The 97,512-nt window shown below is 41.8% G+C and carries 108 protein-coding genes and 1 other annotated feature (1 of these 109 cut by a window edge); of the genes, 21 read left to right on the top strand and 87 right to left on the bottom strand.

What is annotated here, in order from left to right; all coding sequences use genetic code 11:
* From AC1DVK_RS04695 to AC1DVK_RS04675, 5 genes are all read left to right on the top strand, one after another.
* On the top strand, positions 1 to 668 hold a 668-nt coding region (locus tag AC1DVK_RS04695; protein ID WP_477625949.1), incomplete at its 5' end, for a DUF1189 domain-containing protein.
* Between the two features lie 184 nt (positions 669 to 852).
* Positions 853 to 1,008, top strand: coding sequence for a hypothetical protein (locus AC1DVK_RS04690; protein WP_176431774.1), 156 nt, complete (start codon positions 853 to 855; stop codon positions 1,006 to 1,008).
* Positions 1,009 to 1,087: 79 nt separating this feature from the next.
* A complete protein-coding gene (locus AC1DVK_RS04685; protein ID WP_061464076.1) occupies positions 1,088 to 1,420 on the top strand; it encodes a LysM domain-containing protein in 333 nt (110 codons plus the stop codon).
* 213 nt (positions 1,421 to 1,633) lie between these two features.
* Positions 1,634 to 2,746 carry a flavodoxin-dependent (E)-4-hydroxy-3-methylbut-2-enyl-diphosphate synthase gene (gene ispG / locus AC1DVK_RS04680; protein ID WP_289321200.1) on the top strand — a complete coding sequence of 371 codons (1,113 nt, stop codon included), beginning with the start codon at positions 1,634 to 1,636 and terminating at the stop codon, positions 2,744 to 2,746.
* 60 nt (positions 2,747 to 2,806) lie between these two features.
* Positions 2,807 to 2,950: a hypothetical protein gene (locus AC1DVK_RS04675; protein ID WP_477625948.1), complete on the top strand. Its 144-nt coding sequence runs from the start codon at positions 2,807 to 2,809 to the stop codon at positions 2,948 to 2,950.
* Positions 2,951 to 3,032: 82 nt separating this feature from the next.
* On the opposite strand, the gene AC1DVK_RS04670 is transcribed toward AC1DVK_RS04675, so the two are convergent.
* Positions 3,033 to 3,506 carry a DUF4190 domain-containing protein gene (locus tag AC1DVK_RS04670; RefSeq protein WP_477625947.1) on the bottom strand — a complete coding sequence of 158 codons (474 nt, stop codon included), beginning with the start codon at positions 3,504 to 3,506 and terminating at the stop codon, positions 3,033 to 3,035.
* A 167-nt stretch (positions 3,507 to 3,673) separates the two neighbouring features.
* On the opposite strand from AC1DVK_RS04670, the gene AC1DVK_RS04665 reads away from it, so the two are divergent.
* Complete coding sequence (locus AC1DVK_RS04665; protein ID WP_410864203.1) at positions 3,674 to 4,258, top strand: 5' nucleotidase, NT5C type; 585 nt, start codon at positions 3,674 to 3,676, stop codon at positions 4,256 to 4,258.
* Between the two features lie 47 nt (positions 4,259 to 4,305).
* Here the strand turns inward: AC1DVK_RS04665 and AC1DVK_RS04660 are convergent, their stop codons facing one another.
* From AC1DVK_RS04660 to AC1DVK_RS04650, 3 genes are read right to left on the bottom strand one after another with little or no spacing between them, the layout of a single operon-like run.
* A complete protein-coding gene (locus AC1DVK_RS04660) occupies positions 4,306 to 4,722 on the bottom strand; it encodes a Fur family transcriptional regulator (protein WP_061464080.1) in 417 nt (138 codons plus the stop codon).
* Positions 4,723 to 4,737: 15 nt separating this feature from the next.
* Positions 4,738 to 5,571: a metal ABC transporter permease gene (locus tag AC1DVK_RS04655; protein WP_061464081.1), complete on the bottom strand. Its 834-nt coding sequence runs from the start codon at positions 5,569 to 5,571 to the stop codon at positions 4,738 to 4,740.
* A 21-nt stretch (positions 5,572 to 5,592) separates the two neighbouring features.
* Positions 5,593 to 6,357 carry a metal ABC transporter ATP-binding protein gene (locus tag AC1DVK_RS04650; RefSeq protein ID WP_250211687.1) on the bottom strand — a complete coding sequence of 255 codons (765 nt, stop codon included), beginning with the start codon at positions 6,355 to 6,357 and terminating at the stop codon, positions 5,593 to 5,595.
* 214 nt (positions 6,358 to 6,571) lie between these two features.
* Here AC1DVK_RS04650 and AC1DVK_RS04645 point away from each other — a divergent pair, with 214 nt between their 5' ends.
* The gene (locus tag AC1DVK_RS04645) at positions 6,572 to 6,832 is read left to right on the top strand and encodes a DUF2624 family protein (RefSeq protein WP_061464083.1); all 261 of its coding nucleotides are present in this window, start codon (positions 6,572 to 6,574) and stop codon (positions 6,830 to 6,832) included.
* Positions 6,833 to 6,932: 100 nt separating this feature from the next.
* Here the strand turns inward: AC1DVK_RS04645 and AC1DVK_RS04640 are convergent, their stop codons facing one another.
* Together AC1DVK_RS04640 and AC1DVK_RS04635 are read right to left on the bottom strand one after the other, a co-directional pair.
* Positions 6,933 to 7,829, bottom strand: a complete 897-nt coding sequence (locus AC1DVK_RS04640) for a deoxyribonuclease IV (RefSeq protein WP_477625946.1) — start codon at positions 7,827 to 7,829, stop codon at positions 6,933 to 6,935.
* A gap of 12 nt (positions 7,830 to 7,841) precedes the next feature.
* A complete protein-coding gene (locus tag AC1DVK_RS04635; protein WP_410864206.1) occupies positions 7,842 to 9,155 on the bottom strand; it encodes a DEAD/DEAH box helicase in 1,314 nt (437 codons plus the stop codon).
* 422 nt (positions 9,156 to 9,577) lie between these two features.
* Between AC1DVK_RS04635 and vrrA the strand changes: the two genes are divergently transcribed.
* Entirely contained in the window at positions 9,578 to 10,276 is a 699-nt protein-coding gene (gene vrrA / locus AC1DVK_RS04630; protein WP_477625945.1) for a VrrA/YqfQ family protein, read from the top strand.
* A 124-nt stretch (positions 10,277 to 10,400) separates the two neighbouring features.
* On the top strand, positions 10,401 to 11,345 hold the full coding sequence (locus AC1DVK_RS04625) for a 4-hydroxy-3-methylbut-2-enyl diphosphate reductase (RefSeq protein WP_089361530.1): 945 nt from the start codon (positions 10,401 to 10,403) through the stop codon (positions 11,343 to 11,345).
* Positions 11,346 to 11,390: 45 nt separating this feature from the next.
* Here AC1DVK_RS04625 and AC1DVK_RS04620 read toward each other — a convergent pair whose 3' ends face one another.
* The 26 genes from AC1DVK_RS04620 to rpsU form a co-directional block, all read right to left on the bottom strand.
* The gene (locus AC1DVK_RS04620) at positions 11,391 to 12,509 is read right to left on the bottom strand and encodes a Nif3-like dinuclear metal center hexameric protein (protein WP_089361531.1); all 1,119 of its coding nucleotides are present in this window, start codon (positions 12,507 to 12,509) and stop codon (positions 11,391 to 11,393) included.
* On the bottom strand, positions 12,506 to 13,213 hold the full coding sequence (locus tag AC1DVK_RS04615) for a tRNA (adenine(22)-N(1))-methyltransferase (RefSeq protein ID WP_089361532.1): 708 nt from the start codon (positions 13,211 to 13,213) through the stop codon (positions 12,506 to 12,508). Before AC1DVK_RS04615 ends, AC1DVK_RS04620 begins: the two co-directional genes overlap by 4 nt.
* Positions 13,214 to 13,431: 218 nt before the next feature.
* Entirely contained in the window at positions 13,432 to 13,797 is a 366-nt protein-coding gene (gene cccA, locus AC1DVK_RS04610; protein WP_061464090.1) for a cytochrome c550, read from the bottom strand.
* A 219-nt stretch (positions 13,798 to 14,016) separates the two neighbouring features.
* Positions 14,017 to 14,562, bottom strand: coding sequence for a hypothetical protein (locus tag AC1DVK_RS04605; protein WP_477625944.1), 546 nt, complete (start codon positions 14,560 to 14,562; stop codon positions 14,017 to 14,019).
* Positions 14,563 to 14,788: 226 nt separating this feature from the next.
* Positions 14,789 to 15,922 (bottom strand): RNA polymerase sigma factor RpoD, encoded by a 1,134-nt coding sequence (gene rpoD / locus AC1DVK_RS04600; RefSeq protein WP_477625943.1) that lies wholly within the window; start codon positions 15,920 to 15,922, stop codon positions 14,789 to 14,791.
* Positions 15,923 to 15,957: 35 nt separating this feature from the next.
* Positions 15,958 to 17,763, bottom strand: coding sequence for a DNA primase (dnaG, locus tag AC1DVK_RS04595; RefSeq protein WP_155727533.1), 1,806 nt, complete (start codon positions 17,761 to 17,763; stop codon positions 15,958 to 15,960).
* 51 nt (positions 17,764 to 17,814) lie between these two features.
* Complete coding sequence (locus AC1DVK_RS04590) at positions 17,815 to 18,270, bottom strand: YaiI/YqxD family protein (RefSeq protein WP_061466148.1); 456 nt, start codon at positions 18,268 to 18,270, stop codon at positions 17,815 to 17,817.
* Between the two features lie 514 nt (positions 18,271 to 18,784).
* Positions 18,785 to 19,636: a pyruvate, water dikinase regulatory protein gene (locus AC1DVK_RS04585; RefSeq protein ID WP_289320047.1), complete on the bottom strand. Its 852-nt coding sequence runs from the start codon at positions 19,634 to 19,636 to the stop codon at positions 18,785 to 18,787.
* Entirely contained in the window at positions 19,623 to 20,297 is a 675-nt protein-coding gene (gene ccpN, locus AC1DVK_RS04580) for a transcriptional regulator CcpN (RefSeq protein ID WP_155727348.1), read from the bottom strand. Before ccpN ends, AC1DVK_RS04585 begins: the two co-directional genes overlap by 14 nt.
* A gap of 127 nt (positions 20,298 to 20,424) precedes the next feature.
* Entirely contained in the window at positions 20,425 to 22,494 is a 2,070-nt protein-coding gene (glyS, locus tag AC1DVK_RS04575) for a glycine--tRNA ligase subunit beta (protein ID WP_477625942.1), read from the bottom strand.
* Complete coding sequence (gene glyQ, locus AC1DVK_RS04570; protein WP_061464095.1) at positions 22,481 to 23,377, bottom strand: glycine--tRNA ligase subunit alpha; 897 nt, start codon at positions 23,375 to 23,377, stop codon at positions 22,481 to 22,483. Before glyQ ends, glyS begins: the two co-directional genes overlap by 14 nt.
* Positions 23,378 to 23,471: 94 nt before the next feature.
* Positions 23,472 to 23,648, bottom strand: a binding site (T-box leader).
* Between the two features lie 58 nt (positions 23,649 to 23,706).
* Positions 23,707 to 24,459, bottom strand: a complete 753-nt coding sequence (recO, locus tag AC1DVK_RS04565) for a DNA repair protein RecO (protein ID WP_477625941.1) — start codon at positions 24,457 to 24,459, stop codon at positions 23,707 to 23,709.
* 33 nt (positions 24,460 to 24,492) lie between these two features.
* Complete coding sequence (locus AC1DVK_RS04560) at positions 24,493 to 24,636, bottom strand: YqzL family protein (protein WP_081108859.1); 144 nt, start codon at positions 24,634 to 24,636, stop codon at positions 24,493 to 24,495.
* Positions 24,637 to 24,735: 99 nt separating this feature from the next.
* Positions 24,736 to 25,665, bottom strand: coding sequence for a GTPase Era (gene era, locus AC1DVK_RS04555; protein WP_061464097.1), 930 nt, complete (start codon positions 25,663 to 25,665; stop codon positions 24,736 to 24,738).
* A complete protein-coding gene (locus tag AC1DVK_RS04550; protein WP_089361537.1) occupies positions 25,658 to 26,056 on the bottom strand; it encodes a cytidine deaminase in 399 nt (132 codons plus the stop codon). The genes era and AC1DVK_RS04550 overlap by 8 nt, the downstream gene beginning before the upstream one ends.
* A gap of 39 nt (positions 26,057 to 26,095) precedes the next feature.
* On the bottom strand, positions 26,096 to 26,473 hold the full coding sequence (locus AC1DVK_RS04545) for a diacylglycerol kinase family protein (protein WP_089361538.1): 378 nt from the start codon (positions 26,471 to 26,473) through the stop codon (positions 26,096 to 26,098).
* Positions 26,451 to 26,927 (bottom strand): rRNA maturation RNase YbeY, encoded by a 477-nt coding sequence (ybeY, locus tag AC1DVK_RS04540; RefSeq protein WP_089361539.1) that lies wholly within the window; start codon positions 26,925 to 26,927, stop codon positions 26,451 to 26,453. The genes AC1DVK_RS04545 and ybeY overlap by 23 nt, the downstream gene beginning before the upstream one ends.
* Complete coding sequence (locus tag AC1DVK_RS04535) at positions 26,924 to 29,095, bottom strand: HD family phosphohydrolase (protein WP_125160692.1); 2,172 nt, start codon at positions 29,093 to 29,095, stop codon at positions 26,924 to 26,926. The genes ybeY and AC1DVK_RS04535 overlap by 4 nt, the downstream gene beginning before the upstream one ends.
* Before the next feature lie 193 nt (positions 29,096 to 29,288).
* Entirely contained in the window at positions 29,289 to 30,248 is a 960-nt protein-coding gene (locus tag AC1DVK_RS04530; protein ID WP_061464102.1) for a PhoH family protein, read from the bottom strand.
* 3 nt (positions 30,249 to 30,251) lie between these two features.
* The gene (gene yqfD, locus AC1DVK_RS04525) at positions 30,252 to 31,439 is read right to left on the bottom strand and encodes a sporulation protein YqfD (RefSeq protein WP_061464103.1); all 1,188 of its coding nucleotides are present in this window, start codon (positions 31,437 to 31,439) and stop codon (positions 30,252 to 30,254) included.
* A 15-nt stretch (positions 31,440 to 31,454) separates the two neighbouring features.
* Entirely contained in the window at positions 31,455 to 31,739 is a 285-nt protein-coding gene (yqfC, locus tag AC1DVK_RS04520) for a sporulation protein YqfC (RefSeq protein ID WP_034308511.1), read from the bottom strand.
* 129 nt (positions 31,740 to 31,868) lie between these two features.
* Positions 31,869 to 32,372 (bottom strand): hypothetical protein, encoded by a 504-nt coding sequence (locus AC1DVK_RS04515; protein ID WP_477625940.1) that lies wholly within the window; start codon positions 32,370 to 32,372, stop codon positions 31,869 to 31,871.
* Between the two features lie 22 nt (positions 32,373 to 32,394).
* Entirely contained in the window at positions 32,395 to 33,384 is a 990-nt protein-coding gene (gene floA / locus AC1DVK_RS04510) for a flotillin-like protein FloA (RefSeq protein ID WP_410861888.1), read from the bottom strand.
* A 52-nt stretch (positions 33,385 to 33,436) separates the two neighbouring features.
* Positions 33,437 to 34,711 (bottom strand): NfeD family protein, encoded by a 1,275-nt coding sequence (locus AC1DVK_RS04505; RefSeq protein WP_410861846.1) that lies wholly within the window; start codon positions 34,709 to 34,711, stop codon positions 33,437 to 33,439.
* A 341-nt stretch (positions 34,712 to 35,052) separates the two neighbouring features.
* Entirely contained in the window at positions 35,053 to 35,496 is a 444-nt protein-coding gene (locus AC1DVK_RS04500) for a GatB/YqeY domain-containing protein (protein ID WP_089361544.1), read from the bottom strand.
* 14 nt (positions 35,497 to 35,510) lie between these two features.
* Positions 35,511 to 35,684: a 30S ribosomal protein S21 gene (gene rpsU / locus AC1DVK_RS04495; RefSeq protein ID WP_028391853.1), complete on the bottom strand. Its 174-nt coding sequence runs from the start codon at positions 35,682 to 35,684 to the stop codon at positions 35,511 to 35,513.
* Between the two features lie 235 nt (positions 35,685 to 35,919).
* On the opposite strand from rpsU, the gene AC1DVK_RS04490 reads away from it, so the two are divergent.
* Entirely contained in the window at positions 35,920 to 36,849 is a 930-nt protein-coding gene (locus tag AC1DVK_RS04490; RefSeq protein WP_477625939.1) for a Na/Pi symporter, read from the top strand.
* A 169-nt stretch (positions 36,850 to 37,018) separates the two neighbouring features.
* On the opposite strand, the gene AC1DVK_RS04485 is transcribed toward AC1DVK_RS04490, so the two are convergent.
* The 14 genes from AC1DVK_RS04485 to gpr all read right to left on the bottom strand — a co-directional run bounded on the left by AC1DVK_RS04485 (position 37,019) and on the right by gpr (position 52,881).
* Positions 37,019 to 37,180 (bottom strand): hypothetical protein, encoded by a 162-nt coding sequence (locus AC1DVK_RS04485; protein WP_477625938.1) that lies wholly within the window; start codon positions 37,178 to 37,180, stop codon positions 37,019 to 37,021.
* Positions 37,181 to 37,676: 496 nt separating this feature from the next.
* Entirely contained in the window at positions 37,677 to 38,348 is a 672-nt protein-coding gene (gene deoC, locus AC1DVK_RS04480; protein ID WP_061464109.1) for a deoxyribose-phosphate aldolase, read from the bottom strand.
* Positions 38,349 to 38,504: 156 nt separating this feature from the next.
* Positions 38,505 to 39,842, bottom strand: coding sequence for a tRNA (N(6)-L-threonylcarbamoyladenosine(37)-C(2))-methylthiotransferase MtaB (gene mtaB / locus AC1DVK_RS04475; protein WP_477625937.1), 1,338 nt, complete (start codon positions 39,840 to 39,842; stop codon positions 38,505 to 38,507).
* 6 nt (positions 39,843 to 39,848) lie between these two features.
* Positions 39,849 to 40,601 (bottom strand): 16S rRNA (uracil(1498)-N(3))-methyltransferase, encoded by a 753-nt coding sequence (locus AC1DVK_RS04470; RefSeq protein WP_477625936.1) that lies wholly within the window; start codon positions 40,599 to 40,601, stop codon positions 39,849 to 39,851.
* Between the two features lie 140 nt (positions 40,602 to 40,741).
* Positions 40,742 to 41,683: a 50S ribosomal protein L11 methyltransferase gene (gene prmA / locus AC1DVK_RS04465; RefSeq protein WP_061464112.1), complete on the bottom strand. Its 942-nt coding sequence runs from the start codon at positions 41,681 to 41,683 to the stop codon at positions 40,742 to 40,744.
* Between the two features lie 36 nt (positions 41,684 to 41,719).
* The gene (gene dnaJ / locus AC1DVK_RS04460) at positions 41,720 to 42,835 is read right to left on the bottom strand and encodes a molecular chaperone DnaJ (protein ID WP_089361550.1); all 1,116 of its coding nucleotides are present in this window, start codon (positions 42,833 to 42,835) and stop codon (positions 41,720 to 41,722) included.
* Between the two features lie 328 nt (positions 42,836 to 43,163).
* On the bottom strand, positions 43,164 to 44,996 hold the full coding sequence (gene dnaK, locus AC1DVK_RS04455; RefSeq protein WP_061464114.1) for a molecular chaperone DnaK: 1,833 nt from the start codon (positions 44,994 to 44,996) through the stop codon (positions 43,164 to 43,166).
* A gap of 36 nt (positions 44,997 to 45,032) precedes the next feature.
* Positions 45,033 to 45,629: a nucleotide exchange factor GrpE gene (grpE, locus tag AC1DVK_RS04450; protein ID WP_410861852.1), complete on the bottom strand. Its 597-nt coding sequence runs from the start codon at positions 45,627 to 45,629 to the stop codon at positions 45,033 to 45,035.
* Between the two features lie 98 nt (positions 45,630 to 45,727).
* Positions 45,728 to 46,756 carry a heat-inducible transcriptional repressor HrcA gene (gene hrcA, locus AC1DVK_RS04445; protein ID WP_061464116.1) on the bottom strand — a complete coding sequence of 343 codons (1,029 nt, stop codon included), beginning with the start codon at positions 46,754 to 46,756 and terminating at the stop codon, positions 45,728 to 45,730.
* Between the two features lie 124 nt (positions 46,757 to 46,880).
* Positions 46,881 to 48,032, bottom strand: a complete 1,152-nt coding sequence (gene hemW, locus AC1DVK_RS04440; protein WP_410861853.1) for a radical SAM family heme chaperone HemW — start codon at positions 48,030 to 48,032, stop codon at positions 46,881 to 46,883.
* A gap of 89 nt (positions 48,033 to 48,121) precedes the next feature.
* Positions 48,122 to 49,957, bottom strand: coding sequence for a translation elongation factor 4 (gene lepA / locus AC1DVK_RS04435; RefSeq protein ID WP_410861854.1), 1,836 nt, complete (start codon positions 49,955 to 49,957; stop codon positions 48,122 to 48,124).
* Positions 49,958 to 50,133: 176 nt separating this feature from the next.
* Positions 50,134 to 50,457, bottom strand: coding sequence for a YqxA family protein (locus AC1DVK_RS04430; RefSeq protein WP_061464120.1), 324 nt, complete (start codon positions 50,455 to 50,457; stop codon positions 50,134 to 50,136).
* Positions 50,458 to 50,476: 19 nt separating this feature from the next.
* Positions 50,477 to 51,676: a stage II sporulation protein P gene (gene spoIIP / locus AC1DVK_RS04425; protein WP_089361554.1), complete on the bottom strand. Its 1,200-nt coding sequence runs from the start codon at positions 51,674 to 51,676 to the stop codon at positions 50,477 to 50,479.
* Between the two features lie 86 nt (positions 51,677 to 51,762).
* Positions 51,763 to 52,881: a GPR endopeptidase gene (gpr, locus tag AC1DVK_RS04420; protein WP_410861855.1), complete on the bottom strand. Its 1,119-nt coding sequence runs from the start codon at positions 52,879 to 52,881 to the stop codon at positions 51,763 to 51,765.
* 275 nt (positions 52,882 to 53,156) lie between these two features.
* Here gpr and rpsT point away from each other — a divergent pair, with 275 nt between their 5' ends.
* Positions 53,157 to 53,423 (top strand): 30S ribosomal protein S20, encoded by a 267-nt coding sequence (rpsT, locus tag AC1DVK_RS04415; protein ID WP_034308554.1) that lies wholly within the window; start codon positions 53,157 to 53,159, stop codon positions 53,421 to 53,423.
* A 91-nt stretch (positions 53,424 to 53,514) separates the two neighbouring features.
* Here the strand turns inward: rpsT and holA are convergent, their stop codons facing one another.
* Complete coding sequence (gene holA / locus AC1DVK_RS04410; protein ID WP_477625935.1) at positions 53,515 to 54,528, bottom strand: DNA polymerase III subunit delta; 1,014 nt, start codon at positions 54,526 to 54,528, stop codon at positions 53,515 to 53,517.
* 344 nt (positions 54,529 to 54,872) lie between these two features.
* On the opposite strand from holA, the gene AC1DVK_RS04405 reads away from it, so the two are divergent.
* On the top strand, positions 54,873 to 55,007 hold the full coding sequence (locus tag AC1DVK_RS04405) for a YqzM family protein (protein ID WP_081108861.1): 135 nt from the start codon (positions 54,873 to 54,875) through the stop codon (positions 55,005 to 55,007).
* 76 nt (positions 55,008 to 55,083) lie between these two features.
* On the opposite strand, the gene AC1DVK_RS04400 is transcribed toward AC1DVK_RS04405, so the two are convergent.
* The 3 genes from AC1DVK_RS04400 to AC1DVK_RS04390 all read right to left on the bottom strand — a co-directional run bounded on the left by AC1DVK_RS04400 (position 55,084) and on the right by AC1DVK_RS04390 (position 58,685).
* Positions 55,084 to 57,390 carry a DNA internalization-related competence protein ComEC/Rec2 gene (locus tag AC1DVK_RS04400; protein ID WP_477625934.1) on the bottom strand — a complete coding sequence of 769 codons (2,307 nt, stop codon included), beginning with the start codon at positions 57,388 to 57,390 and terminating at the stop codon, positions 55,084 to 55,086.
* A 19-nt stretch (positions 57,391 to 57,409) separates the two neighbouring features.
* Positions 57,410 to 57,970 (bottom strand): ComE operon protein 2, encoded by a 561-nt coding sequence (locus AC1DVK_RS04395; RefSeq protein ID WP_410861858.1) that lies wholly within the window; start codon positions 57,968 to 57,970, stop codon positions 57,410 to 57,412.
* Between the two features lie 79 nt (positions 57,971 to 58,049).
* Complete coding sequence (locus AC1DVK_RS04390) at positions 58,050 to 58,685, bottom strand: helix-hairpin-helix domain-containing protein (protein ID WP_089361558.1); 636 nt, start codon at positions 58,683 to 58,685, stop codon at positions 58,050 to 58,052.
* A gap of 109 nt (positions 58,686 to 58,794) precedes the next feature.
* Here AC1DVK_RS04390 and comER point away from each other — a divergent pair, with 109 nt between their 5' ends.
* Positions 58,795 to 59,625, top strand: a complete 831-nt coding sequence (gene comER, locus AC1DVK_RS04385; RefSeq protein WP_286140732.1) for a late competence protein ComER — start codon at positions 58,795 to 58,797, stop codon at positions 59,623 to 59,625.
* A gap of 102 nt (positions 59,626 to 59,727) precedes the next feature.
* Here comER and AC1DVK_RS04380 read toward each other — a convergent pair whose 3' ends face one another.
* Genes AC1DVK_RS04380 through AC1DVK_RS04345 form a run of 8 tightly spaced genes read right to left on the bottom strand, consistent with a single transcriptional unit; the run spans position 59,728 to position 64,741 of the window.
* Complete coding sequence (locus tag AC1DVK_RS04380; protein WP_125160706.1) at positions 59,728 to 60,471, bottom strand: class I SAM-dependent DNA methyltransferase; 744 nt, start codon at positions 60,469 to 60,471, stop codon at positions 59,728 to 59,730.
* Entirely contained in the window at positions 60,468 to 60,824 is a 357-nt protein-coding gene (rsfS, locus tag AC1DVK_RS04375) for a ribosome silencing factor (RefSeq protein ID WP_057218744.1), read from the bottom strand. Before rsfS ends, AC1DVK_RS04380 begins: the two co-directional genes overlap by 4 nt.
* Positions 60,824 to 61,396 (bottom strand): bis(5'-nucleosyl)-tetraphosphatase (symmetrical) YqeK, encoded by a 573-nt coding sequence (gene yqeK, locus AC1DVK_RS04370; protein ID WP_089361560.1) that lies wholly within the window; start codon positions 61,394 to 61,396, stop codon positions 60,824 to 60,826. Before yqeK ends, rsfS begins: the two co-directional genes overlap by 1 nt.
* Positions 61,386 to 61,955 (bottom strand): nicotinate-nucleotide adenylyltransferase, encoded by a 570-nt coding sequence (locus tag AC1DVK_RS04365; protein WP_061464129.1) that lies wholly within the window; start codon positions 61,953 to 61,955, stop codon positions 61,386 to 61,388. The genes yqeK and AC1DVK_RS04365 overlap by 11 nt, the downstream gene beginning before the upstream one ends.
* A gap of 11 nt (positions 61,956 to 61,966) precedes the next feature.
* Positions 61,967 to 62,257 (bottom strand): ribosome assembly RNA-binding protein YhbY, encoded by a 291-nt coding sequence (gene yhbY / locus AC1DVK_RS04360; RefSeq protein WP_061464130.1) that lies wholly within the window; start codon positions 62,255 to 62,257, stop codon positions 61,967 to 61,969.
* Positions 62,251 to 63,093 carry a shikimate dehydrogenase gene (gene aroE, locus AC1DVK_RS04355; protein WP_089361562.1) on the bottom strand — a complete coding sequence of 281 codons (843 nt, stop codon included), beginning with the start codon at positions 63,091 to 63,093 and terminating at the stop codon, positions 62,251 to 62,253. The genes yhbY and aroE overlap by 7 nt, the downstream gene beginning before the upstream one ends.
* Positions 63,094 to 63,113: 20 nt before the next feature.
* On the bottom strand, positions 63,114 to 64,223 hold the full coding sequence (yqeH, locus tag AC1DVK_RS04350) for a ribosome biogenesis GTPase YqeH (protein WP_410861861.1): 1,110 nt from the start codon (positions 64,221 to 64,223) through the stop codon (positions 63,114 to 63,116).
* On the bottom strand, positions 64,220 to 64,741 hold the full coding sequence (locus tag AC1DVK_RS04345) for a YqeG family HAD IIIA-type phosphatase (RefSeq protein ID WP_061464133.1): 522 nt from the start codon (positions 64,739 to 64,741) through the stop codon (positions 64,220 to 64,222). The genes yqeH and AC1DVK_RS04345 overlap by 4 nt, the downstream gene beginning before the upstream one ends.
* Before the next feature lie 464 nt (positions 64,742 to 65,205).
* On the opposite strand from AC1DVK_RS04345, the gene AC1DVK_RS04340 reads away from it, so the two are divergent.
* Positions 65,206 to 65,346, top strand: a complete 141-nt coding sequence (locus AC1DVK_RS04340; RefSeq protein ID WP_034311351.1) for a sporulation histidine kinase inhibitor Sda — start codon at positions 65,206 to 65,208, stop codon at positions 65,344 to 65,346.
* Between the two features lie 54 nt (positions 65,347 to 65,400).
* Here the strand turns inward: AC1DVK_RS04340 and AC1DVK_RS04335 are convergent, their stop codons facing one another.
* On the bottom strand, positions 65,401 to 66,186 hold the full coding sequence (locus AC1DVK_RS04335) for a phosphatidylserine decarboxylase (protein WP_089361563.1): 786 nt from the start codon (positions 66,184 to 66,186) through the stop codon (positions 65,401 to 65,403).
* 145 nt (positions 66,187 to 66,331) lie between these two features.
* On the opposite strand from AC1DVK_RS04335, the gene pssA reads away from it, so the two are divergent.
* Positions 66,332 to 66,871, top strand: coding sequence for a CDP-diacylglycerol--serine O-phosphatidyltransferase (gene pssA / locus AC1DVK_RS04330; RefSeq protein ID WP_061464135.1), 540 nt, complete (start codon positions 66,332 to 66,334; stop codon positions 66,869 to 66,871).
* Positions 66,872 to 66,937: 66 nt separating this feature from the next.
* Here pssA and AC1DVK_RS04325 read toward each other — a convergent pair whose 3' ends face one another.
* Positions 66,938 to 68,728, bottom strand: coding sequence for a M3 family oligoendopeptidase (locus AC1DVK_RS04325; RefSeq protein WP_477625933.1), 1,791 nt, complete (start codon positions 68,726 to 68,728; stop codon positions 66,938 to 66,940).
* Between the two features lie 160 nt (positions 68,729 to 68,888).
* Between AC1DVK_RS04325 and AC1DVK_RS04320 the strand changes: the two genes are divergently transcribed.
* Positions 68,889 to 69,191, top strand: a complete 303-nt coding sequence (locus AC1DVK_RS04320) for a hypothetical protein (protein ID WP_289320032.1) — start codon at positions 68,889 to 68,891, stop codon at positions 69,189 to 69,191.
* 194 nt (positions 69,192 to 69,385) lie between these two features.
* Here the strand turns inward: AC1DVK_RS04320 and sigK are convergent, their stop codons facing one another.
* Positions 69,386 to 70,108, bottom strand: coding sequence for an RNA polymerase sporulation sigma factor SigK (gene sigK / locus AC1DVK_RS04315; protein WP_061464138.1), 723 nt, complete (start codon positions 70,106 to 70,108; stop codon positions 69,386 to 69,388).
* 189 nt (positions 70,109 to 70,297) lie between these two features.
* Between sigK and AC1DVK_RS04310 the strand changes: the two genes are divergently transcribed.
* Positions 70,298 to 70,486: a hypothetical protein gene (locus AC1DVK_RS04310; protein ID WP_125160713.1), complete on the top strand. Its 189-nt coding sequence runs from the start codon at positions 70,298 to 70,300 to the stop codon at positions 70,484 to 70,486.
* Positions 70,487 to 70,867: 381 nt separating this feature from the next.
* Here AC1DVK_RS04310 and AC1DVK_RS04305 read toward each other — a convergent pair whose 3' ends face one another.
* From AC1DVK_RS04305 to AC1DVK_RS04270, 8 genes are all read right to left on the bottom strand, one after another.
* A complete protein-coding gene (locus AC1DVK_RS04305; protein ID WP_289320031.1) occupies positions 70,868 to 71,008 on the bottom strand; it encodes a YrzI family small protein in 141 nt (46 codons plus the stop codon).
* A gap of 490 nt (positions 71,009 to 71,498) precedes the next feature.
* Positions 71,499 to 71,765 (bottom strand): YrhC family protein, encoded by a 267-nt coding sequence (locus AC1DVK_RS04300; protein ID WP_260398960.1) that lies wholly within the window; start codon positions 71,763 to 71,765, stop codon positions 71,499 to 71,501.
* A gap of 115 nt (positions 71,766 to 71,880) precedes the next feature.
* Positions 71,881 to 73,017 carry a bifunctional cystathionine gamma-lyase/homocysteine desulfhydrase gene (locus AC1DVK_RS04295; protein WP_477625932.1) on the bottom strand — a complete coding sequence of 379 codons (1,137 nt, stop codon included), beginning with the start codon at positions 73,015 to 73,017 and terminating at the stop codon, positions 71,881 to 71,883.
* A 1-nt stretch (position 73,018) separates the two neighbouring features.
* Positions 73,019 to 73,945: a PLP-dependent cysteine synthase family protein gene (locus AC1DVK_RS04290; protein WP_477625931.1), complete on the bottom strand. Its 927-nt coding sequence runs from the start codon at positions 73,943 to 73,945 to the stop codon at positions 73,019 to 73,021.
* Between the two features lie 94 nt (positions 73,946 to 74,039).
* Positions 74,040 to 74,735, bottom strand: coding sequence for a 5'-methylthioadenosine/S-adenosylhomocysteine nucleosidase (gene mtnN, locus AC1DVK_RS04285; RefSeq protein ID WP_061464142.1), 696 nt, complete (start codon positions 74,733 to 74,735; stop codon positions 74,040 to 74,042).
* A gap of 16 nt (positions 74,736 to 74,751) precedes the next feature.
* Entirely contained in the window at positions 74,752 to 75,390 is a 639-nt protein-coding gene (locus AC1DVK_RS04280; protein ID WP_477625930.1) for a class I SAM-dependent DNA methyltransferase, read from the bottom strand.
* A gap of 40 nt (positions 75,391 to 75,430) precedes the next feature.
* The gene (locus tag AC1DVK_RS04275; RefSeq protein ID WP_318681100.1) at positions 75,431 to 75,556 is read right to left on the bottom strand and encodes a hypothetical protein; all 126 of its coding nucleotides are present in this window, start codon (positions 75,554 to 75,556) and stop codon (positions 75,431 to 75,433) included.
* Positions 75,546 to 75,710, bottom strand: coding sequence for a hypothetical protein (locus AC1DVK_RS04270; RefSeq protein ID WP_477625929.1), 165 nt, complete (start codon positions 75,708 to 75,710; stop codon positions 75,546 to 75,548). The genes AC1DVK_RS04275 and AC1DVK_RS04270 overlap by 11 nt, the downstream gene beginning before the upstream one ends.
* A gap of 474 nt (positions 75,711 to 76,184) precedes the next feature.
* On the opposite strand from AC1DVK_RS04270, the gene AC1DVK_RS04265 reads away from it, so the two are divergent.
* Complete coding sequence (locus AC1DVK_RS04265) at positions 76,185 to 76,397, top strand: DUF2536 family protein (RefSeq protein WP_061464144.1); 213 nt, start codon at positions 76,185 to 76,187, stop codon at positions 76,395 to 76,397.
* Positions 76,398 to 76,464: 67 nt separating this feature from the next.
* Here the strand turns inward: AC1DVK_RS04265 and AC1DVK_RS04260 are convergent, their stop codons facing one another.
* The 3 genes from AC1DVK_RS04260 to greA all read right to left on the bottom strand — a co-directional run bounded on the left by AC1DVK_RS04260 (position 76,465) and on the right by greA (position 79,592).
* Entirely contained in the window at positions 76,465 to 77,154 is a 690-nt protein-coding gene (locus AC1DVK_RS04260; RefSeq protein WP_477625928.1) for a YrrS family protein, read from the bottom strand.
* A gap of 87 nt (positions 77,155 to 77,241) precedes the next feature.
* Positions 77,242 to 78,993, bottom strand: coding sequence for a peptidoglycan D,D-transpeptidase FtsI family protein (locus AC1DVK_RS04255; RefSeq protein WP_477625927.1), 1,752 nt, complete (start codon positions 78,991 to 78,993; stop codon positions 77,242 to 77,244).
* Between the two features lie 122 nt (positions 78,994 to 79,115).
* Positions 79,116 to 79,592, bottom strand: a complete 477-nt coding sequence (gene greA / locus AC1DVK_RS04250; protein ID WP_289337319.1) for a transcription elongation factor GreA — start codon at positions 79,590 to 79,592, stop codon at positions 79,116 to 79,118.
* A 1,239-nt stretch (positions 79,593 to 80,831) separates the two neighbouring features.
* On the opposite strand from greA, the gene AC1DVK_RS04245 reads away from it, so the two are divergent.
* Positions 80,832 to 81,245 carry a hypothetical protein gene (locus AC1DVK_RS04245; protein ID WP_289320027.1) on the top strand — a complete coding sequence of 138 codons (414 nt, stop codon included), beginning with the start codon at positions 80,832 to 80,834 and terminating at the stop codon, positions 81,243 to 81,245.
* 6 nt (positions 81,246 to 81,251) lie between these two features.
* Positions 81,252 to 81,764 (top strand): hypothetical protein, encoded by a 513-nt coding sequence (locus tag AC1DVK_RS04240; protein ID WP_289320026.1) that lies wholly within the window; start codon positions 81,252 to 81,254, stop codon positions 81,762 to 81,764.
* Between the two features lie 1,006 nt (positions 81,765 to 82,770).
* Here AC1DVK_RS04240 and udk read toward each other — a convergent pair.
* The 5 genes from udk to mltG all read right to left on the bottom strand — a co-directional run bounded on the left by udk (position 82,771) and on the right by mltG (position 87,714).
* Positions 82,771 to 83,406: a uridine kinase gene (udk, locus tag AC1DVK_RS04235; RefSeq protein WP_477625926.1), complete on the bottom strand. Its 636-nt coding sequence runs from the start codon at positions 83,404 to 83,406 to the stop codon at positions 82,771 to 82,773.
* A gap of 1 nt (position 83,407) precedes the next feature.
* A complete protein-coding gene (locus AC1DVK_RS04230) occupies positions 83,408 to 84,679 on the bottom strand; it encodes a peptidase U32 family protein (RefSeq protein WP_477625925.1) in 1,272 nt (423 codons plus the stop codon).
* A 32-nt stretch (positions 84,680 to 84,711) separates the two neighbouring features.
* On the bottom strand, positions 84,712 to 85,641 hold the full coding sequence (locus tag AC1DVK_RS04225) for a peptidase U32 family protein (protein ID WP_477625924.1): 930 nt from the start codon (positions 85,639 to 85,641) through the stop codon (positions 84,712 to 84,714).
* Positions 85,628 to 86,293: an O-methyltransferase gene (locus AC1DVK_RS04220; RefSeq protein ID WP_176431778.1), complete on the bottom strand. Its 666-nt coding sequence runs from the start codon at positions 86,291 to 86,293 to the stop codon at positions 85,628 to 85,630. Before AC1DVK_RS04220 ends, AC1DVK_RS04225 begins: the two co-directional genes overlap by 14 nt.
* A 284-nt stretch (positions 86,294 to 86,577) precedes the next feature.
* Entirely contained in the window at positions 86,578 to 87,714 is a 1,137-nt protein-coding gene (mltG, locus tag AC1DVK_RS04215; RefSeq protein ID WP_477625923.1) for an endolytic transglycosylase MltG, read from the bottom strand.
* Positions 87,715 to 88,051: 337 nt separating this feature from the next.
* Between mltG and AC1DVK_RS04210 the strand changes: the two genes are divergently transcribed.
* Positions 88,052 to 88,207: a hypothetical protein gene (locus tag AC1DVK_RS04210; protein WP_176431779.1), complete on the top strand. Its 156-nt coding sequence runs from the start codon at positions 88,052 to 88,054 to the stop codon at positions 88,205 to 88,207.
* Positions 88,208 to 88,262: 55 nt separating this feature from the next.
* On the opposite strand, the gene AC1DVK_RS04205 is transcribed toward AC1DVK_RS04210, so the two are convergent.
* The 10 genes from AC1DVK_RS04205 to recD2 all read right to left on the bottom strand — a co-directional run.
* Positions 88,263 to 88,553, bottom strand: a complete 291-nt coding sequence (locus AC1DVK_RS04205; protein WP_034308630.1) for a DUF1292 domain-containing protein — start codon at positions 88,551 to 88,553, stop codon at positions 88,263 to 88,265.
* Positions 88,554 to 88,565: 12 nt separating this feature from the next.
* The gene (gene ruvX / locus AC1DVK_RS04200) at positions 88,566 to 88,991 is read right to left on the bottom strand and encodes a Holliday junction resolvase RuvX (RefSeq protein ID WP_061464156.1); all 426 of its coding nucleotides are present in this window, start codon (positions 88,989 to 88,991) and stop codon (positions 88,566 to 88,568) included.
* Positions 88,991 to 89,260: an IreB family regulatory phosphoprotein gene (locus AC1DVK_RS04195; protein ID WP_034311358.1), complete on the bottom strand. Its 270-nt coding sequence runs from the start codon at positions 89,258 to 89,260 to the stop codon at positions 88,991 to 88,993. The genes ruvX and AC1DVK_RS04195 overlap by 1 nt, the downstream gene beginning before the upstream one ends.
* Before the next feature lie 66 nt (positions 89,261 to 89,326).
* Positions 89,327 to 91,963 (bottom strand): alanine--tRNA ligase, encoded by a 2,637-nt coding sequence (gene alaS, locus AC1DVK_RS04190; protein ID WP_477625922.1) that lies wholly within the window; start codon positions 91,961 to 91,963, stop codon positions 89,327 to 89,329.
* A gap of 308 nt (positions 91,964 to 92,271) precedes the next feature.
* Positions 92,272 to 93,348, bottom strand: a complete 1,077-nt coding sequence (locus tag AC1DVK_RS04185) for an AI-2E family transporter (protein ID WP_477625921.1) — start codon at positions 93,346 to 93,348, stop codon at positions 92,272 to 92,274.
* A 227-nt stretch (positions 93,349 to 93,575) separates the two neighbouring features.
* Entirely contained in the window at positions 93,576 to 93,764 is a 189-nt protein-coding gene (locus tag AC1DVK_RS04180; protein WP_089361771.1) for a hypothetical protein, read from the bottom strand.
* 16 nt (positions 93,765 to 93,780) lie between these two features.
* Complete coding sequence (locus tag AC1DVK_RS04175) at positions 93,781 to 94,455, bottom strand: PRC-barrel domain-containing protein (RefSeq protein ID WP_477625920.1); 675 nt, start codon at positions 94,453 to 94,455, stop codon at positions 93,781 to 93,783.
* On the bottom strand, positions 94,382 to 95,152 hold the full coding sequence (locus tag AC1DVK_RS04170) for a TPM domain-containing protein (RefSeq protein WP_410861882.1): 771 nt from the start codon (positions 95,150 to 95,152) through the stop codon (positions 94,382 to 94,384). The genes AC1DVK_RS04175 and AC1DVK_RS04170 overlap by 74 nt, the downstream gene beginning before the upstream one ends.
* Positions 95,152 to 95,718, bottom strand: coding sequence for a LemA family protein (locus AC1DVK_RS04165; RefSeq protein ID WP_410861883.1), 567 nt, complete (start codon positions 95,716 to 95,718; stop codon positions 95,152 to 95,154). The genes AC1DVK_RS04170 and AC1DVK_RS04165 overlap by 1 nt, the downstream gene beginning before the upstream one ends.
* 115 nt (positions 95,719 to 95,833) lie before the next feature.
* Positions 95,834 to 97,512, bottom strand: the 3' portion of a protein-coding gene (gene recD2, locus AC1DVK_RS04160; RefSeq protein ID WP_477625919.1) for an SF1B family DNA helicase RecD2. 730 nt of this gene lie beyond the right edge of the window; only the last 1,679 of its 2,409 coding nucleotides appear in the window; its start codon lies off the right edge, out of view; it ends in the stop codon at positions 95,834 to 95,836.

Here is a 97,512-nt window from a genome sequence, read left to right as displayed (position 1 = left end):
TTATAAGTCTCATTGCCTTTCTCCCTTCAGCTTTTTATTTCGGTACAATGGTAGTTGACGGGATAGATGCCATGAATGAAACAGTATCTGAAGACTTACCTGCATTTGAAATCAAAAATGGCACGTTGACGACTGAAGAAGGTGAACCATTTAGCCTGAATAAAAACGGATATCAAATTTTTGTAGATGGTACGGGGACATTGACCCCGGAAGAAGTAGCTGCAAAAGCTGATGAGGCTGTCGCCCTTTTAAAGTCTGATCTGGTGTTCGTATCTGGCGGCAACGTGCAATCCACTCCATATTCACTTCTGGAAGGAGATAATCAGGAAATATCCACTTGGCTTGAGTCAGTTGAATCTGTGCTACCGATCATCCTTCCACTGCTACTACTTATATTATACCTGTTTACTGCTAGCGGAATCTTCATTAAAGTGACAATCCTTGCCGCTTTTGGACTTCTTTTCAAAAATGCCCTTGGCCGTTCGCTTTCCTATAGGCATCTATGGAGAATTGGTGCATATAGCATTACACTTGCCACCATATTCTTCACCATCATGGATGCTTTTAAAGCAACGGTTCCATTCGCTTCAATCATTAGCTGGTTTGTGACATTGATAATGTTATACTTATCCATTAAAGAAACAGCTGCTAATAAAATCCCAGATTGACCTTAAACAGCAAAAAGACCCGGAACCCATCTGTTCTGTTCCGGGTCTTTTTGCTTTTGCAGGTTCTCCATGCCTTCCCGCATATGAATACAGTCATATTTTTTCATATCTTCTTAATTCGACAAAATACTCACCAAGTCATTCTTATACTTAATGTTGAAATAGTATTTAAGAGGTGATAGACGTGAAGGAGAGTAATATTGATGTACAAGGGCTGGTACTCATAGTGCAGGCAAGAGAAATTGGTCTGACCCCAAAGGAAACTAACATTCATTCAAATAATAAGGATTTAAATCAACTGAAAAAGAAAAATGGAATGACCCTCCCACATCCCATTTGAAAAACTGCCCATTTTTAGGCATATTTTTAGATTCTTACAAGTATAAATGAAATAAAGACAAGCTTGGGAGGATGGAAAATTGAAACGGCTACTGCTTTTTATCTCATTCTGTTTCACTTTATTTATTATTTATTTCGATTTGACTACGGGTACCCTGCCGCCTTCCCATCCACCGGCCACTACAGGCCAGCCGACCGTCCCGGCCAGTAAGCCTGCATCCGCACCATCTGCCGCTTATAAAGAAATCACCATGAAACCCGGGGATACCTTACTCTCCATCATTGAAACGGAAAAAGTCGGATCTAATCAGCCAATCGAAACGATCATTTCTGACTTTCAAAGTTTGAATGAAGGATTGAAGCCCGAAAATATGCAGATTGGCAAAACATATAAGATTCCCGTTTATAAATAACCTCTAAATGGGGATCTGCGGACTCCCAAGCACCATTAAAAGGGATTTCTAAGCATCGAATATATCCAGTAATGGGGAATTTTCCTTGTTGAAAAAAGATAATGCGACCTATTTCCTTGTCAAGCGGTATGTACATTGATACAATATTTCAGAGAAACAAATTAAAAATCAAAACTGATTTTTTCCTAAAGGAGAGAATTCCACTTGAGTGAAATCATACATCGCACCAAGACGCGGCCAATTAAAGTCGGAAACTTAACGATTGGCGGCAATAATGAAGTTATAGTACAAAGCATGACAACTACAAAAACACATGATGTTGAAGCGACAGTTGCAGAGATCCTTCGTCTTGAAGAGGCGGGATGTCAAATCGTACGTGTCGCCTGTCCGGATGAAAGGGCAGCTGATGCAATCCCCGAGATAAAAAAACGGATAAACATCCCACTTGTAGTCGATATTCATTTCGATTATAAACTCGCTCTTAAGGCAATTGAAGGCGGAGCGGATAAAATCAGGATAAACCCTGGTAACATCGGACGCCGTGAAAAGGTAGAAGCTGTCGTGAAAGCTGCGAAGGCTAAAGGAATTCCAATCCGCATCGGGGTAAATGCTGGTTCTCTCGAGAAGAAGATCCTCGATAAATACGGATACCCCACTGCCGATGGCATGGTTGAAAGTGCTTTACACCATATCAAGATCCTGGAAGATCACGATTTCCATGACATCATCGTTTCCATGAAAGCTTCTGATGTGAATTTAGCCATCGAAGCATATGAAAAAGCTTCTAAAGCATTCGATTACCCTTTACATCTGGGAATCACGGAATCAGGTACACTGTTCTCAGGAACCGTAAAAAGTGCTGCCGGACTAGGTGCCATCCTAAGTCAAGGTATTGGAAGCACGATGCGTGTTTCCTTAAGTGCCGATCCTGTCGAAGAGGTGAAGGTGGCAAGGGAGCTCCTAAAAGTATTTGGCCTTGCTTCTAACATGGCCACATTAATTTCCTGCCCTACTTGCGGTCGGATCGAGATTGATTTGATCTCTATCGCCAATGAGGTTGAAGAGTACATCCAGACGGTTAAAGCACCAATCAAGGTATCAGTGCTTGGTTGTGCGGTAAACGGTCCTGGGGAAGCCCGTGAGGCTGATATCGGCATAGCTGGGGCTCGCGGTGAAGGTTTGCTGTTTAGAAAAGGTCAGATTGTACGTAAAGTGCCTGAAGAGACGATGGTCGAGGAACTGAAAAAGGAAATTGACAAAATCGCTGAAGAGTACTATGAAAAACAAAGAGCCGAAGCTGCTGCTGCCGCTTTACAAAATAAATAAAAAAAAATCCCGATTTTTCATTATCGGGATTTTTTTTATTGGCTCTTTTCGTAAAAATTGTTGTTTTTAAAACGAAACTATTTAAGGTTGATTGGAGCGGAAGTGCGAGACTCCTGCGGGAGCAGCRGGACAGGTGAGACCCCACAGGCGCGTTTACGCCGAGAGGCTCACCGCCCGCCCCTGGACTCACTACCTGGTAAATAGCAACAAAGTATGTGAAAACAGCCTTTTTATTTAAAAACCCTTTGATGCATTTTAAGAAATGACATCAAAGGGTTTCAAATTGTTAAAAGAATGGCAGGATGAATATGCCAACGATGATGGAGATTGCACCTATTACTATGGCCCAAGTACCCAAGTTTGATCCCCTGCTTCTGGCCACTATCCCTACAATTATACCCACAACCCCTAAAATGAACGGCATCATGAATAACGATAAAATGGAGATGATCAAAGCTATGACACCAATAGCCTGTCCTCTTGAAGCAACATTCCCAGAATCATCAGCCTTAGTTGACTCATTATTCTTATAGTCCCTGATTCGCGGTGGTGTTGAAATTTCTGCAGACGTTTCTTCATTATACTGGTTATCCATATTATTGGTAATGGTCMCACGACTTTCATACCGCCTGTCATCTGCAGGTGTATCTTCATTATAATATCGCTCATGATGCTGATCATCCACAACAACGGATGGCTCACTGCCCTTTTTAGTCAATTGCATCTCATCGTCAATACTGGAGTATTGATCTTTTTCCATTGGTGAATCCCTCACTTTCGTTTATGGAGCATTTATAGTGTATGTAAAAAGTGATGGAATCCATCGTGAAATGGTTTCATGTCTTGGAAATAAATAAGGGTTTTTACCAAAGCTATCTTGGTATATGTTACACTATTACAAGTATTGAATATGAGGAGAGATTCATCATGAAAAAACGATTTGGCATCGATATAGATGGAACTGTTACGAGACCTGATTCCATGGTCCCTTTTTTAAATAATGCTTTTCAGCTGAATTTAGCATATGAAGACATAACGGAGTATGACTTATTCCCATTCGTTAATGTTCCAAAAGAAGATTTCACTAAATGGTTCATTGAAACCGAGCCAATCATCTATTCCGAATCTTTATTGGCTGAGGGAGCAAAGGATGTATTGGAAAAATGGACAGAACAGGCTAACTTATATTTCATCAGTGCCCGGAGCAACCGTTTATTGGATATAACGAAGAATTGGTTCACGAGCAACGAAGTCCTATATGATCATATCGAGCTTGTAGGATCACACGATAAAGTTGCTGCAGCCAAGAAATTTGAAGTCGATCTCTTTTTAGAGGACAAGCACGATAATGCAGTGGCCATTTCGGAAGAGTGTAAAATACCCGTGATTTTATTTAATACCCCTTACAACCAAGATCCTGTGCCTGAAAGGGTGATCCGGGTCAACAATTGGCAAGAAGCATCTGTCTGGGTGAATAATTGGATGTCAGGGCAACCGGCAACTATAAAGTGAGTGAAACAAGAAAAACCATTGACAGAGTGTCAATGGTTTTTATGTTTCTAAGATGCACTGCATGCAGGACATCTTCCGTATATTTCAAATTTATGTCCTGAAACATCGTAGTCCTTCAAGCTTTCCTGAAGTTCCTGCATCGGACACAATTCGATTTCTTTCGTTTTTCCACAATTCAAACAGATAAAGTGGTGATGATGGGAAGAATGGCCGCATGTAAATCGAAAATGCTTTTCCCCTTCCAACTCCGTCGCTTCAAAGATGCCTAATTCGACAAATAAGGAAAGATTCCGGTAAATCGTATCAAAACTTAACCCTGGATAGTCTTTTTTCATATTCTCCAATACATCTTTTGCCGTTAAATATTTATCGCTGGAAGAGAAAAGCTGAAGCATTTCTTCCCTCTTTCCTGTATGTTTAAAACCTTTATCTTTTAATAATTGCATGGCAGTAGTTACGTTCAAAAAACATCACCCCATCTATCGATTTTTCCACTTATCAAACAAAATTGACAAGATGAGAATTAGCACAGCTATTATTACAATGGTCCCGCCAGGAGCGAGATCAAGGTTGTATGATAAAAATAATCCGCCTATGACGGATACTTCACCGAATATTACCGAAAAAACAATCATCTGCTTAAAGCCCTTAGCGAAACGGAGACTGGCTGCTACCGGGAGCGTCATGAGCGAAGAAACCAGTAATATGCCAATGATTTTCATGGAAGCGGCAATGACCAATGCGACCATGACAATAAAAATAAAATGAATCGCTTTATAAGGTATTCCCGACGCTTTTGCATGCTCTTCATCAAATGATAACAGAAATAATTCTTTATACAATAGGGTGAGCATTAATGCAACGACTATCCCCACTGCCAATATGACATATAAGTCAGCCCGGCTGACGGCGCTGACACTGCCGAATAAATAACCATATAAATCCGTATTGAAACCATTTGCAATGGATATGAAAATGACACTAAGACCCATGCCGCCGGACATTATGATCGGGATTGCAAGCTCTTGGTAATGCTTGTACACCCCTCTTAATTTTTCAATGAATAATGAACCACCTACAGAAAACGCCATTCCTATATAAAGTGGATTCAATCCTGCTAGAGATAGAAAGCTCTTCTGAAGCAATAAACTAAACGCTATACCAGCAAGCGCTACATGACTGAGAGCATCGGAAATCATCGACATCCGCCTTACCACGACAAAAACGCCCACTAATGGCGCAATCGCTCCGATGATGATTCCGGTCAAGAATGCGTTCTGCAAAAATTCAAATTGCAATATCCCCGATATCATTGGGCTATCCTCCAAAACATATTAATGATTATGATTTAATAATTGGACCCCATGTCCATAAATGGATGAAAGCTCGCTTTCATTCAACTCATTATATTCACAGGCATCCCCGTGAAAATGAAGTTTTTTATTTAAGCAGGCGACATGTGTGACTTTATCCGTCACAGTACCAACATCATGGGTTACTAAAATCAGTGTTATTCCTAATTTTTTATTCAGCATCTCAAGCATTTCATAAAATTGGTGGACGTTCTTTGAATCAACGCCAACCGTGGGCTCATCCAATATCATCAATTCCGGCTCGCTGACCAGTGAACGGGCAATGAATACCCTCTGCTGCTGCCCTCCGGACAATTCTCCGATATTGCGGTTCTGATATTCAAGCATGTCCACGGATTCCAAAGCTTTCTTCACCTTTTGCTTATCCTCTTTGACTGCAAACTTGAATAAACCGATTTTTTTGGTCAAACCGCTTTGAACCACTTCAAATACAGTGGCAGGGAATCCTGAGTTGAAGGAGTTTGCCTTTTGGGAAACGAACCCTACCTTTTGCCAATCTTTAAAGCGTCTTATGTCTTCCCCGAATATTTCAATTTTTCCCTTTTGGAGCTTGAACAGACCAAGCAGCAATTTCAAAAGGGTTGACTTACCGGATCCATTCGGCCCAACGATAGCTAAGAAGGCCCCTCTAGGAATTTCAAGCGAAACATGTTCCAGCACTAGATCTTTTGTATATTTGTAAGATATATCTTCTAATTTAATTATGGGGTTTACTACATTATCCAAAGAGATCACCTTTTTTTTAAGAATCATTACGATTAACAATCGTTAGTATAAATCAAAGAAGTCCAGATGTAAAGAATCCGGTCCCCTGAACAAGTGTCCATCCGCCCTGAACCATCAAAAAACGTTAGCTGAACCAAATTCCCGTAAATCAAACAAACTTTCATGTTCACATACGTCTGCTTCCTTCATATGTTTTAACAAAGGAGGAGATCGTTTGAAATTATTTGAAATGATGGTCAATCATAAAATCAACAGTATTCGCCCTGATGAACTGCTTTCCCTTGCTAAGCAGCATGGGGTTGCACTCACCCAAAAACAAGCACAGGATATCACTGCACTTCTAGCAGGTAAAAAAATCAACATTTTTGATATACGTCAAAGACAGAACGTACTGGGTCAAATTACAAAAGTTGCCGGAGCAGGAACAGCCAGGGAAATAGAATCCCTCTTTAACAACCTTACTTCCACCTTTTAAGCCTACTTCCTGACAGACTTTGAATGAGTATACTTAAACTAAATGTAAAATGAAAGGACGATTCATCGAAATATAGATGAATCGTCCCTTTCTATTATGATTATTGCTGAGATCCGATTTTTTCCAGTAAATCTTCTTCAAATTGATTATTCTTGAACATATCAATTTCAAATTTATAAGGGGCCTTTTTGTCTTTCTTGTCTTCCCCTACATAAGGTGTTTCCAGGATTTTTGGAACAGTGCTTAATTGCGGATGGTGGACAATATCATTCAACGCCTTAAAACCGATATGACCGAAGCCAATGTTTTCATGGCGGTCCTTACGCATGCCGCGTTCGTTTTTACTATCGTTTATATGAAGGACCTTGATGCGGTCAATACCGACCAATTTATCAAATTCATTCAGCACACCATCAAAATCCTCAATGATATTATATCCTGCATCGTGAGTATGGCAAGTATCGAAGCATACCGATAATTTTTCATTATGGGTCACACCATTAATGATCATCGCTAACTCCTCGAAAGACCGGCCACATTCAGTACCTTTACCCGCCATCGTTTCAAGGGCAATCCGAACTTTATCGTCGGCTGTCAGCACTTCATTCAAACCTTCGATGATTCTCTTTATTCCCAATTCACTGCCTGCACCAACATGCGCACCTGGATGAAGTACGATCTGCCTTGCACCTATCGCTTCGGTCCGATCGATTTCACTGCGTAAGAAGTTGACCCCCAACTCGTATGTGGCTGGATTCGTGGTATTTCCTATATTGATGATATATGGGGCATGGACTACGATGTCGCTTATTCCATTCTCCTCCATATGCAGTCTTCCGGCTTCAATATTTAAATCCTCGATTTTTTTACGTCTTGTATTTTGAGGGGCCCCCGTATAAATCATGAATGTGTTGGAGCCATATGAAGCCGCTTCTTGACTCGCAGCAAGAAGCATATTTTTCCCGCTCATTGAAACATGCGATCCAATCTTCAGCATCTGATTACTCCCCTATTTCTTTCTCTGTATACGACGTTCGCGTTTTTTAAAGTTTTCCACATCGCGTTGAATTTTCTTTTTGTATCCCGGCTTGACTTTAGTTGGCTTCTTGACGTGCCTGCTCGCTTTAACATCGATATCAGATTTTTGTTTTTTACGGTTTTTCCGTTTATTACGTTCGTCGATATCAACCCAATCACCGTTTTGGATATCGGCATCACGGAATTCGATGCCCATTTTTTCAAGGCGGTTCAATGAATCTTCATCGGATGTATCATAAATGGTAGTGGCAATGCCGGAATATCCTGCACGAGCAGTCCTTCCCGTCCTATGGATGTAAAAATCCAAATCTGATGGCAATTCATAGTTAATGATATGGCTTACACCTTCAATATCGATTCCACGGGAAGCCAGATCAGTCGCAACGATGAATTGATACTCTAAATCTTTGATTTGCTTCATCATTTTTTTACGCTCACGAGGTGTTAAATCCCCATGAATACGACCGACATTCAACCCTTTTTCAATCAAGGAATTAGCCACATGATCCGCCATTTTTTTTGTGTTCGTGAAAACTATCGCCAAATAAGGATTATAACGAACAATGATGTCATGAAGTAACTGCTCCCTGTTACGGTGGCGAAGCGGTACCAGAACATGTTCAATTTTCGCAGCTGTCGCCTGCTTCGGATTCACTTGAACATACTTAGGATTCTCCATATATTTATTCAAAAACGGCTTCAATTTTTCAGGAATGGTTGCCGAGAAGACAAGCATTTGAATTTTTTCAGCCATACGTGATGCAAACAAATCGACATCTTCAAGGAATCCCATGTCTAGCATAAGGTCCGCTTCATCGACTACAAGCATTTTTGCTGTATACACTTGTAAGGCCTGAGCCTCAACCAAATCCTTGATCCGGCCTGGCGTTCCGATTACCAACTGTGGCTGTGTCTTCAATTTATCTATCATTCGTTGTTTATCAGTACCACCGATGTAACAGCGGACTTGAATCTGCTCATCCTCAGGGAAATGGTCAGCAATTTTCAAAGCTTCTTTGTAGATTTGGTTCGCTAACTCACGGGTTGGTGCGGAAATAATCGCTTGAACCTCATTTTTACCAGCATCAAGCCTGTTCATAATCGGCAGCAAATAGGAATGTGTCTTTCCTGTACCTGTCTGCGACTGGCCAATTAAGCTACTTCCCTTTAAAAGCGACGGAAGCACACGCTCTTGAATTTCCGTCGGCTTATCGAACCCTAAAGTACGAACTGCATCTAGAATGTAGCTTTTCAAATTAAATCGTTCAAATTGGTTTTGTTTCATCAAAAAACTCCTTTATCCTGTCAGTCATTAGACATGTCCTGTTATTATAATAAATTTTACATAAAAAGCGCAAGCGCCTGGGTAGCTCGTGAAGAAAATAGGGATTGTCCCWTAAGGCGCTTTTTGCCTTGTGAGGGCAATCCTCTTTTTCACAGCGAGCTAGGCGCTGAAGCTGGATTTCATAAAAAGCGCAAGCGCTGAGGCTAGTTCTCTTAAAATGGACTCTTGCAAATGAAAAGCCCCTGTCCTGGTCATAGCGTATCCCCCGCAGACATGGAGCTAAAAGACTACCGTTACCATCTTACCTTCTTTCCGGTCACTTCACAACAGCCCAGTCACTCTTTCCTCAAACCTTTTTTGTCGAGCTGCATAATTTATATAGAAGAATACACCAGCATATAAAATCAGAGGAGGTGAAACCTATGTTCCCAGACAGAAATCGTCAACCCGGACCCGGTTTTCAGCCACCAAATGGTCGAAGGATGCAACAGCCGCCAATACCATTTAGTCAACCACCGCAAATCCCCAACCCTTATCAGCAGATGCGGCGGCCGATGGCACAAAACAGACCGCAGGGACCTCAAGGGCCTCAGGGGCCTCAAGGTTTCCGGGGTCCTTTCACCACACCGCAGCGGCAGGAAATGCCGCCAGCAAAGAAAGAAGGTCTATTGTCAAAGATACTCGGTAAGTCGAAACAAAGAACTGCTTCTCCCAACTTGTTTGCACCAGCTGCTCCCACTAACAAAAGTTCTTCAAGAAGCAGCGGAGGCGGCGGTATCTTAGAAACACTAAAAAACCCCGATTCCCTGAACAATATGCTCAACAACACGCAAAAGGTGTTGCAGGCAGCCGAACAATTCACCCCTATGGTGGAACAATATGGACCGGTAATTAAAAACTTGCCTTCCGTGTGGAAAGTTTTCCGGAACATATCATCAGCCGGTGAAACCGAGGACAAGAAAGCGGAAGTTGAAAGCGTGACTAATGTTAAGGCACAAAAAAATAATGAGGTAAAAACGGATTCGAAGGAAAAAGCAAAAGCTGAAGAAGATAAACCCATTCCCCAGGTTCGTACCAAAACCAAAAGGGAAAGGACATCAGGTCCCAAGCTTTATATTTAATGTTTTTAAAAATTTTATCAGGAACTGGCTTTATGCAAATAGGATGTTTTGTAATATCATCTATGGTCTTATATAATAGAAAGGTATAAAAGTGAGAGTTTTTTGCCTTGAGGAGGACACATAGATGAAAGTGATTAAAATTTCCCCGCGCGGCTATTGTTATGGCGTTGTCGATGCCATGGTCATCGCCCGAAATGCGGCTTTAGATAAAACCTTGCCACGCCCCATTTACATTTTGGGAATGATCGTGCATAACAAACATGTAACGGATGCGTTTGAAGAAGAAGGCATCATCACGTTGGACGGCAGCAACCGTCACGATATCATCGAAAAGGTCGACAGCGGAACCGTCATCTTTACTGCTCACGGCGTTTCCCCTGAGATTAGGAAGATTGCTGAGAAAAAAGGGCTTGTCACGCTAGATGCAACCTGTCCCGATGTTACCGCAACCCATGACTTAATACGGGAAAAAGAAGCGGAAGGCTATCAAATTATTTATATTGGCAAGAAAGGCCATCCGGAACCAGAGGGTGCAGTCGGAGTTGCTCCCGATGTCGTTCACCTCGTTCAAAAGGATGAAGACGTCGAAGCCTTGACATTGAATAGCGATAAGATCATTGTGACAAATCAAACAACGATGAGCCAATGGGATGTTTTGGATATCATGGATAAGGTTAAGGAAAAATTCCCACATGCCGAGGTCCATAAGGAAATTTGTTTAGCGACACAGGTACGTCAAGAAGCGGTTGCCAAGCAGGCTGGCGAAGCTGATGTTTTAATTGTCGTCGGTGATCCCAAGAGTAATAATTCAAACCGCCTTGCACAAGTATCCGAGGAAATTGCCAGCACGACAGCTTATCGAATCGCGGACATTTCCGAGCTGAACCTTGAATGGCTAAAAGATGCAGAAACGGTTGCCGTCACTTCAGGGGCATCAACACCCACTCCGATCACAAAGGAAGTTATAGCATTTCTAGAGCAATATGAAGCAAATGAAGAAACGACCTGGAATACCGAAAAGAAAACGCCATTGCATAAAATTTTACCTAAGATTAAAGTGAAAAAATGATCATGCACAAAAAAGGCAGCTGCCCTGGCTGCCTTTTTTCGTCTTTTAAATGAATCGGAAAGGGTCCGTATTCACCCGAGATGGAATGAATTCCACATCGTAGTTCTTTTTGTGACACATTTCTTCAAGGATTCGTGCAACGCCTTTTTTCATCACCTTTTCAACATTGTGGCCTGGGTCCACAATGTTCAAACCAATCATCATAGCGTCATGGGCTGTATGGTAATACATATCACCTGTAACATATACATCCGCACCCTTGAATTTCGCAGTCGTAAAGTATTTATTGCCGTCTCCGCCCAACACGGCCACTTTTTTTATCGGGCTTTGCAAATCTCCAACGACGCGCACCTTTTCAACATCAAGGGTCTGCTTCACATGTTCGGAAAATTGTTCAAGTGTCATTTCTTCAGCAAGCACGCCTATCTTTCCTAATCCAAGTGACTCCCCTTCATTTTCCAGTTTATAAATATCGTACGCAACTTCCTCATATGGGTGGGCTTTAATCATTGCAGAAAGCACTTTCTTCTCGATACTTTCCGGGAATATCGTTTCAACCCTCATTTCAGCTACTGCTTCAAGCTTTCCTTGGGAGCCAATTTCCGGTTCACTGCCTTCACCTGGCACGAAGCGTCCTGTACCTTCCACCGAAAACGAACACTGGCTGTAATTCCCGATTGATCCGGCCCCTGCCTTACCTAAGGCTTCCCTCACCTTTTGTTCGTCGGTCTTTGGAACATATACGACCAATTTCTTTAGAGCTGTCTCGTAAGTTGGAATCAATACCTCTGTATCCTGCAATTGTAGCGCTTCGGCAAGTAAATCATTCACTCCGCCCTTAGCGACATCCAAATTGGTATGTGCAGCATAAACAGCGATATCATGTTTGATCAGCTTTTCGATGATGCGGCCTCCAGCTGCGTTTGTATCGATCTTTTTCAATGGCCGGTAAATAAGCGGATGGTGGGCGATGATCAATTCCACTCCATGTTCTATCGCTTCGTCTACAACCTCTTCCAGCACATCAAGGGCAATCATCACTTTGGTAACCGGCTTATTGAGCTGTCCGACATGCAAACCGATTGGATCTCCCTCCATTGCATATTGCTTTGGGGAGAATTGTTCAAACATTTCAATGATTTTGTGACCATTTACGATCTTCAACCTTTAAGCACCTCCTCAATTACGGAAATTTGGGATATTAATTCATTGCGCTTTGTTTCAAGTCCGCTTCGTCCGCTTTCATCCAATTGTTCGATGATTCTTTCCAAATGTTTTTTCTCATGCTGCCATTTTTTTATGAAAATATCACTGAATTGCTCTCTTAAATATGGTCCGAAAATGAGACCTGTTTGCCTGTTTACATGATAAGGGCGAAGCGGTTCCCCTTTTTCAGCAATTAGGATTTCATAAATTTTCCCATCTTCCTCAAGGATTTCCTCTCCGCTAAGTTCCCAGCCATTATCGATTAGCCAACTGCGAACATTCGCTGCACCGACATTAGGCTGAAGGATAAGCCTTTCCGCCTTGCCGAGTTTCCCTTTTCCGCTTTCCAATATACTTGATATTAAAGTCCCTCCCATGCCTGCAATCGTAATGCATGTCGCTTCATCGGGATTCAATACTTCAAGCCCGTTTCCTTTACGGACCTCTATCTTGTCTCCAAGTCCCGTTATAGCCACTTGCTTGCGGGCTGACTGATAAGGCCCTTCTACTACCTCACCTGCTATAGCGCTGTCACACAGGCCGTTACTCACCGCATAGCACGGTAAGTATGCATGGTCGGAACCTATATCTGCAAGGATGCTTCCTTTTGGTATATGTATGGCAACACGTTCTAATCTCATCGATAGTTTTTCATGATTCATATTTATCAACTCTCTTAATTCAAATAATGTCTTACATTTAATTAGTTTCCCATTAAATTATAACAAGTTCAATCGAAAAATTACAGGAAGGAGAAATAGGGCCCCCTCCATCACTGGATAAAGGGAACCTTCCAGCTGGAATCTTCCTTTTTCGGAATAAAATAAAAACTGACCCAAAAAGGTCGCCATCAAACGATCTCCTGAGTCAGTTTCATGAATTACTTCAGTCCATGAATATATTTGGCCATGGCATCAATGTTCTGTTCTTCGACTAAACCTGATGGCATTGCACCCCGTCCATTAGTGATCACGTTTTTAACCTCGTCAACCGACAGGCGATCGCCAACTCCTTTTAGAGCAGGTCCGACGCCGCCTTGATAGGCGTTACCATGACAAGAGATACAGTTTTGCTTATAGATGTCCTCAGGTGATGCAGACGCACTTTCTTTTTCTTCTGTCTTTTCGCCGCCCTTTTTTTCCTTAGCAAGATCTTTGGCATCACCCAAACCTTTAAACGAAAGTAAAAACATAAGTCCAATACCAAAAACCATGATAATAATAAAAGGCATTACTGGATTGCGCATAGTATTTCCTCCCCTATGTAGAACCTAAACTTACCATATTTAATATTATATACAAACAACTATATATTATTTTACTTGAAAAGAGTTTCAAGTAAAAGCCCAAAAATAGAAGATATTATATAATTTCTTAAAATTGTCAAAAATTTATGTATATTTCCAAACATTTTCATTTCTTCTTACATATATTTCATAATACCCTAAATTCACCGTTTAAAACCGCTAAAATGTCTTTGATTTTATTATTAAAAAGTAAGCAATGACTATAGCCCCTAGGCTTCCCGCTATGGAGAAATGGAGCAGCTTCAGTTTTTTGCCCATTAAAATCCAGAGTCCGCAATTTATGAACAAGAAAACATAAAGGATACCCGCTTTGCCGGGTGCCATGAATTCTGCCAAACTGACTGTTAATAAAAGCAGTGATAACGCCATCCCCATCAACGCCATCTGAAAAATTATTTTCCAGCCGATAAAGCGGCGGACCGCCAGTCCAAAGGCAATGATAGAAATTGTTGTCACAAGCATTTGCATTCTTATGGGTATTTCAGTAAAATAATTCAAAAATACAATAAATGCAAAAAGGGCTCCAATCAACAGTCCTGAAAGAATGTCTTTCTTATCACTCCAGGTTTTATCAAAATTTGCAGGCGGTAGCTCGCCTTGACAGTATAATGCAAGCAGGTAATCACAATATTGCTCCGGAAGCATACGACTTTCCTTCCAGGAGTTTATTTCTTGAATGATGATTTTCTTTCTCATCTCATCCATGAATTTCACATCCTCATGCCGGTCATTTCTTTTTAACAGCTTTTTGCCGCTCTTTTAGGTTGTGGAAACTCTGGAAACTCAGTTATCGAGTTAAACCCATCTCCATTATATAGATAACTGGTTAAATTTTGTTCTTACGAGGAATTTTTTACATCAAACTTCAAAAAAAAAGCCACTCCCGAACGCTGGGCATTCAAAGAGGGCTCTGTAAAGGGCAAAATATATTTTATTCCAAGAAATCTTTCAAGCGTTTGCTGCGGCTTGGATGTCTCAGTTTTCGTAACGCCTTCGCTTCGATTTGACGGATACGCTCGCGGGTAACCCCAAACACCTTACCTACCTCTTCAAGTGTCCGAGTGCGGCCATCATCAAGTCCAAAGCGGAGTCTCAAGACGTTCTCCTCACGGTCAGTAAGTGTATCCAATACGTCTTCAAGCTGTTCTTTCAAAAGTTCATATGCTGCATGTTCTGATGGGGAAGTAGCATCCTGATCTTCAATGAAATCACCTAAATGGGAATCGTCTTCTTCACCTATTGGCGTTTCCAGGGAAACCGGCTCCTGAGCTATTTTCAAGATTTCACGAACTTTTTCAGGAGTTAAGTCCATATCTTCTGCAATTTCTTCCGGAGAAGGTTCACGTCCTAAATCCTGAAGAAGCTGTCTTTGGACACGGATCAATTTATTGATGGTTTCAACCATATGCACCGGTATCCGGATCGTTCTTGCTTGGTCGGCAATGGCACGGGTTATGGCTTGGCGAATCCACCATGTTGCATACGTACTGAATTTGAATCCCTTGCGGTAATCAAATTTTTCTACTGCTTTGATAAGTCCCATATTACCTTCCTGAATCAAATCAAGGAAAAGCATGCCGCGTCCGACATAGCGCTTGGCAATACTGACAACAAGACGAAGGTTAGCTTCAGCCAATCGGCGTTTCGCTTCTTCATCTCCATCCTCAATTCGCGTCGCCAGAGAGATTTCCTCTTCTGCCGATAAAAGGTCGACCYGTCCGATTTCCTTTAAGTACATACGGACTGGATCATTAATTTTAACGCCAGGAGGAACACTTAAATCATTTAAGTCAAACTCCTCTTCTTTTGCAAGTTTCTTCTCATCAGGATCATCTTCATCTTCGTCTTCCTCACCATCCGTGAGTATCTCGACGCCGTTTTCTGTTAACACCTCATAGAACTCATCCATTTGATCGGAATCTAACTCAAAACCGCCAATCATTTCAGCGATTTTTTCTAAAGTCAAAGAGCCTCGTTTTTTACCTAGCTCTATTAATTTTTCTTTAACCTGTTCAAGGCTAAATTCATTATCAACTTGTTTGGAACGTGCTGGTTTTTCAGCCATTAGTTCCCCTCCTTCCAGGACTTACACCTAAACGACTACAACATTTTACGCAATTTAATGATTTCCATGGCAATTTGTGCAGCAGCGACATAATCACTCCGTCTAACTGCATCTTTTTCTTCAACTTGTTTTTCTTTTATCTTTAACAACTTTTCATATTTCAACACTTGATTTATACAATCGGTCAGTTCTTTATCGGTAACTTCCTCATTCACTGACATCATTTCTATTTCCGAAACGATCCTTCTCAAGTTTGGATCCGGTAAATAAGTAAGGAAAAAGCTTGTATCCGGTTCGTGTCCATCTTCATAGAACGCATATAAATAGGTGATGATTGCCTGATGTTCGTCTACATGAAAGACCGTTTGCCCAAGCAGCTGCTGAATTTTAAAAGTCATATCCCTGCTTTTTAGCATATGGGCAATCAACTTCGTTTCAGCATTATGGTGAGCAGGCTTTAACTTATGCTCATATTGCAGGGCCATTTTCTTTTGGGCTGCAGGCTGCGGCAGTGCCCCCTTCTTGCGTTCCGTAAAGAACACCTGTCGCTGCTGCTGTTCCAGCGCATCCAATGATAGGGAAAATTCAGAGGATAACTGCCGGAGATAATGATCCCTCTCCACTGCATTGGGCAATCGCGAAATTTCTTTAAGGACTTCTTCGATATATTGAATTCGATCTCCTTCATTATTTACATTTTTCCCTCGACGCAAATAATGCATTTTGAATGCCATGTAGGTTAAACTGTCCCCTATTACTTCAGAAACAAAGCTTTTTTCACCGAATTCCTTTATGTAGTCATCGGGGTCCAAGTTATCAGGCATGTGAGCGACTTTCACGGAAAAGTCATGGTCCTGTAGCATATTAACTGCACGATTGGCTGCGTTCAATCCCGCAGAGTCCGAATCGTAGCAAATAAGTATCTGGTCAGTATTTCTTTTTAAAAGCTGGATATGCTGTTCCGTCAGGGCAGTCCCCATTGTAGCGACTGAATTTTCTACACCTGCACGAACAGCTGAAATACAATCGGCAAAGCCTTCAAAAATGACTACTTGTTCTTTCTTTCGTATGTGCGGTCTTGCATGATGGAAATTATATAAAGTTTTACTTTTATTAAAGATTGGCGTTTCAGGACTATTCAAATATTTGGGCTCATCGTCCCCCATCGCTCTCCCTGAAAACGCAATCGTATTTCCTTGATGATCCATAATTGGAAACATGACTCTATTTCTGAAACGGTCAAAATATGACTCGTCTTTTTCCCTGTAAATAATAAGCCCTGCCTGCTCCATGTATTCTGCTGGAAACCCACGTTTTAAAAGAAACTTGGATACGAAGTCCCATGAATCCAAAGAGTAGCCAATTTGGAACTTTTCTATCGTCTCTTCAGTGAACCCTCGTTTAAGTAAATATTCGAGAGCATCCTGGCCCTCCTTCGTGTTAACGAGGAGATGATGATAAAACTTTCGCAGCAGGTCATGGGCTTCAACCATTTGCTGAGAGCCTGCAGGCATGTTAGAACGCTTGGAATCCTTATTAATTTCAACATCCAAAGGAACATTTCCTTTTTCAGCTAAAACTTTTGCAGATTCCACAAAGTTGTAGCCTTCTATATCCATTAAGAAGGTAAAAATATTTCCGCCTGCCCCACAACCAAAACAGTGAAAGATTTGCTTTTCCGCTGAAACGGAAAACGAGGGCGAGTTTTCACCATGAAAAGGACAAAGGCCAAAATAATTGCGCCCTTGCTTCTTCAGCTGGACATACTCCCCAATTAAATCAACAATGTCAACAGCTTCGCGAATTTGGTTAATTTTTTCATCTTCTATACGGCCATTTATCATTTTTCCACCTTGCAATACTGGTGATAGTTTCTAATTCGATACTGTTTCCTAATTCCCTGCAAAGTTCGACAAAGTTTTCAAAAGTTTATTTGTAAAACATATACGGTCTTCCTTTGTGAATGCTTTCGGCCCTTTCGTATGTTTACCCTGCCTGCGGAGTTTCGCCGACTGATAACGCATATCCAATAACATGAAAATATTCTCTTCGGTGTATTCTTTTCCCCTAGGCGACAGAACATAAACGCTTTTAGGAAGCAGGGTCCCAGCCAAACCAATATCTGCAGTAACGACAATATCACCCTTTTTTACTGAATTTACTATATAAAGATCTGCCGCTTCTTTGTCTGCATCGACATATACCCATTTACCTTCAGGGTTATTCATCATATTTTTATATGATGCAACAAAACAGACTTCAACATCGTGCAATCCTGCACAATGAAGGATCTCGTCTTTCACCGGGCATGCATCGGCATCGACGTGTATGGTAGGTTTATTATTCATACCTTCTAATTCTACATCTTTCTGCATAATCCTTTTTCTCCCCTAAACTTTATGAAGATATAGTGAATTTTCAGCATTGGTTCATAGAGTTCCCTCTAAAGAAGCCAACATTTATTCTTCAAGGAATACCAGCTTTCTTAAGTGAAAGCGCCACTTTTCCCTTGAATAAGGCCCACCCATTTTGAATTATACGGAACATGTCGAATTATTTTTATGATAAAAACCTTGACATCTCATTAACCTTTAGTTTATTCCTTATTAATTAAGTCTAAACCTTAAGATTACTTTTTTCTCACAATTTTTTATTATAGTCTATTTGATTAGAAGATGCCAACATTTAAATTCCGATTTTATTTTCATGCAAATCAAGGGATTTTCATTTGGAAAAACAGAGGAATTATATGTATTTATTTTCAATTCATTCTTGATATTCCCTTTATTGACCTTGGCATTAAAATGTGAGCTGACACTTAAAGTGTCAAGCTCACATTTTGGTTTGCCTTGATTATATGGATCAACGATTTTTGTTTTGAAGGATATTGATGATCAAATTGGCTGTTTCTTCAACAGCTTTATTGGTTACATCAATAATTGGACAGTTCAGCCTTGATATGATTTTATCAAAGTATGTCAATTCTTCTTTTATTCGCTCCACATTTGCGTAAATCGCATGATCATTGAGCCCGAGTGACTTTAATCGTTCTTTGCGAATATGGTTCAGCTTTTCCGGACTGATCTTTAAACCAATGCATTTTTCAGGCGGCACCAAAAACAGCTCTTCTGGCGGTTCCACCTCAGGCACTAAAGGTACATTCGCCACTTTATAGCGTTTGTGGGCTAAATACTGTGATAACGGTGTTTTTGAAGTGCGTGAAACACCTACAAGGACGATATCAGCACGTAAAATGCCTCGGGGATCACGTCCATCATCATATTTCACTGCAAATTCAATGGCTTCCACACGCTTGAAATAATCATCATCCAGCTTTCTTACAAGACCAGGTTCATTAAGAGGCCCTTTTGGTGCCCTTTCCTGAAGGATGTCCATAAGCGGCCCTAAAATGTCATAAGCAGACAGGTTTTCTTTTTCGACCTGTGCTTTCATATACGCTCTAATAGCTGGCTTCACAAGGGTATAAGCAATGATCGCCCCATCTAATTTAGCCAGTGAAATCACTTCATCCACGTTTTGTTCATCTTCAATGTACGGAATTCGCTTTATGGAAAAAGCAGATCCCGAGAACTGGCTTGCAGCTGCTTTTGTAACCAATTCCGCTGTTTCCCCTACTGAATCCGATACAACATATATAATAGAACCGTTCATATTCTCCGTCATTCCTTTTGCAAGCCCCCTAATAGCCTTCATCAGCCAAAGCTACGAATGCTTTCGTAATATTGGTTTTTGTAATTCTTCCAATTACTTCATAGCCTTTTTCTGTGTCTTTGACGACCGGTAATGAGTCGATTTGCTTATCAATCAATTTTTTGGCAACATCAATCAAAAGGTCTTCTTTTGAACACATTGTAATATTGGGCATCCTAGTCATGATGATATTGACTGGAATGGAGTTAAGCTCTTGTTTCCCAATACTCGCACGCAACAAGTCTTTCCTTGATAAGACACCAACAAGCAATGCATGCTTATCGACAACGAACATTGTCCCGACATCTTCTAAAAACATCATGACGATTGCATCATATACGGAAATGCCCTCGTCAACAACGACCGGGATCGATTGGTAGTCTCGTACATAAAGATGGTTAAGGCTGTCGGTCAAAAGCTGTGTTCCTGACCTGCCTGTATAGAAATACCCGACCCGCGGCCTGGCATCAAGAAAACCTGCCATCGTCAATATGGCTAGATCTGGACGAAGAGTCGCCCTAGTAAGGTTCAATCTATCGGCAATATGCTCTCCAGTAATCGGTCCGTTTTCTTTTACAATTTGTAAAATCTGTTCCTGACGCTTATTCAGTTGGATTATAATCACCACCCCACTGCTTTCGCAGAGTAAAGTAACAAAAGTCATTCATTTAATAATTATATACTAAATTATTTAATAAGGGCATGTTTGTCCTATTTATTGACCATTTATCTTTTTATAGAAATCGGAAACCCTTGTTTAAAGTGTTTCCGATTTCCATACACCCTTTCAATTATGTAAGGATGATTTTATTCATGGCAGCAAAACCTGCAACCAAATCACTGATTTCCTTCATAAGAGATAAACGGTTACTGCGGATTGCTTCATCGTCTGCCATGACCATTGTATTCTCGAAATACGATTCTATTTCCGATTGGAGCGAAACAAGCTGTTCAAACCGCTCATTCTCATCTTTAGATTCAGTATAACGAATTGCTACATTTTGATATTTTTCGTATAGCGCTTTTTCTTGATCATTTTCAAAGAAAGTTGGATCGACTGTCACTTTATTGTCACATTTCACGGCAATGTTCATGACGCGGCTTAAAGCTTCCAGATTTTCTTTAAATCCTGCTTCGTCTTTTTTCGCATCCAAGACGTGTGCACGTTCCACGATGGAGTGGATATAACCGATCTCATTGACCAGAACTGCGTCAATCAAATCGTAACGGATTTGCTGTTCTTGCAGCAGGTGTTTGACACGCGCTTTAAAGAATGTGAACATATCAGATTTAACATCCTCAAGATCACGTTTTAAGATACCTTTTGATTCTACACCTTTAAGACCTATAACAATAAGCTCCTCTAAAGAGATATTCCATTTCTTCTCCGCTAGAATTTGGACGACACCGCTCGCCTGCCTTCTTAGTGCGTATGGATCCTGGGAACCTGTCGGAATGACGCCAATAGCGAAGAATGAAGACAAAGTATCAATTTTTTCAGCTAAACTAACAACCGCTCCAATGACAGAAGGCGGAACATTGTCATCCGCATGCCTCGGCATATAGTGTTCATTGATAGCTGCGGCCACTTCCTTGGTTTCTCCTTTTAGGAGTGCATATTTCTCACCCATATACCCTTGCAATTCAGGGAATTCATAAACCATATGGCTCACCAAATCGAACTTGGCAATTTCCGCTGCACGAAGGGCCATTTCTTTTTCCGCCTTTAAATTCAAGGCATCCGCAAGGACTCCGGTAACTGCAGTTACTCTGGCAGTTTTCTCAGCCAATGTACCAATTTCTTCATGATAAACGATGCTGTCCAGCTTTTTCAAAGCAGCCGAAATCTCTTTTTTCTGATCTTCCTTATAGAAGAATGCTGCATCCGATAGCCGTGCACGCAATACTTTTTCATTTCCTTTAGAAACCTTATCCAAATGGCGATCATCACCATTACGCACGGTTACAAAGAAAGCAAGTAGCTTGCCGTCCTGATCTTTGACAGGGAAATAACGTTGGTGCTCCTTCATTGAAGTGATCAGGACCTCTGGAGGAAGCTCAAGGAATTCTTCTTCGAAGTGTCCAAATAACACCGTTGGATACTCCACCAAATTATTGACTTCTTCAAGCAGTTCTTCATCGACCGGGATGATCCAGCCCTTTTCCTGCTCAAGCCCTTTAATCTGATCTAGAATAACTTGTCTGCGTTTATCCGGATCCGCCATTACAAATTGTTCTTTTAACGTTTCTTCGTACCGTGCCGGCTGCTCGATGATTGCGCTATCGCCCAAGAAACGATGTCCCTTTGTTTCACGGGCCGTCTCGACACCAGCGATGCTAAATGGCACCACTTCATTTCCGAATAAGGCAATCAGCCATTTAATCGGACGGACGAAGCGGAGCTCTTGATTGGCCCAACGCATGTTTTTCGGGAACGTCATGCCGCTGATGATTTCAGCAAGCTCAGATAAAAGCTGTACAGTCGGCTGTCCTTTTATGAATTTATTCACATGGGCATATTCCACACCCTTGAGTTCTTTAAAATAAATATCGTCTGAAGTCATGCCTTGGCCCCTGACAAATCCCAATGCGGCTTTAGACCAATTGCCTTCGCTGTCCAAAGCTATTTTCTTAGCCGGTCCTTTTGCTTCTTCTTCGATATCCTTTTGTGATTCTTCCACGTCTTTCACCAATATGGCCAAACGTCTTGGTGTGGAAAACGCTTCAACTTCTCCGAATTCAATCGCTTTTTCCGTTAGCCATTTCTGCACTTTATCTGATAGCTGTTTCATGGAAGCTGTCACAAAACGTGCTGGCAGCTCTTCCAATCCAATTTCCAATAACAAATCACGCTTGCTCATTTGTATTCTCCCCTTTCACTTTCAGAATCGGGAAGCCTAATTTTTCCCGCTCTTCATAGAAGGTTTTAGCGACCTTACGCGCTAGGTTACGGCAGCGGGCAATATATCCCGTTCTTTCCGTCACCGAGATGGCACCTTTGGCATCCAAAAGGTTAAACGTATGTGAACATTTCAAAACATAATCATAGGCAGGATGCACAAGCCCTTCTTCCATTTGGCGATGCGCTTCCTTTTCATACATCGTGAAAAGTTGAAACAGCATATCTAGGTCGGATGTTTCAAACGTATATTTTGAATGTTCGTATTCCGGCTGTCCAAATATATCCCGGACCGTGAATCCTTCTGTCCATTCCAGGTCAAATACGTTTTCCTTATCTTGAATGTAAGAGGCGAGACGTTCGATCCCGTATGTAATCTCCACGGAAACCGGCTTACATTCAAGGCCGCCCACTTGTTGGAAATATGTAAATTGCGTGATTTCCATTCCATCAAGCCATACTTCCCAACCGAGACCAGCACACCCTAGTGATGGGTTTTCCCAATTGTCCTCCACAAAACGAATATCATGCTCTAGCGGATTAATCCCTAACGCGCGCAATGAATCCAAATATAAATCTTGGATATTGTCAGGCGACGGCTTCATGATCACTTGGAACTGATGATGCTGATACAGCCGATTAGGGTTCTCGCCATAACGACCGTCAGCCGGACGGCGGGATGGCTCCACGTAAGCAACACTCCAAGGCTCAGGTCCAATGGCTCTCAGGAACGTGTATGGGCTCATCGTTCCTGCCCCTTTTTCTACATCATAAGCATTCATTAATATGCAGCCTTGTTCAGACCAATGCTTTTGTAACGTTAAAATCATATTTTGAATATTCATTGTACACCTCCAGGTTATTTAAACGGCTATTTAAAAATTAAGGATTGGAATCCTTTCACAGGCAAACAAAAAACTCCCGTCCCTATGCGAAATGCATAGGGACGAGAGTATACCCGCGGTTCCACCCTAATTGCCGTTTATAAAACGGCCTCTTTTCAAAGCAACATGCTCCGGAAACGCCCTTCCCTGTAAATCCATATCCCGGCTTCCACCGTCCCGGGTTCGCTTTTTATGGAGAATGACAGATACTCTTTTCCATCAACGCAATCTTCTTATTTTGATGATTAGAATTTTATACAAACTAGCATGGAATGTCAATAGGTCAGATCTTAAAACATATCTTTCATCGTATCAATCTGTTTTAGGAACTTTTTTGATTTCAAATGGAGACCGGAATATTCCTCATAATAAGCATCTATTATTTTCTGGATTTCCTTTTTCGTTTCAGGCTTAATGGAAATGTTTCCCAGCCTTGATAAATCGAAATAATAAAATATCCTCAGCAATTTGACGGCTGCAGGTGAAATTTTAAAATGATAGGGATCCTTCCCGAGACAGCGGTGACAAATAAAGCCCGCTTCCCGAAGCGAGAAGGCGAATTCCCCTTCCGTTTCGCCACAAACAGCACATTGATTCAGCACTGGGTTAATCCCATTGACGGGCAGCATCTTCATTTCAAAAATGAATTTCAAAACCTCTGCGTCATATTCTTCGTTTATGTAATGCAAGGTTTGCAAAAGCAATTCATACAAATATGGATTCGGTTTTTTATCATCGACGCTTTTATCAAGCAACTCAACAATATAAGAAGCATAAGCAGTCGCAAAAAGATCCTCCCGTATGTAACGGAGTGAATCGACCATTTCGCCTTGCTGAAGACTTCCGAGTCCGGTTGAAGTGGTTACAAGGAAATACCCGGAGCAAAAAAGCTGGGTGACGGCAGCAAGCCTGCTATTAGGTTTACTGGCTCCTCTTGCCATAACACCAATTTTTCCAAGCTCTCGGGTATATATAGTAATGATTTTGTTATTTTCTCCATATGCAGTTCGCCTTATGACAATGCCCTCACATTTTTGGAGCATACCAAGACACCACCCATGTTCGCCAAGACTAACCTATGAAACAGGAAAATCAATTTCTGCTAGCTCATCTTTCAATACCAAGGGTCTTTCCTGTCTTTCGACTTCTATCTCCTTAAACAGCAAATAGGTGTCCACATTACCTGTTTCACTAAATAATTCCCAGGTAAAATCCAACATATAAAGCCCACCTTTCATTTTTAACTAGCAATATGAATATCCGACCATATGATTAGCTTGACCGTTTTCCAAACTTTCATGACTCGTAAATTTTGTTAATTAATACTCGCTCTCATTGAAACCATAATCGCGAAGCTGGCTGGCTTTGTTACGCCAATCCTTCTGTACCTTTACCCAAAGTTCCAAGAAAACTTTCGAGCCCAATAAGTTTTCGATGTCCACCCTGGCACGGCTACCGACTTCTTTAAGCATTTTCCCTTGCTTTCCGATGACGATGCCTTTTTGTGAATCACGCTCGACAACGATCGTTGCCATGACATTAATGGTATCACTGTTATCCATTTTTTTAATTGAATCGATGACAACAGCCACTGAATGCGGAATTTCCTCACGCGTAAGGTGCAATACCTTCTCGCGGACCAATTCAGAAATGATAAAACGTTCCGGATGGTCGGTCACTTGGTCAGCTGGATAAAACTGGGGACCTTCAGGTAGGTGTTCCTTGATTTGTTCAAGCAATGTATCGACGTTATTTCCTTCAAGTGCAGAAATCGGAACGACTGCCGCAAAAGGGTAAAGCTGTTGATATTTTTCAATGATTGGTAGTAAATCATCTGGATGCATCGCATCTATTTTGTTTACAACCAGGAAAACAGGAGTTTTTACGGTTTGAAGTTTTTCGATGATAAACTCGTCACCGCGTCCGTATCCTTCAGTCGCATTGATCATGAAGAGAATCAAATCGACTTCTTTCAATGTATTCGTTGCCACTTTCATCATGAAATCCCCAAGCTTATGCTTTGGTTTATGAATGCCGGGTGTATCAATGAAAATCATTTGTGAATCGTTTTGCGTAAGTACGCCTTGAACCTTATTTCTTGTAGTTTGGGGTTTATCACTCATAATCGCGATCTTTTGACCGATGACCCGATTCAGAAATGTACTCTTTCCAACATTAGGTCGTCCAATTATCGAAATGAAACCTGATTTGTAACCTTTTACTTGTGTATCATCAAATAATTTATCCATTTAAATCCTCCGGTGAAAAAGCTCCTGGAAGCAATTCCTGTACTGTTAGTTCTTTTATATCCCCATTTAAGTTGGTCAAAACAACCGGCATATCCTGGTCGCACAGTTCTGAAATAACCTGCCTGCACGCCCCGCATGGAGAAACGGGACCATCGGTATCTGCCACGACTGCAAGTTTAGTGAACTTTTTATCGTTATGGGCATAAGCGCTGAATAAAGCGGTCCTTTCGGCACAATTACACATGCTGTACGCAGCATTTTCTATATTACAACCATGATAGACCTTCCCATCAGTGGTCAAAAGGGCTGCCCCCACTTTAAATTTGGAATAAGGTACATAAGCTTTTTCTCTAGCTTTTTTAGCTTCCTCAATCAATTCATTCGTATTCAATTCACATCTTCCTTTCAAATTGAGTACCATTTGGCCAACCTACAGGCCAAACTTAGGCAAAAAGATAATTAATCCAACTATTATGGAGAATATAGCATATATGAATACTGCGCCGGCTGCAATATCTTTTGCCTGCTTGGCTAGGGGATGGATTTGATCCGTCACAAGGTCAACTACCCTTTCAATCGCTGAATTAACGAGCTCTAACGTAATCGTACCGGCTATGGCCGCCAAAATGAAAAGCCATTCCATCCCATTCAATGAGAAATACCAGCCAAAGAAAACGACGATTGCCGTTAACGCGAAATGAATCTTAATGTTGCGTTCCGTTCGAACAGCCTCCAAAATTCCCTGACAGGCAAAAGAGAAACTTTTTAATAATGGATACCTTTTTTTACCCTTCTCTTGAAAGTCCATATTCTTCCAAGATCTCCTTTTGTTTCGTAAACATCTCTTTTTCATCTTCTTCATTCATGTGGTCGAAACCTAATAAATGAAGAAAGCCATGCAGTGCTAAAAATCCAAGTTCACGATCGAATGAATGCCCATATTCTTCAGCCTGCTCTTTCGTTCGTTCAATGGAAATGATGATATCGCCTAATATGCGGGGCATTTCCACCCCGACAATTTCCACTTCATCTTCCCCCATTTCTTCAAGTGCAAAAGAAATGACATCGGTTACTGAATCTTTATGACGATATTCTTTATTGATTTCCCGAATTCTCTCATTGTCTACAAATGTAACCGATAGCTCGGTATCTTTTTCAATGTTTTCTTTTTTAGCCGCAAATTGCAGAATGCTTTCAACAAGTCGCTGAGCTTCTTCCGTTACTTCGTTCGTTTCATCCATTAAATCGATAGCTAAAATCATTCTTTCACCTTCTGTCCTAATTTATCCGCCTCCGGATATTCAATCCTGGAGTGGAAGATACCATTAAGCGATTCACATAAGGAATGCTTCACGATACTCAATTCTCTCATAGTAATGTCACATTCATCAAATTGACCATCTTGAATCCTGTCCTGAATGATGAAACTTACCAGTTCTTCAATCTTCTCTGGGGTTGGGTGCTGCATCGATCTGACTGCAGCTTCCACACTATCGGCAATGCCTATTACAGCTACTTCCTTCATTATCGCCCTTGGCCCGGGATACCGGTAAGCCGATTCCAGTGTGGCATCATCCTGTTTTTTTGCCTTATGGTAGAAAAACTTCAATAAAGTTGTCCCATGATGCTGCTCTGCAATATCCACTATCTCTTTCGGGAATTTGTGGCTTCGCAGCATCTCACCGCCATCTACGGCATGAGCGATGATGATATCCCTGCTCGTTTCAGGCGGCAGCCGATCATGCGGGTTCTCCACGTTCATCTGATTTTCGATGAAGAAGTGCGGCCGTTTCGTTTTACCGATATCATGATAATAACTGCCGACCCTTGCCAGCAATCCATTAGATCCAATGGCTTCACAAGCCGATTCTGCCAAATTGGCGACCATTACACTGTGATGATAAGTCCCCGGAGCCTCAATCAAGATCTTCCGCAGTAACGGATGATTGGGGTTCGAAAGCTCGATAAGCTTAATAGATGATAAGATCCCGAAACCAGCCTCGAAAAACGGTAAAAGGCCCATGGTCAAAACAGCTGAACCAACTCCAGAACCTATCGCAGCAACAGCATAATATAAATACTCCATTCTAGTATAATGGCCGTCCATGATGAAGATGAGGGAAAATACGAATGCCATATTGATTAAAGACAATAGTAGCCCTGCAACCAGAACCTTTGATTTGAAATTGGGCCGCGATAAAATGATGATTGCCGTCAATCCCCCGAAAATGATATAAAGCCCCATCGAGAAATCCAGATTACCAGGCGTATCACCATTAAATATAATCGTACCATATGAGCCTAACAATATGATCATGGCTACCGCTAACTTATCGTTCAATAATATCTTGATGAGCATCGCCGCCATGGCACCCGGGAAAATGTATTCCAAATTCGAGTTTTTCAGGTCTGCCAGAATGCTGACCGTTTTCATGGTAGCCATTGAAAGGATAAAGACAAGACTGAAGATCAATAACTGATTGTACTTGTTATCCTTTTTGGAAATCGAAAAGTAGAAAAAGTAATAAAAAGCTGCAAAAGTCAGAAATATGAATAGCAGCAGGCCGATATACGGGTAAATGGTAGACTCCGTATTTAAAAAGCCTGCCAGTTCAAGCTGCCTATATACATCCCTGTCCACTAACTGGTTCTCTTCTACGATGATCTGTCCCTGGAGGATCCTGATTGGCTCCACGCTTTCGACCGCTTTCCGTCGCTGTTCCTCGGTTTTATCCTTATCGAAAAACACATTTTGAATGATTGCCGTGCGCGCCAGGGAATTGGAAGCTTTCTTCATATCGCTATTAATGCTCATATAGCCCAATTCCTCTACAACCTTTTTCTTGGCATTTTCGACGTCACTGGCAGCGATGCGGGAGCTCATCACATTATTCACGGCAGTAATGGTTGAATCTTTCGCTATTTTCAACTCATCTTCATCCGCCTGGACTAAGGCAAGGAAAACGGATTCCTCAATATTTTTATTGACTTCATCGGTCAATTTTTCTTTTAATATGGAAACTTTTTGAGCATCCGTCTTTATGGTCCCTTTTTTATTTTCTTTACCATCATCATCATGCTCTTTATCGGGGTCCGTTTCTTTATTCACCTCAATCGCTGAATCGAAGATGGATGAAATCAGATCGACTTTATTTTTGGCATATTCTTTTTTTAATGAATATACATCAGCCACCTGTTTTGAAATCTCTTCTTTTTCCTGTTCGGTCTTATAGGTATCTTCCACAGTCTTCGTTGAACGGATTGTTTGTTCCGAAGGCTTAAAAAGCTCTACCTCGACCTTTTCCGGCTTGACGTTGGAGAACATTAACCCATACGCAAACAAACCAAGTATGATAAACAATAACACTTGAAAAAAGCGATGGACCAACAGCCCTTTTATTTTAGTGAAAAATTTCTGGATACGATTCAAGGAAGGTCCTCCTAAAAAATGATGTTTATTATTCTAGATATGTAAAATCATAACAGTTTTCATGTAAATTTTCACCTCGTATTGATAAATGTAAACCTTCTTTCGTTCCATATCCACTTTTTAGCCAAAAAGATAGGTCATTTAGTCACATCACGAAAAATCCGCCGATTGAAAATGGCGGATTTTTTTCTTATCACTTTGCCTGCTCGTAAGCAGTAATGATTTTGGCGACAAGCGGATGTCTTACTACATCACTTTGCTCAAAATAAACAAAGGAAAGGCCTTTAACATTCTTCAAGATCTCTTCTACCCGTATAAGACCTGACTTTATGCCTTTTGGAAGGTCAATCTGGGTCCGATCTCCCGTAATGACCATTTTCGATCCGAACCCTAGCCGGGTCAGGAACATCTTCATTTGGGCTTCCGTCGTATTTTGGGCTTCATCCAAAATGACAAAGGCATCTTCAAGCGTACGGCCCCTCATATAAGCCAGAGGAGCTATTTCGATCGTTCCGCGCTCTATCATCCGTTGGGTCTGTTCCATCCCAAGGAGGTCATGGAGAGCGTCATACAGCGGCCGTAGGTAAGGATCTACCTTTTCTTTTAGATCACCAGGCAGAAAACCCAGGCTTTCGCCCGCTTCGACGGCAGGACGTGTCAGGATGATCCGTTTTACATGTCCATTTTTCAATGCATTGATCGCCATTACAACAGCAAGATAGGTCTTCCCGGTTCCGGCAGGCCCAATTCCAAATACCAGGTCATGTTTCTTTATTGCCTGGATATAGTATCTCTGCCCGATAGTTTTGACTTTAATGGATTTCCCCTTAGCCGTTTTCGCGATTTCCTCATCATATAATTCACCAAAATACTCCAAGGTGCCTTTTCTTGCCAATTCAATTGCATAAAGCACATCTCTAGAGCTGATTGCAATTCCTTTTCTGATCACTGTCAATAGTGCCTTAAGTATTTCCTGTCCCATCGTTACGCGCTCGATATCCCCGGCAACACTCACCGCTTCACCCCGGGTAATGACGGAAATGCCTAGCTCCTCTTCAAGCACTTTCACATTTGAATCCCCATTGCCCAATAAAGCGATCGCTTCATTAGGTGACTCTATTTCCAGCTTAATTACTTTCACATCATCTGCCATTCGTTAGTCTCCTTGAATGATTGGCTGTCCAATCGCTATATCTTCAATAACTTGGTAATGTATAGATAATTTAACTTTACCATTCTCTATGCTTTCGTGCAAAATTTTTTCTTCGACGATTTCATCTTCCTCGTCTAAATGCTTTTCCAATTCTGCTTTAGCCATTTTCCTGCCTTCCTTCACCGCTTCTTCCTCTGTATAACTCCGAACAATGTCTTCCTTGCTCCTTAAGGTCACCTGTTTATAAGAAATGGGCAGTTCCCATTGAAGAAAGTGAAACGGCCTCACTGTCGTTTCTTTTACCTGTTTTTCATATCCCGGATCCTTGAATCCCCAAATAGGCAGTGAAAATTCCCCCATTTTCAAAAAGTGCCTACTCGTTTCATTTCCGTTAAAAACAGCAAACTTGGTTTTTAACGGAACATCCACTTTCGCTTTATACCACGTTTTCCCTTTTATTACTCCCTTTGCGGATACAATTTCCTGTTTATCCTCTTTTCCAATCAGTCCTGAAACAAGAAGCTGTCCTTTTCCTACATAATCATTCACATTAACTATAGATTGTCCCTTTTCAACGAACATATTAGTGATGATCGCTTTTTTGGAAGCTACCAAATTCTGTGGAGATGTTTTCTCGACTTCTTTAGGCTGCCGTTTTTCAACAACCCTGAAATGGTATGTCGTTCCCTTTAGCTCTACCCCCACCCATGTCAATGCACCAATCCGGTCCGACAGCTTACGCTGAATCGTATCCACATCATCAACAAAGAATTGCACTTTACCGATCTTCACGCCCATCTTGTCCAATTCTTTCCGGATGGCATGCTCGGTTGCCGGCTTGGCATCTTGTACCTCGATGCCCCATACCATATTGGAAAGTACAAATATGCAAAGCAGGAAAGCGATCAGGCCCACTAAAAATCCGCTGTTTTTCATAACCCTCTTCATGAGGAAAGGGACACCCTTTCCCTGCATGAATTTTACTTTACAATCGCTCTTACGCATGACCTGACGGAGTTTAGGGATATCCCTAACATCCATATGAAAAATCAGGGCTTCGCTGCCGACGCGCTTCACATCCCAGATATGCAGCCCTCTTCTCGTCAGCATGTTAATCAGCCGTTCTGCGCCTTTTCCATATGCCTTCACTTTTACATAGCCTGTATAATAGTTTGTCCATTGGTTTTTCATGGAGACCTCCCGGGATCATTCATTGATAAAATAAACCTTGTCAATTTTGCCTTCAAGCATGATTTCTTCCGGCAAAATCGTCTTTATGACAAAGGCGTTTCCCTTTATCAGCAACTGCCCATTTTTCAGCATCAATCGCACTTCGCTGTCTGTAAAAGCCAATAAGCCACGATGGTTTTCAATATAAATATGTAATTGTCCGATCATTGTAATTCGCGGCAGGTCCATCATGACATCTTGCGGAAGGTCCATTGTTTTGGTCATAAGCTGTTTCACTTTTTTTCCCCAATTGCGTGCCATAAAAAAGAACCCCCTTTCATCTCAATGTATGAAATGAAAGAGGGTTCTAGCACAAAATTATAAGGGAATGAAAGCCTATTTTTTCGTGGCATCAAGGATGTAATGAAAAAAGCCCGGTGTTGCACTCTGTTACCTTCTGGACCTCTGAAGACTTCGCTTCGCCCTTGGTGGTCCCAGCACTTCTGACATGATGATGCCATCAATCAGCTGCTTTTTGCCAAAAGAAGGTCCTTTGCGATAGACCGGACTGCTGTTATCAGATATCGCTGATGTAATTTGATCCGCCTTCGCTTTTTGATATAAACGCTCTTGATCGTACTTCTGCTGAAGCCGTCTAAGCTCAGCAATCCTTTTGTTCGCTTCATTCTTCGTCTCATCGTTTACTTCAACAGCCTGCGTTGCCTGCTGTTCGACTTTCCTTACGGGAGCAGGGGCAGGCCTTTGCTGCTGATCCCCTTGTGACATTTCACCTTGAAGCTCCCGCATGACCTCCTGCCAGTTCTTTTTCGGAGGCCTGTTTGGATCACCATTTTGCTGAGGCTGCTTTTTCTTTCCTAACATGGACGTTAAAATACCGATCAAGACAATGATAAGGAATGGGTTCTTGAGAAAGAAATCAATAATATCTCCCATTTAAAGACCTCCCTTCCCTGACCTAATTATTATTATTGTTGTTATTTCCATCTTTTGGATTTTCGGATATTTTACTGATGGAATCGCGCATATCCGTATCTGCCGTGATGTTTTGGATATTCATATAATCCATCACTCCCAGATTTCCGCTTTTCAGTGCATCGGCCATTGCCAACGGAACTTCCGCTTCTGATTGAACAACCTTCGCTCTCATTTCCTGAACACGGGCAACCATTTCCTGTTCAAGTGCAACAGCCATTGCACGGCGTTCTTCGGCTTTTGCCTGGGCTATTTTCTTATCGGCCTCAGCTTGGTCAGTCTGTAATATGGCCCCAATATTTTTCCCGATATCCACTTCAGCGATATCAATGGAAAGAATTTCAAATGCCGTTCCAGAATCCAACCCTTTTGATAAAACCGTTCTTGAAATCAAATCGGGGTTTTCAAGTACATCCGTATGCATTTTCGAAGCACCGATCGTCGATACGATCCCTTCACCTACACGGGCAATGATTGTCTCTTCGCCGGCACCACCGACTAGACGTTCAATATTGGCACGGACCGTAATCCTCGCCTTCGCTTTCACTTCAATACCATTCATCGCTACACCAGAGATGAATGGAGTTTCGATCACTTTCGGGTTAACGCTCATTTGAACGGCTTGCAGTACATCCCGACCTGCAAGGTCAATAGCTGCACCCCGTTCGAAAGGTAACACGATATTGGCACGTTCTGCAGCAATTAAAGCATTCACTACGCGATCGACATTACCGCCTGCAAGGTAATGGCTCTCCAATTGATTCGTTGAAACATTGATTCCAGCCTTATGGGCCTTGATAAGCGGATTGACAACCCTGCTTGGTATAACACGGCGAAGCCTCATCCCTACTAATGTAAATATACTGATTTTGACTCCTGCCGCTAAAGCGGAAATCCATAACATTACTGGTACGAATGTGAAAAACACTGCCAATACGATTATGGCAGCAATCACTGCCAGTACAATAAATATCGTTCCTGAAGTTATCACTTAATGATTCATCCTTCCTGTTTCTAAAAATTTTTTAATTTGAATCCGGAATTTCCCGGACGACCACCCTAGATCCTTCAACTTTAACGATCATGATTGACGAACCTTTGGAAATAAAGCTTCCTTCAGTCACGACATCCACTCTTTCATCTTTGATTAAAGCTGTTCCTGAAGGCCTCAAATCTGTAAGGGCCTTCCCTTCCACACCTAATAAATCCACTCGATTCGGATTGCTGACATATCCTTGTTCCGTTTTTGTTGCATCGGTTAATATCATTTTCCTGAAAAATTTCATTTGTTTTCCAAACACCTTTACAAGTAGGATGAATACCAAAATGGATACGGTGACCGCAATTAGCAAGGATATCGTCATATTAACCGGATCACCTGATGCGAGGAATAAACTCCCCACAATCGCCGTAAATCCAAGCAGCCCGATAATCCCCCCTGGGATAAAAAACTCAACTAATACAAGAATGACCCCAATGATGAACATCGCTAACGATTCGTACCCGGTGATACCAGCGACAAGATGACCATAGAAGAATAAGACAAGACTGGAGATCCCAATTACCCCCGGAATTCCAAAACCAGGTGAAAACAATTCAATCACAATCCCGATTCCTGCTATCGTCAATAAAATCGGGACGACAATCGGATTGGTCAAAAAGCGGGCAAGTTTCTCTGGAAAGCTTTCTTCGATTGACCGAATATCGGCATCCTCAACCCCAAGTATACTATACAACTCCGCTTTCCCAGAGACGGTGCCTTCACTATAACCAGCCTTTTTTGCCTGTTCAGCTGTAAATGTCAGCAACTTTCCTCTTTCCGCCCCATATTCGGGAAGGTCGATGTCATCATCCGCCATCGCCTGAGCGAATATGGGATCGCGACCATTTTGTTCTGCAGCAGTCTTCATGGCAGCCAGCCAATAAGATTGGGCTTTCTTACCTGCAGCGTTCCCCGTTGAATCAATCACTGCCGCTGATCCCATAGTGGCACTTGGAACCATATAGATCTCATCTGCACTTAGGGAAATATATGCACCTGCAGATAAAGCCCTGTTATTCACGTAAGCAACAGTCTTAATTGGTGAATCGGACAGTAACTTCGCAATTTCCCCTGCTGCATCCACAGCGCCTCCAGGGGTGTTCACCTCGAATACCACAAGATCTGCATCAGCAGCTTCAGCAGTGGTCAGCGCACGCTCCAAAAAGGCCGAGAGTCCCTTTTCCACCGTTTCTTCAATTGGAACATGGTAAACGATCTTCTCTTTTGCAGAAACCACCGATCCTCCAAATGAAGACATGGTGAACAGCAATCCAAATAAGAGTACAGATAAATAACGCCAAATTTTCAGCCAGAACGCCCCCCTTTACCGTATTAAACGCTGTAAGTGCCTCCAATTTTCAGGAAGATACTTACCAGTAAAATTCAGCCCGCAACTAAAATTCGAATAAGGAGCAAATGAAGCAACCCTATACTCTGTTCTTTAGTTATTACGTATGTATATGAAAAAGGTTTCAAAAAAAGCAAATAAAATTGAAAGTGCCCATATTATCTTCAATAATATACGCACAAAAACCAGGAAATACACAAAAACCACAGGCAATTTGCCTGCGGTTAGGTTTCGAGTTTTAAGTTTCGAGTTTAAGATAGATGTTGTTGTACTAATTTGTTTACTAGAGAACCATCCGCTTTACCTTTAACTTTAGGCATTAAAGCTCCCATAACTCTCCCCATATCTGCTTTGGATGTTGCATTGACTTCTTCAATCGTTTGTTTAACAATTTTAGAAATCTCTTCTTCTGAAAGTTGCTCAGGCATATATGCCTCTACGTATACTAGTTCGGTGCGGACTTTATCCACGAGATCGGAACGACCTGCGTTTTCAAACTCCTGGAGGGAGTCTTTGCGTTGTTTTAATTCGCGAGAGAGCACTGTCAATTCTTCATCATCTGTTAAATCTTGTCTCTGCTTCAGTGCTTCGTTTTGAATAGAAGCTTTCAGCATCCGAATAACAGATAGTTTGTCCTTTTCCTTGTTCTTCATCGCTTGTTTCATATCATTATTTAAACGCTCGAGAAGACTCATCTTTCCACCCTCTCTTAGAATTTACGTTTTCTTGCAGCTTCAGACTTTTTCTTACGTTTTACGCTTGGTTTTTCATAAAATTCACGCTTCCTAGCTTCCTGAAGCGATCCTGCTTTAGATACAGTACGTTTGAAACGACGAAGAGCATCTTCAAGCGATTCGTTTTTACGAACGACGGTTTTAGACATCTCTTTCCCTCCCTCCGAAAACAACACACTAACTCAAGTTGTCAACATGTTATACATGTACTAAACAATTATAATATATCATCTTTAGCAGGTCAACCAATAAAATCAAACTTATTTTGAATATTATCATGTTATTATCATAATTTTTCTTTAAACCATCATTCAACGGCATGGAAACCCAATTTATAGCATGTCTCCCCTTAACGGACCATAAGTTATTAAAGGGGTGACAGTCATGTATGAACTATTTTTATTCCTACTATTCATTGCGATATTTTTGGCTGGTATGTCAGTTTTACGAATCGGGTTGTTCAATATGTCCGGTGCAGCATTAAAAACATTTCTCTCAAAAGTAACGGATAAACCATGGAAGGGTTTCATGGCCGGAACCATCTTTACAGGGATCTTGCAGAGCAGCTCGGCGGTCATGGTCATGACTGTCGGCCTCGTTTCTGCAGGAAGCTTAACGTTCCCGCAAACAATCGGGATTATTCTTGGAACGAATATCGGATCCACCTTCACGGCAGAGTTCATGACCTTCTCTTTGGATGGTTGGATCATTCCAGGTGTCATCAGCGGCGCTTTCCTTTGCTTCATGCCAAATGTATTATCGCGAAGCTTAGGGATGACACTGATCGGAATCTCGGCCATCTTCGCGGCTATGAGTGGTTTTAAAACACTTTCGACACCAATTGCAGCCTATCCATCCATACAAACGCTCATTAATTACATAGAGGGCCATATGAGTTATGCCCTATTAGCAGGGATATTATTGACGGCACTCATTCACTCTAGTTCGGCTACCATCGGGATAGCCATGAGCTTTTTGATGAATGGGGAGTTATCCGTCAATTCCGCAATCATCATCATGTTTGGATCCAATATAGGCACTTGCATCACCGGATACATGGCCAGCATCGGGTCTGGTAGACAAGCTGCCTTCACAGCTTATGCACATATTTGGCTAAACGTCATCGGGGTTGCTGCATTCCTGCCTTTTGTGGACATCCTGGAACGAACGGCTGCCTTTTTCACCGAAAACGAGGGGAAACAACTCGCCCATGCTAGTGTCATTTTCAATATCTTGACTTCTTTGGCTGTCCTGCCTTTCGCACGCCAATTCTCCAGCTTCATTCTTTGGGTGCACCGTCCCCCTAAAAAATAAAGGCCTGACCTAAAAGTCAATGGCTTTGGGGACAATTTCGGCGGTTTGCTCGTGAGTTTTGGTGCTTTACTCGTGAGTTTTGCACTTTTACTCGTGAATTTCGGTGCTTTACTCGTGAATTTTGCGCTTTTACTCGTGAATTCCAATTTCCTCCTCAAAATTGCGCGCTTTAGCTTAATTTTGGGGCGTTTTCTTTTGCATTTTCATGACATTCACTCAATTCCGGTACTTTACTCGTGAGTTTTGCACTTTTACTCGTGAATTTCGGTGCTTTACTCGTGAATTTTGCACTTTTACTCGTGAGTTTTGGTGCTTTACTCGTGAATTTCAATTTCCTCCTCAAAATTGCGTGCTTTAGCTTAATTTTGGGGCGTTTTCTTTTGCATTTTCATGACATTCACTCAATTCCGGTGCTTTACTCGTGAGTTTTGCACTTTTACTCGTGATATTGCGCTTTTACTCGTGAATTCCGGTGCTTTACTCGTGAATTTTGCGCTTTTACTCGTGAATTTCATTTTCCTCCTCAAAATTGCGTGCTTTGGCTTAATTTTGGGGCGTTTTCTTTTGCATTTTCATGACATTCACTCAATTTCGGTGCTTTACTCGTGAATTCGCCATTCTAACTCTGAAACTCGCCGCTTGTGCGGTTTTCTTTAAAAGTTGCTGGTTCCAAAAATAAGTAGTGAGAATTCAAAATTGATACATCTTTCATTCTTTGCCGTGGAGAGCTTTTTCTTGGACAGGAATGAAGCAAGCGCGATCAGACGTGGTGGGAAAAAGGGAATAAAAAAAGGCGGAGAAAAATTATTCTCCGCCTTTTAAAAAAATCAATAATCGGATTCAGCCGTTAAGCCCTTTACGATGGAGACACCTGCACTCGCACCAATTCTTGTTGCACCAGCTTCAATCACTTTCTGGGCATCACTCGTGTTGCGGACACCACCTGAAGCTTTGACACCGATATCGGGACCGACCGTTTTTCTCATGAGCGTGATATCTTCAACAGTCGCACCGCCGGTCGAAAAACCAGTTGATGTTTTAACATAATCCGTTCCCGCTTTTACTGCCAGTTCACAAGCACGGACTTTTTCTTCCTCAGTCAATAGAGAGGTTTCAATGATTACTTTCGATAGAGCCTTACCAGTGGATGCAGCTATCACAGCACGGATATCCCGCTCTACCAACTCATCATCCTTGTCCTTCAATGCGCCGATATTGATCACCATATCGACTTCGTGAGCACCATTGCTGATGGCATCTTTCGTTTCAAAAGCTTTAGTTTCCGGTGTGGTTGCACCTAGAGGGAACCCGATAACCGTACAAACTTTCACTTCTGACCCTTCCAAAAGTTCGCTTGCATACTTAACCCATGTCGGGTTTACGCATACGGAAGCAAAGTTATACTCTCTCGCTTCTTCGCATAATACCTTAATTTGCTCTTTGGTTGCATCTGCTTTTAATAACGTGTGGTCAATTAAACCTGCTACATTTTGTGACATTAATAATCCTCCTCAAAAACAATCTATAACTAGTTGTACGTACCTCTAATCATACCATAATTTATCCACTTTGACGATATATATAGTCTTTACCCGAACGTTCCAAGAAAACACATCAAACAGAGAATAAAAAAAAGACAGCGTTAAATCGCCGTCTTAAATATTTGATGCTTGTTGCAATGGTAAATCCTTTACGATCGTCACGAACTGTCCTTCACTAAATGGATAGCCAGACTTTGTAATTTTCACTTTTACGATTTCACCGACCATTTCATCTGAAGCCGGGAAAACGATTTTCATATAATTATCGGAGTAGCCTTCATAAAGGCCATTTTCCAACTTCGTTTCAGGAATGACTTCCAGAACTTCACCCTCGAATCGGGAGGCATACTCTTTTGCCAGCTGATCCGACAAAGCGATAAGCCGGTGGACACGTTCATTTTTGACATCTTCATCCACTTGATCCTCCATACGGGCAGCCGGAGTCCCTGTCCGTTTTGAATAAGGGAAAACATGAAGTTCGGAGAATTTATATTTTTCTATAAAGTTATATGTCTCCATGAATTCTTCTTCGGTTTCACCTGGGAAACCTACGATGACATCAGAGGTAACAGCAAGACCTGGAAGTGCAATTTTCAACTTTTCAATTCGATCACCGAAGAAATCCATCGTATATTTACGTCTCATCCGTTTTAGTACTGTATCGGAACCCGATTGAATTGGTATATGCAGATGACGTACGACTTTTTTCGAATTCGTCAGCACTTCAATGATCTCATCTGTAATTTGGCTGGCTTCAATGGATGAAATACGGATACGCTTCAGCCCATCGATTTTTTCCAAGTCCCGCAGCAGCATCGCCAAATTATAGTCCTTCAAATCGTCTCCGTAGCCGCCAGTATGGATTCCGGTCAGGACTAACTCCTTATAGCCTGCCTCGACAAGCTGCTCAGCTTGGTGAACGACTTCCTTCGGATCGCGGGAACGCATCAAGCCACGAGCCCAAGGTATGATGCAGAAAGTGCAGAAATTATTGCAACCTTCCTGAATCTTTAGCGAAGCGCGTGTACGGTCTGTAAAAGCAGGTACATCCAACTCTTCATAGACACGGTTTTTCATGATATTTCCTACAGCATTGATTGGTTGACGCTCAACCTTGAATTGCTCGATATAATCAAGAAGTTTAACCCTGTCCTGTGTTCCTACAACAATATCCACACCTGGTATGGCCATGATTTCAGCTGGCGATGTCTGAGCGTAACATCCCGTTACCGCTATGACGGCATTCGGATTTTTACGAATGGCACGACGGATGACCTGACGGCTTTTCTTATCGCCAGTGTTTGTCACCGTGCATGTGTTGATGACATATACATCTGATGTATTTTCAAACTCAACACGATCATATCCCCCAGTTTTAAATAATTGCCAAATAGCCTCTGTTTCATAATGATTCACTTTACAGCCTAATGTATGGAAAGCGACCGTTGCCATTTTTCATCACCTCAAAAGTTCTACATGATAAGAAACAGCGGAAAGTGCATATAAAGGTGCTGTTTCAGTTCTTAATATTCTTGGTCCAAGACCGCAAGCTACAAAACCGGCATCAGACAGTTTTTCAATTTCCTTATCTGCTAAACCACCTTCAGGACCAAAGACAAATAAGATCGATTGCCCTCCGGTGATATCCTTCAGGACCGAAGCGAGTACAGAAGTTTCCCCCCGCTTTGCCTCTTCTTCAAAAGCGATTAATTTATGATCGAAACCAGTTGCATACCCAGCTAGCTGATCTGCCGTCATCGGCTCCTTGATGGCAGGGATAACGGTGCGGTGAGATTGCTCGGCCGCCTCTTTTGAAATCTTCTGGAGCCTCTCCAATTTCTTGCCTACCTTTTTGTGGTCCCATTTTACCACCGAACGAGCAGCAATAAAAGGGATAAACTCAACCGCACCCAGTTCCGTACCCTTTTGTACGATATATTCCAATTTATCCCCTTTAGGCAGACCGCTCGCTATCACAACCCTCACAGGAAGTTCCTTTTCTTCATTCTTCCATTCGATAACAGTCCCTATAACAACTTCATCAGTTATTTCGGAAATTTCCGTGACAGCAGTCATACCATTAGCTTTCACCGTGATTATCCGTTCTCCCGGTCCCATTCTCATCACCCTGGAGATATGGTGAAAATCATCACCTGATATCGTCACCGTGTTTCCATTGATGTCTTCTTCGTTAAGAAAATACCGTTGCACACTGCCACCTACTTCATCTAGTCTAAAATACATACAGCGGCTAACAGTCAGGTTTCCCGAATGCAAGCCATGCAAGGATTCAAGCTAAAAAAAGGTACTCTGACTATCAAAATACCCGATAATCAGAGTAACTTTTTCAATTAATCATTTCTTTTCGCTATTATTGCTACCCAATCTTCCATCAAGATCGTTTCCTCAATGGTGAATCCAGATCCTATAATCGCATCCTTCACATCTTGTTTCTTTGGTTGAATGATCCCAGAAGCGATGAAATATCCGCCAGGTTTAACCACTTTCGCTACATCATCCGTAAATCGCATGATCACTTCGGCAAGAATATTAGCCACGACGACATCCGCTTGTTCATTCACACCATCCAGCAAGTTGCCTTGTGAAACGGACACTTTATTCTGAACGTTATTAAGTTCCACATTTTGAATAGCTGACTGTACAGCCACTTCATCCAAATCAAGGGACTGGATTCGTTCGGCATCCAATAACGCAGCAGCAATGCTTAGAACCCCAGAACCCGTTCCTACATCAACAACTAAATCCCCTGGACGAACTGTACGTTCCAGCGCTTGGATGCACATGACCGTTGTCGGATGTGTCCCTGTTCCGAAGGCCATGCCGGGATCAAGTTCAATGATCAATTCGTCACTGCTGACAGGAGTATAATCTTCCCATGTCGGTACGATGGTAAACCGTTCGGAAATCTTGACGGGATTATAATATTTTTTCCAAGCCGTCGCCCATTCTTCTTCATTCACTTCACTAATTGAAACAATATTCTTCCCAAGGTCTATATCAAATTGAAGGAGATTATTAATTGATTCCTTTATAGCATCAACAGTTTCACCAAGGAAGCTGTTAACTGGCAAATAAGCCTTAATCAATACACCTTCATCCGGATAATCATCTGGGTTTAAGTGGTAGATTTCGCCAAAAACATTTTCGCGTTCCTTGACTAATTCTAGAGGATCCTCAATGACAACACCGCTGGCACCTGCCTCATGAAGAATATTCGAAACAGGTTCAACCGCTTCATTCGTTGTTTGGATTGCAAATTCAGACCACTTCATAATCTACCAACTCCCAATTTGTTCTTTTACTTTAATTCACCTATCTTTAAAAGCACGCTTCACTTTTGAGAAAAAACCATCATGATGTTCATCAATACCTTGACCGCTGGTATCGCTGAACTCACGAAGCAGGTCTTTTTGTTTTTCCGTTAATTTTTTAGGTGTGACCACTAATACGACCACATGTTGATCTCCTTGCCCATATCCTCTGACATTAGGAACACCTTTGCCTTTTAAACGGAAGCGCGTGCTCGTTTGTGTACCGGCAGGGATTTTCAGCTTCACTTTACCATGAAGGGTCGGAACTTCTATTTCATCCCCTAGTGCGGCCTGAGCAAAAGTAACAGGCATTTCACAATAGATATCATCGCCATCCCGCTCAAAGAATTCATGACTGCGCACATGGAAGACTACATACAGATCTCCGGCTGGTCCGCCATTGATTCCTGGCTCGCCTTGTCCGGTTACACGCAATTGCTGGCCATCATCAATTCCTGCTGGCACCTTAACTTGGATCTTTTTACGTTTTTGGACTTTTCCGTCCCCGCCGCATGTTGAACATTTATTAGGAATGATTTTTCCTGTTCCTTGACAATGATGACATGCTCTCCGGTTCACAATCCTTCCGAACGCTGTGTTTTGTTCTACATTCAATTGACCGGTCCCATGACAATGTGAACAGTTTTCCACTTTTGTACCTGGTTTTGCACCTGATCCTTTGCATGTATCACAATTCTCTTCACGCGGAATTTCAATTTCAGTCTCTTTTCCAAATGCAGCCTCTTCAAAAGAAAGCGTCATCGTATACTGTAAATCCGCCCCTTGACGTGGTGCATTCGGATCTCTCCTGCGTCCGCCGCCCCCAAAGAAACTGCTGAAAATATCTTCAAAACCGCCGAAACCACCAAAGTCCTGACCGCCAAAGCCCTGATTTGGATCTGTATGTCCGAATTGGTCATAATGGGCCTTTTTCTGTTCGTCGCTCAATACTTCGTAAGCTTCCTTGATTTCTTTAAATTTATCCGCAGCATCGTCCGCTTTATTAATATCAGGGTGATATTGTTTGGAGAGCTTACGATACGCTTTTTTGATTTCATCCTTCGAAGCACTCTTCGAAAGGCCTAACACCTCATAATAATCGCGTTTACTCATATCTAAAATCCACTCCCGATTCGATTCACATAAAGGTAATATTATCACTGAACGAAGATAATAATCAACTAGAAAAGTACAAACGGCTTTAACACTTTTTTGTAAATTGTAATGCCAGTCCCAATTTGCACACATTTCTCTCTAAATTTCCATGATTCCCCACCAGCGATTGTAAGAACAAAAGAAAATCAGATACCAACACTTCCTGGCAATGATTCCATCCACTGTAAAAAAAGCCAAAGTCAAGATAACCTGACTTTGACTTTTCTACAATGGCAGGCAGAAATCAACTGCCCAATATATATCAGTGTCCCGATTGGGTCACTTTTTATTTTTTCTCTTCTTCGTTAACTTCCGTGTACTCTGCATCAACTACATTATCGTCCTGAGCAGATTCGCCAGCACCGGCTTCACCAGCTTGCTGAGCTTTTGCCGCTTCTTCATAAAGCTTCATTGTCAAAGCTTGAACGATTTCATTAAGTGCATCTTTTTTCACGCGGATTTCTTCAAGCTCATTTTTCTCGATTGCAGCTTTCAGTTCGTCCTTCGCTTCATTCGCTTTAGTTACTTCCGCTTCGTCAACTTTACCTTCTAGATCTTTAAGCGTTTTTTCCGTTTGGAAAACTAATTGATCAGCTTCGTTACGAAGTTCGACTTCTTCTTTACGTTGTTTATCGCTATCGGCATTTTCTTCCGCCTCACGTACCATGCGGTCGATTTCTTCATCAGAAAGGCCTGAAGATGATTTGATGGTGATCGCTTGTTCTTTGTTCGTGCCAAGATCTTTCGCACGAACGTTCACGATACCATTTTTATCGATATCGAATGTCACTTCAACTTGTGGAATTCCACGCGGTGCCGGTGGAATGTCACTCAATTGGAAACGACCAAGAGTTTTGTTATCCGCTGACATTGGACGTTCACCTTGCAGGACATGGATATCAACTGCCGTTTGATTATCAGCCGCTGTCGAGAATACTTGTGATTTACTTGTCGGAATCGTAGTATTACGGTCAATCAGTTTCGTGAATACTCCGCCCATCGTTTCAATTCCAAGTGAAAGTGGAGTTACATCCAGAAGGACTACGTCTTTAACATCCCCTGTCAATACGCCACCTTGAATTGCAGCACCCATGGCCACTACTTCATCAGGGTTTACACCTTTGCTTGGTTCTTGACCGATTTCCTTTTTGATCGCTTCAACAACCGCAGGAATACGTGTAGATCCGCCAACAAGGATTACTTTGTCGATTTCAGATGCTGAAAGGCCAGCATCTTTCAATGCTTGACGAGTTGGTCCCATAGTGCGTTCCACAAGACCTGAAGAAAGCTCATCGAATTTAGCTCTAGTCATCGTTACGTCCAAGTGAAGCGGGCCAGCATCTCCAGCTGTGATGAATGGTAAAGAAATTTGAGTTGAAGTTACGCCGGAAAGATCTTTTTTCGCTTTTTCAGCTGCATCTTTCAAACGTTGAACCGCCATTTTGTCTTTTGAAAGGTCGATTCCGTTTTCTTTCTTGAATGCTTCTACTAGGTAATCGATGATGACTTGGTCGAAATCATCTCCACCTAGACGGTTGTCACCGGCTGTCGACTTAACTTCGAAAACGCCATCCCCAAGTTCCATGATCGATACGTCAAATGTACCGCCGCCAAGGTCGAATACAAGGATCGTTTGATCTTCTTCCGTTTTATCCAAACCGTATGCAAGTGCTGCAGCTGTCGGTTCGTTGATGATACGTTCCACTTCAAGACCAGCAATTTGACCGGCATCCTTAGTTGCTTGACGTTCTGCATCATTGAAATAAGCAGGTACAGTGATAACCGCTTTTGTAACTTTTTCGCCAAGATACTCTTCAGCGTATGATTTTAAGTATTGAAGGATGATTGCAGACACTTCCTGAGGTGAGTATTCTTTTCCTTCAATTACTTCTTTATGGTCGGTACCCATATGGCGTTTAATGGAAATGATCGTGTTAGGGTTAGTAATCGCTTGGCGTTTTGCCACTTCTCCCACTTGTCTTTCTCCATTTTTGAATGCCACTACGGATGGTGTTGTACGGTTTCCTTCTGGATTCGGGATTACTTTTGGTTCCCCGCCTTCAAGTACAGATACACAAGAGTTTGTTGTACCTAAGTCAATACCAATAATCTTGCTCATAGTTTCACTACCTCCCAATTATTATATGTAAAAATCTTATTCGTTCACTTTTACCATTGCAGGTCGAATAACACGGTCTTTAAGAAGGTATCCTTTTTGGAATTCCTCGACGACGATGTTAGAACCGAAGTTTTCATCTTGAACTTGCATGACCGCTTGATGCAAACGCGGATCGAACTCTTCACCAACCGAACTGATCGGTTCGATGCCTTCTTTAGTCAATGCATCAGTAATCGCTTTGTAGACCATTTCCATGCCAGATAGCAGGGATTTCGTCTGTTCATTTTCCGCTTCGATTTTTGTAGCTCTTTCAAAATTATCAAGAGCCTCCACTAAATCAATGGCAATACTTTGAACTCTATATTTTTGAGCCGCCTCCATATCAAGCTTGGCACGGCGTCTTGAATTATCAAAATCGGCCTGCAGACGAAGATAACGGTTATCCATTTCTTCGATTTTTGCCTGAAGCTCAGCAATCTTTTCATGAGCCAATTGAAGTTCATCTTTTTCAACCGGAGTTTCCTCCTGGTTTTGTTCAGCTGGAATTTCATCTTCAGCGAAAACTGCATCTGCAGCGCTTTCCTCGATTGTTTGATTTTCCAATGTTTGTTCTTCGTTTTTATTTTCTGTCACAATCTCACCTCCCTAAAAGGGTTATACAATTTATGCTAAAGTAATACGTCAGGCTGCGGAGTATGACCTCCGCCACCTTAACAATATTACCTTTGCTCCTATTTTTGATACAGTTTTGTCATCAGGGCCGTTAAATCTTTCGAGAAAAACGAAAGCAAACTGATCACTCTCGAATATTCCATTCTCGTTGGACCCAATATGGCTAATGTGCCCACTTGCTCCTGCCCGATTGAGTAGGTTGCCGTAATCAAACTGCAGTCATCGAGCACTGTGTTTTGATTTTCACGGCCAATCTTGACGTGGATGCCCGATGGATTTTGGGTAATGAGTTCATAAAATCCCTGTTCCTGCTCAATCATTGATAAAAGCGTGCTTACTTTAGCAATATCATGGAACTCCGGCTGCCTCAGCATATTCGTTTTCCCGCCGAAAAATATCTTTTCGGGTTTTGTGTCCGTCAGGGTATCCGCCAGGACCGAGACCATCGATCCATAGTTATGGATGTGACGACTCAAAAGAACAGCCACTTCCTTATAAATCTTATCCTTTAGATCAACCAGCGGAACATCGACCAAACGGGAATTTAATATGTTCACCATCTTTTCAATTTCGTTTATATCCAAAGAAGGCGGTAAGGAAATCATTCGATTTTCCACATGACCTGTATCAGTGATAATGATGGCTATTGCCGTTTCGGGGCTCAGAGGAATGATCTGGATTTTTTTCAGCTTATGCTCATTCACTTTTGGCCCCAGTACAATCGCCGTATAATTCGTCAGTTCCGAAAGTATTTTCGCTGACTTTTGAACGATCTTTTCCAATTCATAAATTCGTTCTACAAATACGGATTTTAATATCTTCATTTCATTCTTTTTCGGAGCTTGAGGAGAAAGTAAATGATCCACATAATATCTATACCCTTTTTCAGAAGGAATCCTGCCGGAAGAAGTATGGGTTTTTTCTAGAAATCCCATTTCTTCAAGATCGGACATTTCGTTTCGAATTGTGGCAGAGCTGAACGTAATTTCATCTTTCTTCGACAAGCTTCGTGACCCAACTGGCTGTGCAGAATGGATAAAATCCTCGATTATCACTTGTAGAATCAATAATTGACGATCAGTTAGCATGTATGATCACCTCTGTTAGCACTCTGTCTCTCCGAGTGCTAATATACTAATAAATTATCAAATGAAGCTTATGATGTCAACAATGAAAACCCCTAATTCATCGTTAAAATAACATAGATTTACTTCACTCGGAATCAATAACGCCTAAAAATGATTGGAACACTTCATTTCCAAGCAATTTTCCCCGTTCGGTCAAGCGCACGAACCCGCCTTCTATCTTAAGCAGACCCTTTGCCGATTCTTCTTCGAGCGGTTTCCTGAAAATCTCCGTCATTTCAACAAAAAATTTATTCTTGAAGATTTCCAATGAAACTCCTTCCGTTTTTCGGAGACCCAAAAACATCTCCTCTTCCATCCGTTCATGAAGCGGTACTGGGTGCTTCTCCAAAACAGGCAGCTGGTTCGCCATCAATGGTGCGATATATTTTTTCACCGGACCATGATTGGCCACTCTTGTTCCTCCAGTATAGCCATGTGCACCGGCACCAATCCCATAATACTCCGCATTATCCCAATATGTCAGATTGTGCCGGCTTTCAAACCCTTCACGGGCAAAATTACTGATTTCATATTGATGCAGACCATGCTTCTCCATCTCTTCCATCAGCCTCTCATACATCGAAGCCTCGAGCTCCTGCGGCGGCAGGTTTAATTTACCCCTTCGCATCTGATTATAAAAAACCGTCTTCGGTTCAACGATCAATGAGTAGCTCGAATAATGCGGCAATTGAAGGGCAATCGCTTTATCCAGCGTATCATTGAAATCTTCCATCGTTTGGCCCGGCAATCCATAAATCAGATCGATGCTGATATTCGTAAAGCCAACCTCTTGAGCCAGATGAATCGTTTCATATACTTCCAGAGCCCGGTGGGTCCGGCCAATTCGTTTTAATAAATCATCATTGAAGCTTTGCACACCAAAGCTAAGTCTATTGACACCTGAATGATAAAGTATCTCGAGTTTTTCTCTCGAAAGATCCCCTGGATTGGCTTCAAATGTATATTCAGCCTTTTTGGGGTCAAATGGCAGGGTTTCATTGATTGCTTCACATAAGAATGCAAGCTGCTTTTCATCTAGGGAGGTCGGTGTCCCTCCACCGACAAAAACAGTATCCAATCCTGCAGTCGGGTATTTGGAAAGCTGCATCTCCATTTCCCTTTTCATCATCTGTAAATAATCGTCGACCGGCTGTCCCTGCAAAAACACTTTATTAAAATCACAATAGTGACAAATATGTTCACAAAATGGTATATGGAGGTAGGCGCTTTTAATCATTGTGTTCACAACCTTTTAATCGAATGAGTCGATAGAAAAAGAGGCTAGATCTCCTCTACCCTCTTTTTTCTATCTATCGTTTATTTTATTTATTTTTTTGGTGTCGTATCATCCATTTTCAAAACAGCCATGAAAGCTTCTTGCGGCACTTCAACGGAACCTACCTGTTTCATCCGCTTTTTACCTTCTTTCTGTTTTTCGAGCAACTTACGTTTACGGGAAATATCGCCGCCGTAACATTTAGCCAATACGTTTTTGCGCATTGCACTAATCGAAGAACGAGCCACGATTTTTTGCCCGATTGCCGCTTGGATCGGCACTTCAAATTGTTGTCTTGGAATCAATTTCTTCAATTTTTCAACAATGACTTTACCGCGTTCATAGGCAAAGTCCTTATGAACGATGAAACTTAAAGCATCGACAGTTTCAGCATTCAGTAAGATATCCATCTTCACAAGCTTGGACGGTTTGTAGCCAATCAACTCATAATCGAATGAAGCATAGCCTCTTGTATTGGATTTCAATTGATCGAAGAAATCATACACGATTTCCGATAAAGGTATTTCATAATGAATGCTCACACGGGTCTCATCGATATATTCCATATCAATGAAGTTGCCGCGTTTATTTTGACAGATTTCCATGATCGTTCCGACGAACTCCGTCGGTGCCATCATCGTCGCTTTGACGTATGGCTCCTCGACCCGTTCAATCTTTTGAGCATCTGGCATATTAGACGGGTTATCTACTTTCAGGACCGTTCCGTCTGTTTGGATCACATCATAAATAACACTCGGCGCAGTTGTGATCAGATCAATTTTGAATTCACGTTCAATCCGTTCCTGGATAATTTCCATATGAAGGAGTCCAAGGAATCCGCAACGGAAACCGAAGCCCAATGCTTGCGATGATTCCGCTTCGAACTGCAGCGCTGAATCGTTCAATTCCAATTTCTCTAACGCATCCCGTAAATCATTGAATTTCGATGCGTCAATTGGGTATAGACCGCAATATACCATCGGATTCATCTTCCGGTAGCCCGGCAATGGTTCTGTCGCACTATTTACGGCACCGGTAATCGTATCACCAACAGTCGTATCACCAACGTTTTTAATGGCTGCCGTAAGGAAACCTACATCACCGACGTTCAGTTCATCCAACAGCTGGGTCTTTGGATTGAAGACACCCAATTCGGTTACATCAAATTCCTTGCCCGTGGACATCATTTTGATTTTGTCGCCCACTTTAATGGAACCTTCAACAACACGGATATAAGCAACCACACCGCGGTACGCATCAAACAGTGAATCGAAAATAAGCGCCTTGAACGGGGCATCGGGATCTCCCTGTGGAGCTGGGACCAATTCAACGACCTGCTCCAAAATCTCCTCGATTCCGATTCCCGCTTTAGCTGAAGCCAAAACTGCATCGGAAGCATCCAATCCGATTACTTCCTCGATTTCTCCACGTACCCGTTCCGGATCGGCACTCGGCAAATCAATTTTATTGATGACCGGAATGATTTCCAGATTGTTGTCCAAAGCTAAATACACGTTTGCAAGCGTTTGGGCCTCAATACCCTGTGCCGCATCGACAACAAGGACAGCCCCTTCACAAGCTGCAAGGCTTCGTGACACTTCATACGTAAAATCGACATGTCCCGGTGTATCAATAAGATGGAAAATATATTCTTCGCCATCTTTCGCATTATATTTCAATTGAATCGCATTCAATTTAATCGTAATTCCACGCTCACGCTCTAAATCCATGGAATCCAACAGTTGACTCTTCATTTCACGCTGAGTCATGGCGTTCGTTTTTTCAATGATACGATCCGCCAATGTAGATTTACCATGATCAATATGAGCGATGATGGAAAAGTTACGAATCTTTGATTGTCTTTTTAATTTTTCTTCTCTATTCATGACGTTCACTCCCACTAGTCGACACAATACACTATTTTTTATTATATCAATAGAAAATGCAAGATTCAACAGAATAGTTACAAAAGAAGCATCATTACAGGGCAAAGCAAAAAAAAAGGCTGCATTCCGGATTCGGATGCAGCCTTTGGATAGGGCACACTCAACTTATTCCACACCTAAATCATATCGATAAGTGCTTGGAAGGCCCCTGATATGGTATCTCCAAGTGCTTTGCCGATCGAAGAGAAAAAGTTGAATGCTTTCATTTCTTCAAGCTTTTCTTTTTTCGTCTCCAAATCATGACTTGTTACTTTTTGTCCAAGGATATCCGCTTCCATCTCCCCTTTGTCCGATTGGTTAATGATGAATGCACTATTCAAAGAGGGATCCTCATACCCCTTCATTTTTTTCATCCCATCGTTCGCTTGCTGCATCCCAATAAGGACACCTAAAAATAATACGAGTACAATCCCTGTACATTTCAACCAAAATCGAACCATGATAGAGAACTCCTTTCAATTACTTCGCTTCCGATTCCCCAGTCGTTTTATCCACTGCTTTGGCATCCCAATAAAATTCGCTGAAAGCATCGCTAAAGGCATCAACGGTTAAGTACATTTCCTCGAATGTATTATCAACACCGCCAATTTCAATGAGCATGGCATTGCCTGACAAATCCTGATTATATATACCATTATGGCTAGTTCCGCCCTGTTTCATAAGCCCGCGTGAAATCCCTGGGTATTTTTTCTCCAAAGCTATATGAAGCTTATTGGCAAGTGCGGCATTTTTTTCATAGTTCGGATTATTGCCCCCGATCACGAAGGCGATTTTGGCATACTCTTTACCTTTGATCGTAATTGTCGTATCCTTTTTCCGCTTTGCATCGCGATGGATATCAATCAGATATTCCAAATCTTTGTTAGTGGCCAATGCCGTCTGGACTGACTTTCGGGATTCTTGATAGGATTTGGTATAATTCAATCCTTTATTATTGAGATTTCCCATGATATCCGTTTTATCGAGCGAGGAACCGATCCCCTTATCAGCCAGATCTTCAACCATCCTTTTCCCGAGTTTCGTAATATTGATTTTAGAATGGTAGGCCAGATCCGGATTGGTCACGCCTTTTAAATAAGGAAGGTACGATTCCCGGTTATGGCTATGATAAATCTCGACCACTTTCCGGCCATTGGTCGTTTGATTCGGCTGATTGGCCACTCCTTTTTCCGGTTCTTCAATCTTATCCAGGTTTTGCAGGGATGCATCCCTTTCTTCATTCAGGACGTCTACAGGCGGTGAGGATTCATACGGCATATTTGTATAATTCGTCCCCTCCCCAGCCACGAGGATTTCATTATCAAAAATCGAGAAGCCAGGAAGTTCCCGGCCAAGTAAACTTCGCGGGTCCTCAAATGAAATGTTAGTCGAGACTTTTATCAATTGATTCGTGATCACCGATTCCTGCTTACCTTCTGGCAGGGCATTAAAAAAATAATGATTTTCATTTGCCAGCATCGCGAACAGCATTTTTCCTGAAAATTGGTTCGCAACGGTATGTACGGAATTCGAGGATATCCGATATTCCGGTCTTAGGGAAGTCATGACCCCGCTGACTGAAAAAACAAAAAGAAGCAAGGCGAGAATACCTAGAAAAGTTTTTATTATTGTTGATCCGTGAATGGCTGTTATGATTCCTGGCGAATTTCTTCTTTTCATTCTTCCACCCTCTCTATAGCTTGTCTATTAATACCTATGACTTTGCTAGAAAGGGTAGAACACCATTTTTGGGCACTTAAAATGATTTAACGGGTATAGTAACCGGTATTTTCTTGATTTATTGAATGATGCAGCGCTGCATTTAACCCATTGGCTATCAAATTGGCCATATCCTCAATGAAAACATCCACTTCCTTCGGTGTAACCATTAAATTTTGGCCAAGCGGTGACAGCACCTCATATATCAATTTCCGTTTCTCTTCATCAGGGAGGACACCTATCATCCCCAAGAAGGTTTGGCGTTCCTTTTCGCCTGGCATATCCTCTTCGGTCAGCTTTGTACGTTTTCCAAAACTGAATCCAGCGGGTGCCAATGAACGTGATGGTCTGTCCCCTTCATTCAATTCCTTGCCAAAATGCTTCAATATATAATCAATCGTATCACTGGCAATGGATACGGCATCTACTACGGTTGGTATTCCAATAGCTATAACAGGAACTCCCAGTGTTTCCTGACTCAATTCTTTTCGTTTATTTCCCACACCAGAACCTGGATGGATGCCTGTATCCGTAATTTGAATCGTTGAATTCACACGGTCGATCGAACGGGCAGCCAAGGCATCAACGACAATCAGGAAATCAGGGTTACTTTTTTCGATGACCCCTTTTATGATGTCACTCGTCTCGATTCCCGTAATCCCCATCACACCAGGGGAAATCGCACTGACCGGGCGATAGCCTTCCTGGACGGACTCCGGCTGCAATTCGAACAAATGCCTCGTGACTACAAGATTCTCAACGACAGCAGGCCCTAGAGCATCGGGAGTAACATTCCAATTACCAAGTCCGACAACTAAACAACTGCTTTCTTTGGTGATTTTATTCCGTTGCAAGAAGTAAGCCAGTTCGTTGGCAAACACCTTTTCCACCCGCTGCTGGGTATCCGTATCCTGCTGGCGGATCCCCTGGACTTCGATGGTCAAGTAGCTGCCCTTTTTTTTACCGATTTCTTTTTCCCCCTCAGCCGTGACCTCGACTAAGGATACCTTCAGATCATCCACTTCTTTTTCCTTAATAATGACCCCTTCGATTCGGGATACATCCACTTCCTCAACAACACCTTTATGTTCAAGGGCAATTTCCTTTGCTTCAATCGCCAAATCTGTTCGAATTCCGTATTCACTAAGGTCCAAATTATTTTCCATAACGGCCTCCTGATGTTTGAATTGATATCTAATCTAGTAATTTCCATAGTCTCTCTTAAACATTCTGTCGTTTTTGCTTTTTTATTATTCATTTTTTTGGTACAATGAACCATGACGAGATGAATTTATTCCTGAAATTATAATTCCTTTTCGATTMTCAATCTGAAGTATTGCATATTTATGAGCAGTCTGATAGAATATCACTTGTGCTATTTGATATGGATTTGAAAAGTCGAGTTCATATAATCTCGATTTCTTTGTAGGAGGTGAACGGAATGCCAAACATTAAATCTGCTATTAAACGTGTAAAAATTAACGACAAAAAACGCGTTCATAACATTACTGTTAGATCAACTATGCGTACTACAGTGAAAAATGCTGAAGTTGCATTAGCTGGTGAAAACGTTGAAGCTGCTAAAGAAGCTCTTTTAACAGCTGCTGTGAAATTAGACAAAGCTGCATCTAAAGGATTAATCCATAAAAATGCGGCAGCCCGTAAAAAATCTCGTTTAGCGAAAAGACTTAACGCTCTTAACGCATAATGACAAAAAATTAAACGATCCAATTGGATCGTTTTTTTTGTGCGTGTTTTTTTGTTCAAAAAAGGTGACAGGGTTTCTGCCACCTTTTTTATTATCTAATTTTCAAGAGCAGCAATTCAAGTGTTATCGCCTTATCTGCCTGTCCAGTCTTCATTTTATAATCCGCCTCCGCTAAGTCGTTTATGATGCTCAACAGCTCGCGTTCCTGGAATTTTCCCGTCTTTTCAAGTGCCAGCTTTACCCTGTATGGGTGCACCTTCAGTTGTCCTGCAATTTTTTGCTGGCTATAGCCCTGACGTGAAAGCTCTTTCACCTGATACATTAACCTGACCTGTCCTGCCATAACACTCAATATCTTGATCGGCTCTTCATTCTGCCTGAGAAGATCGTGTAAAATCGTCATGGCACTCTCCATCTTCCGCTGCAAAACATGGTCAACAAGCGTGAAGATATTCTGCTCAAGGGATTTAGCGACCAGCTTTTCCACTACCTCGACCGTAATGTGTTTATCAGCTTCAGCATAAAGCACCATTTTATCCAATTCATTTGTCAGCATCATCAGATTCGTTCCTGCAAGTTCAAGTAAAAGCTCTGTAGCTTGTTCATCTATTTGGACGGAAGAGGCTTCGACCCGCTCCTTCACCCACCCCTTTAATTCATGGTCACCAAGCTTCTTTGCCTCAACGAGAACCGCCTTACGCTTCAGTTCCTTGGTGATTTTTTTCCGTTCATCCAGTTTCTCATAAGGTGCGGTCAACACAACAATAGAATAAGGAACGGGATCAGCCAAATAGGCTTCAAGCCTTTTCACATTATGTTCAACTCTTGACTTCGTTTTTTCAGCTGTCAGAAAAAATGGGTTTTGCATGAAAACAAGACGCCTTTCCCCGATAAACGGGAGGGTTTCAACATCTTCAAGCGCTGTTTCAACAGGCGTCTCTTCCAAATCAAATTGAGAAAAGTTAAAATCCATCTCATCCTCGTGAAGGACATTCTCGATCAATAGCTGCTTCGTTTCATTAATTAGATAGGCCTCCGTTCCATATAACATGTATACTGGCGCGAATTGCCCTTTTTTTATACTTTTCCATACGTCTAATACCAATAGAATCCGCCTCTTTTTTATGTATTCTTCTCTAATGGTATAGGTGGATGGACCATTTGACAAGCTATAAAGGGAACTAGCCCTCTAAAGGGCTAATTCCGGATCTATATGAACACTTTCAAGAAAGGCCCGGGTAATCTCCCTTGAAAGCGGGTAAAGTATTCATGTAGAATTCAAAAATCGAGCTTTGCTTTTTCGCTTGCTTTGTTTGTACTTTTATTTTGACCTCAAAATCCCAAACTATTTGTGACAACTCTTGTCAGTAAAGGAAATGAAGAAGTGCAGCCTGTAGATTTTTTTTTGGTAATGTTTTATACTATTAGCAGAAATAGGAGGGGTAAACAATGAACGAATTCGAAAAGAATGTCCAATCAAAAACAGATGACGTCGCTGATTCCGCAATGGGATTCATCGGTTCTTTTGTATTTTTCGCCGCCATGTTCACCATAGCTGTCGTCATTAAAGCTGTCGGATCCTGATTTCATTTACTACATGCACTTATTTTTCCTGAAGGAGGCTGCCGTTGCAGTCTCTTTCTTATTGATTTTCTACATACTATGGAAGAGTCTTCCGAAAGGTTCCTTTACTTTTATAATACTTGTAAATAATAGCTCCATCCTCATCCGTCCTGAACACTTTAATGCCATTTCCCTCCAGATTTCCAATTACGTCTCCATGAGGGTGACCGTAGCGATTATCCTTTCCAACCGAAATAAGCGCAGCTTTCGACTGGAGCTGTTCAAGGAAGGGTGTGGAAGAAGATGTTTTACTGCCATGGTGACCAACCTTCAAGATATCCGCCTGCAGCTGCGGAAATGTGCTTAACAGTTCCCTTTCCCCCTCTTCTCCCATATCTCCAGTCAATAGCCATGACAATCCCCCAAGCTTTGCTAATAGAACTATCGAGGAATCATTCTTATCCTCTTCTTTTTCATATGGACTTAGCACGGAAAACGCAGCTTCGCCCACTGCCCAATGATCCCCCCTCTTCGTAACCGTCATTTTAATCTTTTTATCTCTTGCAATGGACACAAAATCCAAATCCCGATAATGCTCTTCACTCCAACCTCCAATAACAATCTCCCTCACCTTGAAATTTTCAATTAATTCCTTTGCACTTCCCATATGATCTGAATCTGCATGAGTTAAAATCAGTTTGTCCAAGTGCTGGATTCCCTTACTTTTCAATAATGGAATAATGATATCATCCGCCGTATTGAATTTCTTTCTCCTTTTTGCCCATGTTTCGATTGGAAATGTAATTTGCCCTCCCGTATCAATCAGATAATTACCGCGATTGAACGGCAGGATAATTAAAATGGAGTCACCTTGTCCAACATCGATTATCTGTACTTCACCAAAAGGTGAGAACCTTTGTAAATTATATTGAAAAAACAAAAGGACAATCATGATTCCGCACCAGATTTTACATTTTTCAAAAGATTCATCCCAAGTCAGGTATAATCCTAAAAGGGAAATAACAAGTAATGTCATCATGATGAAAGGCGGTTTTCCAAACGTAATGGATGCAAGGGGCAAATCCGATACCGCATCCGCGGCTTTATTTGAGAGTATGAAAGTGAAGTTCAAAATTGATATGAGGGGTTGCCCCAGGGAAGGTAGCAATAAATGAATGAAGAGGGTAATCAGTGAAAATGGCAGCAAGATGATGGAATAAAGAGGAATATACAATACGTTCAAGAACACGCCAAGAAAAGATACTTCAAAAAAGTGAAAAAGTAAAATGGGAAGGGCAGCCAATTGGGATATGGAACTGATGATAAATAGCTGCATCGTTTTTTGCGGGTATTGTAAGAAAATGCTTGAGGACATGATAATGGAGAAAGTGACTGCGAATGAAAGCTGAAAGCCTATATCATAGAGCATATTAGGCTTAAAAAACAACAGTGCCATGTAAACCGATGCAATTGTGGCACCCGCCGAGATTCGCTTTTTGAACAGCAGGAGTAAAAAGAAAAGCATAGCCATTAAACACGATCTAACCACTGATGGGCTAGCACCTGAAAGTATCATGTAAATTGGAAGGAAAATCAGAATGGCTACCATCATATTTTCCCTTGTAATTCCAATCCTGATGCCAAGATAAAATAACATTCCCGTTAAAAAACTTACATGAAGACCGGAAATCGCCAGTAAATGAACCAGACCCAACCGCTGATAATTAGTAAGGTCGACTTCATCTATATCTGTCTGGTCGCCGAATATGAGAGCTTTGACAAAACCGCTCGATTCTTCCGGAAAGTGTTCACTAATATACGTAATTCCCTTCATTCGCAAATTACGAATCGAAACGACAATCGAGTTTCCAACCTCTTGGCATTCTCGAAATGAAATGGAATCTGCTTTAAATACCCAATGGGTGCCTTGGCGCAAAAGATAACGCTGGTAATCGAAACTGTTTTCATTCCTGTTTTTGTCGGGAACTTGCAAATTCCCTTTGGCCGGACATGATAAACCGATTCGCAGAAGCTGGCTAAGCTTTGCTTTTTCTTGTTCGGTGGTGATGTTATAACGAAGCATTAGCCGCTCGCCTTTCTCATTGCCAACGAATCCTTTTAATGAATTTCCATCAATATTCGGTGGATCGGTAAATGTGATGATGAATCGACTTTCCGTTCCATGATATACAGAGTTGTTCCGGTGATCGGAGAAAGAGGCGGCCCCTAAGAAAATCCCCATGAGCACTAAATGAAGGCTAAGGGCCTTTACGCTCAACCCGACTGATAAATAAAGGAAACAGAGAAAAATAAGGATAATGATCAGCTGCCCTACATGTAAAAATGAATGGGCCGAAACCCCAAATGTGGCCGAAACGGCTAATAAGATAAGGTGTCTAGCCATGCCTGCCCCCCCGTCCTATTTAATTGTCAAATATATGTTTGGCCTGCTTTTCCAGCTCCAATACAGCTTCTTTTCCCAGACCTGTTCGTTCAAGTTGAGCTAGCAACGAGAACACAAAGTCCTTTTTCTCTTTTCCATTAACATCTATGGCCCCTTTCGCTTCGACCTTTTCTGTCTTGACACCAGCCTGTTTAAATAACTCCAGGGCATATGGATGGTTTTTGTAATCCTCCGCATAATAAACAGCTTTGATTCCAGCTTGGATGAGTGATTTACAGCACTGAAGACATGGAAAATGTGTCACATATATTTCTGCCCCATCAGCTGGCACTCCAAATTTCGCACATTGTAAAAGTGCATTCATTTCAGCATGTATCGTTCTGACACAATGATTATCAATTACATAACAGCCATCATCAATACAATGCGTCCCTCCTGCAATGGACCCATTATATCCTCCCGCAATGATCCGGTTATCCCGGACGATCGTCGCTCCTACAGCGAGGCGTGTACATGTGCTTCTTAAAGCTAATAAATGGCTTTGCGCCATGAAATATTGATCCCAACTAATCCTGTTCATGATGTATCCCCTTACTCCCTAGAATGATTTTCTTCAATTTTACCCTCTTCCTGTCCATTTGTGTAGCAAATTCAATCATTCATTGCACCGAAATGGAATCCTGTAACTTTTCAAACGTTTTATCGCCGATTCCCGATACCTTCTTCAATTCATCTACCTGCTTGAATTTCCCCACTTTTTCCCTGTATTCCAGGATCGCAATCGCTTTGGATGGTCCAATTCCCGTCAGTGTTTCCAAATCTTCCTGCGTAGCTGTATTCAAGTTCACCTGTCTCCCTGACGGCCCCTTAGCGGCGGCATTACCAGGCGGACCGACTTGTATATCCTCCAAGATTCCCTTGTCTTCTTCACCTATTTCCGGTACATAGATGACCATTTGGTCTTCAACGATTTGGGCAAAGTTCACTTTATCCTTATCGGCCTTGTCCGTAAAACTTCCCGCATCTGTGATCAAATCGATTACCCGGTCACCTGCCTGGGCCGTAAATAAGCCTGGGGCCTGCACCGCTCCTTTAACATCCACTTTAATGATTACTGGTTCGGCAGGCGTTTCATTTTCACTTTGTTCGATTTTATCTTCATTTGCCGTAACAGCAAATATATCTTCCGTATCAACCGGTCCTTTCCCTTGTTGCAAAAAAAAGTAAATTCCTGCTGCCCCAGATACCAACGCAACGGTAATCATCGCCATTTTCTTTTTTAAAATTTTTTCCATTCATTTTCCTCCTTGCTAGTTTTCGCACAATACATTGTCATAGGACAGATTAAAAATACATAGGGTTTCTAGGAGAATCAATCGCTTAATTAAGAGGAGTTGATCGGCATTGAAGAAAATCGGTGTAATCGGAACCGGCAATATGGGGACCATTTTAATCGAGGCGTGGCTGGAGGCAAAAATATTGAATCCGGCTGATCTAATCATTACTAATCGAACAATTTCCAAAGCATTGACGCTGAAAGAAAAACACCCTGGTATCAGGGTTGCGGAGAGCGCTGCCGAAATCGTCCAGCAAGCGGACTTTATTTTTATCTGTGTAAAACCATTACAAATAGATAGCCTGTTGCAGGGAATCAAACATCATATAAAAAGGGATCAGCTGGTTATTTCCATCACAAGTCCTGTTTCAGTCTCCCAGCTTGAATCGGCAGTGAATGCCCCCTGTGCCCGTTTTATACCGAGCATAACGAACCGTGTGGGTTCAGGAGTATCGTTACTGAGTTTCAGCGAGAGCTGCAGTAAGGAGAAAATGTCAGCTTTATTTGATTTGGCCTCCGCCATATCGGCACCGGTCATTATTGAAAATGATATTACACGGGTAGCTTCCGATATCGTCAGCTGCGGTCCTGCCTTCTTCAGCTATTTAGCACAAGCTTTTATTGACGCGGCTTGCCAAACGACGAAGATAGATAAAGAAACCGCTACGACTTTGACTGAAAACATGCTGGTTGGCTTAGGGGAACTGCTTGGTAAAGGAGTTTATACATTGCCGACCTTGCAGGAAAAGGTTTGTGTAAAGGGTGGAATAACGGGTGAGGGGATCAAGGTTTTAGAAGCTGAAACCGGGGAAATGTTCCATCATCTTTTTCAAGCGACACATGAAAAGTTTGCAGAGGATCTTCATGAAGTTGAAAAGCAGTTCGGCCATCCTTATTAATATTCGTAACATATATCTCATTTCCTTCTAAAAATAAAAAAAAGAAGAGGTCAGACCTTCACTCGTACAGGGATGTACGAACGGGGCTCTTGACCTCTTCTTTCATTTACTGGCAACAAACAAGATTCTTTCGGTTTCCGTTACAAGCGGTGCTTCTTCAAGATCCGCCAGTATTTCAGAAACCGTAAAACCTGCTTCCTTCAACCACTTTTTGTATTGTTCAACCGGATAGGTCCGTTGATAATGCAACTCATCAAAACGGTCGTAAAGACCACTTTCATCGTCCCTCACGAAAAAACTTAAATCATGTTCCACACTGTAAGGTTCTTCCCCCGGGAAACAGTCCCATATATAGGATACTTCCTCATCATTGACAGCAAACGTATTATCATGAAAGATTTTTTCCATTTTATAAATCGAATGGATATCGAACAAGAATAATCCGCCATCCTTTAAATGCTCATGAACCCTGCTGAACGTTTTTACTATATCCGCCTCGTCGCGAAGGTAGTTCAGCGAATCACAAAAAATCGTGACACAGTCAAATTGACCAAGTCCCTCGAGTTCTGCCATATTCTGTTGGAAAAGTGGAATCGATAATCCAAGCCTCACCGCTTTTTCATTGGCAACAAGAAGCATTTCATCAGATAAATCCACGCCGGTGACTTCAAATCCGTGTTGTGCCAATTCAACGGTCATTTCCCCGGTTCCACAAGCTAAATCCAGGACTTTCCTTCCACCAATTCCGTACTGTTCCAGCTTCGCCGTAAGGATCAACAGCCATTTTTCATAGGGTGCATCCTTCATCAATTCATCGTATACATAGGCAAAGCGTTCATAAGTCATGGAGTCAGTTCACTCTCTAGATCTTCAAAAGGTGCATCTCCCCATAAACGTTCAAGGTTATAATAGTTTCTTTCATCCTTATGGAAAATGTGGGCCACTACATCGCCAAGATCCACAAGCACCCATTTCGCTTCGTCAAAACCTTCAAGACGTTTTACATTGATTCCTGATTCATCAGCTTTGCTCTTCATTTCACGAGCTATTGCTTGTACTTGTTTTTCAGAATTACCGTGGCAGATCAAAAAGTAATCCGCTACAAGGGAAATACCTTGCATATTCAATGCTACGATATCCTCCGCTCTTTTATCATCTGCCGCTTTTGCTGCAATTACAAGAAGTTCACGTTCAGTCATTACATCTTCTCCTTCAAATTCATGATCAAATCATTATATGTCTTAAATGTGTCAGGGTAAATTGCCTGATTTCTTTTCATTAAAAAAACAACTGTATTCCTTAAAGCCTGAATGACAGCATGATCCAAATTTCGCTTTGCTGTCAGCCTGACTTCGTCGACTCCAGGGAAAGAACGTCCCGGCTCAATATAGTCAGCAAGGTATATGACCTTATCCAAAAGGCTCATGCCAACCCTGCCAGACGTGTGATAGGCAATCGCATCCAATATTTCTACGTCAGTGATACCCGCTTCCTTTTTCACGAGAAAAGCCCCGACTGGAGCATGCCACAGCTCCATATCATAATCAAGTAACTCCGGCGCCATTTTTTCAGCGATTATTATTTGCTTCATTTCCTCTTTTGGACGAAATTTTGCATAATCATGAAAAATTGCTGCCAATTCTGCTTTTTTGACGTCGGCACCATACAGTTCAGCAAGTTCAATCGCTGATCCGACCACGCCCAAGGTATGAATGTACCGGCGCTCGGTAATTTGTTCTTTGACCAGCACCAGCGCTTTCTCACGATTCATATAAACCATTCCCTTTAATATACTTCACCACTGGATCTGCTATTAAATATTTCACGGTTTTCCCCGTTCTTAGCTTCCTCCGTATCATGGAAGAGGAAATGAACATCTGAGGGACTTTCACCATCGTGATTGGGTATACGGTCTTTTCATTATAACCGGGGCGCTTCACCCCAACGAAATTGACCATGTCCACCAGCTCGTCAATACGGTGCCAATTCGGTAAATACTCAATCATATCTGCGCCAATTATGAAATAGAACTCATTGGTTGGCTCAAGTTCTTTCAGCAATTTTATCGTATCATACGTATAAGATGTGCCTTTTCTTTCTATTTCAATACCTTCAATATAAAAAGATGGGTTTCCGGCTATCGCGTTTTCCAACATAGCCAGCCTGTCCATATCGGTTACTTCCTCCGATTTTTCTTTATGGGGAGGAACATGATTTGGCATGAATCTAATTTCATCTAGCTCAAGGGCATCCAACACTTCATTCGCTATTATTAAATGCCCAATATGTGGAGGATTGAATGTACCGCCAAGAATTCCAATTTTTTTCATAGATAGGTTCCTTAAGGTAATTTAAGTTGTTTGTTTTCTCTTGATTCTTTATACAGCACAATTGTGTTGCCGATAATTTGAACCAATTCCGCTCTTGCACCTTTTGATAAAGAACGTCCCACATCATTGCGGTCCTCTTCACAGTTTTGCAGGATGCTGACCTTTATTAATTCACGTACTTCAAGCGCCTCACCAATTTGCTTGATGAGATTATCATTGACCCCGCCTTTACCAACTTGAAAAATCGGATTGAGGTGATGGGCCTTTGATCGTAAAAATCTTTTCTGTTTTCCTGTTAACATGTGTTACCTCCTAGTTTGTTCAAGACAATCTCTGTCATTCTTGCTGTATCCGGCATAACGCCTGTCCATATCTCAAATGCAAGCGCAGCCTGGTTGATGAACATCCCCAGACCATTTTGCGTTTCCGCCCCTTTTTCCCGCGCTTCAAGCAGCAGCTTGGTTTGCAGAGGGTTATAGATGATATCACTGACGATTGCACCGGTTTTAAGCTGGTCGACCTTCAACGGTGAATGGTCCAATTCCGGACTCATTCCAGAAGAAGTCGTTTGGATGATTAAATCATATTGTGATAAGCTTTCTTCCGCTTCGATAATCGAGAGTGCCTTCGATACTTTATCATACGGGCAATCAGAAACAAGCTGGGCCGCTCTTTCCTTTGTCCGGTTTGCAATATCAACTTGTTTTACCCCTTCTTTAACAAGAGTAAAATAAATCGCACGCGCAGCACCGCCCGCTCCGATCACTAACGTTTTTTTAGCCTTAATGTCACCTGATATTTCATCGCATAAAGATTTAAAAAATCCTTTTCCGTCTGTATTATACCCTATAAACCGACCATTTTTGTTAACAACCGTATTTACAGCCCCGATTGCCAGGGCCAGTTCATCCACTTCATCAAGGAAAGGGATGATTGAAGTCTTATGAGGGATCGTGATGTTGAACCCTTCTATACCAAGGGCTTTCATGCCTTTCACGGCATCGTTCAAACCTTCTTTCGTCACATGAAAATGGTGATAAACCGCTTCTATATTTTCTTTTTCAAATGCATCATTATGAATGTCCGGTGACATCGAATGTGCAATTGGATCTCCCATTACCCCATATATCTTTTTCATAGACTAGACGACCCCTATATTTAGATTAATGATTTGCGAACGATCACATTGACGCCCTTTGGAACATGTGCAACGATTTTCGCCCCTGGCTCATTGACCGTTACCCAGCCAAGACCAGAAAACACAATATCCATTTTACCATCTTTCAAGGAAAATTCATGTGGAATCAGCTTCGGAAACTCCTCGATTTGTTCCGGCCGTGGGGGAGTCAGTAATTCCCCGGCATGGTTTTTATACAATTCATCGGCATTTTCCAGTTTCGTACGGTGAATATTCAATTCGTTCGAAAGGTAGCAAGTTAATGAACGCCTTCCCCCTGAGACATAGTCCAACCTGGCCAACCCTCCGAAAAATAGCGTCTGCCCTTCATTCAGTTGGTACACTCTCGGCTTGATTTCCTTCTTCGGCATAATCACCTTGAAGTCCCGTTTGTCCACATAATGAGCCATTTGATGATGATTAATGATACCTGGTGTATCGATCAAAGCCTGTTCATCATCCAAAGGAATTTCAATCATATCCAAGGTAGTCCCAGGGAAGTGGGAAGTCGTGATGATATCACTTTCACCGCTCACTTCTTTTATAAGACGGTTGATGAAAGTCGATTTTCCTACATTCGTACAGCCCACCACATAGACATCCTTACCTTTGCGATACCGCTCAATCGCATCAGCCGCTTCAAGGATGTGTTTTCCCTTTTCCGCACTGACAAGCAGGACATCAATCGGGTTAAGCCCCAATTCCTTTGACGATTGCTTCATCCAATTGATCAACTTGTTCGGTTTTACTGATTTAGGCAATAAGTCGACCTTATTACCGATCAAAAGAACATCATTTCTTCCGACAAATCGATGCAGGCCCGGAAGCCAGCTTCCATTGAAATCAAAAATATCGACGATTTTGACGATTAAAGAATCGGTTTCGCCTACTTTATTCAAGATTTTCAAGAAGTCATCGTCAGTTAAGGACACATCCTGAACTTCGTTATAATGTTTCAATTTAAAGCAGCGCTGACAGACGATGCTCTCTTTTTCCAGGGCTGATTTAGGGGCAAAGCCCAACTCCTTCGGATCTTCTGTCTGGACCTTCACACCACAGCCGATGCACACTAATTCTTGATGATTGTTCAATTGTGATCCTCCCATTCTATCATTCCTTTTCGTTTAAAAAACGCCATGATCTTTCTTTCAAAATAACGATTGATCTTCGTTCTGAATTCATCGGTCTGCGCAACAGGGACCACTAAGATCGTATGGAACCCGCCTCTGTTCCCTCCCAATACATCCGTCAATAATTGATCGCCGATTACCACCGTTTCTTCTAACTTCAATCCCATCGTCTTACGGGCTTTATGGAAGGCTCTTGCCATCGGTTTTCTGGCCTGGAAGATAAACGGAATGTGAAGCGGATCGGAAAAAGACCGAACCCGTTTTTCATTATTATTGGACACAATCGTCACTAAAATCCCATGATCCCGCATATTGTCGAACCATTTGATTAAATCGGGGGTGGCTGTTGGCCTGTCCCATTCAACGAGAGTATTATCCAAATCGGTGATAACTCCCTTTATCCCTCTTTTTTTCAATTCTTGAGGATCTATATTAAAAATGCTTTTAACATGTTCACTCGGCAAAAATAATTTAAGCATATTGCACCTCTATATTTTCATTAAAATTTACCGTCTCCATCATATCGAATTTTCGGCTCACTTTCAAAAAAAGTTAGGAAAGAAGGTCTGACGGTAAAAAAACATCATAATGTATGTTTTCTGATATGGAAAGGCATTTTTTATTAAAGAATGGGAAATTAGCAGGTAAACCAGACCCAAAGAACTAATTATTCCTAAAAGATTTCGACAAAAATTTCATTTATCCAACCTGTGGATAACTTTACTAACATTATCCATACTGATGTGCATCATTTCGTTCACCTTGTAAACAACTTAACCACAGGTTATCCACTTTTAACTGTGGATAACAGAACGATTGTTCTCCAAGTTTATTTCTGATACAGTAGGGGTACATCAAGGAAGACTTATCAATATATGCAAGTAAACACCAAATTATTCCTCGCAATCCCTACTGGAGGTGAGCAGCCGTATATGGCGTTCTGATGCAAAAACTATCTGATGACCTGTTGCTGGAATCCTATTTTAAAGCGCAGAATTTAAAGTTAAGTACCGATTTCATCCGCCTCATAGAAACGGAAATTCATCGAAGATCCTTAACACATAAAATCCGATCAATATTCTAATATGAAATACATAGGCTGACATCAAATGTCAGCCTTCTTATTTTTCATTTGAAGTTAGACGGGTCTCATGAATCCGATTGTTTCACCGACACGGACATCAGCGGGGATGGTTATGTTTCCTTCAAGTTCAAAACTGCCTTTTTCAAAAAGAAGGACCACTGTCGACCCAAAGCTGAAATAAGAAAATTCCTGTCCTTTTTCCAATTCATCCGATTCATCAGTAATGACGATCGAATTTATGAACATGGCTCCGACTTTCACCATTGCCAGACTTCCCGCTTCATTTTTAAGTTCAGTTATTGTACGATAATTTTTTGCCAAAGGCTCTTTTCCATATTTCATTCCCCATTTATTAACGGGGTACGATTTCCTTCCAAGAGTCCAGCGTTTGACCACGGAGCCCTTGATTGGTGCATGGATCCTGTGGTAATGACTCGGGCTTAAGTATAACACGAGATATTTGCCGCCTAAGTACTTTTCCAAAAAAAGCTCATCCCCGAGCATCTCCTCCATTGAATACACCTTTCCCTTAACGACGATCTTTTTATCAGCGCGTATCTCCCCTGAATCCTCGAGTACACCGTCGACGGGAGAAGCCACTGCAGAAGGAGCTGCCGTAATAGGCCTGGCGTCCGCCTTTAACCGCCTTGTAAATAGCTCATGAAGATTCGTATACCCTTTTAAATCCTTACCAAATTCTTGTTGATTAAGGTTGAAAGTTTTTACATATAGTAAAATCAAGGGCCTGCTCCAACGAGATTGGCTAAAATGCTTTAATAAACCTGATGAATACCGACCATTCGTCAGTTCAATAAGAATGCGATACAAAGACTGATACAAATAAAACCACTCCAAATTGTAAAATTATTCAAAAATTACTTGCATAAATTGTGTTAAATAAAATATTATTATATAATAAATACTTATGTTTATTATATTTTGTTTTATTTTGTTTTATTTTGTTTCATTTGAAAGGAGTGAAAAGATGTTTTTATTACACGCCCTAGATCAAACCATTAAAAAAGTGAAAGCACAAACAGCAAATATACTTACTTTAATTAATTTATCCCTTGGTGGATTTGCGATAATTGCCGTGATGCATGGCCAATTGAATTTAAGCCTGCTTTTAATCTTCTTGGCTGCCCTTGCAGATCGCTTTGACGGTATGGTTGCACGAAAGTTTAACATTGAATCGGAATTGGGTAAGCAACTTGATTCCATGTGTGACATCATTTCTTTTGGCGTCGCACCAGCCCTATTATTATACCAAGGAATATTAATAGAATTCGGGGCACCTGGCACACTATTCACGGTTTTCTATATTGGCTGTGGCGCATTTCGCCTCGCCCGCTTCAATATAAGTGAAAGCAATGGATATTTTACAGGAGTTCCCATTACAGTTGCAGGCTGCATCGCTACCTTAAGTTTTCTCGCTATCCCGTATTTTCATCCGGTCTTTTTCTTATCCCTCATGATTATATTATCATTACTCATGGTCAGTCCATTTAAACTAAAGAAAGTTTAAATAAGAAAGCGGATGTCCTTAACTCGGACATCCGCTTTTTTTGTTCATATTCACCCTAAACTTTTTTTATGCCTTTCGGACAAGCGGATCGGTCAAACGCATGAATTCTTCTACATCCTTCATACAGGCATTAACCGCTTCTTCCCAAAAATCCCGGGTCGTCAAATCGACGCCTAAATGTTTGTCCGCCAAATCCTCGACCTTCATCGAACCAGTATCCTTTAATAGGGCGATATATTTTTCTTCGAATCCTGCCGGTTCTTTCAGGGCATTCGCGTAAATGCCTAAAGAAAATAAGTAGCCGAATGTATACGGAAAATTATAAAATGGTACATCTGTAATATAGAAATGAAGCTTTGAAGCCCAGAACGTTGGATTATAATCACTTAATGCATCACCATAGGCTTCTTTTTGTGCATCAACCATCAGTTCATTCAATCGTTCGGCACTGACATATCCTTGTTTCCTCTCATCATAAAATCTTGTCTCGAATAAGAAACGGGCATGGACATTCATCAATAATGTTACGGAACGCTGAATTTTATCTTCTAAAAGAACCAGCTTTTCTTCCTCACTGGCCGCTTCCTTCACAGCTGCATCCGATACGACCATTTCAGCAAAAGTAGAGGCAGTTTCAGCCACGTTCATTGCATATGATCGGTTCAATGGATGGATTTCCCTCATCGCATAAGAATGGAACGCATGCCCCAATTCATGGGCCAATGTCGATACATTTGAAGGGGTACCCGAGTACGTCATGAAAATTCTTGACTGCTTATTTAAAGGAAAGCCCGTGCAAAAACCGCCTGGCCTTTTACCTGGTCTGTCCTCCGCTTCAATCCAGCTGTCCTCAAAAGCTTTTTGGGCGAAATGTGCTAATTGAGAGCCGAATTTAGAGAATTGCTGAACGATGAAGTCTGCACCTTCTTGATAATCCATTACTTTGGATTCTGCTGTAACATCGAGCGGTGCATCCAAATCCGCCCAACTTAATTTATCCAAATCAAGTAACTCTGCTTTCCTTTGCAAAAATCGCACAAGCGGCTCCTTATGATCGGCAATTACATTCCACATGCTTTCGAGGGTTTCTTTTTTCATCCTCCCTATTTCCAGAGGCTGCTTCAAAATATCATCCCAGCCCCTTTTATCATTCACACTGAGACGAAATCCTGCTAAGTGGTTCAAAGTCCGGGCAAAAAGGTCACTTGTCCCCCCCCAAGCTTGTTCCCAAGCAGTAAATAATTCTTTCCGGGCCTTTCCATCAGGATCCGAAAATTTATTCGCCGCTTGGCCTACAGAAAGATTTTCACCCTTATGAGGGATAGTCATTGAACCAACGATCGTATCATACATTTGGCTCCAGCCTTCGAAACCGTCCATGGACAATTGAGTGATTAATGATTCTTCCTTAACTGAAAGCTTTTCCTTTGCCCGTTCCCGACGTTCGTTCAATACGAATTTCAATTCATTCAATGGTTCTTTTTCAAGGATTTTTTTAAAAAACGCATCATCAAGCTGTATCAACTTTTCATCCAGCTTGCTTAACACCATTTTTAGTGAAGCGACTATCTTCATTTGTTTGATCCGCAGCTGACCTGCCTTTTTATCCTGCGCATTTTGAGCTTCCAGGCATCCGATGAAAGCACCTGCCTGAGACGATTTCATATTTGTATTTTTAAAAAAATCAAATGCCTGGATTAAACTTCCATCATTGTTTCCTTCTGGATTGATATTGCTAACAAGCCGGTCCAATTCCTGTACCTCTTCGTTAATTTCATTTAAGAAAAGCAGGAACTCCTTAGAAGAGCTTCCCCCTTTAAAAAAGATATCCAAATCCCACGTCAAAGCATACCCCATACTGCATTGCCCCCTTTTTATCAATAATCCTATTATAGAGCTTTATTCAATATTTTTCTAATTAAAAAGAATTTTCAGTATACTTTAGAACATTTTTGTTTATCCCACAATAAAAGCATGATATGATGAATATATTCTTCGGAAAGGGGTGGTTGATTGTATGAAATTCTTTATCCACTTGTCTGCTATCGTCCTAATTCTATGGACAATGCCGATACAGTTCCATCATCACGGACAGCAGCTAACCCTTGAAGAGCACATTGATGTTCATCACTGGGAAAAGGCCGACAAGAAACTGCCTTTCGTCCCTTTCCTTAGTTCCTGGCAGTCCATTATCATTATTATCATTTTTGAATTTTCCATTTTAAGTTTCCTTTATTTTCATTCAAATCTTCGCCGACGATATCTCGGTCCAGTTTTTTTTCAGGCGAATTACGTTGCCACACACTCTGACATTTTATAAAAAAAATAAAATCGAGGAGTGATTAATATGTGGTTCAGACTAATTATGATTGGGGTATTTTCTTTAACCGCTTCACGTATGTTCCTTTTTCAGGGGATCGAGATTTATAATGCTTTTGCAGATTTGATTAGAAATAAATATTAATAAATAGAGTGCGGGGGAATTCCCCCGCACTCTTTTGAATTTTAGCATTCCTATCCTTTTGCTTTCTTTTCCTTCTCTTTTTCTGCCCTGTAAAATTCGTGAAACATCTTCATCAAGGCACGCTTTTCGATCCTTGATACATAACTGCGGGAAATGCCAAGCTCTTTAGCGATTTCACGCTGGGTTTTTTCCTTTTTTAAATCCAGTCCGAACCTGCCTACAATGACTTCCTTTTCCCGTTCATCCAAAATATCAATATACTTTTTCACTTTTTCAATTTCCATATTAAGCTGAATCGTATCAATGACATCTTCCGATTCCGATTTCAGTACATCAATTAAACTGATTTCATTTCCTTCTTTATCCTGACCGATTGGATCATGCAGGGAAATATCTTTTTTCGTTTTCTTAGTCGCTCGTAAATGCATCAAGATCTCATTCTCAATGCATCGCGCCGCATATGTGGCCAGCTTCGTACCCTTCCCATCCGAATAACTCTCAATGGCCTTTATCAAACCAATTGTTCCTATTGAAATCAAATCCTCTGTATCTTCGCCCGTATTCTCGAATTTCTTGACGATATGGGCAACAAGCCTGAGATTATGCTCGATCAGGATGTTACGGGCATCACCATCTCCCTCACTCATAAGCTTCAGATATTTCTTTTCATCCTGAGATGACAAGGGCTGGGGAAAAGCGTTGTTTTTCACATAGGAAACTAATAAGTAAAATTCTTTGATAATATAGCCGACAGCTGTAAGTATTCCGGGCATTGGTTTCATCCCCCGTTTCTTTGCTTCCCTATTCATACCTATGCAACGGCGGGCTTGTACGTGTCTGTCCCCCTGAAAGAAATCATGAAAGTATTAAATGTTCAAACCAGAATGGATGAATTCCCAAACGGACGAATACAAACGTACATATAATGAAAGTGAATTTTTAAGGAAAGGGGGGGGTTTAGGATGGGATATAATTTGGGACCATACGGGTGCAGCTATGGTTATCCGCCTCCTGCACCTTGTAATGAAGGATTCGGTTACTTGTATAGTTATGGCCTGTTTATTGTCCTCTTGATTTTATTGCTCATTTTCGGGTTTTGGTGGTTCCCGGGATGTGGGTTTGGTTATGGCGGACCAGGTCCGTGCTGCTGATGCAAACAAAGAAAAAAACTCGGCCAGAGTGCCGAGTTTCCCCTTTTACATATTCATTTCAGCGGCTGATAGGCTCAACGGAGACATTGACGGATATCTCAGTTCCGATGACCTCAGTGTTAATTAGCGTCATCCACATTGAGAACATGATGAATCACTCCTCACCTCGATTCATCATGTTTCCAACATCCTTTTCCGCTGTTTAGGTGAACATTTTTTTATACAAACCATGTCTATACTGTGAAACGTCGGCAAAGCCGTTAGCCGGTATCCTTCTCCTGCCAATAGCAACGCTTCTCTCCTTTTGCATATACCAATTTATCCATATTACCCTCCCACCTTTCTTAAAAATCATTTATGGAATACCAACCTCAAATCTCTTTAGAAAAAAGGACGATGCTTCAGCGCATTATCTAGATGTTCTTCTCGGATCTTGTGGATTCTCTCCTGTTGCAAACATTCCTCGGCAGTCATTTTTTTCAATTTAATCGTGATGGTGAAGAAAAGCATATTCAGTGTCATAATATCACCTCCTTTAAGGGAGCGGCCCAACAAAAAGGCATAAAAAGGCCGCAGAAAGTTACGTCCTCCTGCGGGATTTTTTAAATATAAAAAGGCCGCAGGATAAAACACTTCTCCCTGCGGCCGCTATGTCTGAATGATTAATAAAGCCAAATTGCTTTAGAAATATTCCGCTTGGCACAGGTCGAATGGTATGTGATTGTTATTTGAAACGGACCGGCTAATCTGATTTGTGACGATTCCATATAAATACAATTTCATTTTCCTCGACCTCCCTTTGGAATATTTTATATTACCTGGTAAGTATATCCACAAATTCAATATTTGTAAACGGCTTTTGCCCATTTTTTTGAAATCTCTTTCTTTCTTCCTATTTCCACTTAGCCATTATCACTTAATGAGGCAATGGGTAGGATATATCTACCCATATAACGGGCAATAACGTAAGATAAACAAAAAAACCTGATTCTTGAAAGAATCAGGTTTTTTTCTATTGTTGTAAAGAGTCCTGGTCATCCATTTCCGCCAGGGTCTTTTTATATTTTTTGGATAATCGGAAAAATACTATGGATATGCCAAGGAACATTATTGTCGCTCCCATATAGACATATGTGTCAATCATCGTTTTGTCGCCAGTGGGAAGGATGGTTCCTAAATAGAAGAACGAGCCGACACATAGTAAGGTGATCGCAAATTGTTTAAAATCGACCATTTTCGAACGCAGCATTGCAGCCGTTTGTTTTTTGCGGTTTTTCATGCCATTCCACCTTCTTTCAAGCTAATAAGATATCGATATCTCATTTTACCATATTCATTCCAAATGACAGGGTGTAAATAATGGCAGCAAGCTATGAAGCGGTCCCTCTTACGATTTATCCTTTTAGCGCTTGTTCCAAGTCTTCCAATAAGTCTTCAACGTCTTCCAGACCAACTGAAATACGTATCAACCCATCTGTTATTCCAAGCTCTGCACGGCGCTCTGCCGGAATCGAGGCATGCGTCATCAAGGCTGGAATCGAAATTAAGCTTTCCACTGCCCCTAAACTTTCAGCAAGTGTGAAGAATTTCACTTTACTCAAAACGGATTCGGCTTTTTCGGCACTGCCGACATCGAATGAAACCATACCGCCGAAGCCACGCGATTGTTTTTTTGCAATATCATGGTTTGGATGGTTTTCAAAACCTGGGTAATAAATTTTCGAAACGCCTTCATGCCCGGATAGGAAACGGACGATACGAGATGTATTTTTTTCATGTTCTTCCATTCGGATTCCCAGCGTTTTAATTCCACGCATCAGCAACCATGAATCTTGGGGCCCTAGCACGCCCCCTGTAGAGTTCTGGATGAAATGAAGGTCATTGCCAAGTTTTTCATCATTCACCACGACAAGACCCGCTACAACATCGCTGTGTCCCCCCAGGTACTTCGTAGCGCTATGAAGCACGATATCGGCTCCAAGTGTAAGTGGATTTTGCCAATATGGCGTACTGAAGGTATTATCCACAATTGTGAGGATGCCGTTTTCTTTAGCTATTTTTGATACCGCTTCTAGATCAGTGATCTTCAATAATGGGTTCGTCGGGGTTTCAATGAAAAGTGCCTTCGTATTGTCCCTGATCTCTTTTTCGATCGAGTGTATGGCACTCGTATTGATGAACGTAGCTTCCACCCCGAAGCGGTTAAGAACTTTCGTGATGACCCGGAAGGACCCTCCATAAACGTCATCTGTCATCAATACATGATCACCTTGACTGAACAGCATCATGACCGCCGTCATCGCTGCCATTCCTGATCCGAAGGCGAATCCTCTTTCTCCTTCTTCGAGGTCCTTGATCAATTCCTCGAGGGCATGGCGGGTTGGGTTGCCCGTACGGGAATATTCATATCCCCGATGATTCCCCGGACCATCCTGCTTATAGGTGCTCACTTGATAAATCGGCACCGAAACCGCGCCTGTTTTTTCATCACCAAAAATGCCGCCATGGATCAATTGTGTTTTTTTTCTCATTTTATATACCTCCCTGATAAATTTTTTTGCTTAAGTATCGTTCACTGGAATCCGGAAATACGACGACGATATTCGTCCCCCGGTCAGCACTGGCCGCTTCTTTCATGGCCGCTGCAAATGCCGCACCGGAAGAACTGCCGACAAGCAAGCCTTCTTTCATCGCCAATTCCTTCACCATATGGAAAGCGTCACGATCACTTATCGTATGAATCTGATCAAAATACGTCTCATCCATATAAGCAGGTAAAAATTCCATCCCTATCCCCTCGGTTTTATGGGGTCCTGCTTTGCCTCCGTTTAAAATCGATCCTTCTGGTTCGACTATGACCGTTTTGACAGAAGCAGCATTCTTTTCTTTTAAATATCGCGATGTTCCCATGAATGTCCCTCCCGTGCCTGCTCCGGCAACAAACACATCTACATCGCCATCCATCTGTTCCCATATTTCAGGTCCCAGCGTTTTATAATAGGCATCAGGATTGGATGGGTTGGCAAACTGTTGGGGACAATAAGATCCTGGAAATTCAGCCAGCAGTTCCTTAGCCTTCGCAATCGCTCCTGTCATTCCTTCCTCTGTCGGAGTCTGGATCACTTTGGCCCCTAGGGCACGCATCAATTCCTGTTTCTCGGCACTGAATTTCTCCGGAACACAAAATATCACGTCCACTCCACTGTTTATTGCCGCCAACGCCAAGCCAATCCCAGTATTTCCGGCAGTCGGTTCAATGATTGTCCCACCCTTTTTCACCTTCCCTGTCTGTAACGCTTGGGCTAAAAGTTCTTGACCAAGCCGGTCCTTCACACTGCCTCCCGGATTAAAGTATTCCAGTTTGGCAAAGATACGGACTTCATCTGGAAGCGGGAAATGGGTTATTTCCATCATCGGCGTTTCCCCGATCAACTCATGAATGTTTTTAAAGACTTTCATATTCGGACATCCTTTCATAGTTATCCTACCAATTTAATAAGAATTATGCAATAAAGAATAATCAGCGGAAAGACTTCCGCTGATCACTAATCATTCATTTCATTTTTTCAACCATTTTCAATATCAGTGCCGCTGAATGTAGAGCCGCCGTTTCCAGGAATTTATCAAAGGAAATATTGGACTCCTTACCTGCGATATCCGAAAGGGAACGAATGATGACAAATGGTGTTTTGAATTGGAAGGCTACCTGTGCAATGGCTGCCGCTTCCATTTCCACCGCGTATAAATCGGAAAATTTCCCTCTGACGAATTCAACCCTGTCAGGATCATTCATGAAAGAATCCCCCGTCACGATCAGCCCTTTCGCCACTTGCATATTCTCTATTTCTTTAGCCGCTTCTTCTGCGATTGCAAGAAGTTTTTCATCAGGGATGAAAGCTGCAGGCAGCTGAGGGACTTGACCGTACTCATATCCAAAAATCGTCACGTCCACATCATGATGGCGAACTTCCGAGGATATGACCACATCCCCGACATTCAGTGCTGTATGATAACCGCCGGCAGAGCCAGTATTGATGACCGCATCCGGTTTGAATTTTTCTAAAAGGATCGTAGTGGACATTGCCGCATTCACTTTACCTATTCCCGATTTAAGCAAAATGACCTCGATACCATTCAGTGTGCCAGTATTGAACTCGGAACCGGCAATGGTCACCTGCTCCAAACCTTCCAATTTATCACGTAAAATTGTAACTTCTTCTTCCATTGCTCCGATTATGGCTACTTTCATTAGTAAAAACCTCTTCCTATAATTTTTCCGCCTCCATAATCCAGACAAATTGATTGCAGCGCTCGAAGTTCACTTTATATCCATTTGCTTCAAGTGCTTTTTCCAAAAAAGGAATCGTCGTATAATATTCCGTTTGCAAATCGTTCGCCAAATTATGAAAGCCCGCCTGCCTTGCATCAGAAATCGCTTGTTCATGCGCTTCCCTGGATTGATACATCGTATCCGCAAACACTATTTTACCACCAGTATTCAGTAACTTTCCATAGCTGGCTATCGCTTTTTCTTTTTCTTCATCGGTTAAATGATGAAACGCGTACGTACTTACAATCGAATCAACCTGTTCCGGCTTCGGAAAATCGATAAAATCGCCATCTACAATTTCTGTTTTCCCTTGCAACTTGCTTACCGCTATTTCCCTCATGGCAGGTGATGGCTCGATTCCCGATACCTTCAGGCCTCTCTTCAAAAGCCTTTCCGTCAAATTCCCGGTACCTACGCCAAACTCAAGCACATGGCCATGAACCCGATTGGTGACGCTGTCCAATATCCTATCATAATGTTTAAAAACCTCTTGATACTCAATATCGTGTCCACCAACCGTATCATCATACGATTTCGACCATTCCTCAAATAAATCTATAAATTCTCTGCCCATTTTATATACCACCCTGATAAATTTTTTTCTAAAGTATCGTTCACTGGAATCCGGGAATATCACAACGATATTCGCCCCCACTTGAAGCCTTGGCTGCCTCCTTCATGGCCGCTGCAAATGCCGCGCCAAAAGAATTGCCGACAAACAGGCCTTCTTTAATCGTCAATTCCTTCACCATATGGAAAAGCTTCACGATCGCTTATCGAATGGATCTTATCAAAATTCGTTTCATCCATATAGATAGGTAAAAATGCCATCCATATCCCCTTGGTTTCCTCCCGGATTAAAGTATTCCAGTTAGCCAAAGATACGGACTTCATTCAGTAACCGGAAATGCGTGATTTCAAATCACCGTCGTCTCCCCAATCAACTCATGGATGTTAGGAAGGACGGTCATATCAGGATACCTTTCTAAGTTATCCTACCAGTTTAGTGAGGTTTATGCAATATAGAATAATCGGCGGAAAGGCTTCCGCTGTTCAATAGATTCCTTGTACCTACGCCTGCCTTGTAGCACGTGACCATAAGCCTAATTGGTGAACTTTCCAATAGCCTATCAAAATGTTTAATAACGTCTTGATACTCAATATCGTGTCCACCACCGTATCATCATACGATTTCGACCATTCTTCAAATAAATCTATAAATTTCTCTGTCCCTATGATTAGATAATAAAACCTATCAGCATAATATGAAATAAACACAAAAACAGTTCTTGTTTTTTAGGCAAATCCATTCATTCAGTTCAGATTGGTGTTAAACTAACAGTATCTAAATGTTGGAGGGGAACAGTCATGAGTTTTCAACTAGACTTAAACTTATTCGAAGATAAAATAGAATTTTTCGAGGCAGAAAGCATTAAAAACCTCGAGGAAAAAATTCAATCACAAATTGAAATCAATAAAGCGATCATGCTTCAGGTTCAATCCGTATCACATCAAATGTATGTAAGCGAGGAAGGCAGACGTTTTTACAGTGCAGTCGTACACTTTAAAGCAAAAAAGTGACCACAATGAAAAACCCCCGAAAAGTGGAATTCCTTTCGGGGGTTTTTCGTTAATATTTTTTTATCCATTACCTTTTATCGTTTGTTTTCAGCTCTTCGACTTTTACAGGCTTCCAACCTGATCCGTCCACCCATTCGATATGGACCCGGAAGGTTTTTGGACTGTTCCCCTCAGAAACGGTACCGATCGCCGTATTAGGCGAACCGCCGTTTTGAAGCCACCAAAGTCTCATGCTTCCTTCATCGATTCCGGCTCCAAGAGCAATGGCCTTCCTCATTTCATTCCAATCGACTGAGCCTTTTTGGAAGCTTGTAGTGTGTTCCCCGGATTGTTCAGTTCCAACTGGTTTCCAGCCCTCACTCGTATATGTAGCCGCGACATTGCCATCTCCGCTGCCTTCCACTTCAACAAGTTTGGCATCCCCTGCTTTTTCTGGGTCTGTTCCATCTACAGACTTCTCTTCGGTATCTTCCTCCGTTGCTTTGCCATCTTCTTCTGTTGCTTTACTATCTTCTTCTGCCACTTCCTTCCCTGAATCGGTTTCTTCCTCTTTCCCAGCAGGTTTGTCCACTACTTTCCCCTGTTTATCGGCGATTTGCTTTTGTTCAGTCGTGACTTTTTTTGATTCAGTGCCACCATCACTTAAGAAAATGGTGACAGCAACAATGACGATTAAAATGGAAACGATGGTGATTGCAATGTTATATATTTTATTTACTTTTCTTTTTTGATCTCTCTGATTAAAACGTGAGCCCAAGGTCCATTCCTCCCTTACCATTTCTTACTGCCTCATTTTAACATGATTTAGCTAGAGATAGAAGGGAAGGGTTTCCTACACTTTTCGTCAATTCTTGCTATTGTCCTGGTCCTTGGAGTACAAGACTTTTACAATATCTGAAAAAAGAGGCGTCATGCTGGAACTGTTTTCCTTCGTTTCAAAACTTACGGTAACTAGAGCATATTTGGGATTTTTATATGGAAAGTAGCCGGCAAACCATTTATTGAGCTCCCCTTTTTCAATATTCGTCTGAGCTGTACCAGACTTGCCAGCTACCTCCACAGGCAAATCTCTCAAGGAAGCACCCGTCCCTTTTTCTTCCGTTACGACCTTCCTCAGAAGATACTGCATTTTCATCGTTGTATATGGGGAAAGTGTCTCACCGCCAATACTTTGATCGGGAAAATCGACTACGGTCGTACTATTGTTAAATTCGACCCTAGAAACGGCTTTGACCTGTTCCTTCTTGCCACCGCGGGCAATCGTTGCCATCATATTCGCTATAGCGAGCGGTGTCGTCTGGACATCCTGCTGGCCAATTGCTGTTTTGGCAATCATTTTGGGGTCCTTTTTTAAATCGTCATCATGCCAGACCTTCCCGGTTTGTTCATGATGCAACTGGGTAACTTCCGTGTGATAAACATCCCCTTGCCAGCCCGTTTCGCCAATCAACCCTAGCATTTTTGCGTATTTATCCAAAAAGTCAGGATTCTTCTTAGAAATTTCCTGTGACAATTCGGCAAACGTCCTGTTACAGCTTTGGGCAAAGCTATTTTCAAAATTAAGCATGCCCAGTTCCCTCTGTTTATCCGTTTTCCCGTCAATCGTTAAATTACAATTAAATGTCCTGGTAGGACTAGCCGCTTCATAATCGATGGCGGCTGCTGCCGTGACCGTTTTAAAGACGGAACCTGGCGTTTTTTGAGTCAGCATCATATTGACGGCCCCTTCGCCATTCGGATCTTTTATATTGAGCGCCGGGCGTGATACCATTGCAACGATTTCACTTTTTTCGATATCGATCAGTACGAGACCGCCTTTTTTTATCCCGCGTTCATCGACGAGCTTCTCCGCTTTTTCCTGAATCTCTTTATCAATGGTCGTTAGAACCTTGACTGGGTAGAGGGGATTCGCTGGTTCCACATATTTAACATCGACACCGAACATTGGGCCTCCGCTGGCATCCACGTGAAAAACGAGCTTCGATTCCCCAGCGGAAAGCAAGAACTCATCAAAGGTCCTTTGCAGTCCCGTATTGCCGATTTTYGTTTCAGGAGATAAATTCATGTCGGGATAACGTTTTTTCTTTTCCGCATCTGATATATTCGTCGTGCCGATCAATTGCGCTGCAGGGGTTTGATCGTGATATAATTTCTCGTTCACGGCAAAGACCCCGGGAATCTTCAATTGATTGATTGCCTTCGATTGGCTGGGCGTCAACTCTATCGGTTCATCTCCGCCAAATACAAATGGTTCATCCGCTTGTTCAATTGCCCGTTTCAACTCCGTTTCCGATCTGCCTATTATCGAGGCAATTTCATCTATAGGCCATGTCATTTTTTTCAAAAATGGAAATAGGACGAGCGTCGGGATCTCTTCATGTGCAAGTGGTTCCCCATTTCTGTCATAAAACTTTCCACGCCCATCATCAATCTTTAATATCTGTGAACGCTGATTCACACTTGCTTCTATTAGGTTCACATCATGCTTTGAAAAAGATTCTGTCGATACAAGTTGGATGTAGGCGAGCCTTCCTATGAGCATCAGCATGAAAGTGGTCAATAAAATAGCCAGCAACCTCATTCGTTTCTTTTTCATAAAATACACCTCGTAACCATTGTTGACGAGGTGCGAATTTTTAAACAATTATGAACAAATTTATCAATTCATTTTTCCGATAAAAAAGAGGATGCCCCTATGGACACCCTCTTAAGCCGTATTTAGCTGATGGAAACAATCTTGACGCTCATTTCGCCGCCAGGTGTCATGATCGATACCTTGTCGCCGACCCTTTTCCCTATTAGGCTTTTCGCGATTGGAGAATCATTGGAAATTTTCCCTTCGAATGGGTCCGCTTCAACGCTCCCTACGATGGAGTATGTTTCTTCGTCACCATTTGGAAGTTCTACGAATGTTACCGACTTCCCAAGTGAAACTGTATCTGTATTTGAATCATTGCCTTCAATGATTTTAGCATTACGGATCATGTTTTCGATTGTTGTAATTCGTCCTTCAACGAATGCCTGCTCTTCTTTTGCGGAATCGTACTCCGAGTTCTCGGAAAGGTCCCCAAAACTGCGGGCGACTTTAATTCTCTCCACCACTTCTTTACGTTTAACCGTTTTTAATTGTTCCAGTTCCTGTTCAAGCTTTAACTTTCCTTCTTTAGTCATTGGATACTCTTTTTCAATTGCCAAAACCCTTCACTCCTTCTAATTCTTTACAGCAAGCATTCGCTGTGACAAGTTTATGTACTATAAGTGCTTAACCCTACTCGAGTCAAAATATATAATTGCGCGAATAAAAAAGTACGCGCATTGATACTAAGAAACATCCGTTCCTTAGTATATAAACCGACTGCGGTGAGCAGCCGGTTCGTTCTGTATCAAGAATAGAGTATTGCGTTTTCCAACATTTGTCCAGTCTTTCCCAATAAATAAATGGGATTATTTTAAAAAACGGAGGAAAATGGCACATATCATTATTTATGCTATGTTATTACAAAAAAGACTTTTGTTCAAGGATTGTTTGAATTTTTGTCACCATAAGGTCAAACGTTATATGGGATAAGGGGTAGTATTCCATCTAAATCAAGATGCAATACATCAAAGTTTCATGAACACCAATTACCACTTCTTTTCAGATGATTATAGATATGAATTGATAATCGGTGAGCAATAGGTGGGCAGACCATTCCCCCATATACAAAAGAGCACAGCGTGTATAATTGATGGTTTGCCCCATGGTTTATTATGGTTAACGTTGCTTTTTTATTTCCAAACACGAGACAATATATTAATGAAGAAACGAATCGATGTAATATCCAATGAAGAATCATATAAAAACCTATCACCTTTCACAGAAAGAGAAGTAATGAATAAAGCAGTACGTGCTTACTTATAGAGACACTATACGTGCGTCTTAAGCGTGCGGACGTACAAGATAGACTAATTGGCTTCACTGGAGGTTTTAAAACGCCACAGCTGCAAGCAAATCGGTGTGAGCTACATGTGTAAAAAAACGATCGCTTTTAACCAGGGAGTTTCATATAAAACAGGCAAACGTTTAATGAAAAAACTTGAAGACCTCGGCATGATCCGCAAAGTACCAAAGAAGAGAAAAAGGATATGATGCTGACAGCCAATGCCATCATTATTCAACCTTTGAAAGATGAAATGTTCCGCACGCCCCCTGTGAAAGTATCCAGCCTTTAAACAACTACTACTTTCTTAAAACAAAATATTCATGGCCCATGAAGTCCACATCAAAATGCGAACTTGTCCATCAGTTGTATGTTGTGCTGACAAAAAAGAGAGAAAATCGATTTTCTAACAATTTACCAACATTACTTTTATATTGAACCATTTTATTTACTTTCACATACATTATTTAAGTAATAAGCCCAAAGTCTTTCGGTTAATCAAGGGGGGATTCTAATGAGAAAAAGTTTCAAGCAATACGGTCAAACTCTCCATCTCGTTGGAGGGAATTTAGTATATGTATCTAATATGATTTATCCTATTTATTCGAATGGAATCATTTCTGATTATAATCAATATTGTTTAGATATAAAAAATGCGATAAGTGTAAGTCAAAGCAGTTTACAATCTCTTGAGACCATTTCCCCTCCATATATCTTAGTAACGGAACATGAATTATTAATAAAAACATTCAATGATATATTAGATTGTCTAAATAGTTTAATATCCAGGGTAGAAAATGCTGTACCCACAGAATTAAAAGAAAATGATATTAAAGAGGAAATTTCCAAATTTTTAGTGATTCAGGACTCATTAACTAACATTACAATGTGTTTAATTGAAAAAATAAATTCACAACCAAGAGGGTGAGAAGCTTTGGACCAAAGACCTGAGGAAAATAATATATTGTATTCCTTACCTGCTCATGCTGGGGATAAGATTAGTTTTTTTGGTTCGATGATTGTAAACATAGGAAACATTCTCACTATTCTGGGAATTGCATTAGAGGCCCAAGAAGTTGAACAAATTGAAGAAGTTGAAGAAGGAGTAACTGACAACTCAAAAAATACATCAAAATCAAAATCAAAATCAGAAGCAGAATCTGAGTCTAATGCTGGATTTATACTAGCATTGGTCGGAGCTATAATCGTTACCATTGGAGATTTGGTTGCATCAGGAGGTGTTGCACTTGAAATTGAACAATCCGCTTTAGTAGAGAAACAAGCAGAAAAAGAAGCAAAGGAACAAAGTAGAAAAGTAAGAAAAATGGAAAAACAAATCAATTCATTACAGCAGGATATGGAGTCTTTAATTTCTATTACCGAATCCCTAAAAAGAGAAGTGATTTTCTTACAAAACTACGTTTATCCCAATTTTCATCAACAGTAATCTTGCCTGTATAATCATATTAAAGTCTATGTTGGAGGCAATAATATAACGACATTTCGCAAATTGAATAGGGAGGTTGTTTACACTAGGAGGCACTGCTTTATTTCATATTGGTTCATTTATTGCAGTGGGAGTAGCCTTTCAATCCTTGAACACGAATTAAGAAAAGCTCCCCTCCGGTCTTGTACTATCCTCGAATAATGGACACGTAAAAAAAGTCCCCTTATTATTCGGGTTTTTTCTATATCCTTATAAGAAAGCCTTTATAAACAAAATCCAGAAGTAAGTAAATTTAATTAATGTAAATGAAGAAATTCGAAGGACCCCTCGTCGATTAATCCACAAGCATAAAAAGTGATCAAGAAAAGAGTAGGAAATGTTCAGTTGAAAAATTAAATAGTGAAGGCAAAATTACCAAGAGAGAAATACATTGAAACTGGAGAAGGAAATAAAGGGGATTGGGCAAAGAAGAGCTTAATTTGAAAATCAAAAAAAGAATTCTTGTATTGGCCTTTTCTGGATAAAGGATTGGTGAGGCTGTTGGTTAAAGTGGGATGATATTGATTTTGAAAGTGCGATTCTTAATGTTAATAAGATCGTGGCATCATATTCAAAATCAAAGTAGGATGAAAAGTGGAAATGTTTATAAGGATTTTAATTTTATCTTTTCCGATAAAACCGGACAAACCTGACCCAGCTCGAAATTTCGGGTATCAACTAAATACTATTTAAACAAGCAGGAGTTCCCAAAATCACTCCACACGGCCTCAGGCACACTCATACGGCCTTGTTAATAGAAGCCAAGAAACAGTTCCAGGAATACAATTATGGCTCGGACACGCATCTATAAAGGCTACATTAGACGTATACGCTCATTTAAGAAAAGATAAATAAACAAATAAAATCAATTATGCAGTTTAATGATTTTGCAGCCCTTATCCTTTACTTGGTGTGCAAAGGGTGGGCTGCTATTCAATTTTCAGGTAATATTTTTGTTAAAACGTTGTTACAGCAAGGATGTTTCAAGTATGTCCCTTATTTTTGTCACCATAAGGTCAATCGCCACATGGTTTTGACCGCCTTCTGGAATGATGATATCGGCATAACGCTTCGTCGGTTCTATGAACTGATTATGCATCGGGCGAACGACACTGATGTATTGATCGATGACGGAATCTATGGAACGGCCGCGTTCTTTAATATCACGGGTCATCCGACGGAGTATCCGCAAGTCTGCGTCAGTATCAACATACAGTTTCATATCCATCAGATTCCGGAGGCGCTCATCCTCCAGCACAAGAATCCCTTCAAGGATGATGACATCCTGGGGCTCAACTGTGATGACTTCTTCTGAACGTGTATGGATCGAATAATCATAAACTGGTTTTTCTATCGTTTCATAGCGCAGCAATGCGTTAATGTGATCGATTAACAAATCATTATCAAATGCCAGAGGGTGATCATAATTCGTTTTCAACMGTTCTTCAAAAGGCAAATGACTTTGATCTTTATAGTAATAATCTTGTTCGATCATCAAGATCGAATGTCCTTGAAAGAATTCAAAAATGGAACGGGTAACACTTGTTTTACCTGATCCTGACCCTCCGGTAACTCCGATGACCACTGGTTTTTTCCTTGTCATGTCAATTCTCCTTCCGCATCATATTGTTCACATATACTCGATTATCTACTTGAATGCGGACAATTTGAAGCGGATGGCGAGCTGCCTCCAGCTCCTTACCTGACTCATCCCAGATCGTACCGATTTTTTGAGTGAAGTTTTCGATTTCCGGTCCAAAAAACTCCACTTCATCTCCAGGCTTGAAGAAGTTACGTTGCTGCATGGTGGCGATTTGAGTTTCCTCGTTATATTCAAGCACCAATCCCGCGAAGTCGAAGCGAGTCTTTACGGTATGATTCCCGAACATTTGCTGTTTATACCCAGGAATTTCCCCTTCCATGAACGAAGATGCCGTCTCACGGTTCGCACACTTATCAAGCTCCTCGAGCCATTCTTTTTTAATCTTGAAATTGTCCGGATCGGCACAATACGCATCAATCACTTTACGATAGACACTGACAACTGTAGCAATATAATGAATGGACTTCATTCTTCCTTCGACTTTCAAGCTATCAATGCCAATTTCAATCATGCCTGGCAAGGATTCAATAAGCTTCAGGTCTTTTGGACTCATTGCGAATGGAGCATCTTCTTTATCGAATAGAGCCTTTTCCCCATCTTGATCCAACTCATATAAATCGTAATCCCAACGGCATGACTGACAGCAGCCGCCACGGTTCGAATCACGCGCCGTCATATGGTTCGAAAGGGTGCAGCGTCCAGAATAGGCAATGCACATGGCCCCGTGAACGAAAGCCTCGATTTCGATATCGACCTTCTCCTTCATTTCACGGATTTCATCAGCACTCGTCTCACGTGCCAAAACAACCCGCTCCAGGCCTTCCTCTTTCCAGTACTGAACAGCCTTCCAGTTCGACAGCGATTGCTGTGTGCTTAAATGGATTTCTACGTTAGGAGCGACCCGTTTACAAGTTTCGATGATTAATGGATCGGCGACGATGATTCCATGAACACCAGCCTCCTGAAGACCTTCCAGGTAATCATCAAGACCATCGATATTTTCATTATGTGCGAAGATATTTGTTGTTACATATACTTTAGCACCATACTTTTTAGCGAATTCGACGCCTTCCTTCATTTCCTCAAACGTGAAGTTGCCTGCATTGGAACGAAGACCATATTCCTGCCCGCCAATGAATACGGCATCCGCGCCGTAATGGACGGCGATTTTTAATTTTTCCAGGTTGCCAGCCGGAGCCAGCAATTCCGGTTTTTTTACAATGACTCTCTTTCCATCAACGATCTTGGAAATTTTATCAGCAATAGCATTCAAGGCTATTCCTCCTCTTTCTCTTACCCTTTTCTTTAATAAACCGATTCTTTAAAGAAGAATCCTGTATCCAACTCACGACTATCCGGCTGAACCGCTTTGACCTTTTCAAATAGTTCCGATTTCATATCATCATAACGGTCAGGGTCATCTGCACATACGTCAATCGCTTCCCGATATAACTTTGTCATCTCGACGATATATTCCGGTGTTTGTAATAACCCTTCGATTTTCAAGGAATCAATTTCCGCTTCAATCAATTCCTGAAGTTCATCAATCATGCACATATCATTCGGACTCATGATATGTGTACCATTTTCATCTTCATAAATCGGGTATTTATTTTCACGTTCCTTATCATGCAAGAACATATTTCTATGTTCCTTCCGATTTTCCACTTCCAATGCCTTGCCTTGATATTCAAAGTAATTCCCCAGAAGCGTACGCTTGGATTGGAACATACACGTCATGCCGTGCACTTGCACTTCAATCTCCACTTCGGCATTTTCTTTCATTTCCACTATCTCGTCCAGGCTAATTTCACGGGCAGCCACGGCACGGACAGCACCGCGTTTTCCCCAATAATTACATGTGTACCAGTTCGTTACCGTCATCTCTGTATTCCAGTGCAGGGGCATATCAGGTGCCGCTGCACGGACAGCCATTAAGACTGCTGGATCACCGAATATGATCCGGTCAGCACCAGTCTCTTTAAGGAATGTGACATACTCTTCAAGCTCGTCCACTTTTTCATTATGGAAAATGGCGTTCATTGACACGTACACTTTCTTGCCTGCGGCATGTGCAAGCTCAATCGCCTTCTTGACATCCTCACGTTTGAACTCCCCTGCCAGCCTAAGCGCATAACGTTGTTCGCCAATGACGAAGGCGTCTGCTCCTGCATCGATGAGTTCTGTTATATGACTGACACTTGTTGGAGTCACGAGTAATTCAGGTTTTTTCATTTTTGTCACCTCTATGTTTACTTATGGCCACACCATCACCAATCGGCAAAATTACGGTATCGAAATGAGGATGGTCATGTAACCAGATGTTAAAGTCTCTGATTTTTTTGATGAGAGCTCGCTTTCGTCTCGTCATTTCCATTTCTTCAATATTTTCGGCAACCAATCCTTTAAATAAAACATTATCCGTAATGATAATGCCAGCATCTGCAAGCATTGGTTCAAATAGTTCAAAGAATCGCTTGTACTGCCCTTTAGCTGCATCAACGAAGATGATATCAAACGGACCATGTTCCATGACTTTCGGACCCGCTTCAAGGGCATCACCTTCAATAAGGGTAATCCTTTTGGACAGTCCAGCCTTCTCGAAGTTAGTTCTTGCCTGCTCAATACGGGCTTCATTTCGTTCAAGTGTAACGATTTGAGCCTCCGGAAGGGTCTCAGCCATCCTTATGGCCGAATAGCCAATGGCCGAACCCACCTCCAGAATCGCCTTAGGCTGATGAAGCCTTAAAATCTGAAGCAGCACCTCAATACCTTCCGGCTCCATGATCGGCACACTATTTTCAATTGCAAAGTCTTCCAACTCCTTAATCAAACCCGTACGCTCCGGAATTAAGGAATGAAGATATTGTTCTATTTTTCCGTTCAAAACGTTTCCTCCAATTATAAGAAAAACGAAAGCGCTTGGTCAGTACATGAAGAAATTGATCGGTCAAAAAAGATTTCATCTTCAAATGCCTACAATTTTTCACAAGGAGCTGAAACAAGTATGCTTGACGATCTACATTTCCTTATCTTTCAAAATAAAACCCGGCATTCGCCGAGTTACGTCACCGATAAAAATCGGATCTAAAATTCACTTGTACTATTCTATCATAAAAACAAGGGGAAAGTAATATCTCTCCCCCCTCAGTCGCTTTGCCATTTTTTTATTTATTTATTGGAAATATGCTCTGCCTTTTTGTTATTATGGTCATCCAAAGTTTTGGAGTAAAGGACTTCCCCTTCAGGTGTTGCCAAAAAGTATAGGAAATCCGTTTTCTGAGGTTTCAAAACCGCATCAATCGAGGTCTTTCCGGCATTGGCAATCGGTCCTGGCGGCAGCCCCTTGTTCTTATACGTATTATACGGGGACTTCACCTCAAGGTCTTTGTAGTACACCTTACTCTTATGTGAACCTTTTGCATACAGAACGGTCGGATCCGTTTGAAGCGGCATACCTTCCTTCATCCGATTATAAAAGACGGAAGCTATCTTTCCGCGATCAACTTTTGCCGTGGCTTCTTCTTCGACAAGCGAAGCGAAAGTCAGCATCTGGTGTACGGAATAATCGCTTTTGTCCATCTGGGGCTCGTATGCCTGCAATGTCTCTTCCGTTTTCTTCAGCATCTCGGTGACTATGGATTCCAATGTCGGCTTTTTCTCATAAAAGTCATATGTAGCTGGGAAAAGGTACCCTTCAAGCGGATATAAAACCTTTTTATTTTCAATTTCCGACGTCAAGAGCTCCGGAAATTTCTTTTCCATGGACTTAACGAATTTCTTATCATTCAATTCCTTAAAGACCTTTTTCGGATCCTCATCCGTCTTCATTGCAATGATATCGGCAATCTGGATAAGCTGCTTTCCTTCAGGAATCGTTATCTTCAATACAGCCTCTTTCATGAGTTTCCCGGTTTTGATGCTTGTGACAATATCTTCAATTGGCATGGAAGGTGACAATTTATACTCACCTGCCTGAAAACCGGATTCATTCCGAAATTTAATATAATATTTGAATACGCGTGCGTCCTTGATTATTCCTTGCTCTTCAAGCAGTGTTGAAATTTCGTTCACGGAAGATCCGATTGGGATTTTCACTTTTTTGATGGTGTCATCACCAGGATCGACTGGTTTCATGGCTGAGTTGATATATAAAAAGCCCACAAGACCAACTATCCCAATTAATAAAATAAGCGAAGCTATCGTAATCATGATGATTTTACGTACCAGCTTGGCTTCTCCTTGCCGTTCTAACAATTTCATTCGGATATGTTCCTTTTTAGATAGATTTTTATCTTTTTCATCCATTTTCATTCCCCCTGCAAACTCACACCAACTACAGAATGGTTTCTAGGTGATGCTTTCTTTAATTAAACTTTGCTTCGAACATTATACTAAAATCAACAAATAATTACATGGTTTTTGCAAAACTACATTCATTTCTACTCTATTTATGGCAAAAATGCACTAGTTTTGTCAATATACAGATGTAATTCGCCAGGAAAATAGTGACATCTTTTCTCTTTAGCTTAAAAAACGCCCCCAATTTTCCCCCCTGCATGTGTAAAGAATTTTCAGGCAATGACTGGAATACGCATGAAGGAATGCTATTATTAATTATAAGCTGAAGAAAGGTGTGAAGGAGTTGGATAATTCTTATTTTGTAGGGTGGGGGACATTGGCACTCATAAACGCCGGACTTGCTCAAGGTAAAAATAGAACGGCGTTGAATTGGTTCTTGCTATCATTATTTTTGGGTCCGCTCGCTACTTTTATTCTTTTATTCGTAGAGAGAAGATAAATTGCTGGTACATAAATGAAAAAACCGACCTGATCGAGGTCGGTTATTTCTAATCTTATTCTTCTTCAGCTTCTTCTTGGTCAAGGAATGTATTTAACATTTCTTCGACAAGATCCCATTCTTCTTCGGTTTCGATCGGTGTAAGTTCACCATCTTTATTATCTTCGCTTGGTACGAATGATGAAGCGTGGATTTCAATTTCTTCCTCTTCATCTTCTGCAGACATCGGATAATAAAGTACATAAGATTTGTTGAATTTATCTGAGTCGAATGTGAAAAGGATTTCGCAAAGCTGCTCGTTTCCGTTTTCATCTACTACTGTAATGTTGTTTTCGCCGTGTTCCATTTGTATTCCACCTCATATTGAATTTGTTTGTCTGTCCAAGAAACCTTGCAGAATCATGACAGCTGCCATTTTATCAATGACTTTCTTGCGTTTGCTTCGGCTCACGTCCGCCTCAAGAAGGACACGTTCAGCCGCCATAGTTGTCAACCGTTCATCCCAGAGAAACACAGGCAGCTTGAATTTTTTTTCTAATCGTTTGGCGAAATCTTGACTGATCTCGCCTCGCGGTCCAACGGTTCCATTCATATTTTTAGGTAAACCTAGGACAATTTTAGAAATTTCATGCTCTTTTATTATTTCATTGAGACGTTTAAAGCCGAAGTCATTACCAGCTTCGTTAATTTTGATCGTTTCCAATCCTTGTGCAGTCCACCCCATCGCGTCACTCACGGCAACGCCGATGGTTTTTGAACCTAAATCAAGTCCCATTGTGCGCATTAGTATTCCTCTCGATGGTTCTTAAGATACGACTTAACCAATTCTTCGATGATTTCATCGCGTTCAAGCTTACGAATAATGTTTCGAGCATCCATATGGCGCGGGATATAGGCCGGGTCACCAGATAATAGATAACCGACAATCTGGTTGATCGGGTTATAACCTTTTTCCTGAAGTGCAACATACACTTGAGACAATACTTCTTGTACATCTCTTTCGAATGGTTCTTCGGGAAAATTAAATTTCATCGTTTTATCAAAGGAACTCATTAACATGCACCTCTCCTCAGCGTCCAGAATCCACTAATACCTACATTGTACAACACTTTCCATTGATTATGAAATCGATAAGACCCATTCTTCAACAAAATTAAGTGCTGCATCCAATTTTTCTGGGTCTTTTCCGCCGGCTTGGGCCATATCTGGACGTCCGCCACCGCCTCCGCCGCAACGGGAAGCAACTTCTTTGATCAATTTACCTGCATGGAAACCGCGATCGATATAATCCTTCGTGACTCCGGCAATCAAATTGACTTTATCACCTTGAGCCGATCCTAATACGATAATGACAGAATCGAGCTTTTGTTTCAAATCATCCGCCATGGCACGAAGATTATTCATGTCGGTAGCTTGAACCTTCGCCACCAATACTTGAACCCCATTTATGTCTTTTACGTTAGAAACAAGGCTTCCTGCTTCAATATTACTTAATTTTGCAGTCAGGCTTTCATTCTCACGATGAAGATCCTTCACTTCAGCCAAGACCGTTTCAATTCTTGACGGTACATCTTTCAAGTTCGTTTTCAATTTAGCAGCCGCGTCTTTCAAGACACCAATTTGATCAGTCATCAATTTGTATGCTCCTGCACCCGTTACCGCTTCTATCCGGCGAGTTCCCGCACCGATGCCGCTTTCTGAAACAATCTTGAACAAGCCTATTACCGCGGTATTCGGGACGTGAACGCCACCGCAAAGTTCAAGACTATAATCGCCTATTTGCACGACACGGACAATCTTGCCGTATTTTTCGCCGAACAGGGCCATTGCGCCCATCGCTTTGGCTTCTTCAATGTTTTTATAATCAGTGTTCACTTGAAGGCTTTGCCAAATCTTTTCATTTACAATCGTTTCGATCCGCTCAATCTCTTCTGCCGTTATCTGGCCAAAATGAGAGAAATCGAAGCGAAGGCGCTCAGCTTGTACGAGTGAACCTGCCTGATTGACATGTGTACCTAGCACATCTTTCAACGCCTGATGCAGAAGATGTGTCGCTGTATGATTTTTCGTGATATGGATGCGATTTTCATGATTTACCGAAGCAACGATATCGGAACCTGACATTAAAGTGCCGGCAGCCACAGTTACACGGTGCAGATTTTGGCCATTTGGAGCTTTTTGAACATCATGGACATCCAACTTAACGGATTCATTAGCCATCGTTCCTTTATCAGCTATTTGACCCCCGCTTTCCGCGTAGAAAGGAGTCTTGTTCAGTATTACCTGAACTTCCTCACCTTCTTGTGCGTCCATTACAAGCTCGCCATTTTTAATGATGGCAGAAACTTTGGCTTCGACCGCAATTTGATCATAGCCGACAAACTCACTTTCAACTTTAATATCTCCCAATACCCCGCCTTGGATTTGCATGGAATCAACATCTTGACGCGCTGAACGGGCACGTTCGCGCTGTGCATCCATTTCTTTTTCAAATCCAGCTTGATCGACCGTCATGCCTTCTTCTTCAGCATATTCCTCCGTTAACTCGATCGGGAAACCATATGTGTCATATAAACGGAATGCATCACTGCCCGGAATGGTCGTACCGCCTTTTTCCTTTTCCTTTTTTATGACTTCAGAAAGGATGGACAGTCCATCATTTAGAGTTTCATGGAAGCGTTCCTCTTCATTCTTGATAACTTTTGCAATGAACTCTTTATTCTTGAGGACTTCAGGGTAGAAGTCTTTCATGATTTCGCCAACGACCGTCACAAGCTCGAACATGAATGGACGATTGATGTTGATTTGCTTAGCATAACGAACCGCTCTTCGAAGCAAACGGCGTAATACATAACCGCGCCCTTCGTTGGATGGAAGAGCACCGTCACCTACCGCAAAGGCTACCGTACGAATATGGTCGGCAATGACTTTGAATGCAACATCTTTTTCTGCATCGACACCATATTTCACATCGGAGATTTCTTCGACTGCCCGGATGATAGGCATGAATAAATCCGTATCATAGTTCGTCGCCACATCTTGAACGACGGAAGCCATACGTTCAAGTCCCATGCCCGTATCGATATTTTTCTTTGGAAGAGGTGTATAAGAGCCGTCAGGATTATGGTTGAATTGAGAAAACACAAGATTCCAGACTTCTAGATGACGTTCATTTTCCCCGCCTGGATATAGTTCCGGGTCATTCGGATCATCGCCGTATGCTGGTCCGCGGTCATAGAAAATCTCTGTATTCGGGCCACTTGGACCCTCACCGATATCCCAGAAGTTTTCTTCCAGACGAATGATTCTTTCAGCAGGAACACCGATTTTTTTATTCCAGAGTTCGAATGCTTCATCATCTTCTGGATGGATTGTCACAGCCAATTTCTCTTTGTCGAACCCAATCCATTTTTCATCCGTCAAAAACTCCCATGCCCATGTGATGGCTTCTTCTTTGAAGTATTCACCAATGGAAAAGTTACCGAGCATTTCGAAAAACGTATGATGACGTGCAGTTTTCCCCACGTTTTCAATATCGTTTGTACGGATTGCCTTCTGTGCATTTGTAATCCTTGGATTTTCAGGAATCACCCGTCCATCAAAATATTTCTTTAAAGTAGCGACACCTGAATTTATCCATAGCAGTGATGGATCTTCATGAGGAACCAATGACGCACTTGGTTCGATGTTATGGCCTTTTTCACTAAAAAAATCTAAATACATTTGGCGGATTTGAGCACCAGTTAAATACTTCATATATATATCCTCCTTTTAAAATTATGTAATTTTGAGCACACAAAAAACTCCCATCCCAAAAACAGGGACGAGAGTTGACTCGCGGTACCACCCTGATTATGGACGCAGGGAAATCCCATGTCCATCACCTTCATAAAAGCCTTAACGCGGCATGACGGCAGGTATTAGCTGCTCTCAGGACTAGCTTTCTGCTGCTCTTCACCTTGCAGTCCCTTTCAGCCTAGGGGACCCCTCTCTTTTAGATGGACTTCAGCATACTTCATCCTTCAACGAATTATCTTATGTAATGGATTATATTCACAAGACTTTTATTTGTCAACAAGGGACGGCTTCTTTCTAAAGTGAACGCGGGCGTGCAGAACAAAAACTTTCAACACTGCCAAAATGGGAATCGAAAGGACCATGCCCGCGATCCCGCCTATTTCACCACCGGCCAATAATGCAAGCATGATGAACAGCGGATGCATATGAAGGCTTTTACCGACTATTAGCGGCGACAGGATATTCCCCTCAAGGAATTGGAGTGCAAGCACGATGACCGCAATGATCAATACCATTTTCACTGACATTGTCGCGGCGATAATCACTGCAGGAATGGCCCCGATTATGGGACCGAAATAGGGAATGACGTTCGTTATTCCGATTATCGCCCCCAAAAGCAGCGGATATTGCATTCCGACTATCCAGAAAAGCAGCGAGGAAATTAAACCGATCACGGCACAGACGATGATTTGACCGCGGATATAGCCTCCAAGTGACGCATCCACATCACGAACGAATGCCCGTCCCTGCTTTCGCCATTTTTTCGGTGTCATATACCATGCCATTTTTTTTAATGCCGTGAAATCTTTCAGGATATAAAAAGCAATGAATGGAATCAACGCAATCAGTAAGATGAAATCAATCATCTTCATTGCATACTCCATTGCCTTTTCGGGCATACGCTTCAGCCAGGCTTCAAAAAGGATGACACCTTCTTCGAATCTTTCATGAATTCCGAACGGCCAGGCCGCCGTTTGATGATTAAGCTTATCTATCCGGCTCCTGTACTGTTCAATCAGTTCCGGTACGCTTTCCGACAGCTCTCGAACCTGACTGACCATTACAGGAATGCCTTTATAAACAGCAAAACCAGCCCCTCCGAAAAACAGCAAATAGATGATTGTAATCGAAAGCCAGCGACGCATCCCTTTCTCATTTAAATATTCCACTACCGGGTGCAGCAAATAACTGATGAACGCACCAACCAAAAAAGGCAGCAGTACCGTCACACAAACAGTAACGACAGGTCCCCACATGGGCTTAAGTTTCATAAAAATATAGATAACGAAAAATAAGAGCAATAAAAAACCCAGGCGATAAAACCACTTTAGACGAATACTCACAATTAAACACCTCCCGCTCATTTATTCTTCGAAAGGCGGAAGGTTTTCATACATAAAAAAGAGTGCCCCCATTATCAGGACACCCATTCGGATTATAATAATGATTTTAATCTTTTGCGTATTTTCTTCATATTCCGTTTGATCATCTTCGAGTTCATCAAGTCCGAACCCATATTCATTAGATTATTGCGTGAACGTCTAGCCATTGCAAACACCTCTTCCGTTAATTACATACTGAAGCGGCGGTCATTTTCATCAAACAAGTCGTCCAAAGAGCTTAAACTTCCATCTTCCTCGACTTGGTGCGTATTAATGATCCCTTCGGATAAGGTCATTTCAATAAAGCAATTCCAACAATAATATTGATTAACGCCAATCTTCCCAACATCTTTACTGCGGCAATTCGGACATTTCATTTCCAAAATGGACACCTCACTGTTCATAAACTGAAACAATGATGGTATCCTTCCCAAATGCAGGCGGCTGTTTTGATTCTATCACTGTCGACTCCGAGAAAAACCCATCCGTTGTTTCATACGCTATAATCGTGCCCATTTTTTCCCTAAAATATACATCCTGCAGTAAACCAAGCTCCTCACCCATTTCTGAAAAAAGCATGCGTCCCAATAATTCGTCCTTCGTTAAGCACATGGAATCCGCAGGCACTTTCCCTAGGGCTGAATCCTGATGGACGATGAAGATCCCATCTGGACCGAAAGAAGATATTTCGTCCAGTTTTAAATGAAAAGCTCTTTTGAACAATGCCTGTTGATGAATGACCAAGCCTGTTACCTGACCCGATTCAGATATCGATAAATCGTGGACCGTGCCGATCCTTTCTCCTTTGGTTGTAAAAATCGGCATCCCTTTCAATAAAGAAAACGTCCGCAAGGTCATCCCGCCTTTCCGAACATTTTTATTATCTCTTTCATCATGAAAATAGATGTGCTGAAAGGTTTTCCATTGTTGCCCGACCTTACCGATATCCAGTGAGCGGGCATAAAAAAAGACCGGTTTCCCGGTCAGATCCACCTTACCATCCTCTGCTGGAACCTCCGCCGCCGGAACTTCCGCCGCCGCCGTCCCGTGGACCGCTGCCGCCTCCACGGCCACCGCCACCTCCGCGACTGATGAACATCAAGAGGATATTGAGTAATATTTGAAGGAAAAACCCTTTAAAGAACTTGGCATCGATGATGAATACGATGATGACAACGATGATAATGAGAAAAATCTGTAAACCTGATGGCCGAAAAGTTTCTGACTCGGGCTGAACGGATAGATCTTGATGAAACTCGTCACCTAAGTTATATTCTTTCGTGACATCGTTATATACGGCCTTATAGGTTTCAGTCAGGGCAAGGTCGGAATTACCCGCCTTCAGCTCGGGGATAGCCACATTGTCCAAAATCTGTCCCGATCTTATGTCGGTAATGGCACCTTCCAAACCGTACCCCACTTCAATACGGATTTTCCGTTCTTTCTTGGCCAGAACGATGAGGACTCCATTGTTCAGTTCTGCATCACCAAGCTTGAATGACCTAAATGCCTGTACCGAGTACTCTTCAATCTCAGATCCTTCCAACGAATCCACCGTCAAAACGGAAATTTGTGCTTTTGTGGCATCATCCAACCGTTTCCCAAGCTCGATGAGTTCGGATTTTTCCTGATCATCCAGGACTCCGGCAAAGTCCTGGACATATATATCCCCAACTGGTTCAGGAATTTTAGGTTGTGCTGCGACTACGTTTGCTAAACTGAACGTGAGAATGAAAAATAGCGCAAACACAGCGAGTCTTTTCATTATTTATCGCTCCCGAAATCAACCTTTGGCGTTTCTTTTTCTTGATCGGTCACTTCAAAATATGGTTTGGTATCGAACCCGAACGCGCCTGCCATCATATTCTTTGGAAAACGTTTAATCGTCTTATTATAGTTGGTAACTTCATCATTATAGTCTTTCCGTGCTACCGCCAAGCGATTTTCCGTCCCCTCCAAACTATCCATGAGACCCTTGAAGTTTTCATTGGCCTTTAGATCCGGATAGTTCTCGACAACCACCAAAAGACGGCTTAAAGCCCCACTCAATTCTTGGTTCGCATCAATAGCATCTTTAGTCGAATTGGCACCTGCCAACTTCGAGCGTGCATCACTCACCGCTTTAATGGCTTCCGTTTCATGCGAAGCATAACCCTTCACCGTTTCGACAAGATTCGGAATCAAATCCGCTCTGCGTTTCAATTGGTTATCCACCTGTGACCACTTATTGTCTACGTCTTCATTGGCGCTTACAAGACCGTTGTAGGAAGATGCCCCATAAATGACAAGTAAAACGACAACGACTATTCCTATTATCCAACCTTTTTTCATCCAAATCCCCCCTGCTCTTTCACATTCATATAAGTTATATTCTATATTAGTTCCACCAAAACTATGAATTTCAAACAAAATTTATCAAAATGAAGAACCAAACATTGATCATCAGCTACATAAAATCATAAGGCGTGACATCCTCCATCCCGATCATCGGGTCAGCATTCGTGAAGATTTCAAGATAACTTGCTTCACGCTCTTGCACCTCTCCCTTTTCCACCGGCATATCCTCTTCACTCAAAATCTCCCGCAGCTTTTCACGCAAAGTCGTTTTCCGGCGCATCTCATCATTACGCTCGATCCCTAGACGGAATGCATCTTCTTCACCGCAAAGGATCAAGAAATTTTTACTGCGGGTAATCGCCGTATACAATAAATTACGGCGGAGCATCCGATAATAACTTCTCACTACAGGTAAAATGACAATGGGGAACTCGCTTCCCTGCGACTTATGGATGGAGCAGCAATAAGCATGTGTAATCTGGTTCAAGTCCTGTTTCGTGTATGTCACTTCGATTCCCTCGAACGATATGATTACTTTATCGACATGATCGGTATTTTCCTTAGCGAACAATATGGACACGATTTCACCCATATCGCCGTTAAAGACACCCTCCTCTGGCTGGTTAACCAGTTGAAGCACCTTATCTCCCGTTCTGTATATCACGTCTCCGAATTTAATTTCCCGCCGCTTTTCATCCGCATTGCTATTGAACACTTCCTGAAGCATTTTATTCAGTGCATCAATCCCGGCAGGCCCTCTATACATGGGAGCCAGCACCTGTATATCCCTGGCGGTGAAACCCTTCGTCCTCGCATTCGCAACCACTTTCTCGATTACTTGAGCGATTTGCCCGGTCTGGCAGCGAATGAACGATCGATCTTCTTGCTGCTTCGTCACATCATCCGGAAGCTTTCCTTTTTTGATACCATGGGCTAATTCAATGATCGATGAGCCATCAGCTTGACGATAAATATGTTCCAGACTGACAGTAGGCACACAATTCGACGCAAGCAAATCCTTTAAAACCTGCCCAGGGCCAACCGATGGCAGTTGATCTTCATCACCTACCAATATCACTTGGACATTTTCCGGCAAAGCCTTAAACAGTTGATTGGCCAGCCATGTATCCACCATGGAAACCTCATCGATGATCACGATCCGGCCATCCAACTGATTATCCTCATCATGGGAAAAGCCTTCACTCCCGTTCCACCCCAGCAAACGGTGGATCGTAACAGCGGGGAGTCCAGTCGATTCGGCCATTCGTTTCGCTGCACGGCCAGTAGGAGCCGCAAGAACGAATGGAAATGGATCGCTTCCCTCTTTTTTATAATCATTAATGTCCATGGATACACCATGCAGCTCTGCATATAGCTCAACAATCCCTTTGATTACCGTCGTCTTACCAGTACCAGGTCCCCCCGTCAAGATCAACATGGGCGACTGCAGGGCTGTTTGTATCGCCTCTTTTTGAGCTGAGGCATAAGAAACATTTAGACGCTCTTCCAGCTTCCCAAGGGCCAGTAAAAATTCCGATTCCGGGAACTGGTCTTCATACTCGGTTTGTGCGAGTATCCGCTTGATGTTCGTAACAATTCCCTTTTCAGAATAGTAAAGTGAAGGCGGATAAATTCGTTGATCCTCGACAACGATTTTTCCCTCTTCCGTCAATTCGATTATTTCCGAGGAAATGTTCGTGAACTCTATGCGATCCCGTTTATTTTCCTCAAGCAATCGCTTGACCGCTTCCAATAGCTGCTCGGCTTCTATGTAGATATTTCCATCCT

The sequence above is a fragment of the Peribacillus sp. P4_B1 genome, from assembly GCF_056402395.1.
This window is presented reverse-complemented; position numbering and strand designations above follow the sequence as displayed.

Bases quoted from the DNA above. Each gene is read 5' to 3' on its own strand.
- spoIIP (WP_089361554.1), bottom strand. From the start codon at position 51,676: ATGAAAAGAAGAAATTCGCCAGGAATCATAACAGCCATTCACGGATCA.
- yqfC (WP_034308511.1), bottom strand. From the start codon at position 31,739: ATGGCACGCAATTGGGGAAAAAAAGTGAAACAGCTTATGACCAAAACA.
- prmA (WP_061464112.1), bottom strand. From the start codon at position 41,683: ATGAAGTGGTCTGAATTTGCAATCCAAACAACGAATGAAGCGGTTGAA.
- vrrA (WP_477625945.1), top strand. From the start codon at position 9,578: ATGTTCCCAGACAGAAATCGTCAACCCGGACCCGGTTTTCAGCCACCA.
- sigK (WP_061464138.1), bottom strand. From the start codon at position 70,108: ATGCCCGGAATACTTACAGCTGTCGGCTATATTATCAAAGAATTTTAC.
- AC1DVK_RS04560 (WP_081108859.1), bottom strand. From the start codon at position 24,636: ATGTTGGATTTTACCTGGGAATTATTTAGTGAAACAGGTAATGTGGAC.
- AC1DVK_RS04640 (WP_477625946.1), bottom strand. From the start codon at position 7,829: ATGCTGAAGATTGGATCGCATGTTTCAATGAGCGGGAAAAATATGCTT.
- mltG (WP_477625923.1), bottom strand. From the start codon at position 87,714: ATGGATGAAAAAGATAAAAATCTATCTAAAAAGGAACATATCCGAATG.
- AC1DVK_RS04310 (WP_125160713.1), top strand. From the start codon at position 70,298: ATGGGATATAATTTGGGACCATACGGGTGCAGCTATGGTTATCCGCCT.
- yhbY (WP_061464130.1), bottom strand. From the start codon at position 62,257: ATGTTAACAGGAAAACAGAAAAGATTTTTACGATCAAAGGCCCATCAC.
- lepA (WP_410861854.1), bottom strand. From the start codon at position 49,957: ATGAATAGAGAAGAAAAATTAAAAAGACAATCAAAGATTCGTAACTTT.
- cccA (WP_061464090.1), bottom strand. From the start codon at position 13,797: ATGCGCAATCCAGTAATGCCTTTTATTATTATCATGGTTTTTGGTATT.
- AC1DVK_RS04325 (WP_477625933.1), bottom strand. From the start codon at position 68,728: ATGGGGTATGCTTTGACGTGGGATTTGGATATCTTTTTTAAAGGGGGA.
- AC1DVK_RS04295 (WP_477625932.1), bottom strand. From the start codon at position 73,017: ATGAGAAAAAAAACACAATTGATCCATGGCGGCATTTTTGGTGATGAA.
- AC1DVK_RS04515 (WP_477625940.1), bottom strand. From the start codon at position 32,372: ATGGGAGATATTATTGATTTCTTTCTCAAGAACCCATTCCTTATCATT.
- yqfD (WP_061464103.1), bottom strand. From the start codon at position 31,439: ATGAAAAACCAATGGACAAACTATTATACAGGCTATGTAAAAGTGAAG.
- AC1DVK_RS04290 (WP_477625931.1), bottom strand. From the start codon at position 73,945: ATGAAAGTCTTTAAAAACATTCATGAGTTGATCGGGGAAACGCCGATG.
- AC1DVK_RS04170 (WP_410861882.1), bottom strand. From the start codon at position 95,152: ATGAAAAGACTCGCTGTGTTTGCGCTATTTTTCATTCTCACGTTCAGT.
- AC1DVK_RS04280 (WP_477625930.1), bottom strand. From the start codon at position 75,390: ATGGGCAGAGAATTTATAGATTTATTTGAGGAATGGTCGAAATCGTAT.
- rpsT (WP_034308554.1), top strand. From the start codon at position 53,157: ATGCCAAACATTAAATCTGCTATTAAACGTGTAAAAATTAACGACAAA.
- dnaJ (WP_089361550.1), bottom strand. From the start codon at position 42,835: ATGAGTAAACGCGATTATTATGAGGTGTTAGGCCTTTCGAAGAGTGCT.
- AC1DVK_RS04225 (WP_477625924.1), bottom strand. From the start codon at position 85,641: ATGAAAAAACCTGAATTACTCGTGACTCCAACAAGTGTCAGTCATATA.
- AC1DVK_RS04665 (WP_410864203.1), top strand. From the start codon at position 3,674: ATGAAAAAACGATTTGGCATCGATATAGATGGAACTGTTACGAGACCT.
- AC1DVK_RS04405 (WP_081108861.1), top strand. From the start codon at position 54,873: ATGAACGAATTCGAAAAGAATGTCCAATCAAAAACAGATGACGTCGCT.
- AC1DVK_RS04545 (WP_089361538.1), bottom strand. From the start codon at position 26,473: ATGGACTTTCAAGAGAAGGGTAAAAAAAGGTATCCATTATTAAAAAGT.
- AC1DVK_RS04430 (WP_061464120.1), bottom strand. From the start codon at position 50,457: ATGGTTCGATTTTGGTTGAAATGTACAGGGATTGTACTCGTATTATTT.
- ccpN (WP_155727348.1), bottom strand. From the start codon at position 20,297: ATGACTTTTGTTACTTTACTCTGCGAAAGCAGTGGGGTGGTGATTATA.
- ruvX (WP_061464156.1), bottom strand. From the start codon at position 88,991: ATGCGCACAATGGGACTTGATTTAGGTTCAAAAACCATCGGCGTTGCC.
- AC1DVK_RS04270 (WP_477625929.1), bottom strand. From the start codon at position 75,710: ATGAAGTCCGTATCTTTGGCTAACTGGAATACTTTAATCCGGGAGGAA.
- AC1DVK_RS04400 (WP_477625934.1), bottom strand. From the start codon at position 57,390: ATGGCTAGACACCTTATCTTATTAGCCGTTTCGGCCACATTTGGGGTT.
- pssA (WP_061464135.1), top strand. From the start codon at position 66,332: ATGTTTTTATTACACGCCCTAGATCAAACCATTAAAAAAGTGAAAGCA.
- aroE (WP_089361562.1), bottom strand. From the start codon at position 63,093: ATGAAAAAGATATATGGGGTAATGGGAGATCCAATTGCACATTCGATG.
- AC1DVK_RS04205 (WP_034308630.1), bottom strand. From the start codon at position 88,553: ATGGAACACGGCGAAAACAACATTACAGTAGTAGATGAAAACGGAAAC.
- AC1DVK_RS04195 (WP_034311358.1), bottom strand. From the start codon at position 89,260: ATGAGTTCCTTTGATAAAACGATGAAATTTAATTTTCCCGAAGAACCA.
- AC1DVK_RS04500 (WP_089361544.1), bottom strand. From the start codon at position 35,496: ATGAGTCTTCTCGAGCGTTTAAATAATGATATGAAACAAGCGATGAAG.
- AC1DVK_RS04180 (WP_089361771.1), bottom strand. From the start codon at position 93,764: ATGAAATGTCCGAATTGCCGCAGTAAAGATGTTGGGAAGATTGGCGTT.
- era (WP_061464097.1), bottom strand. From the start codon at position 25,665: ATGGATAAATTATTTGATGATACACAAGTAAAAGGTTACAAATCAGGT.
- recO (WP_477625941.1), bottom strand. From the start codon at position 24,459: ATGCTCCAAAAATGTGAGGGCATTGTCATAAGGCGAACTGCATATGGA.
- AC1DVK_RS04165 (WP_410861883.1), bottom strand. From the start codon at position 95,718: ATGAAAAAAGGTTGGATAATAGGAATAGTCGTTGTCGTTTTACTTGTC.
- AC1DVK_RS04505 (WP_410861846.1), bottom strand. From the start codon at position 34,711: ATGTCTTCATTTGGAGGATCGGTGGTTTCTGCAAAAGAGAAGATCGTT.
- glyS (WP_477625942.1), bottom strand. From the start codon at position 22,494: ATGAGCAAGCGTGATTTGTTATTGGAAATTGGATTGGAAGAGCTGCCA.
- AC1DVK_RS04390 (WP_089361558.1), bottom strand. From the start codon at position 58,685: ATGGAAAAAATTTTAAAAAAGAAAATGGCGATGATTACCGTTGCGTTG.
- rpsU (WP_028391853.1), bottom strand. From the start codon at position 35,684: ATGTCTAAAACCGTCGTTCGTAAAAACGAATCGCTTGAAGATGCTCTT.
- ybeY (WP_089361539.1), bottom strand. From the start codon at position 26,927: ATGATTTTAGCTATCGATTTAATGGATGAAACGAACGAAGTAACGGAA.
- AC1DVK_RS04655 (WP_061464081.1), bottom strand. From the start codon at position 5,571: ATGATATCGGGGATATTGCAATTTGAATTTTTGCAGAACGCATTCTTG.
- AC1DVK_RS04265 (WP_061464144.1), top strand. From the start codon at position 76,185: ATGAGTTTTCAACTAGACTTAAACTTATTCGAAGATAAAATAGAATTT.
- AC1DVK_RS04490 (WP_477625939.1), top strand. From the start codon at position 35,920: ATGTATGAACTATTTTTATTCCTACTATTCATTGCGATATTTTTGGCT.
- AC1DVK_RS04365 (WP_061464129.1), bottom strand. From the start codon at position 61,955: ATGAAAAAAATTGGAATTCTTGGCGGTACATTCAATCCTCCACATATT.
- AC1DVK_RS04530 (WP_061464102.1), bottom strand. From the start codon at position 30,248: ATGGCAGATGATGTGAAAGTAATTAAGCTGGAAATAGAGTCACCTAAT.
- yqeK (WP_089361560.1), bottom strand. From the start codon at position 61,396: ATGAATCGTGAGAAAGCGCTGGTGCTGGTCAAAGAACAAATTACCGAG.
- AC1DVK_RS04345 (WP_061464133.1), bottom strand. From the start codon at position 64,741: ATGCTTAAATTATTTTTGCCGAGTGAACATGTTAAAAGCATTTTTAAT.
- AC1DVK_RS04605 (WP_477625944.1), bottom strand. From the start codon at position 14,562: ATGGATGAGATGAGAAAGAAAATCATCATTCAAGAAATAAACTCCTGG.
- AC1DVK_RS04380 (WP_125160706.1), bottom strand. From the start codon at position 60,471: ATGACTTATGAACGCTTTGCCTATGTATACGATGAATTGATGAAGGAT.
- mtaB (WP_477625937.1), bottom strand. From the start codon at position 39,842: ATGGCAACGGTCGCTTTCCATACATTAGGCTGTAAAGTGAATCATTAT.
- AC1DVK_RS04300 (WP_260398960.1), bottom strand. From the start codon at position 71,765: ATGAAAAACCGCAAAAAACAAACGGCTGCAATGCTGCGTTCGAAAATG.
- AC1DVK_RS04305 (WP_289320031.1), bottom strand. From the start codon at position 71,008: ATGACACTGAATATGCTTTTCTTCACCATCACGATTAAATTGAAAAAA.
- alaS (WP_477625922.1), bottom strand. From the start codon at position 91,963: ATGAAGTATTTAACTGGTGCTCAAATCCGCCAAATGTATTTAGATTTT.
- mtnN (WP_061464142.1), bottom strand. From the start codon at position 74,735: ATGAAAGTAGCCATAATCGGAGCAATGGAAGAAGAAGTTACAATTTTA.
- rsfS (WP_057218744.1), bottom strand. From the start codon at position 60,824: ATGACTGAACGTGAACTTCTTGTAATTGCAGCAAAAGCGGCAGATGAT.
- hemW (WP_410861853.1), bottom strand. From the start codon at position 48,032: ATGATTAAAAGCGCCTACCTCCATATACCATTTTGTGAACATATTTGT.
- dnaK (WP_061464114.1), bottom strand. From the start codon at position 44,996: ATGAGCAAGATTATTGGTATTGACTTAGGTACAACAAACTCTTGTGTA.
- glyQ (WP_061464095.1), bottom strand. From the start codon at position 23,377: ATGAATATTCAAAATATGATTTTAACGTTACAAAAGCATTGGTCTGAA.
- AC1DVK_RS04590 (WP_061466148.1), bottom strand. From the start codon at position 18,270: ATGAATAATAAACCTACCATACACGTCGATGCCGATGCATGCCCGGTG.
- AC1DVK_RS04245 (WP_289320027.1), top strand. From the start codon at position 80,832: ATGAGAAAAAGTTTCAAGCAATACGGTCAAACTCTCCATCTCGTTGGA.
- gpr (WP_410861855.1), bottom strand. From the start codon at position 52,881: ATGGAAAATAATTTGGACCTTAGTGAATACGGAATTCGAACAGATTTG.
- AC1DVK_RS04635 (WP_410864206.1), bottom strand. From the start codon at position 9,155: ATGAAACAAAACCAATTTGAACGATTTAATTTGAAAAGCTACATTCTA.
- deoC (WP_061464109.1), bottom strand. From the start codon at position 38,348: ATGTCACAAAATGTAGCAGGTTTAATTGACCACACGTTATTAAAAGCA.
- AC1DVK_RS04395 (WP_410861858.1), bottom strand. From the start codon at position 57,970: ATGAACAGGATTAGTTGGGATCAATATTTCATGGCGCAAAGCCATTTA.
- AC1DVK_RS04625 (WP_089361530.1), top strand. From the start codon at position 10,401: ATGAAAGTGATTAAAATTTCCCCGCGCGGCTATTGTTATGGCGTTGTC.
- AC1DVK_RS04585 (WP_289320047.1), bottom strand. From the start codon at position 19,636: ATGAAGGCTATTAGGGGGCTTGCAAAAGGAATGACGGAGAATATGAAC.
- hrcA (WP_061464116.1), bottom strand. From the start codon at position 46,756: ATGCTAACTGATCGTCAATTATTGATTCTACAAGTGATAATCGAGGAT.
- AC1DVK_RS04340 (WP_034311351.1), top strand. From the start codon at position 65,206: ATGCAAAAACTATCTGATGACCTGTTGCTGGAATCCTATTTTAAAGCG.
- AC1DVK_RS04320 (WP_289320032.1), top strand. From the start codon at position 68,889: ATGAAATTCTTTATCCACTTGTCTGCTATCGTCCTAATTCTATGGACA.
- AC1DVK_RS04615 (WP_089361532.1), bottom strand. From the start codon at position 13,213: ATGAATCATGAAAAACTATCGATGAGATTAGAACGTGTTGCCATACAT.